Annotated in this window: 104 protein-coding genes (1 of these 104 only partly in view); 47 read left to right on the forward strand and 57 right to left on the reverse strand. The window is 72.2% G+C overall.

Going from position 1 to position 112,877, the window contains the following annotated elements; all coding sequences use genetic code 11:
* Positions 1-41 precede the first annotated feature (41 nt).
* The 4 genes from ACZ50K_RS09130 to ACZ50K_RS09145 all read right to left on the reverse strand — a co-directional run bounded on the left by ACZ50K_RS09130 (position 42) and on the right by ACZ50K_RS09145 (position 8,393).
* Positions 42-1,847: an ABC transporter substrate-binding protein gene (locus ACZ50K_RS09130; RefSeq protein WP_468899485.1), complete on the reverse strand. Its 1,806-nt coding sequence runs from the start codon at positions 1,845-1,847 to the stop codon at positions 42-44.
* 107 nt (positions 1,848-1,954) lie between these two features.
* Entirely contained in the window at positions 1,955-2,884 is a 930-nt protein-coding gene (locus tag ACZ50K_RS09135; RefSeq protein ID WP_468899914.1) for an ABC transporter permease, read from the reverse strand.
* A gap of 586 nt (positions 2,885-3,470) precedes the next feature.
* Positions 3,471-5,375 (reverse strand): translational GTPase TypA, encoded by a 1,905-nt coding sequence (gene typA, locus ACZ50K_RS09140; protein ID WP_468899488.1) that lies wholly within the window; start codon positions 5,373-5,375, stop codon positions 3,471-3,473.
* Between the two features lie 351 nt (positions 5,376-5,726).
* Positions 5,727-8,393, reverse strand: coding sequence for an ABC transporter substrate-binding protein (locus ACZ50K_RS09145; RefSeq protein WP_468899490.1), 2,667 nt, complete (start codon positions 8,391-8,393; stop codon positions 5,727-5,729).
* Positions 8,394-8,748: 355 nt separating this feature from the next.
* Between ACZ50K_RS09145 and ACZ50K_RS09150 the strand changes: the two genes are divergently transcribed.
* The 6 genes from ACZ50K_RS09150 (at position 8,749) to ACZ50K_RS09175 (ending at position 15,677) form a co-directional block, all read left to right on the forward strand.
* Positions 8,749-8,970 carry a hypothetical protein gene (locus tag ACZ50K_RS09150; RefSeq protein ID WP_468899493.1) on the forward strand — a complete coding sequence of 74 codons (222 nt, stop codon included), beginning with the start codon at positions 8,749-8,751 and terminating at the stop codon, positions 8,968-8,970.
* Between the two features lie 96 nt (positions 8,971-9,066).
* Complete coding sequence (locus ACZ50K_RS09155; protein ID WP_468899496.1) at positions 9,067-9,888, forward strand: hypothetical protein; 822 nt, start codon at positions 9,067-9,069, stop codon at positions 9,886-9,888.
* Between the two features lies 1 nt (position 9,889).
* Entirely contained in the window at positions 9,890-11,803 is a 1,914-nt protein-coding gene (locus ACZ50K_RS09160) for a fumarate reductase/succinate dehydrogenase flavoprotein subunit (RefSeq protein WP_468899499.1), read from the forward strand.
* On the forward strand, positions 11,800-12,582 hold the full coding sequence (locus ACZ50K_RS09165) for a succinate dehydrogenase/fumarate reductase iron-sulfur subunit (RefSeq protein ID WP_468899502.1): 783 nt from the start codon (positions 11,800-11,802) through the stop codon (positions 12,580-12,582). Before ACZ50K_RS09160 ends, ACZ50K_RS09165 begins: the two co-directional genes overlap by 4 nt.
* 223 nt (positions 12,583-12,805) lie before the next feature.
* Entirely contained in the window at positions 12,806-14,926 is a 2,121-nt protein-coding gene (locus ACZ50K_RS09170; protein ID WP_468899917.1) for a TPM domain-containing protein, read from the forward strand.
* A gap of 31 nt (positions 14,927-14,957) precedes the next feature.
* On the forward strand, positions 14,958-15,677 hold the full coding sequence (locus tag ACZ50K_RS09175) for a PspA/IM30 family protein (RefSeq protein ID WP_468899505.1): 720 nt from the start codon (positions 14,958-14,960) through the stop codon (positions 15,675-15,677).
* Positions 15,678-15,734: 57 nt separating this feature from the next.
* Here ACZ50K_RS09175 and ACZ50K_RS09180 read toward each other — a convergent pair whose 3' ends face one another.
* The 7 genes from ACZ50K_RS09180 to ACZ50K_RS09210 form a co-directional block, all read right to left on the reverse strand.
* Entirely contained in the window at positions 15,735-18,287 is a 2,553-nt protein-coding gene (locus ACZ50K_RS09180) for a SpoIIE family protein phosphatase (protein WP_468899507.1), read from the reverse strand.
* Positions 18,288-18,527: 240 nt separating this feature from the next.
* Positions 18,528-18,956 (reverse strand): ATP-binding protein, encoded by a 429-nt coding sequence (locus ACZ50K_RS09185; protein ID WP_468899510.1) that lies wholly within the window; start codon positions 18,954-18,956, stop codon positions 18,528-18,530.
* Positions 18,957-19,099: 143 nt separating this feature from the next.
* Complete coding sequence (locus tag ACZ50K_RS09190) at positions 19,100-19,507, reverse strand: (deoxy)nucleoside triphosphate pyrophosphohydrolase (RefSeq protein ID WP_468899513.1); 408 nt, start codon at positions 19,505-19,507, stop codon at positions 19,100-19,102.
* Between the two features lie 37 nt (positions 19,508-19,544).
* A complete protein-coding gene (locus ACZ50K_RS09195; RefSeq protein WP_468899514.1) occupies positions 19,545-19,730 on the reverse strand; it encodes an SPOR domain-containing protein in 186 nt (61 codons plus the stop codon).
* A 191-nt stretch (positions 19,731-19,921) separates the two neighbouring features.
* The gene (locus tag ACZ50K_RS09200) at positions 19,922-20,692 is read right to left on the reverse strand and encodes a sporulation protein (protein ID WP_468899517.1); all 771 of its coding nucleotides are present in this window, start codon (positions 20,690-20,692) and stop codon (positions 19,922-19,924) included.
* Between the two features lie 93 nt (positions 20,693-20,785).
* Complete coding sequence (locus tag ACZ50K_RS09205) at positions 20,786-21,538, reverse strand: GntR family transcriptional regulator (RefSeq protein ID WP_468899519.1); 753 nt, start codon at positions 21,536-21,538, stop codon at positions 20,786-20,788.
* A gap of 262 nt (positions 21,539-21,800) precedes the next feature.
* The gene (locus tag ACZ50K_RS09210; RefSeq protein ID WP_468899521.1) at positions 21,801-23,375 is read right to left on the reverse strand and encodes a S8 family peptidase; all 1,575 of its coding nucleotides are present in this window, start codon (positions 23,373-23,375) and stop codon (positions 21,801-21,803) included.
* Between the two features lie 502 nt (positions 23,376-23,877).
* On the opposite strand from ACZ50K_RS09210, the gene ACZ50K_RS09215 reads away from it, so the two are divergent.
* Positions 23,878-24,753: an isocitrate lyase/PEP mutase family protein gene (locus ACZ50K_RS09215; protein WP_468899524.1), complete on the forward strand. Its 876-nt coding sequence runs from the start codon at positions 23,878-23,880 to the stop codon at positions 24,751-24,753.
* A 45-nt stretch (positions 24,754-24,798) separates the two neighbouring features.
* Positions 24,799-25,803: an EamA family transporter gene (locus tag ACZ50K_RS09220; protein WP_468899527.1), complete on the forward strand. Its 1,005-nt coding sequence runs from the start codon at positions 24,799-24,801 to the stop codon at positions 25,801-25,803.
* On the opposite strand, the gene ACZ50K_RS09225 is transcribed toward ACZ50K_RS09220, so the two are convergent.
* From ACZ50K_RS09225 to ACZ50K_RS09235, 3 genes are all read right to left on the reverse strand, one after another.
* Entirely contained in the window at positions 25,779-26,582 is an 804-nt protein-coding gene (locus ACZ50K_RS09225; RefSeq protein ID WP_468899529.1) for a trypsin-like serine peptidase, read from the reverse strand. The genes ACZ50K_RS09220 and ACZ50K_RS09225 overlap by 25 nt on opposite strands.
* Positions 26,579-27,712: an alpha/beta hydrolase gene (locus ACZ50K_RS09230; protein ID WP_468899532.1), complete on the reverse strand. Its 1,134-nt coding sequence runs from the start codon at positions 27,710-27,712 to the stop codon at positions 26,579-26,581. Before ACZ50K_RS09230 ends, ACZ50K_RS09225 begins: the two co-directional genes overlap by 4 nt.
* Positions 27,713-27,838: 126 nt before the next feature.
* The gene (locus tag ACZ50K_RS09235; RefSeq protein WP_468899535.1) at positions 27,839-28,285 is read right to left on the reverse strand and encodes a MarR family winged helix-turn-helix transcriptional regulator; all 447 of its coding nucleotides are present in this window, start codon (positions 28,283-28,285) and stop codon (positions 27,839-27,841) included.
* A gap of 80 nt (positions 28,286-28,365) precedes the next feature.
* On the opposite strand from ACZ50K_RS09235, the gene ACZ50K_RS09240 reads away from it, so the two are divergent.
* Together ACZ50K_RS09240 and ACZ50K_RS09245 are read left to right on the forward strand one after the other, a co-directional pair.
* Entirely contained in the window at positions 28,366-29,382 is a 1,017-nt protein-coding gene (locus tag ACZ50K_RS09240; protein WP_468899536.1) for an SMP-30/gluconolactonase/LRE family protein, read from the forward strand.
* 53 nt (positions 29,383-29,435) lie between these two features.
* Positions 29,436-30,017, forward strand: a complete 582-nt coding sequence (locus ACZ50K_RS09245) for a Uma2 family endonuclease (RefSeq protein WP_468899539.1) — start codon at positions 29,436-29,438, stop codon at positions 30,015-30,017.
* Positions 30,018-30,166: 149 nt separating this feature from the next.
* Here the strand turns inward: ACZ50K_RS09245 and ychF are convergent, their stop codons facing one another.
* The gene (gene ychF, locus ACZ50K_RS09250) at positions 30,167-31,255 is read right to left on the reverse strand and encodes a redox-regulated ATPase YchF (protein ID WP_468899541.1); all 1,089 of its coding nucleotides are present in this window, start codon (positions 31,253-31,255) and stop codon (positions 30,167-30,169) included.
* Positions 31,256-31,380: 125 nt separating this feature from the next.
* Here ychF and ACZ50K_RS09255 point away from each other — a divergent pair, with 125 nt between their 5' ends.
* The gene (locus ACZ50K_RS09255; RefSeq protein ID WP_468899544.1) at positions 31,381-31,983 is read left to right on the forward strand and encodes a DUF6542 domain-containing protein; all 603 of its coding nucleotides are present in this window, start codon (positions 31,381-31,383) and stop codon (positions 31,981-31,983) included.
* Between the two features lie 535 nt (positions 31,984-32,518).
* On the opposite strand, the gene ppgK is transcribed toward ACZ50K_RS09255, so the two are convergent.
* Together ppgK and ACZ50K_RS09265 are read right to left on the reverse strand one after the other, a co-directional pair.
* Positions 32,519-33,307 (reverse strand): polyphosphate--glucose phosphotransferase, encoded by a 789-nt coding sequence (gene ppgK / locus ACZ50K_RS09260; protein ID WP_468899547.1) that lies wholly within the window; start codon positions 33,305-33,307, stop codon positions 32,519-32,521.
* A gap of 21 nt (positions 33,308-33,328) precedes the next feature.
* Positions 33,329-34,324: a 4-hydroxy-3-methylbut-2-enyl diphosphate reductase gene (locus ACZ50K_RS09265; RefSeq protein WP_468899548.1), complete on the reverse strand. Its 996-nt coding sequence runs from the start codon at positions 34,322-34,324 to the stop codon at positions 33,329-33,331.
* An 87-nt stretch (positions 34,325-34,411) separates the two neighbouring features.
* Between ACZ50K_RS09265 and ACZ50K_RS09270 the strand changes: the two genes are divergently transcribed.
* The 4 genes from ACZ50K_RS09270 to ACZ50K_RS09285 all read left to right on the forward strand — a co-directional run bounded on the left by ACZ50K_RS09270 (position 34,412) and on the right by ACZ50K_RS09285 (position 38,123).
* Positions 34,412-35,845 carry an APC family permease gene (locus ACZ50K_RS09270; protein WP_468899550.1) on the forward strand — a complete coding sequence of 478 codons (1,434 nt, stop codon included), beginning with the start codon at positions 34,412-34,414 and terminating at the stop codon, positions 35,843-35,845.
* 10 nt (positions 35,846-35,855) lie between these two features.
* Positions 35,856-37,088, forward strand: a complete 1,233-nt coding sequence (gene xseA / locus ACZ50K_RS09275; RefSeq protein ID WP_468899553.1) for an exodeoxyribonuclease VII large subunit — start codon at positions 35,856-35,858, stop codon at positions 37,086-37,088.
* Positions 37,089-37,139: 51 nt separating this feature from the next.
* Complete coding sequence (locus ACZ50K_RS09280; RefSeq protein ID WP_468899556.1) at positions 37,140-37,391, forward strand: exodeoxyribonuclease VII small subunit; 252 nt, start codon at positions 37,140-37,142, stop codon at positions 37,389-37,391.
* A gap of 141 nt (positions 37,392-37,532) precedes the next feature.
* Positions 37,533-38,123 (forward strand): malonic semialdehyde reductase, encoded by a 591-nt coding sequence (locus ACZ50K_RS09285; RefSeq protein WP_468899557.1) that lies wholly within the window; start codon positions 37,533-37,535, stop codon positions 38,121-38,123.
* A 62-nt stretch (positions 38,124-38,185) separates the two neighbouring features.
* Here ACZ50K_RS09285 and ACZ50K_RS09290 read toward each other — a convergent pair whose 3' ends face one another.
* On the reverse strand, positions 38,186-38,701 hold the full coding sequence (locus tag ACZ50K_RS09290; protein ID WP_468899920.1) for a DUF4245 domain-containing protein: 516 nt from the start codon (positions 38,699-38,701) through the stop codon (positions 38,186-38,188).
* Between the two features lie 193 nt (positions 38,702-38,894).
* On the opposite strand from ACZ50K_RS09290, the gene glpX reads away from it, so the two are divergent.
* Positions 38,895-39,926 (forward strand): class II fructose-bisphosphatase, encoded by a 1,032-nt coding sequence (gene glpX / locus ACZ50K_RS09295; protein ID WP_468899559.1) that lies wholly within the window; start codon positions 38,895-38,897, stop codon positions 39,924-39,926.
* 130 nt (positions 39,927-40,056) lie between these two features.
* On the opposite strand, the gene ACZ50K_RS09300 is transcribed toward glpX, so the two are convergent.
* The gene (locus ACZ50K_RS09300) at positions 40,057-40,431 is read right to left on the reverse strand and encodes a WhiB family transcriptional regulator (protein ID WP_468899562.1); all 375 of its coding nucleotides are present in this window, start codon (positions 40,429-40,431) and stop codon (positions 40,057-40,059) included.
* Positions 40,432-40,563: 132 nt separating this feature from the next.
* Positions 40,564-41,220, reverse strand: coding sequence for a DUF1707 SHOCT-like domain-containing protein (locus ACZ50K_RS09305; RefSeq protein ID WP_468899564.1), 657 nt, complete (start codon positions 41,218-41,220; stop codon positions 40,564-40,566).
* Between the two features lie 159 nt (positions 41,221-41,379).
* On the opposite strand from ACZ50K_RS09305, the gene ACZ50K_RS09310 reads away from it, so the two are divergent.
* Positions 41,380-43,044: a fumarate hydratase gene (locus ACZ50K_RS09310; RefSeq protein WP_468899567.1), complete on the forward strand. Its 1,665-nt coding sequence runs from the start codon at positions 41,380-41,382 to the stop codon at positions 43,042-43,044.
* A gap of 3 nt (positions 43,045-43,047) precedes the next feature.
* Here ACZ50K_RS09310 and ACZ50K_RS09315 read toward each other — a convergent pair whose 3' ends face one another.
* Complete coding sequence (locus ACZ50K_RS09315; RefSeq protein ID WP_468899570.1) at positions 43,048-43,413, reverse strand: hypothetical protein; 366 nt, start codon at positions 43,411-43,413, stop codon at positions 43,048-43,050.
* A gap of 52 nt (positions 43,414-43,465) precedes the next feature.
* On the opposite strand from ACZ50K_RS09315, the gene ACZ50K_RS09320 reads away from it, so the two are divergent.
* On the forward strand, positions 43,466-44,248 hold the full coding sequence (locus tag ACZ50K_RS09320; RefSeq protein WP_468899573.1) for a glycerophosphodiester phosphodiesterase: 783 nt from the start codon (positions 43,466-43,468) through the stop codon (positions 44,246-44,248).
* 89 nt (positions 44,249-44,337) lie between these two features.
* On the opposite strand, the gene ACZ50K_RS09325 is transcribed toward ACZ50K_RS09320, so the two are convergent.
* Positions 44,338-45,876 carry a ricin-type beta-trefoil lectin domain protein gene (locus ACZ50K_RS09325; protein WP_468899576.1) on the reverse strand — a complete coding sequence of 513 codons (1,539 nt, stop codon included), beginning with the start codon at positions 45,874-45,876 and terminating at the stop codon, positions 44,338-44,340.
* A gap of 107 nt (positions 45,877-45,983) precedes the next feature.
* Here ACZ50K_RS09325 and ACZ50K_RS09330 point away from each other — a divergent pair, with 107 nt between their 5' ends.
* The 3 genes from ACZ50K_RS09330 to ACZ50K_RS09340 all read left to right on the forward strand — a co-directional run bounded on the left by ACZ50K_RS09330 (position 45,984) and on the right by ACZ50K_RS09340 (position 50,742).
* Positions 45,984-47,423: a class II fumarate hydratase gene (locus ACZ50K_RS09330; protein ID WP_468899579.1), complete on the forward strand. Its 1,440-nt coding sequence runs from the start codon at positions 45,984-45,986 to the stop codon at positions 47,421-47,423.
* Positions 47,424-47,524: 101 nt separating this feature from the next.
* Positions 47,525-48,220, forward strand: a complete 696-nt coding sequence (fomD, locus tag ACZ50K_RS09335) for a cytidylyl-2-hydroxypropylphosphonate hydrolase (protein ID WP_468899581.1) — start codon at positions 47,525-47,527, stop codon at positions 48,218-48,220.
* A gap of 200 nt (positions 48,221-48,420) precedes the next feature.
* Positions 48,421-50,742 carry a SpoIIE family protein phosphatase gene (locus ACZ50K_RS09340; protein WP_468899583.1) on the forward strand — a complete coding sequence of 774 codons (2,322 nt, stop codon included), beginning with the start codon at positions 48,421-48,423 and terminating at the stop codon, positions 50,740-50,742.
* A gap of 54 nt (positions 50,743-50,796) precedes the next feature.
* Here ACZ50K_RS09340 and ACZ50K_RS09345 read toward each other — a convergent pair whose 3' ends face one another.
* On the reverse strand, positions 50,797-53,088 hold the full coding sequence (locus ACZ50K_RS09345) for a transglycosylase domain-containing protein (protein ID WP_468899585.1): 2,292 nt from the start codon (positions 53,086-53,088) through the stop codon (positions 50,797-50,799).
* 222 nt (positions 53,089-53,310) lie between these two features.
* On the opposite strand from ACZ50K_RS09345, the gene ACZ50K_RS09350 reads away from it, so the two are divergent.
* From ACZ50K_RS09350 to ACZ50K_RS09370, 5 genes are all read left to right on the forward strand, one after another.
* A complete protein-coding gene (locus ACZ50K_RS09350; RefSeq protein WP_468899588.1) occupies positions 53,311-54,249 on the forward strand; it encodes an SPFH domain-containing protein in 939 nt (312 codons plus the stop codon).
* Complete coding sequence (locus tag ACZ50K_RS09355; RefSeq protein ID WP_468899590.1) at positions 54,246-54,524, forward strand: type II toxin-antitoxin system antitoxin; 279 nt, start codon at positions 54,246-54,248, stop codon at positions 54,522-54,524. Before ACZ50K_RS09350 ends, ACZ50K_RS09355 begins: the two co-directional genes overlap by 4 nt.
* A 154-nt stretch (positions 54,525-54,678) precedes the next feature.
* Positions 54,679-55,203: a PadR family transcriptional regulator gene (locus ACZ50K_RS09360; protein ID WP_468899593.1), complete on the forward strand. Its 525-nt coding sequence runs from the start codon at positions 54,679-54,681 to the stop codon at positions 55,201-55,203.
* On the forward strand, positions 55,200-55,886 hold the full coding sequence (locus tag ACZ50K_RS09365) for an ABC transporter ATP-binding protein (protein ID WP_468899595.1): 687 nt from the start codon (positions 55,200-55,202) through the stop codon (positions 55,884-55,886). The genes ACZ50K_RS09360 and ACZ50K_RS09365 overlap by 4 nt, the downstream gene beginning before the upstream one ends.
* Positions 55,883-58,219 (forward strand): FtsX-like permease family protein, encoded by a 2,337-nt coding sequence (locus ACZ50K_RS09370; RefSeq protein ID WP_468899598.1) that lies wholly within the window; start codon positions 55,883-55,885, stop codon positions 58,217-58,219. Before ACZ50K_RS09365 ends, ACZ50K_RS09370 begins: the two co-directional genes overlap by 4 nt.
* A 15-nt stretch (positions 58,220-58,234) precedes the next feature.
* Here the strand turns inward: ACZ50K_RS09370 and ACZ50K_RS09375 are convergent, their stop codons facing one another.
* Complete coding sequence (locus tag ACZ50K_RS09375; RefSeq protein WP_468899601.1) at positions 58,235-59,182, reverse strand: LysR substrate-binding domain-containing protein; 948 nt, start codon at positions 59,180-59,182, stop codon at positions 58,235-58,237.
* 135 nt (positions 59,183-59,317) lie between these two features.
* Between ACZ50K_RS09375 and ACZ50K_RS09380 the strand changes: the two genes are divergently transcribed.
* Positions 59,318-59,872 (forward strand): peroxiredoxin, encoded by a 555-nt coding sequence (locus ACZ50K_RS09380; protein WP_468899604.1) that lies wholly within the window; start codon positions 59,318-59,320, stop codon positions 59,870-59,872.
* Positions 59,873-59,875: 3 nt separating this feature from the next.
* On the forward strand, positions 59,876-60,412 hold the full coding sequence (locus tag ACZ50K_RS09385) for an alkyl hydroperoxide reductase (RefSeq protein WP_468899607.1): 537 nt from the start codon (positions 59,876-59,878) through the stop codon (positions 60,410-60,412).
* Positions 60,413-60,450: 38 nt separating this feature from the next.
* Here the strand turns inward: ACZ50K_RS09385 and ACZ50K_RS09390 are convergent, their stop codons facing one another.
* The 6 genes from ACZ50K_RS09390 to ACZ50K_RS09415 all read right to left on the reverse strand — a co-directional run bounded on the left by ACZ50K_RS09390 (position 60,451) and on the right by ACZ50K_RS09415 (position 66,920).
* Positions 60,451-61,203 (reverse strand): hypothetical protein, encoded by a 753-nt coding sequence (locus ACZ50K_RS09390; RefSeq protein ID WP_468899609.1) that lies wholly within the window; start codon positions 61,201-61,203, stop codon positions 60,451-60,453.
* Complete coding sequence (locus ACZ50K_RS09395; RefSeq protein ID WP_468899612.1) at positions 61,200-61,958, reverse strand: hypothetical protein; 759 nt, start codon at positions 61,956-61,958, stop codon at positions 61,200-61,202. Before ACZ50K_RS09395 ends, ACZ50K_RS09390 begins: the two co-directional genes overlap by 4 nt.
* The gene (locus ACZ50K_RS09400) at positions 61,942-63,351 is read right to left on the reverse strand and encodes an AI-2E family transporter (protein ID WP_468899615.1); all 1,410 of its coding nucleotides are present in this window, start codon (positions 63,349-63,351) and stop codon (positions 61,942-61,944) included. Before ACZ50K_RS09400 ends, ACZ50K_RS09395 begins: the two co-directional genes overlap by 17 nt.
* A gap of 118 nt (positions 63,352-63,469) precedes the next feature.
* A complete protein-coding gene (locus ACZ50K_RS09405; protein ID WP_468899618.1) occupies positions 63,470-64,168 on the reverse strand; it encodes an aggregation-promoting factor C-terminal-like domain-containing protein in 699 nt (232 codons plus the stop codon).
* A 361-nt stretch (positions 64,169-64,529) separates the two neighbouring features.
* Positions 64,530-65,846, reverse strand: a complete 1,317-nt coding sequence (locus tag ACZ50K_RS09410; protein WP_468899621.1) for a PhoH family protein — start codon at positions 65,844-65,846, stop codon at positions 64,530-64,532.
* A gap of 315 nt (positions 65,847-66,161) precedes the next feature.
* The gene (locus ACZ50K_RS09415) at positions 66,162-66,920 is read right to left on the reverse strand and encodes an isoprenyl transferase (RefSeq protein WP_468899624.1); all 759 of its coding nucleotides are present in this window, start codon (positions 66,918-66,920) and stop codon (positions 66,162-66,164) included.
* 125 nt (positions 66,921-67,045) lie between these two features.
* On the opposite strand from ACZ50K_RS09415, the gene mgrA reads away from it, so the two are divergent.
* The gene (gene mgrA / locus ACZ50K_RS09420) at positions 67,046-68,083 is read left to right on the forward strand and encodes an L-glyceraldehyde 3-phosphate reductase (RefSeq protein ID WP_468899627.1); all 1,038 of its coding nucleotides are present in this window, start codon (positions 67,046-67,048) and stop codon (positions 68,081-68,083) included.
* A gap of 131 nt (positions 68,084-68,214) precedes the next feature.
* Here the strand turns inward: mgrA and ACZ50K_RS09425 are convergent, their stop codons facing one another.
* Positions 68,215-69,018 carry a prepilin peptidase gene (locus ACZ50K_RS09425; RefSeq protein WP_468899630.1) on the reverse strand — a complete coding sequence of 268 codons (804 nt, stop codon included), beginning with the start codon at positions 69,016-69,018 and terminating at the stop codon, positions 68,215-68,217.
* A gap of 138 nt (positions 69,019-69,156) precedes the next feature.
* On the opposite strand from ACZ50K_RS09425, the gene ACZ50K_RS09430 reads away from it, so the two are divergent.
* The 3 genes from ACZ50K_RS09430 (at position 69,157) to ACZ50K_RS09440 (ending at position 71,833) form a co-directional block, all read left to right on the forward strand.
* Positions 69,157-69,540, forward strand: coding sequence for a DUF192 domain-containing protein (locus ACZ50K_RS09430; protein ID WP_468899633.1), 384 nt, complete (start codon positions 69,157-69,159; stop codon positions 69,538-69,540).
* Positions 69,541-69,650: 110 nt separating this feature from the next.
* On the forward strand, positions 69,651-70,268 hold the full coding sequence (locus tag ACZ50K_RS09435; protein ID WP_468899636.1) for an SMI1/KNR4 family protein: 618 nt from the start codon (positions 69,651-69,653) through the stop codon (positions 70,266-70,268).
* Between the two features lie 284 nt (positions 70,269-70,552).
* The gene (locus ACZ50K_RS09440) at positions 70,553-71,833 is read left to right on the forward strand and encodes an extracellular solute-binding protein (protein WP_468899639.1); all 1,281 of its coding nucleotides are present in this window, start codon (positions 70,553-70,555) and stop codon (positions 71,831-71,833) included.
* A 99-nt stretch (positions 71,834-71,932) separates the two neighbouring features.
* Here the strand turns inward: ACZ50K_RS09440 and ACZ50K_RS09445 are convergent, their stop codons facing one another.
* From ACZ50K_RS09445 to ACZ50K_RS09460, 4 genes are all read right to left on the reverse strand, one after another.
* Positions 71,933-72,568: a hypothetical protein gene (locus ACZ50K_RS09445; RefSeq protein ID WP_468899642.1), complete on the reverse strand. Its 636-nt coding sequence runs from the start codon at positions 72,566-72,568 to the stop codon at positions 71,933-71,935.
* Between the two features lie 154 nt (positions 72,569-72,722).
* On the reverse strand, positions 72,723-73,052 hold the full coding sequence (locus ACZ50K_RS09450) for a nuclear transport factor 2 family protein (protein WP_468899644.1): 330 nt from the start codon (positions 73,050-73,052) through the stop codon (positions 72,723-72,725).
* A gap of 235 nt (positions 73,053-73,287) precedes the next feature.
* On the reverse strand, positions 73,288-74,109 hold the full coding sequence (locus ACZ50K_RS09455) for a polysaccharide deacetylase family protein (protein WP_468899647.1): 822 nt from the start codon (positions 74,107-74,109) through the stop codon (positions 73,288-73,290).
* A 238-nt stretch (positions 74,110-74,347) separates the two neighbouring features.
* Positions 74,348-76,033, reverse strand: coding sequence for an MDR family MFS transporter (locus ACZ50K_RS09460; RefSeq protein ID WP_468899650.1), 1,686 nt, complete (start codon positions 76,031-76,033; stop codon positions 74,348-74,350).
* Between the two features lie 110 nt (positions 76,034-76,143).
* Between ACZ50K_RS09460 and ACZ50K_RS09465 the strand changes: the two genes are divergently transcribed.
* Positions 76,144-76,719 (forward strand): TetR/AcrR family transcriptional regulator, encoded by a 576-nt coding sequence (locus ACZ50K_RS09465; RefSeq protein ID WP_468899653.1) that lies wholly within the window; start codon positions 76,144-76,146, stop codon positions 76,717-76,719.
* A gap of 59 nt (positions 76,720-76,778) precedes the next feature.
* Positions 76,779-77,279, forward strand: coding sequence for a hypothetical protein (locus ACZ50K_RS09470; protein ID WP_468899656.1), 501 nt, complete (start codon positions 76,779-76,781; stop codon positions 77,277-77,279).
* Here the strand turns inward: ACZ50K_RS09470 and ACZ50K_RS09475 are convergent.
* The gene (locus ACZ50K_RS09475) at positions 77,269-77,682 is read right to left on the reverse strand and encodes a DUF1348 family protein (protein WP_468899658.1); all 414 of its coding nucleotides are present in this window, start codon (positions 77,680-77,682) and stop codon (positions 77,269-77,271) included. The two genes, ACZ50K_RS09470 and ACZ50K_RS09475, sit on opposite strands and share 11 nt — an antisense overlap.
* An 86-nt stretch (positions 77,683-77,768) precedes the next feature.
* On the opposite strand from ACZ50K_RS09475, the gene ACZ50K_RS09480 reads away from it, so the two are divergent.
* Positions 77,769-78,299 (forward strand): TetR/AcrR family transcriptional regulator, encoded by a 531-nt coding sequence (locus ACZ50K_RS09480; protein WP_468899661.1) that lies wholly within the window; start codon positions 77,769-77,771, stop codon positions 78,297-78,299.
* A gap of 98 nt (positions 78,300-78,397) precedes the next feature.
* Here the strand turns inward: ACZ50K_RS09480 and ACZ50K_RS09485 are convergent, their stop codons facing one another.
* The 14 genes from ACZ50K_RS09485 to ACZ50K_RS09550 all read right to left on the reverse strand — a co-directional run bounded on the left by ACZ50K_RS09485 (position 78,398) and on the right by ACZ50K_RS09550 (position 89,383).
* Positions 78,398-79,318, reverse strand: a complete 921-nt coding sequence (locus tag ACZ50K_RS09485; RefSeq protein ID WP_468899664.1) for a S1 family peptidase — start codon at positions 79,316-79,318, stop codon at positions 78,398-78,400.
* Positions 79,319-79,526: 208 nt separating this feature from the next.
* The gene (locus tag ACZ50K_RS09490; protein WP_468899666.1) at positions 79,527-80,171 is read right to left on the reverse strand and encodes an OmpA family protein; all 645 of its coding nucleotides are present in this window, start codon (positions 80,169-80,171) and stop codon (positions 79,527-79,529) included.
* Positions 80,172-80,175: 4 nt separating this feature from the next.
* A complete protein-coding gene (locus ACZ50K_RS09495; protein WP_468899669.1) occupies positions 80,176-80,763 on the reverse strand; it encodes a hypothetical protein in 588 nt (195 codons plus the stop codon).
* Between the two features lie 31 nt (positions 80,764-80,794).
* Entirely contained in the window at positions 80,795-81,472 is a 678-nt protein-coding gene (locus ACZ50K_RS09500; RefSeq protein WP_468899672.1) for a pilus assembly protein TadG-related protein, read from the reverse strand.
* A 2-nt stretch (positions 81,473-81,474) separates the two neighbouring features.
* Entirely contained in the window at positions 81,475-81,675 is a 201-nt protein-coding gene (locus ACZ50K_RS09505; RefSeq protein WP_468899674.1) for a hypothetical protein, read from the reverse strand.
* Between the two features lie 95 nt (positions 81,676-81,770).
* Positions 81,771-82,457, reverse strand: coding sequence for a response regulator (locus tag ACZ50K_RS09510; protein WP_468899677.1), 687 nt, complete (start codon positions 82,455-82,457; stop codon positions 81,771-81,773).
* 18 nt (positions 82,458-82,475) lie between these two features.
* Complete coding sequence (locus tag ACZ50K_RS09515) at positions 82,476-83,369, reverse strand: DUF5936 domain-containing protein (protein ID WP_468899680.1); 894 nt, start codon at positions 83,367-83,369, stop codon at positions 82,476-82,478.
* 3 nt (positions 83,370-83,372) lie between these two features.
* Entirely contained in the window at positions 83,373-84,311 is a 939-nt protein-coding gene (locus ACZ50K_RS09520) for a type II secretion system F family protein (protein WP_468899683.1), read from the reverse strand.
* Positions 84,308-85,645: a CpaF family protein gene (locus ACZ50K_RS09525; protein ID WP_468899686.1), complete on the reverse strand. Its 1,338-nt coding sequence runs from the start codon at positions 85,643-85,645 to the stop codon at positions 84,308-84,310. The genes ACZ50K_RS09520 and ACZ50K_RS09525 overlap by 4 nt, the downstream gene beginning before the upstream one ends.
* 7 nt (positions 85,646-85,652) lie before the next feature.
* Positions 85,653-86,054, reverse strand: coding sequence for a TadE/TadG family type IV pilus assembly protein (locus ACZ50K_RS09530; protein WP_468899688.1), 402 nt, complete (start codon positions 86,052-86,054; stop codon positions 85,653-85,655).
* On the reverse strand, positions 86,054-86,455 hold the full coding sequence (locus tag ACZ50K_RS09535; RefSeq protein ID WP_468899691.1) for a TadE/TadG family type IV pilus assembly protein: 402 nt from the start codon (positions 86,453-86,455) through the stop codon (positions 86,054-86,056). Before ACZ50K_RS09535 ends, ACZ50K_RS09530 begins: the two co-directional genes overlap by 1 nt.
* Positions 86,456-86,458: 3 nt before the next feature.
* A complete protein-coding gene (locus ACZ50K_RS09540; protein WP_468899693.1) occupies positions 86,459-87,790 on the reverse strand; it encodes an AAA family ATPase in 1,332 nt (443 codons plus the stop codon).
* A 7-nt stretch (positions 87,791-87,797) separates the two neighbouring features.
* Positions 87,798-88,508, reverse strand: a complete 711-nt coding sequence (gene cpaB, locus ACZ50K_RS09545; RefSeq protein ID WP_468899696.1) for a Flp pilus assembly protein CpaB — start codon at positions 88,506-88,508, stop codon at positions 87,798-87,800.
* A gap of 41 nt (positions 88,509-88,549) precedes the next feature.
* On the reverse strand, positions 88,550-89,383 hold the full coding sequence (locus tag ACZ50K_RS09550) for a hypothetical protein (RefSeq protein WP_468899699.1): 834 nt from the start codon (positions 89,381-89,383) through the stop codon (positions 88,550-88,552).
* 340 nt (positions 89,384-89,723) lie between these two features.
* On the opposite strand from ACZ50K_RS09550, the gene ACZ50K_RS09555 reads away from it, so the two are divergent.
* Together ACZ50K_RS09555 and ACZ50K_RS09560 are read left to right on the forward strand one after the other, a co-directional pair.
* Positions 89,724-91,418 carry a chitinase gene (locus ACZ50K_RS09555; RefSeq protein ID WP_468899702.1) on the forward strand — a complete coding sequence of 565 codons (1,695 nt, stop codon included), beginning with the start codon at positions 89,724-89,726 and terminating at the stop codon, positions 91,416-91,418.
* A gap of 239 nt (positions 91,419-91,657) precedes the next feature.
* Positions 91,658-92,995 carry a M14 family metallopeptidase gene (locus tag ACZ50K_RS09560; protein WP_468899704.1) on the forward strand — a complete coding sequence of 446 codons (1,338 nt, stop codon included), beginning with the start codon at positions 91,658-91,660 and terminating at the stop codon, positions 92,993-92,995.
* Between the two features lie 61 nt (positions 92,996-93,056).
* Here ACZ50K_RS09560 and ACZ50K_RS09565 read toward each other — a convergent pair whose 3' ends face one another.
* From ACZ50K_RS09565 to ACZ50K_RS09575, 3 genes are read right to left on the reverse strand one after another with little or no spacing between them, the layout of a single operon-like run.
* On the reverse strand, positions 93,057-95,228 hold the full coding sequence (locus ACZ50K_RS09565) for a peptidase inhibitor family I36 protein (RefSeq protein WP_468899706.1): 2,172 nt from the start codon (positions 95,226-95,228) through the stop codon (positions 93,057-93,059).
* Between the two features lie 46 nt (positions 95,229-95,274).
* Positions 95,275-95,685, reverse strand: a complete 411-nt coding sequence (locus ACZ50K_RS09570; protein ID WP_468899923.1) for a RidA family protein — start codon at positions 95,683-95,685, stop codon at positions 95,275-95,277.
* Positions 95,686-95,690: 5 nt separating this feature from the next.
* The gene (locus tag ACZ50K_RS09575; protein WP_468899709.1) at positions 95,691-96,437 is read right to left on the reverse strand and encodes an IclR family transcriptional regulator; all 747 of its coding nucleotides are present in this window, start codon (positions 96,435-96,437) and stop codon (positions 95,691-95,693) included.
* 127 nt (positions 96,438-96,564) lie between these two features.
* On the opposite strand from ACZ50K_RS09575, the gene ACZ50K_RS09580 reads away from it, so the two are divergent.
* Genes ACZ50K_RS09580 through ACZ50K_RS09590 form a run of 3 tightly spaced genes read left to right on the forward strand, consistent with a single transcriptional unit; the run spans position 96,565 to position 100,467 of the window.
* On the forward strand, positions 96,565-97,848 hold the full coding sequence (locus ACZ50K_RS09580; protein ID WP_468899712.1) for an alanine racemase: 1,284 nt from the start codon (positions 96,565-96,567) through the stop codon (positions 97,846-97,848).
* Between the two features lie 2 nt (positions 97,849-97,850).
* A complete protein-coding gene (locus ACZ50K_RS09585) occupies positions 97,851-99,452 on the forward strand; it encodes an N-acyl-D-amino-acid deacylase family protein (protein WP_468899715.1) in 1,602 nt (533 codons plus the stop codon).
* Between the two features lie 4 nt (positions 99,453-99,456).
* Entirely contained in the window at positions 99,457-100,467 is a 1,011-nt protein-coding gene (locus ACZ50K_RS09590; RefSeq protein WP_468899717.1) for a YdcF family protein, read from the forward strand.
* 86 nt (positions 100,468-100,553) lie between these two features.
* On the opposite strand, the gene ACZ50K_RS09595 is transcribed toward ACZ50K_RS09590, so the two are convergent.
* On the reverse strand, positions 100,554-101,930 hold the full coding sequence (locus ACZ50K_RS09595; RefSeq protein ID WP_468899720.1) for a carbohydrate-binding protein: 1,377 nt from the start codon (positions 101,928-101,930) through the stop codon (positions 100,554-100,556).
* Positions 101,931-102,193: 263 nt separating this feature from the next.
* On the opposite strand from ACZ50K_RS09595, the gene ACZ50K_RS09600 reads away from it, so the two are divergent.
* Positions 102,194-102,388 (forward strand): hypothetical protein, encoded by a 195-nt coding sequence (locus tag ACZ50K_RS09600; protein ID WP_468899722.1) that lies wholly within the window; start codon positions 102,194-102,196, stop codon positions 102,386-102,388.
* A 135-nt stretch (positions 102,389-102,523) separates the two neighbouring features.
* Here ACZ50K_RS09600 and ACZ50K_RS09605 read toward each other — a convergent pair whose 3' ends face one another.
* A complete protein-coding gene (locus ACZ50K_RS09605) occupies positions 102,524-103,432 on the reverse strand; it encodes a LysR family transcriptional regulator (RefSeq protein ID WP_468899724.1) in 909 nt (302 codons plus the stop codon).
* 521 nt (positions 103,433-103,953) lie between these two features.
* Here ACZ50K_RS09605 and ACZ50K_RS09610 point away from each other — a divergent pair.
* Positions 103,954-105,165, forward strand: coding sequence for a pyridoxal phosphate-dependent aminotransferase (locus tag ACZ50K_RS09610; protein ID WP_468899726.1), 1,212 nt, complete (start codon positions 103,954-103,956; stop codon positions 105,163-105,165).
* 105 nt (positions 105,166-105,270) lie between these two features.
* Positions 105,271-105,678, forward strand: a complete 408-nt coding sequence (locus tag ACZ50K_RS09615) for an SCO4983 family protein (protein ID WP_468899729.1) — start codon at positions 105,271-105,273, stop codon at positions 105,676-105,678.
* A 268-nt stretch (positions 105,679-105,946) separates the two neighbouring features.
* Here ACZ50K_RS09615 and ACZ50K_RS09620 read toward each other — a convergent pair whose 3' ends face one another.
* Entirely contained in the window at positions 105,947-106,447 is a 501-nt protein-coding gene (locus ACZ50K_RS09620; RefSeq protein ID WP_468899732.1) for a hypothetical protein, read from the reverse strand.
* Between the two features lie 76 nt (positions 106,448-106,523).
* On the opposite strand from ACZ50K_RS09620, the gene ACZ50K_RS09625 reads away from it, so the two are divergent.
* From ACZ50K_RS09625 to ACZ50K_RS09640, 4 genes are read left to right on the forward strand one after another with little or no spacing between them, the layout of a single operon-like run.
* On the forward strand, positions 106,524-107,630 hold the full coding sequence (locus tag ACZ50K_RS09625; protein ID WP_468899734.1) for a substrate-binding domain-containing protein: 1,107 nt from the start codon (positions 106,524-106,526) through the stop codon (positions 107,628-107,630).
* Between the two features lie 41 nt (positions 107,631-107,671).
* Complete coding sequence (locus tag ACZ50K_RS09630; RefSeq protein ID WP_468899737.1) at positions 107,672-108,880, forward strand: toxic anion resistance protein; 1,209 nt, start codon at positions 107,672-107,674, stop codon at positions 108,878-108,880.
* Entirely contained in the window at positions 108,877-110,523 is a 1,647-nt protein-coding gene (locus ACZ50K_RS09635; protein ID WP_468899740.1) for a substrate-binding domain-containing protein, read from the forward strand. The genes ACZ50K_RS09630 and ACZ50K_RS09635 overlap by 4 nt, the downstream gene beginning before the upstream one ends.
* Positions 110,510-111,139 (forward strand): hypothetical protein, encoded by a 630-nt coding sequence (locus ACZ50K_RS09640; RefSeq protein ID WP_468899742.1) that lies wholly within the window; start codon positions 110,510-110,512, stop codon positions 111,137-111,139. The genes ACZ50K_RS09635 and ACZ50K_RS09640 overlap by 14 nt, the downstream gene beginning before the upstream one ends.
* A 76-nt stretch (positions 111,140-111,215) precedes the next feature.
* Here ACZ50K_RS09640 and ACZ50K_RS09645 read toward each other — a convergent pair whose 3' ends face one another.
* Positions 111,216-112,877, reverse strand: partial view of a phosphoenolpyruvate carboxykinase (GTP) gene (locus tag ACZ50K_RS09645; protein WP_468899744.1) — the 3' portion only. The gene runs 159 nt beyond the window's last position; the window shows 1,662 of its 1,821 coding nt (coding positions 160-1,821); its start codon lies off the right edge, out of view; the stop codon is at positions 111,216-111,218.

Raw genomic sequence — 112,877 nt, forward strand, 5'->3', positions numbered from 1 at the left:
ACCGCCGTCCGTACAACCCCGGGGCTTCGGCCTGAGAGTGACTAGCTCTTCAGGAAGACGCGGGTGACGTCGATCGCGGACAGGTCGTTCGAGTAGCGAGCGCCACCGACGTTCGAGCCCTGGATCTGGAGCGACTTCGTGAAGTACAGCGGGGCGGCCGGGTTGATGCGCTCCACGATGTCGTGGTGCAGCGCGGTCCAGGCCTTCTGGGCGGCAGCCGGGTCAACGATCTTCTTCGCGGCGGCGATGTCCGCGTTGATCTTCGGGTCGTTGATGTGCGAGTAGACGGAGGAACCGTCCTGCAGCTGGTTGCCGTCGTACAGCGGCGGGATGACGGTCGCGGCGGACGGCCAGTCCTGGCCCCAGCCGGTCATGTAGAGGTCGAGGCCGTTGTCGACCTTGCCGACCTGCTCGTACCAGGTCGCGCCGTCGATCTCCTTCTTCTGGATGTCGAGGCCGATCTTCTGCAGCGCGTCAGCGATGAACTGGGCCTGCTGCTGGCGCTTCGGGGTGTTGGCGTAGGCGTACGTGAGCTTCATGCCCTCGGCGCCGGCCTCCTTGATGAGCTTCTTCGCGGCCTCGATGTCACCCATCGGCTTCTTCAGCTTGCCGAAGGGGTCGTAGTCCTTCTCGAAGCCCGGGGTGGTCGGGGAGATGAGGCCGGTCGCGACCTCACCACCGTACGCGCCACCGTCCGGCTGGAAGATGTTCTTGTTCGGCATCGCCAGGGTGATGGCGTCGCGGACGCGCTTGTCCTTGACCCGGTCCAGGTTGAAGTTCAGCTGCCAGACGTAGGGCTGGTAGCCGGAGATCGTCCGGGCCTTGGCGGCGGCGTCGCCGACGACCTTCTGCACCTGGGTGGTGGCCACGGTGCCGGTCAGCTGGATGCCGTTCTTGGCCTCGTCGCGGTCCGCCAGGATCGCCTTGGTCTGGGCCTCGTCGTCCTGGTTGAACTTGATGTTGAAGCCGTCGACGTACTGGTGACGGACCGAGTCGGTCTTCTCGTCCCAGTTCGTGTTCTTGACGAGCTTCATCTCCTTGCCCGGCTTGAAGTCCGCGATCTTGTAGGGACCGAGGGCGACCGGAGCGGTGTCGTACTTCTCCTTGGTGTCCGCCTTCTGCGGAACGATGGAGTAGCCGGTCATCGCCAGAGCCTGCGGCAGGTCGGCCTGCGGCTCCTTGAACTTGAAGATGACGGTCTTCGCGTCCGGGGTCTCCAGAACGTCGTTCGGGAGGTGCGCGCCCTTGTAGGGGCCGTCCGGCAGCGCCTTGCGGTAGGTGGTGCCCTCGCCGGACAGCCAGTTCTGCAGGAAGACCGGGCCGTCGGTGATGAACGGCGCGTAGAGGCGCTCGACCGAGTGGCGGACGTCCGCGGAGGTGATCGGGTTGCCGTTGGCGTCCTTCACACCGTCCTTCAGCGTGTAGGTCCAGGTCTTGCCGCCGTCGGTGGTCTTGCCGGAGTCCGTGGCGATGTCGCCGACGACCGTCAGCTTGCCGGTCTCGTCCTCCTTGTACTGCGTCAGACCACGGTGGATCAGACGGCCCAGGATGCGGGCGTCTGAGACGTAGCTCTGAGCCGGGTCCAGGTGGGAGAAGTCGTCCGTCTGGTAGACGGCGATGGTGCCGCCCGCCCGGGAACCCTCGACGGGGGCCGCGGGGCCGGTGGAGGCCGCCGCGTCGCCGAAGGAGACCGCGGCGGACTGCTTCGCGGCGTCCTCCTTGGTCTTCCCCTGCTCCTTGGAAGAACCCTTGTTGTCGTCGTTGCCACCGCAGGCGGTAAGAACAAGCGAGCCCGCCGCGACTGCGACGACGATCGCGCGCGCCTTGCGCGTGCCGAAGATGCTCATGGTGATGAGTACCTATCTGTTAGGTAGTGATCCAACTGGGCTGCCGGGCATGCCGATCGAAGCCCGATCGGGCATGCCGGGGCGGCAGCTGTCCCGCTGCAGTGACGTCAGCGTCCGGACTTGGGGTCGAAGGCGTCTCGTACCGAGTCGCCGAGCAGGTTGAAGGCCACGACGAAGACGACCATGGCGATACCCGGGAAGAACATGTACGCCGGGTCCTGCTCGTAGATGCCGGCACCGATGGCGAACATCCGCCCCCAGTCCGGAGTGGGCTCGACGTAGCCGACGCCCACGTAGGAGAGGAAGGCCACCGAAAGGATCGTGGCGGGCAACATCAGCGTCGCCTGCACGAGGATCGGTGTCACCAGGTTCGGCAGCAGCTCCTTGCGGATGATCCGCCAGGGAGATGCGCCCGCGATCTTGGCAGCCTCGACGAACTCCCGCTCGCGCAGGGAGAGCGTCGCCGCACGGATCAGTCGGGAGAGGCCCATCCACCCGAGGAACGACAGCACCAGGATGATGGCTGCCGCACGCAGGGCGGTCGGGGTCTCACGGTCCGGGCGGACGAAGGCGGCCACGACCACCGGCATCGAGGCGATGAAGAACAGCTGACTGGGGATACCCAGCAGGAAGTCGGTGAACCGGCCGAGCCAGTAGTCCACCTTCCCGCCGGCGTAGCCGCCGATCAGACCGATCAGCACACCGATGACGACCATCAGGACGGTCGCCACGAGAGCCGTGAAGATAGACGTCCGCATGCCGTACAGCAGCTGCGTGAAGACGTCACGGCCCAGGGTGGGCTCGATACCGAACCAGAAGTCGCCGGAGACGCCTCCGAACGACCCCACCGGCATGTTGAACTCGTCGAGGAGTCCTTCGGCGTTCGCCCCGTAGAGGTCGTACGGGTTCTTCCCGTACAGCTTGGCGATCACCGGCGCGAGCAGCGCGATGGCGAAGAAGAAGATCACGATGAAGGCCGAGATGATGCCGGCCTTGTCCCGCTTGAATCGTCGCCACATGAGCTGCCCAGGGGACAGCCCGGCGGGGTCCTTGGCCTTGGAGTCGTCCTTGGACGGCTCTTCGACAAGGACGTTGGGCGCTGCCGCACCCTCAGTCTGCGCAGGGCTGGTCACGATCGCGTCGCCCCCAGAGCGATCTCAGTCGCGCGCGTGACCCAGTTGGCGCTTGTGGCACCACGCATGGGGTCCTCCTCAAGAGTTCACTTGTCACTATGTGAGGGGCACGCAGAGGGATCGCCGACACCCCTGACGGCTAGATCTCCAGGTACCCCAAGTGTGTGCTCGTGAGTCGGCACTCCCCACAGTGCATGACCCATTGACCCGAGCTCATTGGAGCCATCCTCGGGGACGCCATGACCGTAAACCACACTTAAGTGGTCTCGTTTTCACAACATCGACCTGGGGCGGAAAACCGAAATCCGGACAAAGCGAGCAGAGACAGACACACCCGAAACGGACTGTTAGCACACCTTCCGGAGTGTGACGATCGGTATGCGGACACCTGAACGACACAATCCGTTTGACAAACGCGAACGGCCCCCCTACCAACGGATCACCGTGGCAGAGGGGCCGTGCGCTTGGGAAGGCCCGGGCGGTTACTGCGTCACTTGGCGGACTTCGCCCGCGAGGCGGTGCGCGAACGCTCCTTCTGGTCCAGGACGACCTTGCGGATGCGGACGGCCTCCGGGGTCACCTCGACGCACTCGTCGTCCCGGCAGAACTCCAGGGACTGCTCCAGCGACAGCTTGCGCGGCGGGATCACGTTCTCCGTGTTGTCCGCGGAGGCCGCACGCATGTTGGTGAGCTTCTTCTCCTTGGTGATGTTCACGTCCATGTCGTCGGAACGCGAGTTCTCACCGACGATCATGCCCTCGTACACCTCGGTGCCGGGCTCGGTGAACAGCACACCGCGCTCCTGGAGGTTGATCATCGCGAACGGGGTGACCGCGCCGGCCCGGTCGGCGACCAGGGAGCCGTTGTTGCGGGTGACCAGCTGGCCGAACCACGGCTCGTGGCCCTCGTGGATCGAGTGGGCGATGCCGGTACCGCGGGTGTTGGTCAGGAACTCCGTACGGAAGCCGATGAGGCCGCGGGAGGGCACCACGAACTCCATGCGGACCCAGCCGGAGCCGTGGTTCGACATGTTGTCCATCCGGCCCTTGCGGACGCCCATGAGCTGCGTGACCGCGCCCATGTGCTCCTCGGGCACGTCGATGGTCATGCGCTCGACCGGCTCGTGGGTCTTGCCGTCGATCTCCTGGGTGACCACCTGCGGCTTGCCGATGGTCAGCTCGAAGCCCTCGCGGCGCATCTGCTCCACCAGGATGGCGAGCGCGAGCTCACCGCGGCCCTGGACCTCCCAGGCGTCCGGGCGCTCGGTGTCCAGGACGCGGAGCGAGACGTTGCCGATCAGCTCGCGGTCGAGGCGGTCCTTGACCTGGCGGGCGGTGACCTTGCGGTCCTTGACCGCGGACTTGGCGTCCGCGCCCTTGCCGGAGCCGCCGCGGCCGACCATCGGGGAGGTGTTGGTGCCGATGGTCATGGAGATCGCGGGCTCGTCCACCGAGATCAGCGGCAGGGCGACCGGGTTCTCCGGGTCGGCCAGGGTCTCGCCGATCATGATGTCGGGGATACCGGCGACCGCGCAGATGTCACCGGGGCCGGCCACCTCGGCCGGCTTGCGGGTGAGCGCCTCGGTCATCATCAGCTCGGTGATGCGGACGTTGGAGATGGAGCCGTCGCGCTTGATCCAGGCCACCGTCTGGCCCTTGCGCAGCTCGCCCTGCTCCACGCGGAGCAGCGCGATGCGGCCGAGGAAGTTGTCCGCGTCCAGGTTGGTGACGTGGGCCTGGAGGGGGGCCTCCTCGTCGAACACCGGGGCCGGGACGTGCTCCAGGATGGCGGAGAAGAACGGCTCCAGGTTGTCGCTGTCCGCGGGGACGGTGCCGTCCTCCGGCTTGGTCAGCGAGGCGACGCCGTCACGGCCGCAGGCGTAGACGATCGGGAACTCGATCTGGTCCTCGTCCGCGTCCAGGTCCAGGAACAGGTCGTAGGTCTCGTTGACGACCTCGTCGATCCGGGAGTCCGGGCGGTCCGTCTTGTTGATGCAGAGGATGACCGGCTTGCGCTGCTGGAGCGCCTTGCGGAGCACGAAGCGGGTCTGCGGCAGCGGACCCTCGGAGGCGTCGACCAGCAGGACGACCGCGTCCACCATCGACAGACCGCGCTCGACCTCGCCACCGAAGTCGGCGTGGCCGGGGGTGTCGATGATGTTGATCGTGATCGGGGCCCCGCCGTCCTTGGGGTGGTACTTCACCGCCGTGTTCTTGGCGAGGATCGTGATGCCCTTCTCACGCTCCAGGTCGTTCGAGTCCATCATGCGGTCGTCGAGCTGCTGGTGGGCGGCGAAGGCACCGGCCTGCTTGAGCATGGCATCGACGATGGTCGTCTTGCCATGGTCGACGTGGGCGACGATGGCGACGTTACGGATGTCGTGGCGCGTGGGCACTTCGGCGCTTCTCCCGGGATCGTGGATGGCGTCGCGTACGGCCTGGCACGCGAGCCTGGAGCCGGGCGGAATACCTGCCACGGCCTCACCCCATGGTACGTCGCGTGGCGGGATCCGCCCGCCGGGGGGTCTGTCAAGAGGCTGGACGACTGAGCGGCGGAGCAGCCGGAAGGGGTCTCGGAAGGGCCCCGGAAAAGGGGGGCGGGGCCGGTCCTGCCCAGGTCGGGTCGGGTCAATGGGCTGCAACGACCTTGCCCGCCGGGGTGAGCGGCGGGCAAGGGAATTGAGGCAGTTCTGAGCTGGTGAGCCGTGGATTCACGCGGGCTCCACGGCCCGGTCACCGCTTCTTGTTCAGTTCTTCGCGTTCTTCTCCTTGGCCGGAACCGCCTTCTTCCACCCGATGTCCTGGTAGCGCGGCGCCCCCAGACCGAAGGCCCCGGCGTTGACCAGACCGGCGCGGGCCGCGACCAGCTCGGGCCGCTGGTAGAGCGGGATCGACCCGGCGGCCGCCCAGATCCGGGCGTCCGCCTTCTTCATCAGCTCCCGGGCCTCGTCCTCGTCGAGCTCGCCCACGGCCTGGTCGAAGAGCTGGTCGATGTGGTCGGTACCCACCCGGGTGTAGTTCTGCTCCACCAGCAGCGAGCCGTCCGCCGCCGGCTCCGGCTTGGCGAAGATCGGGCGGGCGTCGGTGGCCGGGTAGGCGGTGGCCGGCCAGGAGTAGAGGGCCAGGTCGTACTGGCCGGAGGCGATGTGGTCCTTGAAGAAGGAGTCGTCGGCGACCTTGGTCAGCTCGGTCTGGATGCCGACGGTGCGGAGCATCGCGGCGATCCGGTCGCCGACGCTGCGCAGCGGCTCCGACCCGGGACCCGAGGGGAGCACGAACCGCAGGGTCAGGGGCCGGCCGTCCTTGGCCAGCACGGTGGAGGCCGCGCCCTGGACCGCCTGCCGGGCCGGGCCGGCGCTCGCGCCGGAGCCGTCGGCCGCCGCGGCCCCGCCCTGCACGGCCGGGACCGCCCGGGCGCCGTCCCGCACCGGATTGCGCTTGCCGTCGTCCACGGAGTCCGCCTGGGCGGGGGCGAGCGCCGGGTCCTGCTGCTCGGCGAGCGGGAGCGGGGCGAGCGCCGGGTCCCCGGCGGCCGGCGGCTGGTCGCCCGCCGGGGCCGCGGCGGGGGCGCCGGGGGCGAACCCGTCGGCGTCGACGATCTCCCCGTCGGGTCCGTACGGAGCGCCCTCCGGCAGGGCCGGCATCCCGGCCGCGCCGGCCTCCGGCCCGGCCTGGTCCCCCGGCTCGGCGGGCGCGGCCGGGCGCGGGGCGGCGAGGGCGGGGCCGAGGGCCGGGAAGGCCCGGCCCAGCGCGGCGGCCGGACGGGCGGGCGCGGCGGCCGGTCGGGCGGCGGCCCGGGCGGCGGCGTCCGCCGCGAGGCGGGCGGTACGGGCCGCCGGGGCGAGGTCGCCGTTCAGACCGTCGTCCTGGCCCACGATGTAGAGGCCGTCCTCGCCGGTGCCCGGGCCGGGCGCCCGCTTGGGGTCGTCCTTGGGCTTGTCCGCCTCGGCACCCGCCTTGGTCCCGGCCGGGGCCGTGACCTTGCCGCCCTTGCGCCAGCCGGCGTCCGACAGCAGCGCCTGGGCCGCCTGGGTGTCCTGGCCGCCGAGCGCCGCGCTGTTGTCGGCGTACGCCTGCTGCCCGGCCAGGGCCAGATGGCTGCCGACCGGTTCGGCGGGCAGGCCCAGCGGCTTGAGCACGATCTCGGCCAGCGCCTGCCGGTCCAGCGCCCGGGCCACCGCCCGGCGGACCCGCTCGTCGGCGAGCGGGCCGGTGGAGCCGTTCATCGCCAGCTGGGTGTAGGCCGGCTCCAGGGACTTGCGGACGGTGAACCGGGCCAGGGCCTTCTGCTCGGCCGCGTACCGCTGCGCGGCCGCGGCCTCCTTCTTCCTGGTCTCCGCCTCGGCGGCCGCCTTCTCCTCGTCCGCGCCGAAGGCCAGCGCCCAGGAGCGGGTGGCCTGGGCCGGGGTCTGGGCGAGGCCCGGCCCGTGCGCGCCGACCGCCCCGCCGATCAGCGAGGCGGGGGCGCCCGGGGCTCCGGCGGCCGGGGCGGGTGCGCCCTTGGCGCCGGCCGGGGCGCCCTTGGCGCCGGCGTCCCGGCGGGCGGCCGCGATGCGGTCGGCGCCGGTCCGGTCCAGCTCGGCCAGGTCCAGCTTCCCGGCGGCCAGCGCGGACGGCCGGTCGGCCCGCGGCACCGCGGTCAGCACCAGGGTGTCCAGCTTGGCGGGCTGCCCCCACCAGCGCGGGTTCCGGGACAGCGCCACCGTCCCGGTCTTCTTGTCCACCGCGCCGAGGCCGAAGGGGCCCGCGGTCACCTTCAGGGCTCCCCGGGCCCCCTCGTTGAAGGCCTCCGGGGTGCCGGTGACCTGCTTGGGGTAGAGCGGGGAGAACAGCGACTGCCAGTCGGCGTAGGGCTTGGCGAAGGTGACCCGGACCTCCAGGTCGTTGGCCCCGCGCTCGATCTTCTCGATGCGGTCGTACCCGGCGTTGCGGGCGGTCCAGTAGGCCGAGTCCTTGCCGCTGAGGGCCCGCCACTGGGCGAGGAAGTCGGCCGCCCCGATCTCCCGGCCGTCGCTCCACACCGCCTGCTGGTGCAGCTTGTAGAGCACCACCTGCTTGGGCTCCCGGGCGACCACCTCGGCCTTCTCCAGGTAGTCCGGGTTGGCCACCGGCCGTCCCTTGGCGTCCAGGGTGAAGAGCTGGGGCAGCACGGCTCCGGCGATCCGGGCGGTGGTGGCGTCCGCGTCGGCCTGGAAGGTGTTGAGGGTCTCGGGTAGCGCGTCCACGGCCCAGCGGACCACCCCTCCGTCCGCCACCCGCTCCCGGACGGTGCTCGCGACGTCCTGGCCGGCGGCCGGCGCGCCGCCGTCTTCCTCGCCGGAGCTGCAGCCGGCCAGCAGCGGCAGCGCCAGGACGCCCGAGGTCAGGAGCGCCATGGAGGCCATGGATCGGCGCCGGCGCTGGCTCTGGGACATGGGTGGTACCTCCGGGGCGGGCGGGGCGTACGTGGTTCGCGTACGTGATCACTAATGGCGGTATATGGAGCTGATCAGACCGGTGACGAAACCCACTGAAATCGACGGCCGCCCAGCTCCGCCGCAGCCGGAGCCCGCCACGCCGCGAACCCCACCCGGGCGGACCAATCCGACCCGCCCCGGCATCCGGGATTCGGCCGGACGGGGGACGAAAATCGGTGCGGTCAGGGGCGCGTGCCGGACACCCGCGCGCCCGCAATCGCTGCGCGTCCCTTCACAACCGGGCCCGTGAGGGGCGACACTCGCAGGCGCACATGAGCGTTGCCACCGCAACCTGCGGAAGTGAGGGCAAGTCATGTCCCTGCAAGACGATTTGACGGCCGTACGGCGGAACCTGAACGATCTGATCCGCTCGGTCGAGCGGCTGGAGCAGGACGTCGCCCGGCAATCACCGGCCGCCCCCAGGCCCCCGGGCCAGGACGGGATGGTCACGATCCCGGACACGCCGTACGACAGCACGCTGTGGACGGACAGCGACGACGAGGGCCTCGGCGCCCGAGGCCGCCGCGCGCCCTGACCGCAGCCCCCAGCACCCCCCATCAGGTCCGGCCGCCCCTTTTCCCGGCGGCCGGGTCTCCTGGGCCACCCCCGACCACTCCACCCGGAGTCCCCTTTGGCCACAGGCACGGAACCACCCCGCCAGCTCACCGGCGTCCACGACGCCTCCCGGGCCTCCATCCCGGACCGGCACCTGCGCACCGACCGGTGGTGGCTGGCCCCCGCCGTCACCGCGGCCGGGCTGCTCGCCTTCATCGTCTACTCGACCTGGCGGGCCTTCGCGAACGCCGACTACTACGCGGCGCCCTACGTCTCCCCGTTCTACTCGCCCTGTCTGGCGGAGAACTGCGTCCCCATGAAGGGCGGCCCCAACTGGGAGATCCTCGGCAGCTGGTGGGGCCTCTCCCCCGCCCTGCTGATCCTGATCTTCCCGCTCGGCTTCCGGCTGACCTGCTACTACTACCGCAAGGCCTACTACCGGGGCTTCTGGGCCTCTCCCCCGGCCTGCGCGGTCGCCGAGCCGCACACCACGTACACGGGCGAGACCAGGTTCCCGCTGGTCTTCCAGAACATGCACCGGTACTTCTTCTACTTCGCACTGCCGGTCGCCGGAATCCTCACCTACGACACGGTGCTGACCTTCCGGAACTCCCAGTACGAGTGGGGCCACATGGGCCTCGGCACCCTGATCTTCCTGGTCAACATCGTGCTGATCTGGGCCTACACCCTGTCCTGCCACTCCTGCCGGCACATCATCGGCGGCCGCCTCCGGCACTTCTCCAAGCACCCGGTCCGCTACCGGATGTGGGGCTGGGTGGGGAAGCTCAACTCCCGCCACATGCAGCTCGCCTGGGCCTCCCTGCTGTCCGTGGCGGCCTGCGACCTGTACGTGTACCTGCTCGCCAGCGGCGCCTTCACCGACCCGAGGATCTTCTGACATGGCTCAAGTCGACCGGCAGCAGTGGGACGTGGTCGTGGTCGGCGCGGGCGGCGCCGGCCTGCGGGCCGCGATCGAGGCCCGCGAGCGCGGCGCCCGCACCGCCGTGATCTGCAAATCCCTGTTCGGCAAGGCCCACACCGTGATGGCCGAGGGCGGCATCGCCGCCTCCATGGGCAACGTCAACGGCGGCGACAACTGGCAGGTGCACTTCCGCGACACGATGCGCGGCGGGAAGTTCCTCAACCAGTGGCGGATGGCCGAGCTGCACGCCAAGGAGGCCCCCGACCGGGTCTGGGAGCTGGAGACCTGGGGCGCCCTCTTCGACCGCACCCCGGACGGCCGGATCTCCCAGCGGAACTTCGGCGGCCACGAGTACCCCCGGCTGGCGCACGTCGGCGACCGCACCGGCCTGGAGCTGATCCGCACCCTCCAGCAGAAGATCGTCCAGCTCCAGCAGCAGGACTTCAAGGAGACCGGGGACTACGAGTCGCACCTGAAGGTCTTCCAGGAGTGCACCGTCACCCGCGTCCTGAAGGACGGGGACCAGGTCTCCGGCACCTTCTGCTACGAACGCGAGTCCGGCCGCTTCTTCGTGCTGGAGGCCCCCGCCGTGGTCCTCGCCACCGGCGGCATCGGCAAGTCCTTCAAGACCACCTCCAACTCCTGGGAGTACACCGGCGACGGCCACGCCCTGGCCCTGCTCGCCGGAGCGCCGCTGCTCAACATGGAGTTCGTCCAGTTCCACCCCACCGGGATGGTCTGGCCCCCCTCGGTGAAGGGCATCCTGGTCACCGAGTCGGTCCGCGGCGACGGCGGGGTGCTCCGCAACAGCGAGGGCAAGCGGTTCATGTTCGACTACGTCCCGGACGTCTTCAAGGAGAAGTACGCCGAGACGGAGGCCGAGGGCGACCGCTGGTACGAGGACCCGGACAACAACCGGCGGCCCCCCGAGCTGCTCCCCCGCGACGAGGTGGCCCGGGCCATCAACTCCGAGGTCAAGGCCGGCCGCGGCTCCCCGCACGGCGGGGTGTTCCTGGACGTGTCCACCCGGATGCCGGCCGAGCGGATCAAGCGCCGGCTGCCGTCCATGTACCACCAGTTCAAGGAGCTGGCGGACGTGGACATCACCGCGGAGCCCATGGAGGTCGGCCCGACCTGCCACTACGTGATGGGCGGCATCGCGGTGGACTCCGACACCGCGGCCACCGTCGGGGTGCCGGGCCTCTTCGCGGCCGGTGAGGTCGCCGGCGGGATGCACGGCTCCAACCGGCTGGGCGGGAACTCCCTCTCCGACCTCCTGGTCTTCGGCCGGCGCGCCGGACTGCACGCCGCCGAGCACGCGGCCGGGCACACCGCCGGGGACGGCGGCCGTCCGGCGGTCTCCCAGGAGCAGATCGACGAGGCCGCCGCCGAGGCGCTGGCCCCGTTCCACGCCGAGGAGGGCGCGGAGAACCCGTACACCCTGCACCAGGAGCTCCAGCAGAGCATGAACGACCTGGTCGGGATCATCCGCCGGGAGGGCGAGATGCAGCAGGCCCTCGGCCGGCTGCGGGCCCTGCGGGTGCGGGCCGCCAGGGCCGGGGTGGAGGGCCACCGCCAGTTCAACCCGGGCTGGCACCTGGCCCTGGACCTGCGGAACATGCTGCTGGTCAGCGAGTGCGTGGCCCGGGCGGCGCTGGAGCGCACCGAGTCCCGCGGCGGCCACACCCGCGAGGACTGCCCGTCCATGGAGCGGGACTGGCGCCCGGTGAACCTGGTCTGCCGGCCCGTGCTGCCGCCCCCCGCCGACCCGGCGGCCGACCGGATCCGGCTGGTCCGCACCCGGACCGAACCCATCCGCCCCGACCTGCTGGCGCTCTTCGAGAAGGAAGAGCTGGTCAAGTACCTCGCCGAAGAGGAGCTGTACGAGTGACTGCGACTGGTACCGGTTACGAAGCCCGCTTCCGGATCTGGCGGGGCGACGCGGAGGGCGGGGAGCTGCGGGACTTCACCGTGGAGGTGCACGAGGGCGAGGTGGTCCTCGACATCGTGCACCGGCTCCAGGCCACCCAGGCCTCGGACCTGGCGGTCCGCTGGAACTGCAAGGCCGGGAAGTGCGGTTCGTGCAGTGCGGAGGTGAACGGGCGGCCGCGGCTGATGTGCATGACCCGGATGTCGACCTTCTCCCGCGACGAGCTGATCACGGTCACCCCGCTCCGGGCGTTCCCGGTGATCCGCGACCTGGTCACCGATGTGTCCTTCAACTACGCCAAGGCCCGCGAGGTGCCGGCCTTCGTCCCGCCGCAGGGCGTGGCGGCGGGCGAGTACCGGATGCAGCAGGTGGACGTGGACCGCTCGCAGGAGTTCCGGAAGTGCATCGAGTGCTTCCTGTGCCAGGACACCTGCCATGTGGTGCGTGACCACGAGGAGAACAAGCCGGCCTTCGCCGGTCCCCGCTTCCTGATGCGGGTCGCCGAACTGGACATGCACCCGCTCGACGCGGCCGCCGAGGAGGGCCTGGACCGCAAGCGGACGGCCCAGGAGGAGCACGGGCTGGGCTACTGCAACATCACCAAGTGCTGCACGGAGGTCTGCCCCGAGGGGATCAAGATCACCGACAACGCCCTGATCCCGCTGAAGGAGCGGGCGGTGGACCGCAAGTACGACCCGCTGGTCTGGCTGGGCTCGAAGATCGGCCGCCGCAAGCCCTGAGGGTGCCGGGCCCGGTGCCGGGAGGGCGGACCTCCCGGCACCGGGGCGGACGGTGGCCCCGGGTGCCGGGGACTGTCCGGGGCGCCCGTCCGGGGCCGGCCGTCCGGGGGCGACCGTCCGGGTGCGACAGCCCAGATCCGCCCATACCCTCCGAAATGTGACTCCGCCGAAGAGACGCGCCCCCGACCCGGTCAGTGATCTGCCCCTTCGCGCCCCGCACCGCCTGCTCGCCCTGGCCGCCGCCCTGCTGGCGTGCGCGGTCTGGCTGGCATGGGCGGCGCCGCCGGCCGCGGCCGAGGATCCCGTCACCCTGGACCGGCAGGGGCAGATCACCGACCGGGTGGGGGCCCTCGGCGACCGCAGGCCCGCCGTCACCGCCGCCCTGGACAAGCTGTACGCCGACCACCGGGTGCAGCTGTTCGTGGCGTACGTCCGCGACTTCTCCGGACGGTCCGCCCAGAGCTGGGCCGACGCCACGGCCGAGCGCAACGGGCTGGGCCAGAACGACCTGCTGCTGGCCGTGGCCACCGGGGACCGGCAGTACGCCTATTCGGCGGACCTGGACTCCGGCTTCACCAAGGAGCAGCTGGCGGACGTCGCCCGGACCGCGATCGAGCCGGCCCTGCGCGAGAACGACTGGGCGGGCGCCGCGATCGGCGCGGCGAACGGCTACGGCGCGGTGCTCTCCGGGCAGCCGGTGCCGGTGCCCGCCGTCACCCCGGGCCCGGCCGACCCCGGCGGTTCGGGCGGCGGGGTGAGCGGGGCCGGGGACTTCGTCCTCCCGGTGGTCGCGGTCGGAGCGGCCGGCGCGCTCGGGGCGTACGCGTACACCCGCAGCCGGCGGCGCAAGGGCGGCTCCGGCGGCCCGGGCGGCGCGGGCGGCTCCGGCGGCGGGAAGGCCCCGGCCGGCTGGGGCGACCGGGCGGCCGGCGGGCTGCCGCTGCCCGAACTGGACTCCCGGGCCAAGGCCCTGCTGGTGGAGACCGACGACGCGATCCGCACCAGCACCGAGGAGCTGGGTTTCGCCACGGCCCAGTTCGGGGACGAGGCCGTGGCCCCCTTCCAGGAGGCCCTGGCGCACGCCAAGGACGAGCTGACGCACGCCTTCCGGCTGCGCCAGCAGCTGGACGACGCCTACCCCGAGGACGACGCCACCCGACGGCGGATGCTGGACGAGATCGTGGCCCGGTGCACCGAGGCGAACCGCCGGCTGGACGCCGAGTCGGCCGGTTTCGACCGGCTGAGGGCCCTGGAGAAGAACGCCCCGCAGGCGCTGGCGGCGGTGGAGGCCCGGTTCGGTGCGCTGTCCGGCCGGACCGCCACCGCGGAGGCCACGCTGACCGCGCTGGGCCGGACCTACGCCGTATCTGCGGCCGCCCCGGTGGCCTCCAACGCGGACCAGGCCAAGGACCGGCTGCTGTTCGCCGGCACCAGTCTGGCGGAGGCGCGCACCGCGGTGGCCGCGGCGGACAACGGCCGGGCGGCGGTGCACGTCCGGGCCGCCGAGGGCGCGGTGGACCAGGCCGGCACCCTGGTGGACGCGGTGGAGCGGCGGGCCAAGGAGCTGGCGGAGGCCGCGGGAAAGCTGGACGGGGCGCTGAGCGAGACGGACACCGATCTGGCGGATGCCCGGGGCCTGCTGACGGGCACCTCGGAGGGGGTGTCCACGGCGGACCTGCGGGGCCGGATCGGCCGGGCCGAGGCCGTACTGGCGGAGGTCCGCCGGGAGCGGGAGGCCGGACGGTACGACCCGATCGACGCGCTGCGCCGGGTGGAGGAGGCCGACGCGGCCCTGGACGAGGCGCTGGCCGGGGCCCGGGAGCGGGAGGCGGGCAACCAGCGGGCCCGGTCCCTGCTGGACCAGGCGGTGCTCGGGGCGCGCAGCGCGATCGGGGCGGCCGCCGACTACATCACCACCAGCCGGGGCGCGGTGGGGAGCACGGCCCGCACCCGGCTGGCGGAGGCGCAGCGGCATCTGGAGCGTTCGGCGGCGCTGGCCGCCACGGACGCCTCGGGGGCGCTGGCGGAGGCGCAGCGGGCGGACGCGCTGGCACGGGAGGCCCAGCGGCTGGCCGAGCAGGACGTCGGCGGCTACCGGAACCCGTACGGGGCGGACCGGCGCGGGGGCGGGATGGGCGGGGCGGTGCTGGGCGGGATCATCCTCGGCGAGATCCTCGGCGGCGGCCGGAGCCGGGGCGGCGGCTTCGGCGGCGGGGGCGGCGGCGGCTTCGGCGGGGGCGGCGGGGGCGGCGGGGGCGGCGGGGGCGGGGGCTTCGGCGGCGGGCCCGGCTCCTTCGGGGGCGGTGGCACCCGTGGCCGGATGGGCGGCGGCGGCCGTTTCTGACCGATCGTGATCTCACAAGGAGACAGAGCGCATGAGCAAGCAGAGCATCCTCGGCCGGGTCACCCAGCTCGCCAAGGCCAACATCAACGCGTTGCTGGACCAGGCGGAGGACCCGCAGAAGATGCTGGACCAGCTGATCCGCGACTACACCAACAACATCTCCGAGGCGGAGCAGGCGGTGGCGACCACCATCGGGAACCTGCGGCTGCTGGAGCAGGACCATGCGGAGGACATCGGGGCGGCGGCCGAGTGGGGCGACAAGGCGCTGGCCGCCAGCCGGAAGGCCGATGAGCTGAGGGCGGCCGGTTCGGCGGCGGACGCGGACAAGTTCGACGGGCTGGCGAAGGTGGCGCTGGGCCGGCAGATGCAGTCGGAGAAGGAGGCGAAGACCGCCGAGCCGACGATCTCGGCGCAGACCGAGGTGGTGGACAAGCTCAAGAGCGGGCTGGACTCGATGCGGAACAAGCTGACCGAGCTCCAGGCGAAGCGGGACGAGCTGGTGGCGCGGTCGAAGACCGCGGCGGCCCAGAACACCATGATGGACGCGGTGAAGAACATCGACGTGCTGGATCCGACGAGCGAGCTGAGCCGCTTCGAGGACAAGGTGCGGCGGGAGGAGGCCCGGGCGCTGGGCAAGCAGGAGCTGGCGGCCTCCTCGCTGGACGCGCAGTTCGAGGCGCTGGACGACCTGGGCAAGGACGCGGAGATCGAGGCGCGGCTGGCCGCCCTGAAGTCGGGGACGGCCTCCTAGTCCGTGGCCGCGGGGGCGGGTGGTCCCGCCCCCGGGCCGGTCAGCCGTCCGGGCCGGTCAGCCGTACATGTTGAGGAGCTGCTCCGCGGACAGTTCGGTGACGGGTTCGGCGACGGCCCCCGGCAGCGGGAGTTCGAACCAGACCGTCTTGCCGCGGTGGGTGCGGCGGGTTCCCCAGCCGGCCGAGAGCAGGCCGACGAGCTGGAGGCCGCGGCCGCCCTCGTCGGTGTCCCGGGCGCGGCGGCGGCGCGGCTGGACCAGGTTGGCGTCCCAGACCTCGCAGACCAGGGTCCGGTCGAGCAGCAGCCGGAGCCTGATCTCCCCCTCGCCGTACCGGAGCGCGTTGGTCACCAGTTCGCTGACCAGGAGTTCGGTGGTGTCGAGGAGTCCCTCCAGTCCCCAGGCGGGGAGTTTGGTGCGGGCCAGTTCGCGGGCCCGGCCGACCGAGCGGGCCTCCCTGGGGAGCTGCCAGTCGCCGACCGCGTCGGGCGGCAGGCCCTGGACCCGGGCCATCAGGAGGGCGATGTCGTCCTCGCCGTGCCGGGTGTCGAGGGTGGCGAGGACGTGGTCGCAGACGTCCTCCAGGGGGCGGACCGGGTCGGCGAGGGCGTCGCGCAGTCCGCGCAGCCCCTCTTCGAGGGCCTGGTCGCGGGATTCGACCAGCCCGTCCGTGTAGAGGGCGAGCAGGGCGCCCTCGGGGAGGTCCACGTCCACCTGTTCGAAGGGTTCGCCGCCGACGCCGAGCGGCATGCCGGGCGGTACCTCCAGGAGCAGGCCCGGGCGGGGTTCGGTGCCGGGTTCGCCGGGTTCCACCAGGACGGGCGGCATGTGTCCGGCGTTGGCGATGGTGCAGCGCCGGGTGACCGGGTCGTAGACGGCGTAGACGCAGGTGGCGAGGTAGACCTCGGAGAGGTCGGCGTCGCGGGACTGGAGGGCGGCCCGGGAGGCCTGCTGGCTGCCGCCGGGCGCGCCGAGGCCGCGGGCGACCTCGTCGAGGGCGGAGAGCACTTCGGCCGGTTCCAGGTCGAGGAGGGCCAGGGTGCGGACGGCGGTGCGGAGTTCGCCCATGGCGACGGCGGCGCGCAGGCCGCGGCCCATGACGTCGCCGACGACGAGGGCGGTGCGGTGGCCGGGGAGTTCGATGACGTCGAACCAGTCGCCGCCGACCTCGGTGGCGGCGTTGCCGGGGAGGTAGCGGCAGGCGATGTCCAGGCCGGCCGCCTCGGGGTCGCCGGGGGGCAGCAGGCTGCGCTGGAGGATGAGGGCGCGTTCGTGCTCGCGGCGGTAGAGGCGGGCGTTGTCGATGCAGACGGCGGCCCGGGCGGCGAGTTCGACGGCGACGGCCCGGTCGCGTTCGCCGAAGGGTTCGCTGCCCTTGGTCCGGGAGAACTGGGCGAGTCCGACGACGGTGTCGTGGGCGACCAGCGGGACCACCAGGGTGGACTGGACGAGTTCCTCGGGTCCGCCGCCGCCGATCAGCCGGGGGCGGGCGGTGCGCAGGGCGAGGGCGACGGGTGAGGCGGCCGGGTAGCGGTGGGTTTCGCCGACGGCGATGGGCGGGCCGGACAGCGGGGCGTCGGAGACGGCGCTGGCGAAGGCGACCCGGCGCAGCGGGGCGGAGGGGGCGCGGCCCGCGCCGCTGCCGGGGAGGGAGGGCACGCCGGGGCCCTGCGGGCGGGCGGGGCGGTCGTCGTCGCCGAGCAGGAGTCCCTGGTAGAGGTCGACGGAGGCGAGGTCGCAGAAGCCGGGGACGGTGACGTCGAGGAGTTCGCGGGCGGTGGTCTCCAGGTCGAGGGAGTTCCCGATGCGGTGGCCGGCCTCGTTGAGCAGGGCCAGGTTGCGGCGGACCCCGGCGGCCTCGCGGGCGGCGAGGTGGCGGCGGGTGACGTCGGTGCCGATGCCGGCGATGCCGATGGGGCGGCCGCTGCCGCCGTGCACCCGGTAGAGGTTGATGGACCAGTGGCGCTTCTCGCGGCTGCCGGGGGCGGCCCCGCTGATCTGGAGGTCGGTGACGGACTCCCCGGTGTCCAGGACCCGGCGGAGCGCGCCGGTCATCCGGTCGGCCTCGCGGGCGGGCAGGTAGTCGTGCACGGTGCGGCCGCGGTGGTCCTCGACGGCTCCGCCGAAGACGGTGGCGAATCGGCTGTTGGCGCGCTGCACGGTGAGGTCCGTACCGAAGAGCAGGAACCCGAAGGGGGATTGACCGAATATCGCCTGTGAGGCGGCCAGATCGGATTCGATCCGGCGCAGTGCCCGGACGTCGACGACCACACAGAGGGCGGCCCGCTCGGCGGTCTCGGTCTGGGTGGGCATCACATAGATCTCGGCCACGCCGTGGGCGCCGTTCCCGCCGCCCGGGACGCGGAACGGGATCAGCCCCGTCCACTCCTTGCCGTCGAGTATTTCGGCCACCTTGCGGTGCCCGTCCGCGCGCAGCTCGGGCGGCATGAAGGCGTCCACCGGGTCACGGCCCACCACCTGTGCGGCGGTCAGGCCGAACAGTTCCTCGGCGCGCAGGCTCCATTGGTCCACCAGCCCGTCGGGTCCGATCGAGAAGGACGCGATCTTGATGTAGTCGTACATCGAGCCAGGCGGACTGCTGTGCCACAAGGAGTCATGCCAATCCTCCCGGGGCACTCGGGCCTGATGTGCCTGCGCAGGTATCTCGCTCACGCGACCGTCCCCTCCAGCTCACCGCAACCGGACCGGCCATGACCGAAGTATTCAGCACCACGGGCACGGCTCGCACGGCGTTCACGATCACAGCAAGGTCTCGTTCGGTTTCAGCCAACCTCGTGCGATGTCTCCCGGGGTCTGTCCGGGAGGGACGCCTTGCCGTCCTTCCCCTTGTTACTCACCAGGAAGAGCCAACTCGAACCACACTGTCTTGCCCGTCTTCCCGTGACGGGTACCCCACCGCTGCGCCGAGACCGCCACCAGGTGCAGGCCGCGGCCCCCCTCGTCGTCGGGGGCGGCGGTCCGCGCGCGGGGCGGATCCGGAAGCGGGTCGGAAACCTCCACGAGAAGGGCCGGACGCCCCGACGATACTTCGGTGGCCGGATCCCGACGGACCAACCGGACCCCGATGGGGCCCGAGGCGTAGCGCAGGGAGTTGGTGACCAGCTCGCTGACCAGCAGGACGGTCACATCGCAGAGGGGGTCGAGGCCCCAGGCCCGAAGTGTGCCGAGAACCGCGTGTCGGGCCGTGCGGACGGCCCCCGGCTCGGCGGGAAAGGCCCATTCGGCGCAGTCACCGTCTGTCTCGATCACGCCGATCACTTCCCGGGCCGGCAGCGGACCCCAGTGCGGTTCTTCAGGGACGAGATAGGGATTAATAACGACATACCCGATATCGGGCCTCCGTACCGCCCCAAGCCCCCCGCACCGGCGCACTGTGGCACGTACGGCCTAGAGCGCGCCCCTCACGCGCCCCCGGACGCGGTGCGGAGCCGGCGGCCCAGCTCGGCGACGGCCGGGCGGTCCTGGTCGAGCCAGTCCACCGAGTCCAGTTCCGCCGGGGCGAGCCAGCGGAGCTCGTCGTGGTCCTCCAGCGGCTCCGGTTCCCCGGACAGCAGCCGGGCGGTCCACACGTGCAGCACCAGTCCGGGCCGCAGCGGCCACTCCCCCGGGATCCGCTCCAGCGGTTCGGTCTCCACTCCGAGCTCCTCGCGCAGTTCGCGCACGAGCGCCTCGGGTCCGCTCTCACCGGGTTCGGCCTTGCCGCCGGGCAGCTCCCAGCGGCCCGCCAGCTCCGGCGGGGCACTGCGGCGGGCGGCCAGCAGGCGCCCGTCACGGCAAAGGGCTCCGCCCACGACCACGCGTTCAGTCATGGGCGGAGCCTATGGCACGGCCGCACCGTGCTCCTTTTCAGTTCGCGGTGGCGGTCTGTCCGGTCCGCTCGACCCAGTAGAGCTGCTTGTGTCCCCGGTCGTCGAGGCTGTCGACGACCTGCTGGGCCTCGGCCCGGGTGGCGTAACGGCCCACCCGGTAGCGGTTGCCGTTGTCGTCCTGCCGTATGACCAGCCACGCGAGCAGGGCACCGCTGTCGCTCATCGCGCTTCATCCTCCGCCGTCGTACCCGCCCGGGAAACCGCATTGCGCATATGCCTGAGCTTACGCCCGACCTTCACTCAGCGGATACGTGTTTTCACGAAGAGGTACCTCCGGGGCGTACGCATCCGGCCATGCGTACGAGCGGGCCGCGCACTCCGGCGCGAACGGCGCCCGGAACGACCGGAGTTGGATCAGCTCCGCGCCCCGCCGAGGGCGTCGAGACCGTCGGTCCAGCGCCGGACCTCCTCGCCGAACTCCACTCGGCCGAGGTCGTGGTGGGCGGCGACGAAGCGCAGGGCCGGCGGCCTCTTGCCCCAGTCCTGACCGGGCCGGCCGGCTTCGCGGAGGAAGATCTCGCTGCCGACGGCATTGGTGTGGAAGGTCAGTTCCAGCGACCGGGGACCGGTGAGCAGGAGGGTCTGGTGGAGGTAGTGGTGCCATTCGACCTCGGGGACGTGCTCCTTGCGGACCACGGCGCGCTCGCAGTCGTACCCGGCGGCGGCGAACCCGTCGAGGACCGCCTCGTGCAGCGGAAGGGTGGTGACGCGCACCGGGTCGAAGTCCCGGGGGTCCTCGTCCCCCGCGATGTCCACGCGCGTGGTCAGGAACAGGTCGGTGCCGGCGAGGCTCCGGCCCCGGGTCTCGGACACCGGGGTCTCCCAGCGCAGCCGGTGCTCGAAGGGCACCCGCCGCTCCTCGCCCTTGGCGAGGGTGAAGTACCCGCCCTGGGCGTAGGGGTGGCTGAGCGTGTCCCCCTTGACCCCCTCGCCGCCGCCCTTGCGGACCTGCGGCGGGTTGTAGAGGAGCACCAGGTTGATGCCGCTCACCTCGGTCGCCCGCTCCGGGGCCCGGACCACCACCTCACCGGTGAGGAGGCCCCCGGGACGGGCCGGCTCGGACTGCACGATCGTGTTCACTTCGAGCGGTATGCCGCCCTTGCCCAGCAGACGTTTGAAGACCATGGGGGCAGGCTAGATCAGACCCGGCCAAAAATGATCAAGAATCTCGGCCTCCGGATACCACCGTCACACCCCCCGTCCTGCCACCGGGCGGACCTAGCGGACCGGGAGGTGGTACGAGAGGCGGTACCGGTCGGCCGGGATGACCACGTCGGCCGTCTCCACGGCCCGGCCGGAGGCGAAGTAGGTCCGCCCGATCACCAGCACCACATGGCCGGGGACCCCACCGAGCGACATGATCTCCTCGGCCAGCCCCGGGCGGGCGCCGACCTCCTCGATCACGTTGTCCACCACCACGTCGATGGCGGCCATCCGGTCCACCACCCCACAGCCGCCGAGCGGCCCCTCCTCGGGAAGCATCACCGGGGTGCGCCCGGTCACCGCGAGCGGCTCCCAGGAGGTGGAGAGCATCATGGGCTCGCCCGCCTCGCGGAACACGTACCTGGTGCGCATCACACGGTCGCCGGCGGCGATGCCCAGCCGCTCGGCGATCTCGCCCGGGGCCCCGGTCTGCTCGCTGCTGGAGTCCCAGGTGCCGCGCACCCCCGCCTCGGCCTGCTCCTGGCGGAAGGGGGTGGAGCCGGTGGAGGTGCGGTAGCCGGATCTGGACACCCGGCGCGGCACGGGCTGCTCGCGCACATAGGTCCCGGAACCGGAGCGTCCCTCGACCAGACCCTCGGCCATCAGGACCTTGCGGGCCTCCAGGGCCACGGTGTCGGACACCCCGTACTCCTCCCGGATCCTCGCCTGCGAGGGCAGCCGGGCGTGCGGGGGCAGGGACCCGTCGACGATCTTCCGCCGCAGGTCCCCGGCAACGCGCAGGTAGGCCGGCTGCTCACCGAAAGTCACTCGCCACTCCCATCAGGTTGACAGACAGCTACAGCCTGGCAACCGACGGTTGTACCTCGCAAGCAAGGGCCAGAGTTTCACTCGATGTGATGAAGCGAGGTCACTCAAACCCCTTACCCAGGGTCACGCCTTTCCTCACAGCGTGTCCCCGCACACCCCGGAACGCACGGAACGCACGGAACGCACGGAACGGGGGCGACCGTGGATCGGTCGCCCCCGCCGTGAGTCACCGACTCACTGACTCATTCGGTCACTCGGTCGGTCAGAACTGGAGGGACCAGACGTCGATCTTGCCGATGTCGGCGCTGGCCGCGTCCCTGACCCGCAGCTTCCAGGTGCCGTTGGCGACCTCGCTGGAGGCGTTGACCGTGTAGGTCTGGATGATGTTGTCGGCGCTGCCGCCGGTCCGGTTGTGCAGGTTGTAGACCGAGCCGTCGGGGGCGATCAGGTCGACGATCAGGTCACCGATGTAGGTGTGCTTGATGTCCACGCCGACCTTGAGGGTGGCCGGGGCGTTGCCCGCGACCCCGCTCACGGTGACCGGGGACTCCACCGTGGAGTTGTCCGCGATCGCGTAGTCCGCCGCGTTCTCGAACTTCGGGCCGGTGGGCGGGTTGGTGCCGCCGGAGCCGATCCGGAGCAGCAGGTTGGGGGAGCCGGTTCCGGGGCTGGTCACCACGTTCGGGGTGGCGGCGCTCACCAGCGCGGCGCTGACCTGCGCCGGGGTGCTGGACGGGTTCTGCGACAGGTAGACGGCGGCCGCGCCGGCCACGTGCGGGGAGGCCATCGAGGTGCCGGAGATGTTGTTGGTGGCGGTGTCGTTGGTGTTCCACGCCGAGACGATGCTGGAGCCCGGGGCGAAGAGGTCCAGGATCGCGCCGTAGTTGGAGTAGCTGGCGCGGGCGTCCGTGTTGGTGGTCGCACCGACCGTGATGGCCTCGGCGACGCGGGCCGGGGACTTGGTGTTGGCGTTGGTGTTCTCGTTGCCGGCCGCGACGGCGTAGGTGACGCCGGAGGCGATCGAGTTGCGGACGGCGGTGTCCAGCGCGGTGTCCGCGCCGCCGCCCAGCGACATGTTGGCGACGGCCGGCTTGACCGCGTTCGCGGTCACCCAGTCGATGCCCGCGACCACCTGGGCGGTGGTGCCCGACCCCTGGTTGTTGAGCACCCGGACGCCGACGATCTTGGCCTTCTTGGCCACGCCGTACGCGGTGCCGCCGACGGTGCCGGCCACGTGCGTGCCGTGGCCGTGGCCGTCCTGGGCGACGTTGTCGTTGTCGATGGCGTCGTAGCCGTTGAAGGCCCGGCCGCCGAAGTCGCTGTGCGAGATGCGCACACCGGTGTCGATGACGTACGCGGTGACGCCCTCGCCGGCCTTGTCCGGGTAGGTGTAGCTCTGGTTGAGCGGGAGCGACGCCTGGTCGATCCGGTCCAGGCCCCAGGACGGCGGGTTGGGCTGCGTGGCGCTGACGGTGAACGTCCGGTTCTGCACGACGGAGGCCACGGCCGGGTCGGCGGCTATCTTCTTCGCCTGCGCCTCGGAGGCCTTGATCGAGTAGCCGTTGAGGGCCGCGCGGTAGACCTTGTCGATCTTCGCGCCGTGCCGCTCGGCCACGGACTTGCCGCTGGCGAGCGTGGACCGGGCGGCGGAGTCCTTCAGGATCACGATGTAGCTGTCGGCGATCGTGCCGGCCGCTCCGGCGTTCACGATGGTGCCCTCTGCGGCGGAACCGCCGGAGGCCGAGGCCGGGAGGGCCGAGGCCGCACCGAGCACGAGGGCGACGGCTGCCGTCGCGCTGAGCCCGGCGATCTTCCTGCGGTGATGACGCATCGACATGTGAGGGGTCCTCCTCATAGGTGGTGCGCTGCGGGGGGTTTAGCGACATGCCCATGACAATCGATCATCGCCGGGGGCGGTCGCCTCCAAGAGGTTGACCCACCATCAGGTCGAACCACAAGGGGACAACGGATGCGTAACATCCGTGCCACACAACAGCCATGAAAAGGCAAAGGGCCGGTACACAGCACGGCCCCGCTGCCCAGATCCGGATCCGGCCAAGCCGTGCCGGACCCGGTGGACCGGCCCTCCCGGACACGCTCAGCGAACCCCGCGGGACACGGCCCGCGGAGGGATCCGCTCCGGCCCGCCGGAGCGGGGGCGGATTCCCGCCACCCCGGCACCGGCCGGGGCCGCCCGGCCCCGGCGGACCCCGCCCCGTACCGAGTTGTGCATTTTTCGTGAGCGCGAGCCTCCGGAGGGCACCGGCGGGTCCGCGACGGGACGGTACGCGTCGGAAATCCGCCGGACTCCGGCCCGGCTCCTCTGATGGACTGCCCCCATGACCGAGAACCCCGCACCCGCCCAGCCCACCGGAACCACCGGATCCGCCGAACTCGCCGGATCCGCCGAACTCGCCGGACGCGCCCGGGCCTTCGGCGCCCTGCACACCCCCGCCGCCCCGCTCGCCCTCGCCAACGTCTGGGACGTGGCCGGCGCCCGGATCGTCGCGGCCACCGGCGCCCCCGCCATCGCCACCACCAGTGCCGGGGTGGCCTGGTCGCTGGGCGCGGCGGACGGCGACCAGCTGGCCCGGGACCGGGCGCTGGACCTGATCGCCCGGGTGGTGTCCGCCGTGTCCGTCCCCGTGACCGCCGATATCGAGGGCGGCTTCGGGGCCGGTCCGGAGGAGGTCGCGGAGACGGTCGCCGGGGTGCTGGCCGCCGGCGCGGTGGGCATCAACATCGAGGACGGCTCCCGCTCCCCCGCCGAGTTCGCCGAGCGGCTGGCCGCGGCCCGGGCGGCCGCCGACCGCGCCGGGGTCCCCCTCTACATCAACGCCCGCATCGACACCCATCTCCGCGGCTGGGGCGAGGACGGCTCCGCCCGTCTGGACGAGACCCTCACCCGGGCCGCCCGCTATCTGGAGGCCGGGGCCAGCGGGATCTTCGTGCCCGGGGTGCACGAGCCCGGCGCCGTGACCGAGCTCGCCAAGGGCGTCGCCGCCCCGCTGAACGTCCTGGCCGGCCCGGGCGCCCCCGCGGTCGCCGAACTGGGGCGGCTGGGCGCGGCACGGGTGAGCCTGGGCTCCTGGGTCGCCGAGGCGGCGTACGCGCTGGTGCGGCGGGCGGCCGAGCAGCTGGCGGCGGAGGGCGGCTACGGCCCGCTGGCCGGCTCGCTCCCCTACGGCGAGATCAACGCCCTGCTCAAGGGCTGAGAAACCCGGAAGCCTGTATGGCGCAACCACCCTAGGATCCGGGTCATGTCCACGACGAACACCACCGGGTACGGCGACCAGGTCCGCGGCCGCGGCGCGACGGGGGCCGTCTGGGCCGCCCTGGCCGTCGTCTACCTGGTCTGGGGCTCCACCTACCTCGGCATCCGCATCGTGGTGGAGACCATGCCGCCGTTCCTCTCCGCCGGCGTCCGCTTCCTCGCCGCCGGGCTGCTGCTGACCGCCCTGGTGGGCTGGCGGCAGGGCCCGGCGGCCCTGCGGGTCACCGGTGCCCAGCTGCGCTCGGCCGTGCTGGTCGGCCTGCTGCTGATCCTGGGCGGCAACGGGCTGGTGGTGCTCGCCGAGACCTCGGTGCCCTCGGGACTGGCCGCCCTGCTGATCGCCGCGGTCCCCATGTGGGTGGTGCTGCTGCGCACCGCCGGCGGGGACCGGCCGCCGGCCCGCACCCTGGCGGGAGTGCTGCTGGGCATGGCCGGGCTGGCGGTCCTGACCGTCCCCGGGATCACCGGGACGGTCCGACTGTCCGGGGTGCTGCTGGTCCTGGCGGCGAGCGCGTCCTGGTCGGTGGGCTCCTTCTCCGCCTCGAAGCTGCCGATGCCCGCCAACCCGTTCACCGCCAGCGCCTACGAGATGCTCGCGGGCGGCGCCGCGGCCGTACTGGTCGGACTGGCCCGGGGCGAGCAGCGGGGCCTGGACCCGGCCGCGATCTCGGCCCGCTCCTGGGTTGCGCTGGCCGCGCTGGCCCTGGTGGGCTCGGTGGTCGGGTTCACCGCGTACGCCTGGCTGCTGCAGTCGGCACCGCTGTCGCTGGTGGCCACGTACGCCTACGTCAACCCGGTGGTGGCCGTGCTGCTCGGCACCCTGGTCCTGGACGAGGCGCTGTCCTGGCCGGTACTGGCGGGCGGCGGGATCGTGGTGGCGGCGGTCGGGGTGATCGTCTCCACCGAACGCCGCAAACGGCCGGACGGCGGGCTCCCGGAACCCGAGGCGCAGCCGCGGCCCGAAGGTCAGCCGCGGGCGGCGCGGTCGTAGAGGGCCTTGGCCCGGTCGTCGAACAGGGCCGCCGTGGAGTCCACGTCGGTGTCACCGCCGCTGAGCACCCCGATCAGCCGGCCCGGCCGGCCGGGCCCGCCCCGGTCCGCGACCCAGGGGCTGCCGCTGGTGCCGGTCCAGAACCCGGCGCAGGAGATGTACAGCATGTCCGGGTCCTCCTCGTCGTGGGCGGTCCGGGTGGTGCAGGCCACCGGTTCGTTCTCCGGGTTGCGCTGCTCCTCCGGATAGCCGACCACGGTGACCTCGCGCTCGTACCCGGAGTGCCAGTCGGGCGCGGGCGCCTTCCCGCCCACCACCTCCTGGAGGCTGCGCCCCTGCTCGTCGGGGGCCACGGTGAGGAAGGCGTAGTCGGCGGTGTCCTCGCCCCACCTGCTCCAGCGGTCGTCCACCTGGATGCCGGTCACCTTCCACCGGCCCAGCGGCTGCCGCCCGCTGCCCTCGCCGGAGAAGGCGGGGGCGAAGGACAGGGTTCCGATGGCCAGCCCGTCGTGGGCGACCTCGCCGGGCTCGCCGTCCTTGCCCTCCGGGGCCACGCAGTGCGCGGCGGTGGCGACCACGTTCCCCCGGGGGCTGTCCACCACGCTGGCGGTGCACCAGTGCTCGCCGTCGGCCATCAGCACCCCGACGGTGGGGAACGGATGGGCCTCGGCGGGGACGTCGGCCTCGGCCGGCCGGCCGCCGGGCAGTCCGAGCAGGGCGACGGCGAGCACCGCCAGCACCGCCGCGGTGGCGGATATGCCCTTGGCGAGCGGGCTCACCGGGCTTCGGCGGCGTCCCGGGCCTGGGTCCGGGTCCGGCGGGAGTCCGCCGCCGGGTCGGGGGTGGGCGCGCGCAGCACCTTGCTGATCCACTCCAGCGAACCCTCCCTCATGCCCCGGACGTACGACCTTCCGTTGTGACCACCATCCTGGATCACCTGGAGCCGGGTGTGCACGGGCCCCTTCCCGTAGTTCCTGATGAACTTCTCGGCGATGTCGCGGCCGGTCTCCTGGGTTCCGATCTGGAAGGCGACCCAGACCTCGGGCCCCTTGGCCGCGATCAGCCGCCGGGCGAGCTTCTCCGGGTTGTCCGCGTCCATCGCCGCCCGGTTCCCCTTCCACAGCGGGGAGTCGGGGGCCGTGTCCACCCCGCTGGCGATGACCGCCTTGAAGCGGTCGGGGTACTTCAGGACGTGTTTGAGGGCGCCGAAACCACCCGAGGAGGAGCCCATGAAGGCCCAGCCGTCACGGGAGGTGAAGGTGCGGAAGTTGGCCCTGGCGAAATCCGGGACGTCCTCCGCCATCCAGGTGCCCATCTTGGGCTGTCCGGGGATGTCGGAGCCGTCGAAGTGGTGCCTGGTGTCCGCGTTGATGACCGGCATCACCAGGATGAAGGGCAGGCTCCGGCCGGCCGCCGCCCCTTCGCTCACCGCCTTCTGGAGGCCGAGCCCGGGGCCCGTCCCCCAGTAGTTGGTCGGATAGCCGCGACCGCCGGGCAGCGAGATCAGCACCGGGAAGCCGCTGCCGGCGTAGGCCGGGTCGTGGTACTCCTTCGGCACCCACACCCACACGTCGCCGGTGAACCCGGACTTGGCGCCCCGCAGGGTGGTCCGGCCGATCTCGGTGCCGTCCGGGAGCCGGGCCTGCCGGACGAACTCGGCGGCCGGCCCGGTGGGCAGCCGCACCCCCGGCCTGGCCCGCACCGCCGCACCCGAACCGTCCGCGGCACCACCGCCGGACCGCCCGAAGCTCATCGGCTCCCCTATGCCGTCGAAGACCCCGAGACGGTCGGCGACCAGGGTGCCGCCGCCGGCGAGCGCCAGGACGAGGGCGCCGCAGATCAGCAGCAGCCGGGGCCGGCGGGACTTGCTGCGCGCGGGAGTGGTGTCGCCCTGCGGGTCTTGCTGCACGGAAACTCTCCGACCGTTACCGATTGATCCCCTTACACACCATAGAGAGGGGAAACGGCCCGCCCGGGTTCCCTGCCACGCCGATCACCGGCCCGCCCGCCGGCCCCCGGCCCCCGGCTCAGCGGCTCAGCGGCTCAGCGGCTCAGCGGCAAGTACGTCGATACACCGGCCCAGCAGAGCGATCAGCCGCTCCCGCTCCTCCTCGGTGAACTCGGCGGCCAGCGCCCGCTCCACCCGCACGGCGGCGGTGTCCGCGGTGTCCACCACCCGCCGGCCCTCCTCGGTGAGCCGGGTCTCCAGCACATTGCGGTGCCATTCGTGCGGGGTGCGCTCGATCAGCCCCCGCTCCTGGAGGTTCTTCAGCACGGTGTTCATGGTCGGCGGGGTGACCCCGCACAACCGGGCCAGCGCGGCCGCGGAGATCCCGGGCTTCTCACCGAGCCAGAGCAGCGCGCCGTACTGCGGAACCGTTACCTCTGACGGCTTGAGCGCGGCGTTCTTCGCGGCCAGCAGGGCCTGCTCGGCGCGCTTGATGTGGGAGCCGATGCGCTCGTCGACGGGCATGGAGGTCATCCCCGAATCCTACGACCCTTGCAATCATTAGACCTCTAACATACCTTCATACCCACACATACAAAAGGGGGCGCACCATCATGCGAGCACACCTGAAATCAGCCGCGATCATCCTGACGGCCATAGCCGCCACCACCCTCCCGACCACCCCGACATCCCAGGCCACCCCCGCACCCGCATCCGCGGCCGGGTCCCCAGCCGGATCCGGGCCCGGACCCCGCCCGGCCGTCTCCACGGCCTTCACCCTGCCGGGCGCCAAGGTCTACCCCGAGGGCATCACCACCGATCCGCGCACCGGCACGGTGTACGTCGGCTCGTACGCGGACGGCACCGTCTACCGGGCCCGCCCGGGCCGCCGTACCGCCGAGGTCTTCCTGCCCGCCGGCTCCGACGGCCGGGACACCGCCAACGGACTCCTCGCCGACGGCCACGGCCGGCTCTGGGTCACCGACTCCACCACCGGGGTCGCCGTCCACGACACCACCACCGGCCGCCGGCTGGCCCACTTCGAAGTGCCGGGTACCGCCCCGTTCTTCGTCAACGACCTGACCCTGGCCCCCGACGGCACCGCCTACCTGACGGACAGCCTCCGCGGCGTGGTCTACCGCGTCACCCCGGCCGACCTCGCCCGCGGCACCGGCCCCCTGCACACGGCCTACGACCCGCACCTGCCCGAGGGCGCCCTCACCCTCAACGGCATAGTCACCGACCCGCGCGGCCGCTTCCTGCTCACCGTGGACATGTCCACCGGCACCCTGCACCGGATCGACCTCCGGTCCGGCGCCGTCCGCCCCGTCACCCTGACCGGCGCCCCCGACCTCAAAGCGGCCGACGGCCTGCACCTCTCCCCCGGCGGCGTCCTGCGGGTGGCCCAGAACCTCCCCAACACCCTGACCCGCTGGCAGCTCTCCGAAGACGGCACCCGCGCCCGCCTCACCCGCACCCTGACCGACCCCGCCCTCCAGATCCCCACCACCCTCACCCGCACCGCCGGCCACACCCTGGTGGTCCGCTCCCAGTTCGACAAGGACGGCCCCCTCACCCCCTCCACCGGCGCCCCCACCACCTTCACCATCGCCCAGGTCCACAACCTGTGACCCCGGGCCCACGACGCCCCCCGGCCGAGGCCGCGGCCCGCTACCGTGAACCCATGACCGCCCTGCCCGACTGGATGCGCCCGCCCCGCGCGGAAGGCTGGTTCGCGGAGGACCTCGACCGCCTCCCCGAGGCACCCCGCCACACCGAGCTGATCGACGGAGCCCTCGTCTTCATGATGTCGCCCCAGAGGTGGTGGCACGGCCACCTCGTCACCATGCTCACCGTCGCACTCATGGAGCAGGTGCCCGCCGACACCAGAGTCGGCCGCGAAATGACCATCAAGCTCGACCCGCGCAACCGTCCCGAACCGGACCTGCTGGTGACGACGGCCGATTTCGACGGCGACCGCACCTGGTTCGCACCGGAGGACGTCCGGCTCGTCGTCGAGGTCGTCTCCCCCGAATCCGCCCACCGCGACCGCACCGTGAAGCTCCGCAAGTACGCGGAGGCCGGCATCCCGCACTACTGGTGCGTCGAGGACGAGAACGGGGCGCCCGTCGTCCACGTCTACGAACTCGACGAACCCACCGGCGCCTACGCCCCCGCCGGCATCTTCCGGAACACCCTCCGCCGCCCGGTCCCCTTCGAGATCACCCTCGACCTCGACCAGCTCACCCCGCCCCGAACCAGCTGAAACCCGGCGGGGCCCTCAGTAGTGAGAGCGGGCTGCCTTGAGGAGCCGACGAGCGTCCACCGGAGAGCACAGCAGGTGCGAACACTCGCCCGGTGGAACGCCAAGGGGCCGGCTCCCTGAGGAGCCGGCCCCTTGGTGCTGACCGCTGATCAGACGTTGAAGCGGAACTCGACGACGTCGCCGTCCTGCATGACGTAGTCCTTGCCCTCCATGCGGGCCTTGCCCTTGGCGCGGGCCTCGGTGACCGAGCCGCATTCGACGAGGTCGGCGAAGGAGATGACCTCGGCCTTGATGAAGCCGCGCTGGAAGTCGGTGTGGATCACGCCGGCCGCCTCGGGGGCGGTGGCGCCCTTCTTGATGGTCCAGGCGCGGGTTTCCTTGGGGCCGGCCGTCAGGTAGGTCTGCAGGCCCAGGGTGTCGAAGCCGACGCGGCCGAGGGTGGCCAGACCGGGCTCCTGCTGGCCGACGGACTGGAGGAGTTCGAGGGCCTCCTCGTCGTCCAGCTCGGACAGGTCCTGCTCCAGCTTGGCGTTCAGGAAGATCGCCTCGGCGGGGGCGACCAGGGCGCTCTGCTCGGCCTTGAAGGCCTCGTCGGTCAGCTCGTCCTCGTCCACGTTGAAGACGTAGAGGAAGGGCTTGGTGGTGAGCAGGTGCAGTTCGTGCAGGAGGTCGCCCTGCTCGGTGCCCTTGGTGATGCCCTTGGAGAAGAGGGTGTCGCCCGCTTCGAGGATCTTCTGCGCGGCCTCGACGGCGGCCAGCACAGCCACCTTGTCCTTCTGGAGGCGGGACTCCTTCGTCAGGCGCGGGATCGCCTTCTCGACGGACTGGAGGTCGGCGAGGATCAGCTCGGTGTTGATGGTCTCGATGTCGTCCTTGGGCGAGACCTTGCCGTCGACGTGGACGACGTTCTCGTCCTTGAAGGCGCGGATGACCTGGCAGATCGCGTCCGACTCGCGGATGTTCGCGAGGAACTTGTTGCCGAGGCCCTCGCCCTCCGAGGCGCCGCGGACGATGCCGGCGATGTCGACGAAGTCGACGGTCGCCGGGAGGACCTTCTGCGAGCCGAAGATGCCGGCCAGCACGGCGAGCCGCGGGTCCGGGACGCCGACCACGCCGACGTTCGGCTCGATGGTGGCGAACGGGTAGTTGGCCGCCAGCACGTCGTTCTTGGTCAGGGCGTTGAACAGGGTCGACTTGCCGACATTCGGCAGACCGACGATTCCGATCGTGAGCGACACGTTGGCGACTTCCCGTAGCTGGCTGGAGGGTACGGCCCGGGCACGGGCCATCAGACAGTTTACGCGTGTCCCGGGGCCCCGATCCGGGTCGCGGCGCCTAGCCTCGGGGGGTGGAGCGATACAGGGTGCGATCAGATCATCACCCCGCGCAGCAGCAGCGTCCCCCGGCCCAGCGGCGACCCGCCGGTGGGGGTTCCGGGGCCAAGGCCGTGGCGCGGGCGAGGCCGGACCGGCCGGGACGGCCGGCCGGGACCGCCCAGGCGGTACGGGCCGCCCGCGCGGTGCGCGCGGTCCGGGCCGGCGGCGCCGGGAAGGCCGTACGGCGGCTGCCGCGGCCCCGGCTGACCGGGCTCGGCGGCGGCCTGTTCGCCTCCGCGGCCATGGTGCTGGCCGGCGGGATCGCCTGGCTGCTGTTCGGCTCCTCGCTGATCGCGTACGGGGTGCTGTTCCTGCCGGTGGCCGCCGCCACCGCGGTCTGGGTGCGGCCCGCCGATCTGATCACCGCGCCGGTGTCGGTGCCGATCGCCTTCGCGGTGGGCGTCTGGCCGATCGCGGGCGGCTCCGGAGGTTTCGGCGGGCAGCTGATGGGGTTGATCAGCGCGCTGTCCCTGGAGGCCGGCTGGCTGTACGCGGGCACGCTGGTCGCCGCGCTGATCGTGCTGGCCCGCCGGGCCGCGCTGAGCAACCGCCGCCGGATGGCCGCCCGCCGCCTCCCCGCCCAGGCCTAGCCCCGGCCGGGGCCCGCGCCGTTTGAAGGCCCGGGGCGCCGTACGGCCCCCGCGCCCGGCGCGCGCCCCCGTTCTCGGTGACGTGCGGCCCGGCTCGCCCCCGGCGGGATCTGCCGCCCGGCTGCCGCTTGACCGCCTGCGGCCGGGCTGGACCTGTACGGGCTCTGCCGGCCCAGGCCGTACGGGCCACCCGAGGCCAGGGGTCATAGGGCTGCCGCCGCACCGCCTGTTGGACGCTTGGGCGCCTATGCCCCGCACCGGCTGCTCCCCGGGCCCCGCCCCTCTGCGGCACGGAGTGCTCCGGGGCGAGCGACGCGGCCCCGTCCCGTACGACCCGTCCCGTCACGGGGAGCCGAAGCGCCCCGGCCCGTACGGGCAGGAGTGGCCCGGCAGTCGCCCGGCGGCGCGGGTCGGCGGAGCCACAGCGGGCCCCCGCCGCCGGCTCGGCCAGGAGCGCCGGGCCCGGCCAGGAGCGCTGAAGCCGGCCCGGCGGAGCCGGGGCGGGTACGGCCCCGGTGCCCCCGGCCTGCCGCCGCTACGGGTTCGGGTGGTCGGTGGCGGCCATGGCGGCGCCGACGATGCCGGCGTTGTTCTGGAGGGCGGCCGGGACGATCTCGGCTCGGATGCCTTCGAGCAGCGGGAGGAACTTGTCGGCCTTGCGGCTCACGCCGCCGCCGAGGATGAACAGGTCCGGGGAGAACAGCATCTCCACGTGGGCCAGGTACTTCCGGAGCCGCTTGGCCCAGTGCTCCCAGCTGAGGTCGTGGTCCTCCTTGGCCTTCATGGAGGCCCGCCGCTCCGCGTCGTGGCCGTCCAGTTCCAGATGGCCGAGCTCGCTGTTGGCGACGAGGCGGCCGTCCGTGAAGAGGGCGCTGCCGATGCCGGTGCCGAGGGTGAGCAGGATGACGGTGCCGGCGCGGTCGCGTCCGGCCCCGTGGGTCATCTCGGCGACCCCGGCGGCGTCCGCGTCGTTGAGCACGGTCACCGGCAGGCCGTCGAGCCGGTCGGAGAGCAGGGCGCGGGCGTCGAGGTCCACCCAGGCCGGGTCGACGTTGGCGGCCGAACGGGTGATGCCGCCGGTGACCACGCCGGGGAAGGTGATGCCGACCGGGCCGGTCCACTCGAAGTGCCGGACCACCTCGGCCACGCAGTCGGCCACCCCGTCGGGGGTGGCCGGGTGCGGGGTCAGGACCTTGTGGCGTTCCTCGGCGAGTTCCCCGCGTACGAGGTCCACCGGGGCGCCCTTGATCCCCGAGCCGCCGATGTCCACGCCCATGATCCGGGCCGGCTGGTTCGTCTGCGCCGTCCGACGCGTCGTCTCCATGGACATACGGTACGAAAGGCGCTACTTGTCTGCGACCAGTTCCGCGGCCTCGGCGCGCAGGTCGCGGCGGAGTTCCTTCGGCAGGGAGAACACGATGTGCTCCTCGGCCGTCTTCACCAGCTCGACGTCCTCGTAGCCGCGCTCGGCCAGCCAGGCCAGGACCTCTTCGACGAGGACCTCGGGGACCGAGGCACCCGAGGTGAGGCCGACCGTGGCCACGCCCTCCAGCCAGGCCTCGTCGATCTCGCCGGCGAAGTCGACGAGGTGGGCGGCGCGGGCGCCGGCGTCCAGGGCGACCTCGACCAGCCGGATGGAGTTCGAGGAGTTCTTGGAGCCGACCACGATGACCAGGTCGGCGTCGGCGCCCATGGCCTTGACCGCGGCCTGCCGGTTGGAGGTGGCGTAGCAGATGTCGTCGCTGGGCGGGGAGACCAGCAGCGGGAACTTGGTCTTCAGGGCGTCGACCGTCTCCATGGTCTCGTCCACCGAGAGGGTGGTCTGGGACAGCCAGACGACCTTGGACTCGTCGCGGACGGTGACCTTCTCCACGTCGGCGGGGCCGTCGACGATGGTGATGTGGTCGGGGGCCTCGCCGGAGGTGCCGATGACCTCCTCGTGGCCCTCGTGGCCGATGAGGAGGATGTCGAAGTCCTCGTTGGCGTAGCGGACGGCTTCCTTGTGGACCTTGGTGACCAGCGGGCAGGTGGCGTCGATGGTGGCGAGGTTGCCGCGGGCGGCCTCCTCGTGGACCACCGGGGCGACCCCGTGCGCGGAGAACATCACGATGTTCCCCTCGGGGACCTCCTCCGTCCGCTCGACGAAGATGGCGCCCTTCTTCTCCAGGGTCTGCACCACGTACTTGTTGTGGACGATCTCGTGCCGGACGTAGACCGGCGCGCCGTACTGCTCCAGGGCCTTTTCCACGGCGATCACGGCGCGGTCCACACCCGCGCAGTAGCCACGGGGCGCGGCGAGCAGGACACGGCGACGGGGAGCGGCAGAAGTCATACGGACCATCGTACGGCCGCGTCGCGGAGGGCGAAGATCGGTCCGGCGACAGAGACTGGGGCGGACCCCTGTTCCCCTCGTCGCCCGGAGGATGCGATGCCCCAGGTCAGGACGCCGTCGGCGGACCGGGAACCGCCGGACGGGACCCGGGGCGCGGCCGTGGGCGGGAAGCTGCGGCGGGACCTGGGCTTCCGGGACCTGGTCGTCTACGGACTGCTGTTCATCGCCCCGATGGCCCCGGTGGGCATCTTCGGCACCCTGGACGCGAAGTCCCACGGCGCGGTGGCGCTGGTCTACCTGTGCGCGACGGTGGCCATGGCCTTCACCGCCTTCAGCTACGCGCAGATGGTGCGGGTGGCCCCGCAGGCCGGTTCGGTGTTCACGTACGCCCGCAAGGGCCTGGGCGAGGGGCCGGGGCTGATCGCGGGCTGGATGGCGATGCTGGACTACCTGCTGATCCCGGCGGTGGCCTACCTGTTCTCCGGGATCGCGATGAACGCGCTGGTCCCGGAGGTGTCCCGGTGGGTGTGGACGGCGCTGGCCGTGGTGGTCACCACGGCGCTGAACCTTTGGGGCGTACGGGCCGCCGCCCGGGTCGGGTTCGCGGTGCTGGCCATGGAGATCCTGGTGCTGCTGGTGTTCCTGGTGTCCGCGGTGACGGTGCTGGTCCGGGACGGGGCGCAGCGCGGCTGGCTCTCCCCGCTGACCGGGGACGGCTCGCTGGGGTTCAGTCTGTCGGCGGTACTGGGCGCGGTGTCGGTGGCGGTGCTGTCGTACCTCGGTTTCGACGCCATCGCCTCCTTCGCCGAGGAGGTGACCGGGGGGTCGCGGCGGGTGGCCCGGGCGGTGCTGTTCTGTCTGGGGCTGACCGGGGTGCTGTTCGTCGCGCAGACCTATCTGGCGGCGCTGCTGTCCCCGCTGTCCTCGGCGGAGCTGGCGGCGGACCCGGGGGCGCAGGGGCCGGCCTTCTACGACGCGGTGGAGCACTCGGTCGGGTTCTGGCTGCACGACCTGGTGGCGGTCAGCAAGGCCATCGGGGCGGCCTTCGCGGCGCTGGCCGGTCAGGCGGCGGCCGGCCGGCTGCTGTTCGCGATGGCCCGGGAGGGTCGGCTGCCGCGGCCGCTGGCCCGCACCTCGGGGGGCACTCCGCGGGCGGCGCTGCTGGTCGCGGCCGTGGTCACCCTGGTGGCGGCGGTGTGGGCGGCCCGGCGGGACGACGGGCTGGACCATCTGGTCTCGGTGGTGGACGTGGGCGCGCTGGTGGCGTTCACCCTGCTGCACGCCTCGGTGGTGGGCTGGTTCGTGGTCAAGCGGCGGGAGGGTGCGCCGAACTGGTGGAAGCACCTGGTGCTGCCGGTGCTGGGCGGGCTGGTGACGGTGGCGGTGATCGTCGAGGCCTCGCCGGCGGCGCAGCTGGTCGGGGCGGTGTGGCTGGCGGCGGGGCTGCTGGTGCTGTTCGCGCAGCGCGGGCGCCGACGCGCCGGTCCGCCGGGAGGGGAACCCGGGGACGCTGTCGGCGGGGCCGGTTAGCCTGCCTGGCATGGGTCTGAATACGTCGGCCGAGGCGCCGCTGCCCGTAGGCCAGGTGTCCCGGCTCATCGGGGGCTGGGTCGAGCGGCTCGGCCGGGTGTGGGTGGAGGGGCAGATCACCCAGCTGTCCCGGCGGCCCGGGGCCGGGGTGGTGTTCCTGACCCTGCGCGATCCCTCGCACGACATCTCGCTGAGCGTGACCTGCTACCGCCAGGTGTTCGAGGACGCCGGGGAGGCGGTGGCGGAGGGCGCCCGGGTGGTGGTGCTGGCGAAGCCGGAGTGGTACGCCCCGCGCGGCCAGCTGTCCCTGCGGGCCACCGAGATACGGCCGGTGGGCATCGGGGAGCTGTTGGCGCGGCTGGAGCGGCTGAAGCGGTCGCTGGCCGCCGAGGGGCTGTTCGCGCTGGACCGGAAGAAGCCGCTGCCGTTCCTGCCCCAGCTGGTCGGGCTGGTGGTGGGGCGGGCCTCGGCGGCGGAGCGGGACGTGCTGGAGAACGCCCGGCGGCGCTGGCCCGCGGTCCGCTTCGAGGTCCGGAACGTGGCCGTGCAGGGGGTGCACGCGGTGCCCCAGGTGGTGCGGGCGGTGCAGGAGCTGGACGCGCTGGACGAGGTGGATGTGATCATCGTGGCGCGGGGCGGGGGCAGTGTGGAGGACCTGCTGCCGTTCTCCGACGAGCTGGTGGTGCGGACGGTGGCGGAGGCCCGGACCCCGGTGGTCTCGGCGATCGGGCACGAGCCGGACTCCCCGCTGCTGGACCTGGTCGCGGACCTGCGGGCCTCCACCCCCACCGACGCGGCCAAGAAGGTGGTGCCGGACGTCGGCGAGGAGCTGGCGCGGGTCGGGCAGCTGCGCGACCGCGGGCTGCGGGCCGTACGGGGGCTGTTGGACCGGGAGGAGCGGGGGCTGGCGCACGCGCTGGCGCGGCCGGTGTTCGTGCATCCGCAGCGGATGGTGGAGACCCGGGAGGCCGAGGTGGAGGCGCTGCTGGGGCGCAGCCGGCGGACGCTGGGGCATCTGCTGGACCGGGCCGAGTCGGAGCTGGGGCACACCCTGGCCCGGGTGGTGGCGCTGTCCCCGGCGGCCACCCTGGAGCGGGGTTACGCGGTGTTGCAGCGGGCGGACGGGCATGTGGTGCGGTCCCCGGCCGAGGCACCGGAGGGCGAGCTGCTGCGGGCGCGGGTGGCGGAGGGGGAGCTGACGGTCCGGGTGGAGGGGCGGGCTGCCGAGCAGCCGCTCAAGTGACGACATACTTCCGCAATAATTCCGATGCGTAATACATATAAGGTGGCAGGAATGGCCGAGCCGGACTCGACGCTGGAATCGCTGGAGCCCCGGAGCGCGCTCGGTTACGAGCAGGCCCGGGACGAGCTGATCGAGGTCGTCCGCAAGCTGGAGGCCGGCGGCACCTCCCTGGAGGACTCCCTCGCGCTCTGGGAGCGCGGCGAGGAGCTGGCCGGGATCTGCCGGCACTGGCTGGAGGGGGCCCGGGCCCGGCTCGACTCGGCCCTGGCGGCCCGCGAGGGCGAGGGCGGGGACGGGGAGTGAGACCCCGGGGATGAGGCCCCGGGGGGTGAGGGTCGTGGAGTGAGACCTGACACAGTCCCGGGAAATTAGTTGAAATTTCATCTATCTCGCCATAGAGTCGGTGACATCGCTTGACCACCGCATGATGGAAGAGGCTTTCCGATGTCCCTCGTTCTCGACGCCGCCGCCCAGGACCTGCTGTTCCGCGAGGCCCGCACCGCCAACTCGTTCACCGACGAGCCGGTGACCGAGGAGCAGGTCCAGGCCATCTACGACCTGGTCAAGTACGGCCCCACCGCCTTCAACCAGACCCCGCTGCGCATCACCCTGGTCCGTTCCCCCGAGGCCCGCGAGCGCCTGGTGAAGCACATGGCCGAGGGCAACCAGGCGAAGACCGCCGCCGCCCCGCTGGTCGCGATCCTCTCCGCGGACAACGAGTTCCACGAGGAGCTCCCCCAGCTGCTCCCCCACTTCCCGCAGGCCAAGGACGCGTTCTTCAGCGAGCGCCCGGTCCGCGAGCAGTCCGCCGTGCTGAACGCCGCGCTGCAGGCCGCGTACTTCATCATCGGCGTCCGCGCCGCCGGCCTGGCCGCCGGCCCGATGACCGGCCTGGACTTCGGTGGCGTGCAGAAGGAGTTCCTGGACGCCGACCACACCCCGCTGATGGTCATCAACATCGGCAAGCCGGGCGAGAACGCCTGGTTCCCGCGCTCCCCGCGCCTGGAGCTCGACCAGGTCATCACGACCGTCTGAGCCACCCCGCGCACACGAAGAAGGCCGCCCCGGTTCCCCTGGGGCGGCCTTCTTCGTGCGCGTCAGTCCTTCTTGAACTCCAGCGCCGCCGCCATCCTGCCCAGCTGCTCGAAGGAGGCCGTGCCGGTCACCACCGTCACGTGCCCCTGCTCCTGGCGGACCAGGGCGTCGTACTTGGGACCCTCCCAGCGCTCCCAGGCCAGATCGCCGACCTGCTGGGTCTGCCCGGTCGCGGCGGCCTTCTGGGTCACCTTCGCGAGGTACTTCTCGGAGGTGTCGCTGGACTGCTCCAGCGAGACGTACTGGTCCTCCGGGTCGAGGAAGCCCAGGTGCCAGGCGTCGGAGTTCTTCCGCTCGTACGTCACCGAGGTCGCCCGCCACTCCTGCGGCAGGCCCACCGGGGCCGCCAGCGGGTAGGGCGCGGCCCGCCGCGCGGTGATGGTCTCGACGCGGTAGTCGACCACCCGGGTCGGGTCGGCCTTCTCGTCGTGCGGGATGAAGATGTAGATCCCGCCGACCACCAGGCCGATCACCGCCAGCGACCGGACCATGTCACGGATCGTCTGCTTGCCTTTCATACCTGCCACGCCCCCTATCGTCCCGTACGCCCCGGGCGATCAAGGACAGGGGTCCGCCCCGGACGTCCATCCGGACAAACGGGTGTCCGATATGCCGCTCATACGTGACCCCCTCTGCTCAATATGTCGACGTACCGATAGAGTTCCAGCACCCTCACCTTCCGGCCGTCGTCGTACAGAAAGGTGCGCTCCGATGACCGAGCACAACCTGCCGCCCCAACTGGAGGTCTCCCCGGAGGCCCCCGACCGCAATCTCGCCCTGGAACTCGTCCGGGTGACCGAGGCCGCCGCCATGGCCGCCGGCCGCTGGGTCGGGCGCGGCGACAAGATCGGCGCCGACGGCGCCGCGGTCAACGCGATGCGGACCCTGATCTCCACCGTCTCGATGAACGGCGTCGTCGTCATCGGCGAGGGCGAGAAGGACGAAGCACCGATGCTCTTCAACGGCGAACGGGTCGGCGACGGCACCGGCGCCGAGGTGGACATCGCGGTCGACCCGATCGACGGCACCACCCTGAACGCCAAGGGCATGCCGAACGCCATCGCCGTGCTGGCCGCCGCCGACCGCGGCACCATGTTCGACCCGTCCGCCGTGTTCTACATGGACAAGCTGGTCACCGGACCGGAGGCCGCCGACTTCGTCGACATCAACGCCCCCGTCTCGGTGAACATCCGCCGGGTCGCCAAGGCCAAGGGCATGCACGCCGAGGACGTCACCGTCGTCATCCTGGACCGCCCCCGTCACGAGGGCATCGTCAAGGAGATCCGGGAGACCGGCGCGCGCATCAAGTTCATCTCCGACGGCGATGTCGCCGGCTCCATCATGGCGGTCCGCGAGAACACCGGCGTGGACCTGCTGCTCGGTATCGGCGGCACCCCCGAGGGCATCATCTCGGCCTGTGCCATCAAGTGCCTGGGCGGTGTCATCCAGGGCAAGCTGTGGCCGAAGGACGACGCCGAGCGCCAGAAGGCCATCGACGCGGGCCACGACCTGGACCGGGTGCTGACCACCGGCGACCTGGTGTCCGGCGAGAACGTCTTCTTCGTGGCCACCGGCATCACCGACGGCGAGCTGCTGCGCGGGGTGCACTACCGCTCGGAGACCGCCTCCACCTCGTCCCTGGTGATGCGCTCCAAGTCGGGCACGATCCGCCAGATCGACTCCACCCACCGCCTGTCGAAGCTGCGCGCCTACAGCGCCATCGACTTCGACCGGGCGAAGTAGCCGGGCCGGCGGCAGACGACACGAAGGGCGGTCCCGTTGTGCGGCGGGACCGCCCTTCCGTGTGTCCTGCGGGTGCCCGTGTGTCCTGACGACGCGCGGCCGGTTCAGCCCGCGGCGGCGCGCGGCCGGTTCAGCCCGCGGCGGCGACCGTGCCGGCGCCGGGCCCCTGCCGCAGCTCGCCCGCCCGGCGGCGCATCCGCGCCAGCACCACCCGGCGCTCGGCGGCCGTGAGCCCGCCCCAGACCCCGTACGGCTCGGGCTGCAGCAGCGCGTGCTCCCGGCAGGCCACCATCACGGGGCAGCGGGCACAGACCCGCTTGGCGGCCTCCTCGCGGGACAGCCGGGCCGCGGTCGGCTCCTTGGACGGCGCGAAGAAGAGCCCCGCCTCGTCCCGGCGGCACACCGCGTCCGCGTGCCATGGGCCGTCCTCTTCCCTCGACGGCACCCGCGGCTTCGGCACAGCCATGGCGGCCACCTGCAGGGACTGATGCGGCGGATGCTGCACGGTCTACTCCTGACGACGTAATCACGAGCCGAGAGACGATGCACCTGTCCCTACCCGCCGTACGCGCCCGTATGCGCCCCGTGCGGCGGAGTGGCCGGATCCCGACCGGCCCCGCGGGCCTTCCGGAGACCGCTATTCCGGGGCCTTCGGACGCCGGCGCTCGCGCTCGGCGAGGTCGACCAGCCGGGCCCCGCGGCGGGGGTGCGCCTCGATGCTGCCGAGCAGCGCGACCCCCCGCACCACGACCACCGGGGCCTGCGGATCGGTCTGCCCCCGGGACTCGCCGCGGACCTCGAAGCTGCCGAGGAAACCGTTGCCGAACCCGCGCAGCGTGACGTTCTCCGGCACCAGGATCTCCACGTTCCCCATCACGCAGGTCACGTTGATCTCGGTCAGCTGCTGCTCGAAGACGGCCTCGGTGAGGTCGATGGTGACATCGCCCATCACGGCCACCGCGCGGGTGCGGGAGCCGGGCCGCCAGCGGCCCCGGCGGGCCGAGCTGCTGCACACCGCGACCACGTTCTCGGTGTACGCGCCGGGCGGGGCGGACAGCGCGGCGGGCCCGTTCACCGGGGCCGGGGCCGCGGGCAGGTCCCGCACCAGGGCGGCGAGCTCGCCGACGGTCTTCACCGCGTACAGCGAGTCCAGCCGCTCGGAGTGCTCCTCGGTGGTGAGCCTGCCCTCCGCGAGGGCGTCGCCGAGGATCCCGGCGATCCGGTCCCGGTCGGCGTCCGAGGCGCGCAGTTCGGCGGGGGCGGCAGGGGCGGCGGGGTGCTTTTCCAAGTCCACCCGGCCAGCATAGCCAAACACGATAGATCGCGATAGCGCATCGCGGGCCGCCGGTGAGCCTTACCTCACAGACAACCGCCCGGGCCGAGGACCTACGCTTGTGGACTGCGCTGCCAATAGGTCGTCAGCGCTGTCTGCCGAGTGAGGATTGGCCACACGATGCCGGAGTTCGCGTACACCGACCTGCTCCCCCTGGGAGCGGACCAGACTCCCTACCGACTGGTGACGTCCGAGGGCGTCTCCACGTTCGAGGCGGACGGCCGGACCTTCCTCAAGGTGGAGCCGGAGGCGCTGCGCAAGCTCGCCGAAGAGGCGATCCACGACATCCAGCACTACCTGCGCCCGGCCCACCTGGCCCAGCTGCGCCGGATCATCGACGACCCCGAGGCCTCCGCGAACGACAAGTTCGTCGCCCTCGACCTCCTCAAGAACGCGAACATCGCGGCGGCCGGCGTGCTGCCGATGTGCCAGGACACCGGCACCGCGATCGTGATGGGCAAGCGCGGCCAGAACGTGCTGACCGAGGGCGGTGACGAGGAGGCCCTGTCCCGGGGCATCTACGACGCCTACACCCGGCTGAACCTGCGCTACTCGCAGATGGCCCCGCTGACCATGTGGGACGAGAAGAACACCGGCTCCAACCTGCCCGCGCAGATCGAGCTGTACGCGACCGACGGCGGCGCCTACAAGTTCCTCTTCATGGCCAAGGGCGGCGGCTCCGCCAACAAGTCCTTCCTCTACCAGGAGACCAAGGCCGTCCTCAACGAGGCGTCCATGATGAAGTTCCTGGAGGAGAAGATCCGCTCGCTGGGCACCGCGGCCTGCCCGCCCTACCACCTGGCGATCGTGGTCGGCGGCACCTCCGCCGAGCACGCGCTGAAGACCGCCAAGTACGCCTCCGCGCACTACCTCGACGAGCTCCCCACCGAGGGCTCCGCGCTGGGCCACGGCTTCCGGGACCTGGACCTGGAGCAGCAGGTCTTCGAACTCACCCAGAAGATCGGCATCGGCGCCCAGTTCGGCGGCAAGTACTTCTGCCACGACGTGCGCGTGGTGCGGCTGCCCCGGCACGGCGCCTCGCTGCCGGTGGCCATCGCGGTGTCCTGCTCCGCGGACCGCCAGGCCACCGCGAAGATCACCGCGGAGGGCGTGTTCCTGGAGCAGCTGGAGCGGGACCCGGCGCGGTTCCTGCCGGAGACCGAGGACTCCCACCTGTCCGGCGGGGAGGTCGTCTCGATCGACCTGAACCAGCCGATGGAGGACATCCTCGCCACCCTGACCAAGCACCCGGTCAAGACCCGGCTCTCGCTCACCGGCCCGCTGGTGGTGGCGCGCGACATCGCGCACGCCAAGATCAAGGAGCGGCTGGACGCGGGCGAGGAGATGCCGCAGTACCTGAAGGACCACCCGGTCTACTACGCCGGCCCGGCGAAGACCCCGGAGGGCTACGCCTCGGGCTCCTTCGGCCCGACCACGGCCGGCCGGATGGACAGCTACGTCGAGCAGTTCCAGGCGGCCGGCGGCTCCAAGGTGATGCTGGCCAAGGGCAACCGCTCCGCCCAGGTCACCAACGCCTGCGGCACCCACGGCGGGTTCTACCTCGGCTCGATCGGCGGCCCGGCGGCCCGGCTGGCACAGGACTGCATCAAGAAGGTCGAGGTCGTCGAGTACGAGGAGCTCGGCATGGAGGCCGTCTGGAAGATCGAGGTCGAGGACTTCCCGGCGTTCATCGTGGTCGACGACAAGGGCAACGACTTCTTCCAGAACCCGGCCCCCGAGCCCACCTTCACCCACATCCCGGTCCGCGGCCCCGGCCTGGCCTGACCGTCAGCCCCCGGTGGCGTGCCGCCGCTCCGCCAGGAGCGCGGCCTCCACCGGGGTGGCCTCGTAGCCGTTCCGCCGCACCGCCTCCAGTTCGGCGAAGGACAGCTCCAGGATCTCGCGGACGGCCTTGAGCGGGACCCCGTCCGGACCGCCCACACGGACCCGGACGGTCCCCTCCCGGGCGACGACCGCGGCGCGGACCGCGCCCGGCGCGGGGCCGCGGCCGTGGTCCCGTTCGCAGAGATCGGCGCCGTAGCCGCAGCTGTCGCACTCCCATTCGGAGTACCAGCGCAGCCGGCCGTTCTCGGCGGTCTGCCAGGCGTGGAACGCGCAGGGTTCGCAGTGGATCGTCATGAAGTGTTCGGCCACCGGTGCAGCATGCTGCACCGGGGCGGGATGCGCATGCGGATAGTTTCGGGGCATGACCGAGCTGTTCTCGCGCGCCCCGGTGCGCGTCATCGCCCATCGGGGCGCCTCGTACGCCCATCCCGAGCACACCCTCGCGGCCTACCGGCAGGCCGTCGCCGACGGGGCCGACGCCCTGGAGTGCGATGTGCGGCTGAGTGCCGACGGGCGGCTGGTGTGCGTGCACGACCGGCGGGTGGAGCGGACCTCCGACGGGCGCGGAGTGGTGTCCGAGCTGTCCTACGGGCAGCTGGCCGCGCTGGACTTCGGGGCCTGGAAGGGGGACGCGCACCGGGGCGCCCGGGTGCTGCTCTTCGAGGAGCTGGTGCAGGAGGCGCTGGGCGCGGGCCGGCCGGTCGGGCTGGCCGTGGAGACCAAGCACCCGACCCGGGCGGGCGGCCGGCTGGAGGCCGAGCTGGTGCGGGTGCTGAGGGCGTACGGGCTGGCCGACGGCGCGAGCGGGCTGGTCGAGGTGATGAGCTTCTCGCGGAGCGCGCTGACCCGGCTGCACCGGATGGCCCCCGGTCTGCCGTCGGTGTACCTGATCGAGCGGCCGCTGCCGCTGCGGCCGGTGCGGCCGCCGTTCGCCGGGCACGCGGGGCCGGGCATCGAGCTCGTACGGCGTGACCCCGGGCTGGTGGGGCGGCTGCGGGCGAAGGGGCTGCGGGTGCGGGTGTGGACGGTGGACGAGCCGGCGGACGTGGAGCTGTGCCTGCGGCTCGGGGTGGACACGCTGATCACCAACCGGCCGCGCGAGGTCCGGGAGCAGGTGGACGCGCTCCTCGCGCGGGGTCGCTGAGCTCCGCCCGGGCCGGCGCCCGGCCGGGGTGCGCCGGCCGGGTGCTTCGGTGGGTGGGTGGGCGGGTGGGGCGGTCGGACGGGGACGGCCTACGCGAAGCGCTGGTTGGCGGAGCCGTTGCAGGGCTGCAGCCGGAGCGGGTCCTTGGCGGCGGCCACGGTCAGGCACATTCCGGTGGCGGCGGCCGGCCGGAGGGTGGCGCCGTCCCGGAGGAACTTCTGGTTGGCGCCGCCGTGGCAGTTCCAGAGGATCAGGCCGGTCCCGGCCCGGTAGTCGGCTCCGGGGACGTCCAGGCAGCGGTCGTGGGTGAGTTCGACGTGCACGGACTGCCGGGTGGTGTCGTACCACCAGCCCTGGTTGCGGCCCCCGTGGCAGTCCCAGCCCAGGACCGGGGTGCCGTTGGCGCTGCCCGATCCCTTGGCGTCCAGGCAGTTGCCGGTGGCCTCGGCGCGGAGCGGCCGGTAGAGGTCGTCCCAGGCCCCGGGGGTGAGGACCGGGGTGCCGGTGGAGCCGGGGTCGGCGCAGGAGGCCTCGCGCAGACCGGAGGAGTAGAGCTGGGTGAGGCAGGAGGCGAAGGCCGCGTGGCCCCGCTTGTTGGGGTGGAAGGACTGGCGGGCGGTGTTCTCGTCCCAGGGGAAGTGGTCCCCGAGGTCGAGGTAGAGTCCGCGGGCCCAGGTGTCCTCCATGCACACCTCGTGGCCGTGGAAGAGCCGGGAGTTGTCCAGGTAGACGGCTCCGGAGGCGAGTGCCGCGGCGCGGATGCCCTTCTCGAAGGCGGGGACGGCCTGGTTGCGGCCCCAGGTGGCGTCGGAGTCGTAGCCGGCGCAGCCGCCGGGGAGTTTGCCGGGGAAGTCCGGGTTGTCGTTGAAGTCGGGGCCGATCGGGCTGGGGTAGCCCATGAGGACGAGCTTGTAGTCGGAGTCGGCGTACCCGGCGTCGCGCATCACGGTCCGCAGGTCGGCGACGGTGGCCTCGACCTTGGGCCGGAGTCCGTCGACCCGGGCCTGCCAGCCGGGGGCGTACTTGGGTTCGCAGGTGCCCTGGGCGAGCACCCAGCGGGTGACGCAGTCCGTCATCACCGGCCCGAACTGGAGGTCGTCGTTGGCGCCGGCGACCAGCAGCACCATCTTGATCCTGGTGTTGCGGGCCTTGATGGCGAGGCTGTCGCTCTGCACGAGTTCGTCGGCGTACTGCTTGCTGCCGCCGATCCTGATGTTGCCCGTGTAGCCGCCGGAGCAGGCCACGTTGAAGGTGAGGTCGGCCGGGATCCCGGTGCGGTGGATCGCCGCGTCCGGGGAGCGGTGGCACTGGTTGGCGGGTGTGTTGGTGGCCGGGTCGTAGGTGCCCACGCCCTCGCCGGAGATCTCGCTGTCGCCGAGCGAGATGAGCCCGGTCCGGCGTTCGGCCTGCGGGCGGATCGCCGGGTCCCCGTAGATCCGTACGGCCTCGGCGGCCCGGATCGCCTCCAGTTCCGGGCTGAGCGGGGTGATGGCCGCGGTGGCGGCGGTGGCTGTGGCGGCCGGGGCGGCCTGGGCCGTGGGGGTGATGGCGGTGACGCCCCCGAGGGCGGCCGCGAACGCCGCGAGTGCGGCGAAGGAAGATCTGAGTCTGGGTGTGGTGCGCGCCATGAACGCCTCCCCGAAGTCAGTGTTACCCACGGTATTTACTGACGGGTAGGGCAGTTGGGAACAGTTCGAACAAGAGAATTGCTCACTTTTTTCAGGAGGCTGATGAGATGACCCAGGACACGAACGACGGAACGGCCGGCGGAACGAACGACGGAACCGCCGGTGGCGACCACCGCGTGGAGCACGACTCCATGGGCGAGGTGCGGGTCCCCGCGCACGCCAAGTGGCGGGCCCAGACCCAGCGCGCGGTGGAGAACTTCCCCATCTCCGGACTGCGGCTGGAACGGGCCCACATCGCCGCCCTCGCGGAGATCAAGGCGGCCGCCGCCAAGGTCAACGTCCGTCTCGGGGTGCTCGATCCGGAGATCGGCGAGGCCGTGCGGGGGGCCGCCGCCGAGGTGGCCGCCGGCCGCTGGGACGAGCACTTCCCGGTGGACGTCTTCCAGACCGGCTCGGGGACCTCCTCCAACATGAACGCCAACGAGGTGATCGCCACCCTGGCCACCGAGCGGCTGGGCCGCCCGGTCCACCCCAACGACCACGTCAACGCCTCGCAGAGCTCCAACGACGTGTTCCCCTCCTCCGTCCACATCGCCGCCACCGCCGCCGTCACCGGCGCGCTGATCCCGGCCCTGGAGCACCTGGCCGGGGCGCTGGAGGCCAAGGCCGCCGAGTTCGCCGAGGTGGTCAAGGCGGGCCGGACCCATCTGATGGACGCCACGCCCGTCACCCTGGGCCAGGAGTTCGGCGGTTACGCCGCCCAGGTCCGGTACGGCGTCGAGCGGCTCCGCTCCTCGCTCCCCCGGCTGGCCGAACTGCCCCTGGGCGGAACCGCCGTGGGCACCGGGATCAACACCCCGGCCGGGTTCTCCGCCGCCGTGATCGCCGAGGTGGCGGCCGCCACCGGACTGCCGCTGACCGAGGCCCGGGACCACTTCGAGGCCCAGGGCGCCCGGGACGCGCTGGTGGAGACCTCGGGGATGCTCCGCACCATCGCGGTCTCCCTCACCAAGATCTGCAACGACCTCCGCTGGATGGCCTCCGGACCGCGCACCGGATTGGCCGAAATCAGTCTGCCGGATCTCCAGCCCGGGTCGTCGATCATGCCCGGAAAGGTCAACCCGGTCATCCCCGAGGCCGTGCTGATGGTCGCCGCCCAGGTCACCGGGAACGATGCCGCGGTCGCCGTGGCGGGCGCGGCCGGCAACTTCGAACTCAACGTGATGATCCCGGTGATGGCCCGGAACCTGCTCGAATCCATCCGGCTGCTGGCCTCCGCGAGCCGGCTGCTCGCGGACCGCACGGTCGCCGGGATCACCGCCGACGAGGACCGGGCCAGGGAGTACGCCGCCTCCTCCCCCTCCGTGGTGACCCCGCTGAACCGCTACATCGGCTACGAGGAGGCCGCCAAGGTCGCCAAGAAGTCGCTCGCGGAACGCAAGACCATCAGGGAGGTGGTGCTGGAGTCCGGCTATGTGGAGCGCGGAGACCTGACCGTGGAGGAACTCGACCGGGCCCTTGACCTGCTGGGCATGACCCACCCCTGAGCGGACCGGCCCGAGGGCCGGGTTTCGGTCGAATCCCCGCACCGGAACACTCCGTGACCTGCACCGCAGCGATCCGGGGCACCCAGCCCTAAGATCTGCGCATGACAGGTACCGACGCGCGGGGCACGAGGGACGCGAGGAGCACGCACTGGGCGCCCGGGGAGCACGTCCTCTGGCGCTACCGCGACCACGCGCCCGGCCTGAAGGGCCAGGTGCACATCTGCCGGCCGGTGACGGTGGTCCAGGACACCGACGAGCTGCTCGCCGTGTGGATGGCCCCCGGCACCGAATGCGTCAGGCCCGTCATGGCCGACGGCAGCTCCGTCCACGAGGAGCCGCTCGCCACCCGCTACACCGCCCCCCGCACCACCGCGCGCTCCCGCTGGTTCGGCGCCGGGGTGCTGAAGCTGGCCCGCCCCCGGGACCCCTGGTCCGTCTGGCTGTTCTGGGGGGACGGGTGGGAATTCCGCAGCTGGTACGTCAATCTCGAAACCCCCCGGGTGCGGTGGGCCGGCGGGCTGGACTCCGAGGACCACTTCCTCGACATCTCCGTCTACCCGGACCGCAGCTGGAAATGGCGGGACGAGGACGAGTTCGCCCAGGCCCAGCGGTCCGGGCTGATCGGCCCCGAGGAGGCGGCCGGAATCCTGTCGGCCGGCCGGGACGCGGTGGACCTCATCAAGGCCTGGGGACCGCCCTTCTCGGCCCGCTGGCAGGACTGGAGACCCGATCCGAGCTGGGAGGTTCCGGTTCTGCCCGAGGGCTGGGACCGCACCCCGGCGCACATGTCCTCATGAGACCCTTGATGCGCCCCCGGGGGGCAAACGTAGGATCGTCCTCCGCAAGGCTGCGTAATTGTCATGCTGTGCGCGGGACTTGGTAACGAGCGGGATGCGGTACCCGGGGGCGACGGTGCCCGCGCCGCTGAGCGGGTATAACCGCGACTGACCGAGTCGAGTGCAGCGCACATCGAGCGCAAACGGACGGAATTCCACGCGTGACGGAGTACCCCACCTCTCACGAGGGCCCGCAGCCTGCCGCCGCGGGCGGCTCCGACGTACCCGGACCGCGGCGAGCGCGGCGGGGTGCCCGGGGTCAGGCAGCGCCCGGCCCCGCCGTGGGCGCCCAGCGGAGCGAGTCCGCCCTGCCCGCCGAGCCCGCACGGGCGGCCGCGGCGGCCGGCGGCGAGATCGACCCGGGCCACGGCAAGGCACCCGCACCGGCCGCCACCGACGGCGAGGCGCGGGCCCGCGACGCGGCCGCCGCCCGGAACGCGGCCGGCCCCGGCCAGGCCGTGCCCCCGGGCGCCGGCCCGCCCGGCCCGGCCCTCCCGGGCCCGGACACCGCCGGCCCCGGCGCAGGCCCCGGCGCAGGAACCGCCAACGGCACCGGCCAGGGCACGACCAACGGCACCGGCACCGGCACTGGCCCCGGGGCCGCCAACGGCTCGGGCTCGGCCGGCCCCGGCCCGGACGCCGACCCGATGGACCTCGAACTCCCGGGCACCGGCACACCGGCCGCCCCCGGCCACGGCACCCCGGCCGCCCCCGATCCCGGCGCCGCCCGCCGGGAGGGCGACCGGCTGCGCTTCGTCGGCGCCGCCACCCGCCGGATCGCCCGCGGCATCGACCTGGACGAGATCGTCCTCGGCCTCTGCCGCGCCACCGTCCCCACCTTCTCCGACGCGATCCTCGTCTATCTGCGCGATCCGCTGCCCGTCGGCGACGAACGCCCGGTCGGCCCCGTGGTCTTAAGGCTGCGCCGCACCGACCGGCTGCGGCCGATCGAGGAGCTGGGAGCGGGCGCCGAGGGCGCCGGGGCCGCGGGGGCCGCCGGCGAGCTCGACTTCAGCCAGCTGCCGCTCCTCGGACCGCAGGGGGACCTGCCCGCCAACGAGCTGTGCGAGATCCGGCCCGGCGGGGCGCTCGCCGAGGTGCTCCGCGGCGTACGGCCCGTCTTCGGGTCCTCCGCCGCCGCCCGGGAGGCCCTGCCCGAGCTGCTCGGCGCCGAACACCCGCTGCCGCGCGGCCAGCGGGCCGTGCTCGCGCCGCTGCGCGGCCGCCGCCGGGTCATCGGGGCGGCGGTGTTCCTGCGCAGCCCCGAGCGGCCCGCGTTCGAGCCCAACGACCTGCTGGTCGCGGCACAGCTGGCCACGCACACCGCGCTCGGCATCGACAAGGCGGTGCTCTACGGCCGCGAGGCGTACATCGCCGACGAGCTCCAGCGCACCATGCTGCCCGACTCGCTGCCGCAGCCCACCGGGGTCCGGCTCGCCAGCCGCTACCTCCCGGCCGCCGAGACGGCCCGGGTCGGCGGCGACTGGTACGACGCCATACCGCTGCCCGGCAGCCGGGTGGCGCTGGTCGTCGGCGACGTCATGGGCCACTCCATGACCTCCGCCGCGATCATGGGGCAGCTGCGCACCACCGCCCAGACCCTGGCCCAGCTCGACCTGCCGCCGGGCGAGGTGCTCCACCATCTGGACGAGCAGGCCCAGCGGCTGGGCTCGGACCGGATGGCCACCTGCCTGTACGCGGTGTACGACCCGGTCTCGCACCGGATCACCATCGCCAACGCCGGGCATCCGCCGCCGGTGCTGCTGCACCTCGGCGGCCGGGCGGAGGTCCTGCGGGTGCCGCCGGGCGCCCCGATCGGCGTGGGCGGGGTCGACTTCGAGGCCGTGGAGCTGGACGCCCCGGCCGGGGCCACCCTGCTGCTGTACACCGACGGCCTGGTGGAGAGCCGGCTGCGGGACGTGTGGACGGGCATCGAGCAGCTCCGGGAGCGGCTGGCGGCCACCGCCCAGCTGACCGGGCTGGACCATCCGCCGCCGCTGGAAGCCCTCTGCGACGACATCCTGGACATGCTCGGCCCCGGCGACCGGGACGACGACATCGCGCTGCTGGCCGCCCGGTTCGACGGGATCGCGCCCAGTGACGTGGCGTACTGGTTCCTGGACCCGGAGGAGACGGCCCCCGGGCGGGCCCGCCGGTTCGCCCGCCGGGCGCTGTCCCGCTGGGGGCTGGAGGAGCTGACCGACTCGCTGGAGCTGCTGGTGAGCGAGGTGGTGACCAACGCGGTGCGGTACGCGGAGCGGCCGGTGACCCTGCGGCTGCTGAAGACCGACGTGCTGCGCTGCGAGGTCGGGGACGACTCCCCGCAGCTGCCCCGGCAGCGGCGCGCCCGGGACACCGACGAGGGCGGCCGCGGGCTGTTCCTGGTGAACCGGATGGCCCGCCGCTGGGGCGCGACCAGGCTCAGCAGCGGCAAGGTGGTCTGGTTCGAGCTGTCGCTGCCGGCGGAGCGCGAGCGCCGCTGAGCGGAGAGAAGGGCCCGCCCGTACGCATCGGATGCGTACGGGCGGGCCCTTCGCTCATGGCTTCGGCGGTTTGACCGCCGTGTCCGTCGGATCCGGGTCCGGCGGCTCCGGGGTCTTGGACGGCGTCTTCGACGGGCTCTTGGACGGCGAGTTCGAGGGCTTGCCGCTGCTGCTCTTCGTCGGGTCCGGCGACTTCGAGGTCGTCGGGTCCGGATCCGGGCTGACCGGTGCCGAGGAGCGGGTGCTGGGCGAGTTCTCCGGGGTCTTGCTGGGTGTCACGGAGGGGCTGTTGCTGCGCGAGGGCGGTGCCTCCTTCTCGCCCATCTCGGCGTCGTCCAGCTCGAACTCGCCGGTCTGGGAGCCCTCCAGGGCGGCGAGGGTGTACTCCCGCCAGATGTCGGCGGGGAAGCTGGAACCGCCCGCGCGGCCCTTGCCGGCGGTGCCGGTCAGGCTCATCTGGGTGCCGGAGCCGGGCTCCTCACCGAAGATGGCGACCACGGTGACCAGTTCCGGGGTGTAGGCGGCGAACCAGCCGGACTTGTTGTTCTCGGTGGTACCGGTCTTGGCGGCGGCCTCGTAGGAGCCGCTGCGCACGGTCTTGCCCGAGCCGTCCTTGACCACTCCGGTGAGCACCTTGGTGACGGTGTCGGCGGTCTGGCTGCTGATCGCCTGGTCGCCGATGCTCTCCACCGGCTTGTAGGCGCGGGTGGCGTGCTTGGCCTCCTTCACGATGGAGGGGGTGACCTTCTTGCCGTGGTGGTCGAAGGTGGCGTACACCCCGGCCATCTCCACCGTGCTGGCGCTCATGGTGCCGAGCGAGAGGGCGGGCGAGTTCTCCGGCCAGCCGGGACGGTCCTTCATCCCGAGGGCGAGGGCCGTCTGCTTGACGACGGGCGGGCGGGCGTCCACGAACATCTGCGCGTACACGGAGTTCACCGAGAAGTTGGTGGCCTCCTGGACGGTGATCCGGCCGAAGTCGCGGTTGTCCTGGTTCTGCGGGGAGAACGGCTCGCTGGCCCCGACCACCTTCCGGCGGCTCTTGCCGTCGTAGACGGTGTTGGGGGTGATCAGCTTGTCGTCCTGGGTGGTGGCCTTGTTCTCCAGGGCGGAGGCCAGGATGACCGGCTTGAAGGTGGAGCCTGGCTGGAAGTCGGTGCGCAGCGCGTTGCTGGACCACTTCTCGGCCTGTCCGGTGCCGCCGTACATGGCGACGATATGGCCGGTCTTCGGGTCCACGGAGGTGGCGCCGGCCTGGACGTACTTGTCGACCGGGCGGTCCTTGGAGGTGTTCTTGCGGTCGAGCTTGGACTCCAGCTCGTCCTGGACGGCCTGCTCCAGCGCGGCCTGCTTCTTGCGGTCGATGTTGAGGGTGATGGTCCACCCGCCGGCCTTGAGCTCGTCCTCGTCGACGCCGTTCGCGGCGAGTTCGGCTTCGGCGGCCTGGAGCAGATAGCCCTTCTGGCCCTCGGTGCCGGGGGCCGGCTTGGGCTTGATGGGCTCCTGGAACGTGGTGGCGCCGGCGGTGGCCTGGTCGAGGGCGCCCATCTCGACCATGTTGGAGAGGACCCCCTTGTAGCGGATCATGACCCGCGTCTTGCTCTGGGGTCCGGCGACGGCCCAGTCGTACTGGCTGGGGGCCTGGAGGAGGGCGGCCAGATAGGCGCCCTGGGCCAGGTTCAGCTTTTCGACGTCGACCCCGTAGTAGGCCTTGGAGGCGGCCTGGATGCCGTAGGCGCCGCGGCCGAAGTAGCTGGTGTTGAGGTAGCCGGCGAGGATGTCGTCCTTCTCCATCCGCCGGTCGACCTTGAGGGAGATCACCAGTTCCTTGAGCTTGCGGGTCGCCGTCTGGTCCTGGTTCAGGTAGTAGTTCTTGACGTACTGCTGGGTGATGGTGGAGCCGCCGGCCTTGCCCTGGCCGGTGAGGGTGACGAAGGCGCCGCGGGCCACGCCCAGGATGTCGATGCCCTTGTCCTTGTAGAAGGACTTGTTCTCGATGGCGATGAACGCCGTCTGGACTTCCTTGGGGATCCTGTCGAGGGTGACGATCTCGCGGTTCTTCTCGCCGGTGCGGGTCATCAGGGAGCCGTCGGCGTAGTTGTAGACGTTGCTCTGGAGGAGGGCGTCGGCGTTGGCCTGGTCCGGCTCGTCCACGTAGAAGTACAGCCCGACGAGGGCGGCCATGCCGGCCAGGATCACTCCGAAGAACGTGCCGAGGATCTTCCGCCAGGTGAAGAACCTGCGTATGCCGGTCTTCCGGCCCGTCCGGGCTCCGGCCCGTCCGCCGCCCTTCGGCGCGCGCCGTGCTCCGCGCTGCTTCTGCGCTCTGCGCGCTTCTGCTCGGCCCATCGCTCCCGCTCCGCTCGATTTCCCCCCGACGTCAGCTCCGAAAACTAACACCGCAGGAATGGACAAAGATCGATGAATATCGACCAATACCGCCTAATCCGGACGTGAGAATCAGCACCCACTCCAGAGGAACCGACGCACGAAGGGGGGTTGGGGTTGCGGTGGCGCCAAAAAGTGATATCACTTTGCTAGAGAGTTCGACCGACTGAAACGGGGCGAAAGATGACCGACACCGCGAACCGGATCCACGACGTGGTCGCACCACTGGACCCGGACCCGCAGATACGGGAGTACCCGGCGCACAGCGTCGGCGGCGGACTGGCCCTGCTGGGCGGGCTGCTCGGACTGCTGGCGGGCGCGGGCGTGGTGGTCGGCGGGGCCCTGGTCTCCGGAGCCGGCCTCAAGGCCCTCCTGATCGTGCTGGGCATCCTGATCGGCATGGGCTCCCTGCTGATGATGTGCGGGCTGAACATGGTGGCCCCGGGCGAGGCCCGGGTGGTCCAGCTGTTCGGCCGCTACCGGGGCACCATCCGCACCGACGGACTGCGCTGGGTCAACCCGCTGACCTCCCGGGAGAAGATCTCGACCCGGGTCCGGAACCACGAGACCGCCGTGCTGAAGGTCAACGACGCCTACGGCAACCCGATCGAGCTCGCCGCGGTGGTGGTCTGGAAGGTCGAGGACACCGCGCGGGCGGTGTTCGAGGTGGACGACTACACCGAGTTCGTGGAGACCCAGACCGAGGCCGCGGTCCGGCACATCGCCATCGAGTACCCCTACGACTCCCACGACGAGGGCGGGCTGTCGCTGCGCGGGAACGCCGAGGAGATCACCGAGAAGCTGGCCGTGGAGCTCCGGGTCCGGGTGGAGGCGGCCGGGGTGCACATCATCGAGTCCCGGTTCACCCACCTCGCGTACGCCCCGGAGATCGCCTCCGCGATGCTCCAGCGGCAGCAGGCCGGCGCCGTGGTGGCGGCCCGCAAGCTGATCGTCGAGGGCGCCGTGGGCATGGTCGAACTGGCCCTGAACCGACTGGCCGAGGAGGACGTCGTGGACCTGGACCCCGAGCGCAAGGCCGCCATGGTGTCCAACCTGATGGTGGTGCTGTGCGGTGACCGCGCCGTGCAGCCCGTCGTCAACACCGGGACGCTGTACCAGTGACCCCCTCCGGGCAGGACGCCGCCGAGGCGGGCGACGGGGAGGCCGGGCGGGCAGCCCGGCAGGCCCGGCAGGCCCGCAAGCAGGTGCTGCTCCGGCTGGACCCCCAGGTGCACGACGCGCTCGCCCGCTGGGCGGCCGAGGAGCTGCGGAGCACCAACGCGCAGATCGAGTTCCTGCTGCGGCGGGCCCTCGGGGAGGCCGGCCGGCTGCCGGCCGCCCCGGGCCCCATCGCCCGCCGCGGCCGGCCCCCGAAGGCGCCGCCCGACCCCACCTGACCCGGCCCGACATCCCTGCCGACCCCTGCTGGCCCCTGCTGACCAGCACGGACGGACATGCCCCGCGCCCCGGCGGAGTGCTCGTACGACCCTTCGTCGCGAGTATTCACCGGGGGTATACACCGCAGGTATACACACGGTGTACAGTCGGGGCATGTCCATCGGTCACACCCTTCTCGGCCTCCTGGAGGCCGGCCCCCGCCACGGCTACGACCTCAAGCGGACCTTCGACGCCACGTTCGGCCACGACAAGCCGCTCGCCTACGGGCAGGTCTACTCGACCATGTCCCGGCTGCTGAAGAACGGCCTCGTCGAGGTCGACGGCATAGAGGCCGGCGACGGCCCCGAACGCAAGCGGTACGCCATCACCGACGCCGGGATCACCGACGTCGAACACTGGCTGGCCCAGCCCGAGAAGCCCGAGCCGTACCTCCAGTCCACCCTGTACACCAAGGTGGTGCTGGCCCTCCTCACCGGCCGGGACGCCGCCGAACTCCTCGACGTGCAGCGCGCCGAGCACCTCCGGCTGATGCGCCTGCTCACCAACCGCAAGCGGCAGGGCGACCTGGCCGACCAGCTGGTCTGCGACCACGCCCTGTTCCACCTGGAAGCCGACATCCGCTGGCTGGAGCTCACCGCCGCCCGGCTGGACCGGCTCGCCGCGGAGGTGCTCCGATGACCCCCGCCGGCTCCCTCCTCCAGGCCACCGACCTCCGCAAGGCCTACGGCCCCACCGCCGCCCTCGACGGCGCCGGGTTCTCCATCCACCCCGGCGAGATCGTCGCCGTCATGGGCCCCTCCGGCTCCGGCAAGTCCACCCTGCTGCACTGCCTCGCCGGCATCGTCACCCCCGACTCCGGCTCCATCCGCTACGCGGACCGCGAGCTCACCTCGATGAGCGACACCGAACGCAGCGCCCTGCGCCGCACCGACTTCGGCTTCGTCTTCCAGTTCGGCCAGCTCGTCCCCGAACTGACCTGCGTGGAGAACGTCGCCCTGCCGCTCCGCCTCAACGGCATGAAGCGTCCCGCCGCCGAACGCACCGCGCGGGACTGGATGGAGCGCCTGGAGGTCGACGACGTCGCCGGCAAGCGGCCCGGCGAGGTCTCCGGCGGCCAGGGCCAGCGGGTCGCCGTGGCCCGGTCCCTGGTCACCGGCCCCCGGGTGCTGTTCGCCGACGAACCCACCGGCGCCCTGGACTCCCTCAACGGCGAGCGGGTGATGCAGCTGTTCACCGAGGCCGCCCGGTCCACCAACGCGGCCGTGGTCCTGGTCACCCACGAGACCCGGGTGGCCGCCTACTCCGACCGCGAGATCGTCGTCCGCGACGGCGTCTCCCGCGATATGGAGCGCATCGTATGAGCACCCTCCGGACCTGGGCCCGGGACCTCGGGATGGGCGCCCGCTTCGCCTTCGCGGGCGGCCGGGAGGGCTGGTTCCGCACCCTGCTCACCGGGGTCGGGGTGGGCCTCGGCGTGACCTTGCTGCTCGTCACCGCCGCGGTGCCGACCGCGCTGGCCGCCCGGGACTCCCGCAACGAGGCCCGCGAGACGATGACCTCGCAGACCGCGGACGGCCCGGGGCGCGACACCCTGCTGACCGCCCGCGCCGACCTGACGTACCACCAGCAGGACGTGGACGGCCGGCTGGTCCAGCCGGAGGGCCCGGACGCCCCGCTGCCGCCCGGCCTGTCGGCCTTCCCCGCCCCCGGCGAACTGGCCGTCTCCCCGGCCCTCGACCGGCTGATGAGGACCGGCGAGGGCGCCCTGCTCCGCGAGCGCCTCGACGGGCCGATCGCCTCGGTCATCGGGGACGAGGGCCTGGTCGGCCCCGACGAGCTCTACTACTACCTGGGCACCGACCGGCTGGACCCGGCCCGCTCCTCCTCGGTCCAGCGGGTCACCGGCTACGGCTGGGACATCCAGCAGGAGGCCATGGACCCGGTCCTGACCCTCCTCGTGGTCCTGGTCTTCGTGGCCCTGCTGATGCCGGTCGCCGTGTTCATCGCGGCCGCCGTACGGTTCGGCGGCGACCGCCGCGACCGCAGGCTGGCCGCGCTCCGGCTGGTCGGCGCCGACGGCCGGGCGGTCCGCCGGATCGCCGCCGGCGAGGCCCTCGCCGGATCCCTGATCGGCCTGGTCCTGGGCACCGGGCTCTTCCTGGTGGCCCGTCAGCTGGCCCCGTACGTCCGGATCCGCGGGCTCAGCGTCTTCCCGTCCGACCTCGACCCCTCCTTCGGGCTGGCCGCGCTGGTCGCGGCAGCGGTGCCCGCCGCGGCGGTCGCGGTGACCCTGCTCGCGCTGCGCGGGGTGGTCATCGAACCCCTCGGCGTGGTGCGCACGGCCGCCGTGAAGCGGCGCCGGATCTGGTGGCGGCTGCTGATGCCGCTGGCCGGACTGGGCCTGCTCGCCCCGCTGATGGGCCGCGGCAACGACAGCGGCTACTTCAACCAGTGGCAGGTGTCCGGCGGTGTGGTGCTGCTGCTCGTCGGCATCACCGCCCTGCTGCCCTGGCTGCTGGAGCGGATCGTCGGCCGGCTCGGCGGCGGCTCCGTGTCCTGGCAGCTGGCCGTCCGCCGGCTCCAGCTCACCAGCGGCAGCGCCGCCCGGCTGGTCAACGGCATCGCCGTGGCGGTCGCCGGGGCCATCGCCCTCCAGATGCTCTTCGCGGGCGTCGAGGGCGACTACACCAAGGAGACCGGCCAGGACCCCTCCCGCGCCTCGCTGTCCATGCTGACCACCACCACCGAGGGCGTCGAAGCCGTCGGCCGGGACCTGGCCCGGACCCGGGGGATCGCGCAGACCATCGCCCTGGGCTCCGCCAGCGGCTCCCGGACCCGGGTGGTGGGCGACGCCGTCGACAGCTCCCTGGACCTGACCATCGGCAGCTGCCGGGCGCTCGCCGAGATCGCGAAGCTGCCCTCCTGCAAGGAGGGCGACACCTTCATGCTGCCCACCACGGCGGGCGAGGGCGGCCCCGGCGGGGTCGTCGCCAAACCGGGCGAGACCCTCTACACGGGCAATGTCTACGGCCACGAGGGCGTGGCCCCGGTCCGCTGGACCCTGCCCGCCGGCACCCGGACCGTCGCCCCCCGCAAGGACCCGAACGGGATGCTTCGCTCCGGGATCCTGGTCACCCCGGCGGCCGCCCCGAAGAAGCTGGGCGAGTTCCAGTCCGCGCAGGTGTACATCAAGCTGGACCCGGCCGTGCCGGACGCCCTGGAGCGGGCCCGGACCGCGGTGTTCAAGGCGGATCCGCTGGCCACCGCGATGACCCTGCAGTCCTACCAGACCGCCAACCGGTTCTCCTCCGTCCGGACCGGCCTGTTCGTCGGCGCCACCTGTGTGCTGCTGCTGATCGGCGCCAGCCTGCTGGTCTCCCAGCTGGAGCAGCTGCGGGAGCGGAAGAAGCTGCTGTCGGCCCTGGTGGCCTTCGGCACCAGGCGGTCCACGCTGAGCCTGTCCGTGCTGTGGCAGACCGCCCTGCCGATCGCGCTGGGCATCGGCCTGGCCGTGGTCGTCGGAGTGGCCCTGGGCGTGGTGCTGATGCGGATGACCGCCGTGCCGGTCCGGATCGACTGGGCCTCCGTGGCGGCCATGTCCGGGATCGGCGCCGGGGTCGCCCTGCTGGTGACCGCCCTCAGCCTGCCGCCGCTGCTGCGGCTGATGCGCCCGGACGGTCTCCGTACGGAATGAGTCCGCGGCGGCCCGTCACTCGGCGGGCCACACCGGCAGCGGCCGCACCGCCTCGCGCAGTGCGGCCGCCACCGCGTGGAACTCCCCGGACCGGGCCGTGCCGGTGCGCATGGCCAGGGCGATCCGGCGGGACGGGGCCGGCTCGGCGAAGTACCCGGTGGCCAGATAGGCGTTGCGGGTGGTCTCCAGTCTCAGCGCGGTGCGCGGCAGCAGGGTGACGCCGAGTCCGCCGGCCACCAGCTGGACCAGGGTGGAGAGCCCGGCCGCGGTGGTGGTGACCGCGGCCCCCTCGGTGCGGCCGGCCTCCCGGCAGATGTCCAGGGCCTGGTCCCGCAGGCAGTGGCCCTCGTCGAGCAGCAGCAGCCGCAGTCCGCGCAGCTCGGCGCGGGGGATGTCGCGGCGGCCCGCCAGCGGGTGGTCGTGCGGCACCAGCAGGACGAAGTCCTCGTCGAACAGCGGCAGCTCGGTGACCCCGGGGAAGCCCAGCGGGACGGCGAGCAGCAGCAGGTCCAGCCGGCCGCCGGCCAGCCCCTCCAGCAGCGAGGAGGTCTGCTCCTCGTGGACCTGGAGGTCCATCCCGGGCCAGCGGCGCTGGAACAGCCCGAGCACGGTGGGCAGGAGGTAGGGGGCGACGGTGGGGATCACCCCGAGCCGGAGGACCCCGGTGAAGGGGGCGCGGACCGCCTCGGCCTCCTCCAGCAGTCCGCCCATCGCGTCGAGGACCACCCGGGCGCGGTCGGCGATCCGCTCCCCGGCCGGGGAGAGCAGCACCTTGCGGGTGGTGCGCTCCAGCAGCCGGACCCCGAGGGCCTCCTCCAGGGCGGAGACCGCGCCGGAGAGGGCGGGCTGGCTCATCCCGATGGCGGCGGCGGCGTCCCGGAAGTGGAGGTGCTCGGCGACCGCGGCGAAGGCGCGGAGCTGGGCGAGGGTCGGCTGCTTCGCCCCCCGGTTACCGACAGTCACTGATAACTACCTCCGATCGCCCGACACAAGACTAGCTATTTCTGTAATCAATGCAGCTGTGTCAGCATGTGAGATCAGTCCAACCCCCTCGGAAATCCCTCAAAAAGGGCATCTTCCCTTGCGCAAGGAGAGCACGTGCTCACTGTCGGCGACAAGTTCCCCAGCTACGATCTGACCGCCTGCGTCTCGCTGGAAGCCGGCAAGGAGTTCGCGCAGATCGACCACAAGACCTACGAGGGCAAGTGGCGCGTGGTCTTCTTCTGGCCGAAGGACTTCACCTTCGTCTGCCCCACCGAGATCGCCGCCTTCGGCAAGCTGAACGACGAGTTCCTGGACCGCGACGCGCAGATCCTGGGCGTCTCCGGCGACTCCGAGTTCGTCCACCACGCCTGGCGCAAGGACCACGCCGACCTGCGCGACCTGCCCTTCCCGATGCTGGCCGACTCCAAGCACGAGCTGATGCAGGACTGCGGGGTGCAGGGCGCGGACGGCTTCGCCCAGCGCGCGGTGTTCATCGTCGACCAGAACAACGAGATCCAGTTCTCGATGGTGACCGCCGGTTCCGTGGGCCGTAACCCCAAGGAGGTCCTGCGGGTCCTCGACGCCCTGCAGACCGACGAGCTGTGCCCCTGCAACTGGACCAAGGGCGAGAACACCCTCGACGCCGGCGCCCTGCTGGCCGGTGAGTGACCCGTGTCCCTCGACTCCCTGAAGGCCGCCGTCCCGGACTTCGCCAAGGACCTGAAGCTGAACCTCGGTTCGGTCATCGGCAACAGCGACCTGCCCGCCCAGCAGCTCTGGGGCACGGTGCTGGCCTGCGCCATCGCCGCCCGCTCCCCGATCGTGCTGCGCGAGCTGGAGCCCGAGGCCAAGGCGAACCTGTCGCCGGAGGCCTACACGGCCGCCAAGTCCGCCGCCGCGGTCATGGCGATGAACAACGTCTTCTACCGGACCCGGCACCTGCTCTCCGACCCCGAGTACGGCACCCTGCGGGCCGGTCTGCGGATGAACGTCATCGGCAACCCGGGCGTGGAGAAGGTCGACTTCGAGCTCTGGTCGCTCGCGGTGTCCGCCATCAACGGCTGCGGTCAGTGCCTGGACTCGCACGAGCAGGTGCTCCGCAAGGCCGGCGTGGACCGGGACACCGTCCAGGAGGCCTTCAAGATCGCCTCGGTGATCCAGGCCGTGGCCGTCACCCTGGACGCGGAGGCGGCCCTCGCCGCCGAGTAGCCCCCGCCCGTCCCGAAGGCCCTCATGCCCTGAGCTCCTCAGGACCTGAGGGCCTTCATCATGGCGCGCATGTCCTCGATCAGGGCGGACTGCAGGGCGGTCATGTCCACCTGCTCCGGCTCTCCCTCCGGGGGGCCGTCGCCGAAGTCCGTGACCGAGACCGACAGCCGCAGGACCGTGCCGCCGTCCAGCACCCTGAGCTCCGCGCTGTCCCCGTCGCCCAGGCTCATCAGGGCCCGCTCGCCGAGCCCCGCCACCTGGGCGCGCTCCGCCACCGAGTCCTCCAGCACCCGCTCCACCTCGAACTCGGCCTCCGGATCGGTCTTCTTGTGGAGGTCGAGCTGCGCCATCACGAAGTGGCTGCGCCGGCCCAGGCCCTCGGAGTCCTCCCGGCCGGCATCGGAGAGCATGCAGACGGCCTGGTCCAGCACCGGGTCCCGGACGTCCCGGTGCTCCGGCCCGTTGGCGTGCAGCGGGCCGGCGAGCCGGGTCAGGGCGGAGGCCTCCAGCTCGTCGCACAGGTTCTCCGGCAGCCGGTAGGCGATCTCCGGCGGGGCGTCCTGCCGGGCGGCGACCGCGTAGAGTCCGCCGGCCCACAGCACCGAGACCGCCAGGGCGCCGCCGACGGCCCACAGCCAGGGCCGGGCCGGCCGGCTGCCGGGCGGGGCCCCGCCGGACCCGGAGGCGGTGTCGGGGCCGGGCCCGGGCCCGGGACCGGTCCCGGGGCCGAGGGCGGTCTCCGGCGGGCGGTGGTCCTCCCAGCCGCCGTCCAGCTCCGGCTCGCTGATCATCGTGTTCCCCCCGGTTTCCGCAGTGCCGACATCACCGCGCGCATGTCCTCGATCATCGCCGCCTGGACGGCCGGACCGTCGGGTTCCGGGGGCATCCGGTCGGCGGCCTCCGGCCCGCCCAGGTCCTCGCCGGTGACGTACCAGTCGACGGTGAGCTGGAACACCGCCCCGCCGTCGAGCACCCGCAGCCGGGGACCGCGGCCGGGGGCCTGTTCGTACAGCAGGGCCCGTTCCCCGAGGCCGGGCAGTTCGGCCTGGGCGGCCAGCGGGGCGGAGGCGAACGTCCCGGTCTGCCAGTTCGCCTCGAACTCCGGCTCCGGGTCGGCCGCCTTGTGGAGTTCCAGGGTCAGCGTCACCTCGTAGGAGAGGAAGGGCGCGTCGCCGGGCCGGTGTTCGCCGCCCGGGTCGTTGCCGAGCCCGCACCAGGACACGTCCACCGACTCGTGCAGCCGTTCGTCCTCGCGGGCCTGGGAGCGCAGGTCGCCGAGCAGCCGGGTCAGTTCGACCGCCCGGACCCGTTCGCACAGGGCGGCCGGGTTCTCGTAGGCGATGGCCGGCCGGCGGTCGGGGTCCGGCAGGGCGGTGAGGGCCCCGGCCCACAGCGCGGAGGCGGCCAGCGCCCCGGCCAGCAGCCACTGCCAGGCCGGCCGGGTCCGGTCCGTCCCCGGGGGGCCGTCCGGTGTGCCGGTGGCCATCAGCTCGGCGGGCCGGTCGGGGAAGTCCGGGGCGCCGTCGAGCTCAGGTTCGCTGATCACCCGGCCGGCTCTCCCCCTGGTCGTCCGCGGCCGGCGCGGTCACCGCGAGCGCGGTCGCCCCGTGCGGTGCGGGCCCGACCCGCATCTGACGTTCGTAGGAGTAGACCCGCAGATAGCCGACCACCGTGTTGGTGACGGCGACCAGCGGCACCGCGACCACCGCGCCGCCGATCCCGGCGATCATGCCGCCGGCCGCGACCGAGAGCACCACGGCCAGCGGGTGCACCCGGACCGCCCGGCCCAGGATGAACGGCTGCAGCACATGGCCCTCGATCTGCTGCACGGCGAGCACCACGGCCAGCACCATCAGGGCCGTGAACACCCCCTGGGTGACCAGGGCCACCACCACGGCGAGGGCTCCCGAGACCACCGCGCCGACCAGCGGGATGAAGGCGAACAGGAAGATGAAGACGGCCAGCGGGACCGCCATCGGCACATCCAGGAAGTAGATGCCCAGGCCGATGAAGATGGCGTCGATGAGGGCGACGATCACGGTGCCGCGGACGTACGCGGTCAGGGTCCGCCAGGCGCGCGGGCCGGCGCCGGCGACCCCGGGGCGGGCGACGGCCGGGACCAGGCCGAGCACCCAGTGCCAGATCCGCTTCCCGTCGTAGAGCAGGAAGAGGGTGGAGAACATGGCGAGCAGGATGCCGGTCAGCACCTCGACCATCACCGTCACGCCCTGGAGTCCGGCGGAGGTGATCTCGTCGGTGTTGGAGCCGACGGTCTCGGTGAGGTTCTTCGCGATGTCGTTGATCTGCTTCTCGGTCACATGGAACGGGCTGTCCAGTGCCCAGAGTTTGAGCTCGTTGATGCCGTCCTTGACCCGGTCGGAGAGGTCGTCCAGGTTCTCCATCACCTGCCAGACCACGAACCAGCCGACCAGCCCGATGACCACGAACCCGAGGACCGCGGTGACGGCGGTGGCCAGTCCGCGCGGCAGCCCGAACCGGCGCAGCCGGACCACGAAGGGCTGGAGCAGGGCGGTGATGAGCATGGCGGCGGCGAAGGCCAGGACGACGAGCCGGACTTCGCTGATCACCTTCATCAGCACCCAGAGCATCCCGGCGAGCAGCAGCAGCCGCCAGCTGGCCTCGGCGGCCACCCGGACGCCCCAGGGGACCATCACGGCCGGTTCGGGGCGGGCGGGCGGCAGGTGCGGGTGCACCGGCCCGGACACCGCCGCGGACACCGCCGCGGGCTCCGCCGGGGCGGCCGCGGGCACCGGGGCCGGGGCCGGGACCGGCGGCGGGGGCACGGAGGCCTCGGCGGTACCCGGGGCGGGTTCGCCCGCGGTCTCCGCCTCGACCTCCGCCCGCCGCCGGTTGAGCCGTTCGTCCATCCGGTTCAGCTCGTTGCCGAGCCGGCCCAGCCAGCCCGCTCTCTTCGCCATCTCGTTCCCTTCCCCCCGCCCGTCCGTACCGCGCCTCGTCGACCGTACACGCGAGGAGCCCCGCACCGTAGGACGGTGGGGGGCTCCCGGAGGTTGTGCTGGGGTGCTGCCGCGGCCGCTAGTACCAGCGGTTGGCCTTCCAGAACGTCCACGCTTCGCAGGGGCTGCCGTAGCGCTTGTTCATGTAGTTCAGGCCCCACTCGATCTGGGTGGCGGGGTTGGTGCGCCAGTCCGCGCCGGCCGAGGCCATCTTCGACCCGGGCAGCGCCTGGACCAGGCCGTACGCGCCCGAGGACGGGTTCTGCGCGCGGTAGTTCCAGGTGGACTCGTGGTTGATGATGGTGGAGAAGCAGGTCCACTGGCCGGCCGGCACCATCTGCTTGGCGATGGCCTTGACCTGGGCGACCGTGTACGAGGCGCGGACCGGGAAGGCACCGCCGTCGCGGGTGGAGCGGTTGGCGACCTGCGCCGCCTTCTCCTCGCGCTCCTTCTTCGCCTTCGCCTGGGCGGCGGCCTTCTTCTCCTTGGCGTCCTTGGCGGCCTGGAGGCGGGCGGCCTCCTCGACCGACTTCTTCGCCTCGGCGTCGGCGGACAGCGCGATGGTGTCGGCCTGCTGCGTGAGGGAAGCCGTCTGGACCGCTGCCTGCTCGCCCACGGGGATGTCCGCGAGGAGGGTTGCGGCTCCGGTGTCCGCGGCGGCCGTTTCGAAATCGTTCGAGTTCGAGGTGTCGCCCGTGGCGACGCCCACGACAGCTCCGACGGTGGTGACCGCGGTGGCAGATGCCACGGCGATCCCCCGGACCGAGATCCGGCTCACACGGTGTCCTTCCAGCAGCGACCGCGACGTGACCGCAGCGGTCGCAAGAGCGCCCCTGGCACTGTCCTCCGGCACTGCGGTCACTGGAGGCACGGGCCCGGTTCCGGGCGGCATACGGCGGTCGACTCTGGAGTTGTGGGTACAGCTGTGCCGTATGCGGGGCCTGACGGAGAACAGACTCTGCCGGACCTCCACGGTGCGGGGCAATTATCCGTTGCGTGGGAAAGCTCACACCTGGGAAGGGCCCTGGGGTTTGAGTAAACCCCTGTGCACGGCGGCGCCGTCCGGCTAGGCTCTCGGGCCTTTGCCGGACGGCGCCAACCATCCTTCCCCTATGGGCGGTTTGAGCTGCTTCGGTCCGTCACATCGACTCCAGCATCTCGGTGACCAGGGCCGCGATCGGGGAACGCTCGGAGCGGGTCAGCGTGATGTGCGCGAAGAGCGGATGGCCCTTCAACTTCTCGACCACGGCGACCACTCCGTCGTACCGGCCGACCCTGAGGTTGTCCCGCTGGGCCACGTCGTGGGTGAGGACCACCCGCGAGTTGGCGCCGATCCGGGACAGCACGGTCAGCAGGACGTTGCGTTCCAGCGACTGGGCCTCGTCCACGATGACGAACGCGTCGTGCAGCGACCGGCCGCGGATGTGCGTCAGCGGCAGCACCTCCAGCATGCCGCGGCCCAGCACCTCCTCGATCACCTCGCGCCCGGCCACCGCCGAGAGGGTGTCGAAGACCGCCTGCGCCCAGGGGCTCATCTTCTCGGAGGCGTCACCCGGCAGATAGCCGAGCTCCTGCCCGCCCACCGCGTACAGCGGCCGGAAGACCATCACCTTCTGGTGCTGACGCCGCTCCAGCACGGCCTCCAGGCCCGCGCAGAGCGCCAGTGCCGACTTGCCGGTGCCGGCCCGGCCGCCCATCGAGAGGATCCCGATCTCCGGATCGAGCAGCAGGTCCAGGGCGATCCGCTGCTCGGCGCTGCGGCCGTGCAGCCCGAACGCCTCCCGGTCGCCGCGGACGAGCTTCACGTTCCCGTCCGCGGTGACCCGGCCGAGGGCCTTGCCGCGCTCGGACTGGAGCACCAGTCCGGTGTGGACGGGCAGCTCGGCGGCCTCCGGGACGTACAGCCGCTCCTCCGAGTAGAGGAGGTCCACCTGTTCGCCGGAGAGCGCGAGCTCGCTCATGCCGGTCCAGCCGGCATCGGTGATCGCGAGCTCCGCCCGGTACTCCTCGGCGAGCAGACCCACCGAGGAGGCCTTGATGCGGAGCGGGAGATCCTTCGACACGACCGTGACGTCGAAGCCCTCGGCCTGGAGGTTGCGGGCGACCGCGAGGATCCGCGAGTCGTTGTCCCCCAGCCTGAAGCCGGCGGGCAGGACCCCGGGGTCGGAGTGGTTGAGCTCGACACGCAGACTGCCGCCCAGCTCGCCCAGTGGGATGGGGGCGTCGAGGCGGCCGTACCGGACCCGGAAGTCGTCGAGCAGACGGAGTGCCTGCCGGGCGAAGTAGCCGAGTTCGGGATGGTGCCTCTTGGCCTCCAGCTCGGTGATCACCACGATCGGGAGCACGACCTCGTGCTCGTCGAACCGGGAGAAGGCGTTGGGGTCTGCCAGCAGGACGCTGGTGTCGAGGACGTAGGTCCGCCTGTCGGGCAGGCGGCGCTTTGTGCTGGTCACCACGGAAGGACGTACCCCCTCGGAAGAGGTCGGGCCATGAAGACCGGACCGGTCATCGGCACCCATGCCAGGGCCGAATTCCGGCCCTCCATTCCGTCCGTGCGAACCGCACGCGCGTCCTGGTGCAAAGGGCCTCCCGGGCGGACGGCCCCATGCCGTCCGCTGAGACTCGACACCCGTGGATCGGGGGTCGACCTGCCAGTGATATTCCCTCGAACACGCCCGACCATGCCATGGCATATGACGGACGCTCGGTGAATCCCTGGTGAAGGCCTCGGGGGCCGTGCGGGAGGGTCGGCGGGGGCTGCCGAGGACCCGTCAGGCGCCGTAGCGCCGGTGCCGGGCGGCGTAGTCGCGCAGCGCCCGGAGGAAGTCGACCTTGCGGAAGGCCGGCCAGAACACCTCGCAGAAGTAGTACTCGGAGTGCGCGCTCTGCCAGAGCATGAATCCGGACAGCCGCTGCTCACCGCTGGTGCGGATCACCAGGTCCGGGTCGGGCTGGCCCCGGGTGTAGAGGTGCTCGGAGATGTGGTCGATGTCCAGGATCTCGGCGAGCTCCTCGATGGAGGTGCCCTTCTCGTGGTGCTCCAGCAGCAGCGAGCGGACCGCGTCGGCGATCTCCTGGCGGCCGCCGTAGCCGACCGCGACGTTGACCAGTATCCCGTCGATGTCGTGGGTGGCCTGCTCGGCCTCCTTCAGCACGGCCTGGGTGTGCGCCGGAAGGATGTCCAGGTTGCCGACGTGGTGCACCCGGCGGCCGTCCTCGGCGAGCCGGCGCACGGTGTTCTCGATGATCGCCAGCAGCGGCCGCAGCTCGACCTCGGGCCGGTCCAGGTTGTCCGTGGAGAGCATCCACAGGGTGACGACCTCGACATCGGTCTCGTCACACCACCCCAGCAGCTCGGAGATCTTGTCCGCCCCGGCCTGATGGCCCTGCTCGGTGGTACCGCCGGACGCCTTGGCCCAGCGCCGGTTGCCGTCCAGGATGACGCCGATGTGCTTGGGCACCGCGGCATGGTCGAGGCGGCCTTCCACCCGGCGTGCGTACAGCCTGTACACCAGGTCGCGCAGCTTCACGATCCTTCTGCCCCTCCGTGCAATGCCCCCGTGCGAATTGCGGTCCCCCGAGTGCGCCACATTACTGCGGACCGTCGGCACTGGCCCAACTCGGTCTGTCACAAGTCCGTGATAGGGAGGACAACGTGACTGATACCAATCTCTATCGGGCAGAGCCCTCGCGGTACGACTCCATGGAGTACCGGCGCACCGGACGCAGCGGCCTCAAGCTCCCCGCGATCTCCCTCGGCCTCTGGCACAACTTCGGCGACGACAGGTCCCTGGGGTCCCAGCGGGCGATCCTCCGGCGGGCCTTCGACCTCGGGGTGACCCACTTCGACCTGGCCAACAACTACGGACCGCCGCCCGGCTCGGCCGAGCTCAACTTCGGCAAGATCTTCGCCCAGGACTTCGCGCCCCACCGCGAGGAGCTGGTGATCTCCACCAAGGCCGGCTACCTGATGCACCCCGGCCCCTACGGCGAGTGGGGCAGCAGGAAGTACCTCCTCGGCTCCCTGGACTCCTCGCTGAAGCGGATGGGCCTGGACCACGTCGACGTCTTCTACTCGCACCGCTTCGACCCGGAGACCCCGCTGGAGGAGACCATGGGCGCCCTGGCGTCCGCGGTCCAGCAGGGCAAGGCGCTGTACGTGGGCGTCTCCTCCTACACCGCCGAGCAGACCGCGGAGGCGGCCCGGCTGCTGCGCGGGATGGGCGTCCGGCCGCTGATCCACCAGCCCTCCTACTCCATGATCAACCGCTGGACGGAGGAGGACGGGCTGCTCGACACCCTGGAGGAGGCCGGGATGGGCTGCATCTCCTTCGCCCCGCTCGCCCAGGGCATGCTGACCGGCAAGTACCTCAAGGGCATCCCGGAGGGCTCGCGGGCCACCCAGGGCAAGTCGCTGAACCCGGCCCTGCTGTCGGAGGACGTGGTCGGCCGGCTGAACGGGCTGAACGCCATCGCGGCCCGGCGCGGCCAGTCGCTGTCGCAGCTGGCGCTCAACTGGGTGCTGCGGGACGAGCGGATGACCTCGGCCCTGATCGGGGCGTCCAGCGTGGCGCAGCTGGAGGAGAACGTGGCGGCCCTGGCCGGCGCACCGCTGTCCGAGGAGGAGTTGAAGGAGATCGACTCCTTCGCGGTCTCCACCCCGGGCACCAACATCTGGGCCCAGCGCGGCTGACCTGCGTTTACGCCCGTCCGACACGGAGAACGAAAAACGGGCCGGTCCGTGGGGGGGATACGGACCGGCCCGAGGGGGGGGTTCCACCATAACCCTTCGTAAAGCCTGCTGCGTGCATCGCCGCACCACGATTACGCTCCGAATCCGCCCAGCAGCAGTCCGGTGAGCGCCCCGGCGGCCATGAAGGGCCCGAAGGGCAGGGCCGTACGGCGGCCCGCCCGCCCGGTGGCCAGCAGGGCGAGGCCGTACAGGGCCCCGTACAGGAAGCCCAGGAACGCCCCGGCGGCCCATACCCCCCACCCGTACCACCCAAGAGCGACGCCGAGGGAGAGCGCCAGCTTGACGTCGCCGAAGCCCAGTCCGGCCGGATTGACCAGATGGAGCAGCAGGTACGCCGCGCCGAGCGCGGCACCGCCGGCCAGCGCGCCCGGCCAGGACCCGGCGGCCCCCGGCAGCACGGCGGCCGCGCCCAGCCCGGCGGCGGCCGCGGCGGCCAGCGGCAGGGTCAGCGGATCAGGCAGCCGGTGCACGGCCAGGTCCACCAGGGCCAGCAGCACCAGCACCGGGGCCAGCCCGGCGAACACCACCGCCTCGGGCCGCGGCCCGGCGGCGGCGCCGAGCGCGGCGCAGACGGCGGCGGACAGCAGGGCGACGGGCAGGGCCCTCGGGCCGTAGCGGCCGGCGGCACGCCCGGCGGGGCTGCCGGTCCGGCTGTCGGCCGGGCCCCCGGCGGGGCTGTCGGCGGGGCGCGGTCCCGCGGCGGCGCAGGCGCGGCAGCGGGCCGGGCCCGGCCGGACGGGCAGCGGGTGGCCGGCCGGGCAGCGGTCCCGCCGGGGCTCCTCCGGCTCCACCGAGAGCCGGTAGGCGGCGCGCGGCAGCAGCAGTCCGGCGGCCAGGCCGTACCCGGCGGCGAGGAAGATCACGACCAGGCCCATCCGCCGACCCTAGGGACCCGCGGCGGGAAGGGCCATGGGCCCGGGGGCCCATTCCCGCGGCCCGGCACCCCTGGCACGCTGTGGTCCGGCCGGTCCGGGCCCGGCCGCCGGCCGGGGGGCCGCGACGGGAGGGGTGCCATGGGGACCGTACGGGACGGGCGGCTGCGGGACGGGCCGGCCCTGCTGCTGATCGATCCGGAGAGCGCCCGCACCGCGGTCCCGCTGGAGGTCGCCGCCTCCTACCGGGCCCGCACCCGGGGGCTGCTCGGCCGGGACGGCATCGGTGAGGGCGCCATGCTGCTGACCCCGGCGGTGAGCGTGCACACCTTCCGGATGGCGTTCGCCATCGACGTGGCCCATCTGGACCGCTCGATGCGGGTGCTGGCCGTCACCACGATGCGGCCCGGCCGGCTGGGGCTGCCGCGGCCGCGGTCCCGCCACGTACTGGAGGCCGGGGCGGGCGCGATGGCCCGCTGGGGGCTGCGGCCGGGCAGCCGGCTCCTGGTGGAACAGCCGGGCTGACCTGCACCGGCCGTGCGGGGCACCGGCCGGGCAGGGCACCGGCCGGAGCCCGGCCGGGCCACGGTAAGTTGGGACGGTTGGGCTACGGGCGGGTGTCGGGGAGCGGGCTGATGACGGAGAACGCGCGGCTTGAGGCGCTGGAACAGCTCATGCCGGCCACCCACGGCGCGGACGAGGACATCGACTGGCAGGCCGCCGAGGCGGTCTGGGGCACCCGGTTCCCCTCCGACTACGTGGCCTTCATGGGCCGTTACGGCGCCGGCACCATCAACGGCGAGGCCACCATCCTGCTGCCGCTGCCCAAGCCGGGCCTCCAGTGGGACCCGGCCGAGATGGCCGAGGAGACCGCCAACGCCCGCCGCGAGTGGATCGCGGAGGGCGGCCGGGCCGCCTTCGACGTGGATCCCGAGGCCCTGCTCGCCTGGGGGGTGACCGGCGGCTCCGACATCCTCTGCTGGCTGACCACGGACCCCGATCCGGACCGCTGGCCGGTCCTGGTGTGCGGGCGGCACACCGCGGACACCTTCGCCGTCCATCCGTACGGAATGGCGGAATTCCTGCTGCGGCTGTTCTCCGACGAGTTCGACGTGAGCCCGGTGAGTATCACATTCTGGGACGGCGGACCGCTCGGATTCGTGCACTGGCGCAAGGGCCAGCGGCGATGGCAGGAAGGCCGCAACCCGGAGACCGGCGACCCCGATCCCTACGCGGGCGAGTTCCCGGCCTGACCCGGGCCCGACCCAGGCCCGACCCAGGCTGACTCGATCCACCCCTCATCCCGTTCCGCATCGCGGAAACGGGCATTCGGCATGTCTACGCGCGTCCGAATTGCCGATCTCATATCGGAAAACACCATCAGGAATACCCAGGGTTGGAGCATTGCCCACAAGTGCGGCCCCAATGCAATCAAACCCCCCTCTTCAGGAGAGAATTCCGGCCATCGGGCCACCTCGGGACACCGGGGTCCGAAGGGACGCTTAAGCAATCAAAAGAAAATCAAGGGAATTCCACCGTGCGACGAAGATTCTTCGGGGCGGCCGCGAGCACGGCCGCGATCGGCCTCCTCATCCCGCTCTCCGGCTGCGGCGACACCTCCGGTGACGGTGGCGACGCCACGCTCACCCTCGTCGCCGCCGAGTACGGCACGACGCCGGAGACCAGCTCCAAGGCGTTCTGGGACAAGGCGACGGAGGAGTTCACCGCCCAGCACCCCGGGATCCGGATCCAGGTCAGGCTGCTGCCGTGGGCCGACATCGACCGCGAGGTCAGCCGGCTGGTCGGCGCCGGTGAGGCCCCCGACATGGCGCTGATGGGCTCGTACTCCGACTTCGCCGCACAGGGCAAGCTCTACCCGGCGGAGGACCTGCTCTCGGTCCGCGCCGAGGCGAACTTCCTCCAGCCGCTGGCCGAGGCCGGCTCGATCGGCAGCACCCTCTACGGCCTGCCGTTCGTGGCGAGCAGCCGCCTGCTCTTCTACAACAAGGGGCTGTTCGAGAAGGCCGGGACCAGGCCGCCGAAGACCTGGTCGGAGCTGAAGGACGCCGCCGAGGCGCTGAAGGAGAAGGGCGTGAAGTACCCGTACGCCCTGCCGCTCGGCCCCGAGGAGGCGCACGCCGAGGCGATGATCTGGGAGCTCAGCAACGGCGGCGGCTTCGTCGACAGCAGCGGCAACTACAGCCTGGCCTCCGAGCCCAACATCGAGACCTTCGAATGGCTGAAGGACGAGCTGGTGGCACCCGGCCTGGTCGGCCCGGTGGCACCCGGCAAGTTCAACCGCCAGGCCGCCTTCGACGCCTTCCTGCGCGGCGAGGTCGGCATGCTGAACGGCTACCCCTCGCTGGCCCACGCGGCCGGGACGAAGGGCATCGAGGTCGGCACCGTGGACATGCCGGTCAACGACCGGCTGGGCTCCTCCGAGCAGCCGCCGGCGGTCGGCGTGGCCGACTGGATGGTGGCCTTCAACCAGAACGGCCACCAGCGCCAGATCGGCACCTTCCTGGACTTCCTCTACCAGGACAAGAACCTGTCCGACTTCGCCGGCCGCTACCACCTGCTGCCGTCCACCGTCACCGCCTCGCGCACCCCCGCGGGCGGCGGCATCGGCAAGGCCGACGAGCAGTTCCTGGCCGCGCTGCGCGGGGCCCAGCTGTACCCGGTGAACAACCCCAACTGGGTGACGGTCAGCGACACCATCAAGCGCAACATCGGGCGGGCCGTGGAGCCCGGCTCCGACGCCAAGGCGGTCCTGGAGGACATCGCCGAGAAGTCCCGCGAACAGGGCAAGAAGCCCTGATCCGCTGCCGGATCGCAGCGGAAGGCGCGGCCCGGTCGCCCGCACGGCACTCACGAGGTGCGCGGGCGACGGGCCCCTCGGGGCCGGCCCCCGGTGGGCTCAGGGGCGGCCGCCCTGGCTGAACGCCGTACGGTGCTGCGCGCAGTCGGCGTTCCAGCGGAGGGTCCCGCCGACGGTGGCGTACCCGGTCCGGGTGATCGACCACTCCACGGTGTAGTCCCCCGTGTCGCAGGCGATCCGCTTCCCGCCCGGCAGGGTGACCCGGCCGGTGGCCGGACGGTCCCGCACGGCGCTGTGCACCTCGGCGGCCTTGGTCCGGCCGGACTTCCACAGGGTGGCGTGCAGGGTCACCGGATGCTTGCCGCCCTTCTCGGTGATCACCTTGTTGACCAGCTTGGAGTCGGAGACCGACCAGGCGAACTCGAACTTGGGCTGCCAGGCGAGGGACTTGGGGTCCGGGGACTTGCTGCCCCAGTCGGCGCCCGGATCCCCGGCCTTCCTCGGCACCATCGTGTAGACCACGCCCGGGTGGAAGCGGACCTGCCCCTCCACCTTGTGCTTGCCGTCCCCGGTCCAGACCGACTTCATCTTCCCCTCCCCGCCCGCCGGGTCCTGGAGGAACGAGGACCCGTCGGCGGCCGAGGCCTCCGCCAGGGCGGGGGCGAGCGCGGCTGCGGCCGTGGCGAGGGCCAGCGCCGTGATCCGGGTGCGGGGGGCGGGACGGGTACGGTTCATAACCGGACCAACGGGACCCCCGGACGGCCCGGAACGCGGCCCGGGCCGCATTCACCCGTACGGGAATCCCCGCCCGGCCGGGCGCGGCCGGCGCCCGAGGACAGTCGTACGACCCTCGGGGGAACGAGCGGACCGGCCGGGGGCCTGCGTCGGCTCAGGCCTGGCCGGTCTCGAAGCGGCTGATCTTCCCGCCGCCGGGGGCGATGACGAACCGCCAGGCGGTGCGCATCTCGCCCCAGGTGTCGTTGCGGAAGGCGACGAGCAGGGCGCGGCCCCCGTCGGACTCGGACTGGACGTCCATGTGGCCGGAGGAGTCGAAGATCTCCTTGTCGATCCACTCCTGGAGGTCGCGGTCGGTGCCGTCGTCGGACATGGTCGCGTCGCCGGTGAGCAGGGCCAGGAAGGCCTGCTTGTCACGGGCGTTCACGGCGGAGACGAGGGCGGCGACGACCGGGTCGGAGAGCTTGTCGGGGGCGATGGTCACGGGGGCTCCTGGTGGGGCGGGGCGGACGGCTGCCCGACCAGGAGACACCGCGCGGGGGCCGGCCGCGGCGACCCTCACCCGTCCGGGGGCGGACGGCGTGTCCGGGCCCGGCCCGGGGCCCGCTCGGGGGGCGGTGCGGACCGGGGCCCGCTCAGGGGGCGGTGCGAACCGGGGCCCGCTCAGGGGGCGGTGCGGGCCGGGGCCCGCTCGGGGGGCGGTGCGGACCGGGGCCCGCTCAGGGGGCGGTGCGGACCGGGAAGCCGGTCGGGCGGCCCTGCCGCCCCAGTTCGGCGAGCACCCGGTCCAGGGCGGCCACGGTCTGGGAGCGGTCGCCGCCGCCGTCGTGGAACAGCACGGTGGGTCCGTTGCGGAGTTCGGAGCGCACGGTGTCGGCGATCCGGCCGGCGCCGGGGGTGGTGAAGTCCTTGCTGTCCACGTTCCAGCCGAGCGGTCGCATCCCGCGGGCGGCGGCGATCCGGCGGCTGTCCGGGGTGAAGGCGCCGCCGGGCGCCCGGTAGTACTCCACCTGGGGGCCGCCGGCCGCGTCCTCGATCATCTTCTCGGCGTCCAGGATCTGCTTCCGCTGGTACGGAACCGGCTTCTTGTCCATCCGGGTGTCGTGGTCGAGGGTGTGGTCGCAGAGCCGGTGCCCCTCGGAAACCACCCGCTTCACCAGGTCCGGGTGCTGGCGGGCCTGCGGGCCGATCATGCAGAAGACCGCCTTGACCCGGTGCTGCCGCAGGACGTCGAGGACCTTGGGGGTCCAGTTCGGGTCGGGGCCGTCGTCGATGGTGATGTTCACGGCCCCGCCGCCGCTCTCGGAGGCGTGCGCGATGCCCTCGGGGACCGGCTTCGGCGCCCCGGCCGCCGGGTCGCCGGGTGCTCCCGGGGCGGGCGGGGCCGAGGCCGACGGACCCTGCCGCTCGGGGCCCGAACCGCCGTCGGCCGATACGGGGACCAGGTCGGCGAAGGCCGTCACCCCCCATACGGTGGCGGCGACCAGGGCCGCCGAGGCGGCCACCGCTATTCGGGCCCGGATGTTCCGCGTACGCGCCATGAAGCTCCACACTCCCCGTCCGCTGTGAGGTTTCTGTGCGTCAGGACGTGCGGGGCGGGGCCGCGGGTTGCCGGCCGTTGGTCCCTAAGTTCCGCGTAAGGGAACGGCAACGGCCCGGCCCCCGGGTCCTGTCGGGGGTCGGGCCGTCGGCCGTCGTACGGGGAATGCGGTGGGTGGGAATCGGCTGGACGGATGGGACGGGTGGGGTAGGCGCGGGCCTACGGGCCGTCAGCGGGCCTCAGCGGCCGACCGGGTCGCCCGTACGGGCCGATCCGGCGGGCACCTCGGCGGGCGCTTCGGCGGCGGCCGGAGCCGGGGCGCCGGCGGGGGCGTCGGCGGAGGCTTCGGCGGGGCCGTCACCGGGGGCGTCGGCGGGGGCCGGTCCGGCACCGCGCAGCGGCACCTCCTTGACGAACCAGGCCGCGGCGAAGCCCAGTACGGCGATGACCGCGCCCAGCAGGAACGCCGAGTGGGTGCCGGCGGCCACCGCGTACTGGTACGCCTCGCGGATGTGCTCGGGCAGCTTCGCCAGGCTGGCCGCGTCCAGCTGGGCCGAACCGCCGGTGGCGTCGCCGCCGGCCGCACCGAGCCGGTCGGTCATGGTGTCCTGCACCCGGGTGGTGAACAGGGAGCCCATCAGGGCCACTCCGAAGGAGCCGCCGAGGGTCCGGAAGAGGGTGGCGGAGGACGAGGCCACACCCATGTCCTTCATCTCCACGCTGTTCTGCGCCACCAGCATGGTGATCTGCATCAGGAAACCGAGTCCGGCGCCCAGGACGGCCATGTAGAGGCCGGACTCCAGGCGGGAGGTGCCGGTGTCCATCTGCGCCAGCAGGAACAGCCCGACCACCATCAGCGCGCCGCCCGCGATCGGGAAGGCCTTGTACTTGCCGCTGTTGGTGGTGATCCGGCCGGCCACCAGCGAGACCGCCATCATCGACAGCAGCATCGGGAGCAGCAGCAGACCCGAGTTGGTGGCGGAGGCGCCCTGGACGGACTGCTGGAACAGCGGCAGGTAGAGGACGCCGCCGAACATCGCGAAACCGGTCAGGAACCCGATCACGGACATCAGGGTGAAGTTGCGGCTGCGGAAGATGTGCAGCGGCATGATCGGCTCGGCCGCGCGCCGCTCGACGAACACGAAGCCGGCCAGGGCCAGCACACCGGCGACGGAGAGGCCGATGATCTCGGCGGAGCCCCAGGCGTACTCGGTGCCGCCCCAGGTGGTGACCAGGACGGTGGAGGTGATCGCGACGGTGAGCAGCGCGGCACCCAGGTAGTCGATCTTGGCGGTGGTCCTCGGCTTCTTGGGGAGGTGCAGCACCGCGGTCACCATGGCCAGGGCCACGGCGCCGAGCGGGAGGTTGATGTAGAAGGACCAGCGCCATCCCATGTGGTCGGTGATGGTGCCGCCGACCAGCGGTCCGCCGATCATGGCGAGGGCCATCACACCGGCCATCATGCCCTGGTACTTGCCGCGCTCGCGGGGCGGGATCAGATCGCCGATGATCGCCATGACACCGACCATCAGACCGCCGGCGCCCAGGCCCTGGATCGCCCGGAAGCCGATCAGCTGGCCCATGTCCTGGGCCATTCCGCTGAGCGCCGAGCCGATCAGGAAGATCACGATGGAGGTGAGGAACGAGCCCTTGCGGCCGTACATGTCGCCGAGCTTGCCCCAGATCGGGGTGGAGGCGGCGGTGGCGAGCGTGTAGGCCGTGACCACCCAGGAGAGGTGCGCCAGACCGCCGAGTTCACCGACGATGGTCGGCATCGCGGTGCCGATGATCATGTTGTCCAGCATCGCGAGCAGCATCGCGATCATGAGGGCCAGCAGCACCACGCGCACGCTGCGCGGTTTCGCCTCCCCCGACACGGCGGCCACCGCGCCCGCCGCCCCGCCCTGGTCCTTCGTTCCCGCCACTTGGCACTCCCCACGCTCCCGGGGACTTACTTGCCGCCCGGCTAGTTGACTACACTGGCGAAGGTAGACCCGCAACTAGCCGGTCGTCAAGTAAGTATGTGGGGAGAGCCATGACCAGCAGTCCGCAGCAGCGGCGCGGCAACACGCGTCAGCGCATCCAGGACGTCGCACTGGAGCTCTTCGCCGAACAGGGGTACGAGAAGACCTCGCTGCGCGAGATCGCGGAACGGCTGGAGGTCACCAAGGCCGCCCTCTACTACCACTTCAAGACCAAGGAAGAGATCATCATCAGCCTCTTCCAGGACCTGACCCGGCCCATCGACGAGCTGATCACCTGGGCGGAGGCCCAGCCCCGCACCCTGGAGAACAAGCAGGAGATCCTGCGCCGCTACAGCAGCGCGCTGACCGGAGCCGCCCCGCTGTACCGGTTCATGCAGGAGAACCAGGCGACGATGCGGGAGCTCAGCATCGGGGAGACCTTCAAGCAGCGGATGTTCGCCATGGTGGACCTGCTGCGGACGGACGACGCACCGCTGGCGGACCAAGTCCGGTGCGTGAGCGCGCTGTTCACCATGCACGCCGGGATGATGTTCCTGCAGCACGTGGAGGGCGACCCGGAGGAGAAGCGGATGGCCACCCTGGAGGTCGCCGTGGACCTGATCACGCAGGCGCACCGGCAGGGCTGAAGCGGTAGCACCCGTTCGAGGGATTACTCTGCGTAGTCGGCGACGCTACTTTTGGTGACATGAACCTCACCTCGTTCACCTCGTTCACCTGCGCGACCCTGGCCCCCCTGACGTTCTCCGCCGCCATCGCAGCCGCCGGGACCCCGGCCCCCGAAGCATCGCCGGGAGCGGCGGGACCGGCGACGCCGCCGGGAAACACCTGGCGGATCGAGCCGACGGCCTCCTCCTTCGGCCTGGAGGACATCGCCCGGGAGTGCCTCGCCCGGGGCCTCGACTCCCCCGGCTTCGGCGCCCCCTGCGCCACGTACTACGCCGAGGGGGACGGTGCCGCCTGGCTGGCCCAGAAGTTCGCCGACCTCGACTCGGAGTACGCGGCCCGGCTGGCCGCCGCCCGGCGGGCCGCGCCCCGGGCCGAGCTGACCGTCGTCGGCTATCCGCCCCTGGTGGCGGGCACGGCCGCGGAAGCCGATCTCCCCTGGCTGACCGCGACGGAGAGACGGTTCGAGGACCTGCTGCGACATCGGGCGGAGGGCGCCGGGGCCGGATATGTCAGCGGGTGAGCCGGCGCTGGGACTCCTCGATCGGGATGTCGTTGATGCTGGCCTCGCGGCGCCGCATCAGCCCGTCCTCGGCGAACTCCCACTGCTCGTTGCCATGGCTGCGCCACCACTGGCCGTCCGCGTCGTGCCACTCGTACTCGAAGCGGACCGAGATCCGGTTGCCCGTATAGGTCCAGAGCTCCTTGCGGAGCCGGTAGTCGAGCTCACGGCTCCACTTGTCGGCGAGGAAGGCGCGGATCTCCTCCCGGCCCTGGAGGAAGCGGTCCCGGTTCCGCCAGCTGGAGTCCTCGGTATAGGCGAGGGCGACCCGCTCGGGATCGCGGGAGTTCCAGGCGTCCTCGGCGGCCTGCACCTTGGCGCGGGCGGTCTCCTCGGTGAACGGCGGCAGCGGCGGTCGGGTCATGGCGGATCCCTCCATCGAGAACGGTCGTTCTCACCCTAGGAGAACGACCGTTCTCCTCGCAAGGGAAAACCGGATACGCTGCCGCCATGGACGACGAAGAGGCCAGGAGCAGGCTGCTCGACACGGCGGAGGCACTGTTCTACGCCGAGGGCATCCAGGCCGTGGGCATGGACCGCATCCGCACCGCATCGGGTGTCCCCCTCAAGCGCCTCTACCGACTCTTCCCTGCCAAGGAATCCCTGGTCACCGCCTATCTGGAGCGACGGGACCGGCGCTGGCTCGATTCCCTGCGCGCGGCCGCCGGCCGCCCCGCGGCACCTCGGGAGCGGGTCCTCGCGGTCTTCGACTGGCTGGCGGACTGGTTCGAGGAGCCGGGCTTCCGGGGCTGCGCCTTCCTCAACGCCCACGGGGAACTCGGCGCGGCGGCCCCGGAAGTGGTCCGCACCCACAAGGAGGAACTCAGAACACTCCTGTCCGAGATCTCCGACTCCCCCGCCCTGGCCGGCCCCCTGCTGCTCCTGGTCGAGGGTGCCATCACGGTCGCCTCCCTCACTCCCGGCCGGGAACCGGCCCAACAGGCCCGCTCCCTGGCCGAACTCCTCCTGCCCCACCCCTGACCGAGAGGAACGGACGGACACGCGAAAAGGGACCCCCCGTCCCCGGGGAGCCCCTCCTCACACACGAACTGCCACTCGACCGGCCCTGAGGCCCGCGACTAGCGGAGCTGCGGCGCGACCACCTTGGCGTAGGTGGAATACTTCACGAAGCCCGCGTAGGAGCCCTTCGCGACGCAGTTCTTGCCGACCCAGGAGTTGATGCCGATGATGCGGCCCTTGTAGATCAGCGGACCGCCCGAGTCACCGTTGCAGATGTTGTTGGTGCCGGCGTCCTTGCCGGTGGCGGGCTTGCCACCGCAGACCATGTGCTTCTTGATGAAGTTGGCGCCGTAGTAACGGGCGCACGCCGTGTCGGAGATGATCGGCAGGTCCACCTTCTTGAGGTGGTTGGAGATCGTCTGCTTGGTGGAGGTCGTACGACCCCAACCGAGCGCGGTGGCCTTGACACCCGGCTTGTAGGACGCGGTGTCGGTGGCCGAGGTGACCTTGATCGACTTGGCCTTGGTGGAGGTCGCCAGGGTCAGCACCGCCACGTCGTTGTCGATCTTCTTCGCGTTGTACGAAGGGTGCACCCAGGTCTTGCTGACCTTGTGGATCGCGCCACCGTAGAGGCTCTTGCTGTCGGCCAGGTGCGAAGCACCGGTGACGACGAGACCCTTGCTCCAGTTGCGGCCAACCACGCAGTGCGCGGCCGTCAGGATCTTGCGCGGGGCGACGACGGCACCACTGCAGAAGTAGCCGTTGCCCTTGCTGTCCTGCGAGAAGATCTGGGTCATGTACGGGTGGTGCTTGATGTACGCCTTCTGACCACCAATGATCAGCGCGTCCTTCTTGGGACCCGCCGGAAGCGTGTCGGTGTAGGACTTGATGATGCTGGCGGCCTCGGCGTCGATCGCCGGCTCGGCAGCCTTCGGAGCGGCTCCGGCCGTCCCGGCCAGGCTGACCATGAGCGCTGCGGCTATCGCGGTGGCGGCACCGGCGAGACCGGCGCGGCCACGCGAGGACTTCGAAAGGAACATTCACTCTCCCCGTGAACAGTCGACTCAGACACACGGGGGAGACTGCGGAAACGCAATGTTGCATGAATCAGACACTGCACAGCAGCACGGCTTGGCAGTAGGCGCCAGCGTGGTCCCCCGACGTGTGCGACATGAAGACCATATGACATGTCGCGACCAATGCCCGCCGACTAACGGTGATCTTATGTACGGAAGTTGTAACAACCGATCAACTACGACCGGACTCGCCCCGGGGGAAGGTGATCTCCACTCGCCGGTTCTTCTTCCGCCCTTCCTCCGTCTTGTTGTCGGCGATCGGATAGTCCTCGCTGTAGCCCCGGATGTCGAAGGTCACACTCGGATTGCTGACCGTCTTCGCCAACTCCCGCTGCACGGCGTCCGCCCGCTTCTTCGACAGCACCTTCCCGTGCTCATAGCTCCCCTGGTCGTCGGTGAACCCGAACACCCGGACCCGGATCGCCTTCTGCTGGTTGATCTCGTTGCCGATGGCCTGGATCCGCGCCGAGGCCTGCGCATTGAGCACATCACTGTCCTCGGGAAACAGCACCTCGGCCTGCAGCGCCATCATCACGGTCTGATTGGTCTCCTGCCGCCGCTGCTCCCCACCGAGGTCCTCGACCACCTCGGCGATATCGAGCACCTTGGGCGGCGCCAGGATCCCGCCCTGGGGCATCTTGAGCCCGGGCGAATTGGAGTCGATCGGCACCGGCGCCGAAGCCGACGGCTCCGTCCCGGGCGGCCCGGTCGGCACGGGGTCGTCGGCGTAGGCGCTGGTGGCCCCGATGAAATGGGCCCCGGCGATGACCAGCCCGAGTACGGCGGTGGTGGCGGCAGCGCGATGGCGTGTGGTCATGGGGTCACCCGGAGATCTTGACAGTTGCCGAGGTAAAGGTGGGCAGACCGAAGTCGACCTCCGCAGTGGTCGACGGCGGTGCGGGGAACTGCGCGATCAACGCGACGGACTTGCCCGCCCCGATGGGAGGGATGTCCGTGGTGCACAAGCAGCGGCCCTCTGTATCGCGGAGCACGTAGTAGCGCTTCTTGGCGGCCCTGTCGACCAGGGTCGCTCCGGCGATGGAGGCCGGGCTGGCGGTCTTCTCCGTACCGCGCAACGGCGGAATGTTTCCGAAGACACTGGACCCGTTGTTCTTGATGCGACCCGTGACAGTGACGAAGCCGCCAGCGTCTCGGACCACCGAATGAATCACGAGCACGACACTGTCCGGCCCGTCCATGGTCGCCAGGACCTCCTCCGGCGCCGCACTCGTCCCCGTGGCGGCGGGCGCCTGGGGCTCCGTGCTCTGGCCCCGAGAGGTGGTGGGCTTGTCTTCGCCCTTCGGCTTGTCGTCATCGCCCGTGCCGCATCCGGCCAGTGCGAGGGCCATCACCGCCGCCATCGCCGTGGCCGCTCCCCCGCGGGCCTTCGCCGTCTGCCGAATGCTCATGTACGCCGCTTCCTTGTCTCTCGTTCCGCCATCAGCTGTCCAGCCGCACCTTGAACAGGATCCGTGCAACCTTGGTCAGCTGTCCCGGGTTCAGCGGATCCAGCTTGATCTCTCCGTCGTCCTCGCACCTGAAAGTGATCGGATCGGGATCTGGTTCTTCCGTTCCGTCATCAGGTGGTTCCGGGTTCTCGGGGTCCGGAAGCGCGGGGTCCGTGGGTTCGGAGTCTGGGGGTTCGGGTGCCGGACCCAGCGTGCAGCGCGGCTCGATCACAGCCGAAGCGGTGGCGGTGGCGTGTTTGGAGTCCGTCCCGGGGATGACCGAGTCCCCCACGACGTCGTCCGACCGGACCGTCACGGTGAATCGGGGCAGGGCGGGCTCGCATTCGACCGGCGCCTGCCCCGACTCGTTCAGGGCGGCGAAGCCCTCGGCGGCGGCGCAGGCCCTCGCCGTGTCGAAGAAGTCCCCGTCCAGCAGGTCCTGCCAGTCCTCGCGTTCGAGGTCACGCAGGACCAGGCCGGTGAACACACTGTCCCTGGCCTCGCGGCCGGCCGCCAACGCGGCCGCGTCCGCGGCACCCTGCGCCTGACTGCGGGTGGCCCCCGCCATTCCGACGACGACGAAGGCCAGGGCAGCGAAGAGGAAGGCGGCGACCAGCACCACGTACAGAGGCAGTACCTGCCCTCTGTCTCTGCTGGTGGCCGCATGCACTGCTAGTCGCCCCCGCCACCCGTGATCTGACCGACCGCGGTAACAATGGCGCTCGCAATCGTGTTGCCGATTCCCGACGCCAGGATCGCGCCGATGATCAGGACGATCACCACGATGATCCCCAGGTACTCGAAGGCCGTCTGGCCTTCGTCCCTGGACTTCCAACCGCGCAATTTGAGGTTCCGCATCAGGGCTTCCTCCACGTCCGGTCCCGCTGTCGACCCGCGGACCGTACTCAGGTGGGGCCGCGCTTGCAAAGGGTCCTGGGGCCCATCTACGGACCCACTGCGCATCGCGTCTAGCCATGACCGGGCGCCCCCGAGCGGAGGGTTCCCAGCCAGCGGGCTATGGCCTCGCTGCGGCTGGCGCTGTGGAGTTTGGCGAAGATCCGGTTGATGTGGTTCTTGACCGTCTTCTCGCTGATGAAGCAGGCGACGGCGATCTGCTGGTTCGTCATTCCGGACGCGATCAGGTCCATCACCTCCACCTCCCGTGAACTCAGCCCGAACTCGGCATGGTTGGCGATGCGTTCAGATGACTGTCCCACAATTCGTTGCGGATGCGAAGACCCGCGGAGTTCCGCGAGCAGGGCGCTGGAGGCCGTGGTGGAGAAGTGGGGGCGGCCCTCGCGGATATCGCGGACGGCTCGGGCCAGGTCGTCCGGGGTGAACTCGCCGTGGACGAGGTAGCCTCCGGCGCCCAGCAGCAGGGTCTCGCGGACGATGTCCGGCTCCTGGCTGTGCGTCAGCATCAGTACCTGGGCCAGCTGCACCAGGTGGGGCAGGGCCGAGATGCCGTCCACTCCGGGCATCCGGACGTCGAGCAGGACCACGTCCGGGGTGTGGGTGCGGGCCAGGGCCAGGGCTTCGCCGCCGTCCGCGGCCTGGGCGACCACGTCGAGGTCTTCGTGCAGGGCCAGCAGGGCGGTGAGGCCCGCCCGGATGACCGGGTTGTCGTCGGCGATGAGGACACGGATGGGGGCCATCGGGTCAGGGGCTCCTCTTCATCGGGTTCCGAGGAGGGCGGTGAAGTCGATGTCGGCGCCGTAGATGAAGCCGCCGATGAGGAGGATCATCGTGCCGGGGAGCATGAACATGGTGACCACGAAGGTGGCCTTGGGGACGGCGCGGGCGGCTCGGCGGCGGGCGTTCTGGGCGTCGGTGCGGCGCATGTCCTCGGCGATGGCGATCAGGGTGTCCACGATGGGCGAGCCGAGTTCCTCGCCCTGCTGGAGGGCGGTCACGAACTGGGCGACCTGTTCGCTGTCGTTGCGGCGGCGGAGCTGGTCGAAGGCGTCCCGGCGGCTGACGCCCATGTCCATCTGCTGGAGGGTGATGCGGACCTCGTCGGACCAGGGGCCGCGGTACTTGTCGGCGACCCGTTCCAGGGCCTGCCGGAAGCCGAGTCCGGCGCTGACGACCACGGCGAGGACGTCGAGGAAGTCGGGCAGGGTGCGTTCGATGTGGTCGCGGCGGACCCGGATCGCCGACCACAGGCCGGCTTCGATCCAGAACAGGCCGAAGGCGGCCATCAGCAGGGCCAGGACCAGCTGGCCGTTGATCAGCATGGCGAAGGCGCCGGCCGCGCCCAGGGCCCCGTACACGGCGCGGCGGGCGGCGTAGCGGTCGATGGTGAGGCCGGCGGGGTTGCCGGCCATGTCGATCTGGCGGCGTTTGCGGGCGACCTGGCGCGGGCCCATGAGGCGCAGCACCAGGGGGGCCCAGCGGATGCCCGCCCGGTCGACGAGGGAGCCGACGGCGGTGGTGCGGGTGGCGCCGACCTCCAGGGCGAGGGCGAGGTCGTCGGGGAGGGGGGTCTCGGCGCGGTAGAGGCGCAGGCCGTGGAAGGCGCCGAGGACGGAGAGGGCCATGGCGAGGGCGAGCAGGAGGGCGGCCACCGGTCACACCTCGATCTTGGAGAGGCGGCGGATGGCGACGAAGCCGAGGGCGAAGAGGCCGAGGGCGGCCAGTACGGCGATCTGGCCGGGCACGGATCCGGTCATCCGGTCCAGGGCGCCGGGCATCATCGCGTCCACCAGGAGCAGGGAGCCGAGGCCGATGAAGGGCATCAGATAGGCGGTGACGGTGACCTGGGAGAGCTGGGTGCGGACCTCGCGGCGGGTCTCCTTGCGCTGTTCCAGGGTGACGGTGAGGTTGCGGAGGCTGCCGACGATGGCGCCGCCGGCCCGGGAGGACAGCACCAGGGTGGAGACGAGGACGACGAGTTCCCGGGAGGGGAGGCGTTCGGCGAGTTCACCGAGGGCCTCGTCGATGGAGTGGCCGATGGCGAGCCGGTCGGCGACCCGGCCGAGTTCCTCGCCGGCCGGTGCCTCCAGTTCCTCGGCGGCCATCCCGATGGCGGTGCGCAGGGCCAGTCCGGCCTGGGTGGCGTTGGCGAGGATGCGGGCGAGTTCGGGGAGTTGGCCGATGAAGCGTTCGGTGCGGCGGGCCCGCTGCCAGTTGAGGAAGGCGTTCGCCGCCCACAGTCCGGTGAGTCCGGCCACCGGGCCGAAGAAGGGGGCCAGCAGGGCGGCGAAGAGCAGCCAGAGGCCGGCGACGGCGGTGGTCATGTAGACGAAGAACTCGCCGGGGGTGAGGTCGAGTCCGGTGGTGGCGAGTTTCTGTTCGATGCCGCGGCCGAGGCGGGTGCGGCGCAGCCGGCGGTCGACGGTGGGGAAGCGCCGGCGGCGGCCGCCGGGGCCGGCGGGTCCGCCGGAGGAGAGCCGTTCGATCAGTGCGGCGTGCTGGGCGCGGCCCTGGGAGTGGGCGTGGACGCCCCAGACCAGGAAGAGGCCGGCGAGGAGGGCGGCGCCGAGGGTGAGGAGTACGGGCTGGGTCACAGGGCGGTCCGGTGGGTGAGCGGGTCCTCGGGGGCGGCCACCCCGAAGGCCTGGGGGATCGGCTGGTTGGACATGTAGAGGCGTTCGGCGATGCGGCGGGGCAGCGGGTAGTACTGGAACCAGCCGGCGACCCGGCCGTCGGCGCCGGGCGGCTGGACGGCGAACCGGCAGACGGTGATCATCCGGAAGGGTTCGCGGCCGTGCGAGTCGAGGACGGAGATCTCGGTGACGCGGCGGGATCCGTCGGGGAAGCGGGTCAGTTGGACGACCACGTTGACGGCGCTGTTGATCTGGTCCTGGAGGGCTTCGAAGGGGATCTCGACCTCGGACATGGAGGCGAGGGTCTGGAGCCGCATCAGGGCGTCCTGGGTGCTGTTGGCGTGCACGGTGGCGAGGGAGCCGTCGTGGCCGGTGGACATGGCCTGGAGCATGTCGAGGGTCTCGCCGCCGCGGACCTCGCCGACGATGATGCGGTCGGGGCGCATCCGGAGGGAGTTGCGGACCAGGTCGCGGATGGTGATGCGGCCCTTGCCCTCGACGTTGGCGGGGCGGGACTCCAGCCGGATCACATGGGCCTGCTGGAGCTGGAGTTCGGCGGAGTCCTCGATGGTGATGATGCGTTCGCCTTCCGGGATGAGGCCGGAGAGGGCGTTGAGGAGGGTGGTCTTGCCGGTGCCGGTGGCGCCGGAGACGATCACGTTCGTCTTGGCCTGGACCAGCCCGGAGAGCAGCAGGAGCATCTGTTCGTCGAGGGTGCCGAGGCCGATCATCTCGGGCAGGGTGAAGGCGCGCGGGAACCGGCGGATGGTGAGGGTGGCGCCGGTCAGCGAGAGCGGCGGGATGATCACGTTGACGCGTTCGCCGGTGGGCAGCCGGGCGTCGACCATCGGATTGGCCTCGTCCACGCGCCGGTTGACGGCGGAGACGATGCGTTCGATGGTCTGCATCAGCTGCTCGTGGGAGGCGAAGCGGAGCGGCAGCTGTTCGACCCGTCCGGCGCGTTCCACGTAGATGTGGTCGGGCCCGTTGACCATGATCTCGGAGATCGAGGGGTCTTCGAGGAGGGGTTCGAGGACGCCGAGTCCGAGGGCCTCGTCGACCACCCGGCGGATCAGCTGGGCGCGTTCGACGGTGGAGAGGACCGGGCCCTCGCGGCTGATGATGTGTCCGAGGACCCGTTCCAGGCGGGCCCGGCGCTCGGCGGGGGCGAGCGAGGACATCTCGGCGAGGTCGATCTCTTCGAGGAGTTTGGTGCGGTAGGCGGCGACGAGCCGGCCGTCCTCGCGGGGGTTGTGGCGGTCGTCGGGGGTGGTGACCCGGGATCGGAGGCTCATGGCGGGATCAGGGCCCTTCCGGGTTCGGGTCGTCGTTGGGCATGACGGCCGTCCTTGTCTGGGGGCCGCCGCCGACTCCGGGGACGATGGAGCCGACCCGGATGGTGACGGTGGCGGTGACGGCGTTCGGGCCGACGGAGACGCTGACGGTGGTGCTGTCACGGATGCTCTCCCGGACGGAGGCCTCCCCGGCCGCCTGTCCTTCTCCGGCGTCCCCGGTCTTGGCGGCGGTACGGGCGGCCGCGCGGGCGGCGTTCTCGGCCTGCTGCTCCACGTAGGCGACCCAGCCGAGCTGGATCGCGCCGAGGGCGATGATCAGGAGGATGGGGAGGAAGGCCAGGTATTCGAGGGACGCCTGGCCGCGGTCCCGGCCGGCCGGGCGGCGGCTTCCGCCGCTGTGTCCGCGCATCACTCGGGCTCCTTCTCCGTGGCCGCGCCCGCCTCGCCCGTGACGCGGAAGGGGCTGTTGAGGCCGGGGACCAGGACGGGGACGTTGACGTGGACGGAGACCTTGTAGAGGCCGGTGCCGGGGGACGGGCAGTCGGCGGTGTGCGACCAGCTGCCGGGCAGGTGCTCCCCGGCGGCGGACTGGCAGGCGCCGGAGCCGTCCACCGCGCCGGCCCGGGCGGCCTCGTCGGCGGCGTTCCCGGCCAGCGAGAAGGCGTAGCCGATGAGGACGCACTGCCAGACGGCGGCGATCAGCAGCATGATCAGCGGGACCATGCCGAGGAACTCCAGCACCACCTGTCCGCGGTCCCGCCCGCCGCGGGCACCGGCACCGGTGGTGGCCGTCTCCCGGGCCCCGGCCACGGCTCAGCCCTCCCGGGACGGGCGGCGGCGCCAGCTGCCGAGGGCGCCGCGGTCGCCGCCGCGGAGCCGGGCGACCGGGCCGCCGGCCCGGACGGCGAGGCCGGTGCCCGGCGGGGGCGGGTCGGCCGGGGCGGGGGCGGCGGGGTCCTCGGGGGCGCGGAGCAGGCCGAGTTCGCCGGCCAGGGTCCAGAGCGCCTGTTTGACGGCGGACCGGTTGTCGAGGTCCTGGACCCGGCCGGCGTCCACCACGGCCTGGAGTTCGCGGAAGTTGGCGGGGACCGGGGTGCGGGTGGGCCGGGTCTTGGTGATCTTCTCGATCAGGGAGGGCTGGATCTCGCTCTGCTTGGTCCAGCGGTTGACCACCAGGGCGGTGTCCTCGGCCTTGCGGACCTGGAGCCGTTCCCACATCCGTACGGTCCGTTTGGCGGCCCGGACCGCGACCACGTCGGGGGTGGTGACCAGCACGGCGACCTCGGCGAGTTCCACGGTGGCGGCGCTGGCCGCGGAGAGCTGGCTGCCGCAGTCGACGACCACGAGTTCGTACCGGTGGCGGAGGGCGGAGAGGACCAGCCGGGCGGTGCGTTCGTCGACCTCCTCGGCGCGTTCGCCCTCGCCGGGGGCGAGCAGCAGGGCGAGTCCGGTGCGGTGCTCGTAGACGGCGTCGCCCAGGACCCGCGGGGAGATGTCCTGGATGCCGGCCAGGTCGGCGAGGGAGCGCCGGAACTGGACGTCGAGGTAGGAGCCGATGTCCCCGGCCTGGAGGTCCATGTCGACCAGGGCGACCCGGCGGCCGGCGGCGGCCGCGGCCAGTGCGAACTGGACCGCGACGAAGGTGGTGCCCACCCCGCCCTTGGCTCCGGTGACGGTGGCCACCCGGCCGTTGCCGGGGCCGCTGAAGGTGTCGCTGCCGGGGGTGCCCCGGCCCAGGTGGCGGCGGACTCCGGCGGCCCACTGGGCGGCGCCCTGGATCCGGGCGGCGAGTTCGTCGGGGACCGGGGGCAGGCCGGCCAGGCCGCGGGCGCCGGAGTCCATGGCGGCGGAGAACAGGGCCGGTCCGGCGTCCGAGGTCAGCAGGACCACGCCCACGGCGGGGAACCGGAGGGCGACTTCCCGGATGAGGTCGAGGGCGGGCAGCGGGCCGATCCGTTCGTGGACCAGGACCACTTCGGGGAGGGCGTCCAGGGAGTCGGCGGCCTGCCGTTCCAGGGTGTCCAGCAGGCTGCCGGAGTCGGCCAGCGGGGCGGCCGGCTCGGCGCCGGGCAGTGCGGCGAGCAGGGCGAGCAGGGCGTGCGCGGCCTCCGGGTCGGAGACGGCGGGAAGGATGCGGGTGGTCATGCCTGCCTCACTTGTCCCCGTCGAGGGTGTACCAGCGGTCGCCGGGCGGCACGGATCCCTCGGTGCCGGGGGGCAGCAGGGCGAGCCGGACGTGTTCGGCGAAGGACTCGGCGTACGCGACCCGGTTCACGTCCTTGTTGCCGAGGGCGAAGGTGATGGGGACGGACTCGGAGGCGGTGCTGGTGGCCTTGCGGTCCCCGGACTTCTCGACCGGGACGAGCCGGCCGACGTCGATGACCCGGGCGTTGGCCACGATGATCACCGAGCGGTCGGGGTCGGTGGCCCGCTTGCCCTTGAAGGTGGCGGTGATGTTGACCCGGTCCCCCGAGTGGATCTTCCCGGCGACACCGGTGGACGCGTCGATCATGATGGCGATCTCCTGTTCGCCGGCCGCCAGCTCGGGCCGGTCGACGACCATGTCGGTCTGGAGCAGGGAGCCCTTCTTCAGGGCGGTCAGCGTGATCTTGCCGCGGACGGCGGACAGGTCGGTCACGGCGGTGGCGGGGCGCCAGCGCTCGGGGAGGCTGATCTCCTCGAACTTGTCGGCGTCCAGGGTTCCGTGGGCGGGTATGTCGCTCTTCACCCGGTACGCCCGGACCTCCGGTCCGACCTTCGAGTTGACATCGCCGATCACCACCACCACTCCGGCGAAGGCGCCGAGGGCGCACAGCACGGAGAGGATCAGGAGGATGGCGCCGCGGCGCTGGCGTGAGTTCATGGGCCGTGGACCTCGTCGTTCGTGGGTCAGGATCGGGGGCGTCAGGGTCTGGAGGGGGCCGGGACCGGAGCGGAGCAGAAGCCGCAGCGGTCACCGATGAGTTCGAGGCCGCACCAGCCGCAGTCCTCGCGGCGGACGGAGGCGACGAGCTGGTAGAGGACGCCGATGTCGGGGATGGCCGCGGCGAACTCGATCAGTTTCGGGGTGGCCCACCAGGCGGCCGAGTCGGCGGGCAGCGGGTTCTCCAGCACGCCCTGGACCCGCCAGGCGGCGGCCAGTTCGGTGCCGACCCAGTCCCCGGCGAGCTGGCCGCGGGCGAAGGTGAGCTGGGTGGAGTAGCGGGGCCCGGGCGGGGGTTCGGCGCCCTGGGTGAGCCGGACCAGATGGGGTGCCGGGTTGGCGAGTACGGCGAAGGGGGCGCCGGAGGTCCAGGAGCGGGCGTGGGACTTGAGGTCCACCGGGACCCGGTCCAGCCGGGAGACGGTGCCGAGGACGGCGCCGGCGTGGATGTAGTGGGAGAGCAGCCGGGCGGCGGAGGCGATGACCCCGGGGGTGAAGTCGCAGACGGTGAGCTGGCGCAGCTGGCGGACCAGCAGGGCGGTGCCGAGCGGCGGGAGGTCGGTGTCGAGGAGCGCGATCCGGTCGGATTCCAGGATCCGGCGGACGGTGTGGAGGCGGCGGACGGCCGGGGCGTCGAGCCAGGAGGGCACGACGACCAGGAGGTGCCCGTGGCGTTCCAGGAGGGCGGCCGTCTCGGCGAGGGCGGCTTCCAGGTCCTGTTGTCCGGGCGGGTGCAGCACGGCGGCCGGCGGGGTGTGCCGGTCGGGGGCGGGCAGCACCAGGTCTGCGCTGGTGACGGCAATGGCGGTCGGCACGCGAATCCCCCTGTTCCCCCGCATCCCGCGGTCGCGTCCATGCTGTTCGCATGCCCCCCACGCGCCCGCGCATACGCTGCGCGACCGCAAATCCGCGGCGCGCTTCCCTCCTGCCCGAGCACCTTATCCGCGTCCCCGCCGGGCGGGCAGGGGCTTGTGGATTCCGGGTCCGGACGCCCTCGGAACAGGTGGCCGGAAATCCGGACAACCGGGAAGTCAACTCCGATCGTTTCCAGCCACTTTGACAAGACCCTTGACACCAGGATTGGTCTGGACCAACTTGGCTGCGGGATGCCCCACGTCCTTCCGTCCCTCCCTCCCCTCCCCCCACGGAGCCCACGTGAACCGCATACGCTCCCTCGCCCTGCTGGGCGCCGCCACCCTCACCGCCACCGGTCTCACCGCCTTTGCGGCCGGGACCGCGCAGGCCGCCGACATCAACGTGGCGCGCAACGGCGGCTTCGAGTCGGGCCTGTCCGACTGGAGCTGCTCGGGCGGCACCGGCAGCGCCGTCTCCTCCCCCGTCTTCGCGGGGTCCGGCGCCCTGAAGGCCACCCCGGCCGGGCTGGACAACGCCCGGTGCAGCCAGACCGTCACGGTCAAGCCGAACTCCACGTACACCCTGAGCACCCAGGTCCAGGGCAGCTACGTCTACCTCGGCGCGACCGGCACCGGCACCCAGGACGTCTCCACCTGGACCCCCGGCACCGGCGGCGGCTGGCAGAAGCTGTCCACCACCTTCTCCACCGGCCCGAACACCACCCAGGTGACCGTCTACACGCACGGCTGGTACGGCCAGCCCGCCTACCACGTCGACGCGTTCAGCGTCTTCGGCCCGGACGGCGGCGGGGGCACCGACCCCGGCCCGACGATCCCCGGCGCGCCCTCCGGACTCACGGTTTCCGGCCAGAGCTCCACCTCGCTGGCCCTCTCCTGGAACGCGGTGTCCGGCGCCACCGGCTACCACGTCTACCGGGACGGGGTCCGGGTCTCCACGGTGAGCTCGAACAGCCTCCAGGCCACCGGGCTGGCCCCGGCCACCTCCTACTCCTTCCAGGTGAGCGCCTACAACGAGGCGGGCGAGGGGCCGAAGTCCCCGCCGACCACCGGCACCACCTCGCCCGACACCGGCAACCCGGGCAACCCGGCGGTGCCGAGGCACGCGGTCACCGGCTACTGGCAGAACTTCAACAACGGGGCCACCGTCCAGCGGCTGTCGGAGGTCCAGGACCAGTACGACATCATCGCGGTCTCCTTCGCCGACGCCACCTCCACGCCCGGCGGGATCACCTTCAACCTGGACTCGGCCGGGCTCGGCGGCTACACCGTGCCCCAGTTCAAGGCTGACATCGCGGCGAAGAAGGCGGCCGGCAAGTCGGTCATCCTCTCCATCGGCGGCGAGAAGGGGACCATCTCGGTCAACGACTCCGCCTCCGCGAACAACCTGGCGAACTCGGCCTGGGCGCTGATGCAGGAGTACGGCTTCAACGGGATCGACATCGACCTGGAGAACGGCCTCAACGCCACCTACATGACCCAGGCGCTGCGCTCGCTCTCCCAGAAGGCCGGACCCTCGATGGTCCTGACGATGGCCCCGCAGACCATCGACATGCAGTCGACCTCCAACGCCTACTTCCGGACGGCGCTGAACGTCAAGGACATCCTCACCGTCGTCAACATGCAGTACTACAACAGCGGCGCGATGCTGGGCTGCGACGGCAAGGTGTACTCCCAGGGCTCGGTGGACTTCCTGACCGCCCTGGCCTGCATCCAGCTGGAGGGCGGCCTGGACGCCTCCCAGGTGGGCCTGGGCCTGCCCGCCTCGCCGAGCGGCGCGGGCAGCGGCTACGTCTCGCCGACCATCGTGAACAACGCGCTGGACTGCCTGGCGCGCGGCACCGGCTGCGGCACCTTCAAGCCGTCGAAGACCTACCCGGCGCTGCGCGGGGCGATGACCTGGTCGACCAACTGGGACGCCAAGGCGGGCAACGCCTGGTCGAACGCGGTCGGCCCGAAGGTCCACGGCCTCCCGTAGCCGGACGGCGGGCCCCGCGGCCCTGCGGCCCCGCGGCCCGTAGGTGGCTCCACCCGCGCCCGGTGACGTCCCGTCACCGGGCGCGCTCGTGCCGCCGCCTGGCGGAATTCCGCCGGGTACGGCCGCATAGCGGGCATGTGTGAGGGTGGCCGATTCGGGACTCTTGACCGGTCCATGTCAGGAGCGCACGCTGTGCGCGTCCGCACGGCTGCCCCCACACTCCCGACCCAGGAGATCGCATGCGGCTACACACCCGCCGAAGGTCCGCCGTCACGGCGGCCCTGCTCGCGCTCGCCCTCGGCGCACCCGCCTACGGGCTGAGCGCCACCGCCTCCGCACCGCCGAGCCCCTCCACCGCCACCCAGGACGAGGCCATCGTCCAGTACCGGGTCCACGGCCCGTCCACGGTGGCCGACCGCACCGCACTCGCCCGGACCGGCGTGTCCATCGACGAGGTCGACGACCACACCGTGGTCGTCAGCGCCGACACCATGCAGGCGAAGCGGCTCCGCACCCTCGGGTACAAGATCACCGCCCTGGCGTCGCCCCCCGACCGCTCCCTCCCCGGGATCGCGGCGAGCCCGATGGACTTCCCCTCGGCCGACTCCCGGTACCACAACTACGCCGAGGCCACCGCGGAGATCGACCAGCGCATCGCCCAGTACCCGAACATCATGAGCAAGCGGGTCATCGGCAAGTCCTACCAGGGCCGCGACATGTTCGCCATCAAGATCAGCGACAACGTCGGCACCGACGAGGCCGAGCCCGAGGTCCTCTTCACCGCGCACCAGCACGCCCGCGAGCACCTCACCGTGGAGATGGCCCTCTACCTGCTCAAGGAGCTGGGCTCCAAGTACGGCACCGAGTCCCGGGTGACCAACGCGGTCAACAGCCGGGAGATCTGGATCATCCCGGACCTCAACCCGGACGGCGGCGAGTACGACATCGCGACCGGCTCCTACCGGTCCTGGCGCAAGAACCGCCAGCCCAACTCCGGCTCCTCCTACGTGGGCACCGACCAGAACCGGAACTGGAACTACAAGTGGGGCTGCTGCGGCGGCTCCTCCAGCAGCAAGAGCTCCGAGACCTACCGGGGCGCGGCCGCCGAGTCCGCCCCCGAGGTGAAGGTGGTCTCCGACTTCGTCCGCAGCCGGGTGGTCGGCGGGAAGCAGCAGATCAAGGCCTCCATCGACTTCCACACCTACAGCCAGCTGGTCCTGTGGCCCTTCGGCTGGACCTACAACGACACCGCGCCCGGACTGACCGCCGACGACCTCGCCGTCTTCAAGAAGATCGGCACCAGCATGGCGGCCAGCAACGGCTACACCCCGGAGCAGTCCAGCGACCTGTACATCACGGACGGCACGATCGACGACTGGCTGTGGGGCAGCCAGAAGATCTTCGCCTACACCTTCGAGATGTACCCCTCCAGCGCGGGCGGCGGCGGCTTCTACCCGCCCGACGAGGTCATCGACCGCGAGACCTCCCGCAACAAGGAGGCCGTGCTCCAGCTCCTGGAGAACGCCGACTGCATGTACCGCTCCATCGGCAAGGAGGCGCAGTACTGCACCGCCTGACCGGGACCGGTTGACGGGCCGGGGGCGCCCCACCGCCAGGGGGGCGCCCCTTCCCGGCGCGCTACGGGGTGACCGTCATGCCGCCGGCGCCGATGTAGAGGGCGTCGAAGACGGCCCGCTCGCCGGAGTCGGACAGACCGGTCTGGCGGACGAACCCCTGGGGCGTCACCGGACTCCGGGTGAGCAGTGTGGTGGAGCCGCCGCCGTCGAGGTTGACCGAGTCCATCACCCGGAGGTCGTTCCGCAGCAGATGGGTGAGTTCGGCGAAGAACCCGCCGTCGACGGCCGACCCGTCCCCGGGCCCGGCGAGCGTCACGATCACGGTCCGGCCCTGGTCGTCGACGCCCAGCACGGTGCGGGAGTCCTTGCACAGGTACTCCGGAGCGGCCTCCACGTCCCGGCCGCAGGAGATCAGCTCACCCTTGCCGTTGCGGACGTTCGGGTAGCGGTTGACCCCGTCGTCGGTCAGCTTCGCACCGCCGGAGAGGATGTCCACGGACTCGTCCAGGACGAGCTCCTTGCCGTCCGCCCGGTCGATGACCTTCTGCTCCAGCGTGAGGGTGGCGCCCGCCGCGGCCATGTCGGCCAGCCACCGGGACTGCGCCTCGCCGATGGCCTGGAGGATGTGGTGACCCTTGGGCACGGTCCGGCCGCCGCGGGTGGTCCAGCCCTCCGGCCTGCTGACCTTCCCGTCCGGGGCGACCAGCACCTCGTATCCGGGCAGGTTGTCGGAGCCGATGGCGCCGTTCATGCCCGGGGTGGGGGTGGGCATCCCGTAGCGGTCGTTGAAGAGGATGAACTCCTGATTGTCCTGGAAGGCCGTCATCTTCTTTTCGTGCGAGTCGACGTACTCACGGCCCCGCTCGTCGTTCGGGTCCGACCGGTCCCAGTCGCCCATGCCGTCCTCGTCGTCCCGCGCGCAGGCCAGCGCCCCGCCCGGATTGCGGTTGATGTCGTCGATCCTCTGGAAGGCCGGTCCGGCCGCCGAAGGCGTGTCGCTGGTCATCGACAGGGTGGTGGACAGCAGGGTGATGTAGGGGACGCCGTGCCGGAGCACCAGGGAGTGCCGGTTCCCCTCGCAGGCGGCGCCCAGCAGGACTCCGTCCCGGGCCGTGACCCCGTAGCTCTGCACCGTCTCCGGGGTGGCCCCGGCCAGGGCGTGCTTGCCCTCGTTCATGAAGTAGCTGCCGTTGATCCCGGCGATCGGCCGCTGGGTGTACTGGCCGAGCTGGTCGCGGACGGTCTCGTACCGGGCGGCCGTCTTCCCGTAGGTGCTCTCGATCCGGGTCTCGCTGCGCGCCGGGTCGATCCGGAGCACGTTCAGCTCCCGCGGATGGGTCCTGCGCAGCAGGTGCGGGTTCGTCTCCTGGTAGCGGTAGTGCTCCACGCCGGTTCCGGCGAGGCCGCCGGCACCCGGGATCGGCGTCCAGCCCGGCAGGAGGGGGGTCTCGGGGGCCGTGCCGTCGCCGGGCGGGCCGTCGTCCACGCCGAGCGGGAGCGGGAGGGTGGTGTCACCGGTCCCGGGGACCGAGCAGTCGGGGCTGGTCCGCAGCGCGTGCGAGTTGAAAGTGTCGGCGCGGGTGCCGGTGACGGAGGTGGCATCGCCCGGGAGGACCCGGAAGGGCCGGTCGGCGGGGGTGACGTCCTCCAGCCGCGTGGTGTAGAAGCAGGCCGACCTGTCGGTGCGGTTCAGCACCGACTCGACCTGGTTGCCCCAGGTCAACGGGTGGTAGCCGCGGTAGTCGATGTCGGTGGCGAACATCGGGCCCCGGCCGGCCGGCTGTTGGAAGATGCACAGCATGTCGTCAGGGCAGCGCTCGTAGCCGGTGAAGCACTGGCCCTGGGAGAGGGCCAGCTTGTGCGAGCCCAGCCGTCCGGCCACGTCGGCGGCGAGGACGGTGAGGTCGCCACTGGTCTTCGGGGGTATCGCCTTGACCTTGCCGCCGTACCGGCTCTCGGAGTAGAGGCAGGCCCAGTAGGGGGAGTTGTTCTTCAGGGACTCGGCGCGGGCGTTCCAGTCCCCGTAGGACTGGGCGCCGGCGTTCGCAGCAAGGTCGAAGGAACGGACGGTGTCGCCCGGGTCGTCGGTGCCGGCCGGCCCGCTGTAGAGGCAGAGCGAGCCGGTCGGGCAGTCTTCGTAGCCCGCGGCGCCGGCGGGTGGGGCCGTCAGCGCCGTGGCCGTCAGCGCGAGGGTGGCCGCGGTCAGCGCGACGCGCACAATGTTGATCTTCACCGGGTGCAGTCTGCGCGGCATCCGCTCCGACGTCACATCTTTACGGTCAGCCCAGGGCGGCCAGGGCGTCGATCTCGACCAGCAGGCCGGCCGGCAGGCCCACGTAGACGGTGGTGCGGGCGGCCGGCACCGCGCCCTTCAGGTGCTCCTCGAAGTAGGCGTTCCAGATCTCGTTGAGCTCGGCGAAGTGCCCGGTGTCCGTCAGGTACACCCGGATCATCAGCACGTCCGCCCAGCCCGACCCGCCGGCCTCCAGCACGCTGCGGACGTTCTCCAGGGTCTGCAGGGTCTGCTCGCGCAGGCCCGGACCGGCCGGGGTCGGCGGCTGCCCCTCCACGTGCGGGAGGAAGCCGACCTGGCCGGCCACCTGGAGCAGATTGCCCTTGCGGACCCCGTGCGAGAACAGGGCGGGCGGGGCGGTGTGGGTGGCCGGGGTCACGGCGGTCTTGTCGCTGATCTCGCTCACGCGGTCTCTCCTGAGTAGTCCTGGCTGATGGCGTCGGCGGTGCGCAGGACCAGCGGCAGCAGCTCCAGCAGTTCCTCGCCGGTGACCAGCACCCCCGGCGCGGACACCGACAGGGCCGCCACCACCCGGCCGCCGGGGCCGCGCACCGGGGCCCCGACGCAGTTGATGGTGTCCTCGTGCCCGCCGAGGTCGGTAGCCCAGCCCCGCTCCCGTACGGCGGCCAGCTCGCGGAGGAAGGCCTCCGCGTCGGGGGTGGAGCGGGCGGTGTAGCGGGGGTACTCCAGCCGGCCGGCGAGGGACTCGCGCTCGGGTTCGGGGAGGTCGGCCAGCAGCACCTTGGCGACCGCGGCCACGGTCAGCGGGACGGGCCGGCCGATCCGGGAGTACATCCGGACCGGGTAGCGGCTGTCCACCTTGTCGATGTAGACGACCTCGTCGTCCTGGTGCAGGGCGAGGTGCACGGTGTGGCCGGTCCGGGCGTTCAGGTCGGCCAGGTGCGGATGGGCGATCTCCCGGATGTCCAGGTGCTCCAGGGCCTCGGCGGCGAGCTGGAACAGCCGGGCGCCGAGCCGGTAGCGGCCGTCCGCCTGACGGTAGACGAGACCCTGGCCGTGCAGGGTGCGCAGCAGGCGCAGCGCGGTGCTCTTGTGGACGTCGAGGGCCTCGGCGACCTCGCCGAGCCCCTGTGCGCCACGGGCCAGCAGCGGCAGTACCGCCAGGGCCCGCTCCACCGACTGGCTCACCGGCCGGCCTCCCCTTTCGCCTTTCCTCCGTCCGGCGTTGACCCGCCGTCACGCCGGATGTTAGACAGCAGCCAGCGGTATCCGCAACGACCGTTGCACCTTGCGCAACACTTCGGGAGGGCTCCCCATGGGCAGCGAAGCGATCCGACGGCTCGCCGACGAGCCGGTCGACCACCGGTTCAAGGGCCTCCCGCCGGACGCCCAGGCCGCCGGGCTGACCGTCGGGCAGCTGGCCGCCGAACGCCGGGACCTGCACACCGGCGGGTTCACCACCCCGGTCCTCACCCTGGACGGGCCCGCCCTGGAGCACAACCTGGCCGCCCTGGGCGCGTTCTGCGCCCGGCACGGGCTGGCCTTCGCCCCGCACGGCAAGACCTGTATGGCCCCCCAGCTGTTCGAACGCCAGCTGGCCCACGGCGCGGTCGGCATCACCGTGGCCATGCCGCACCAGGCCCGGGTCTGCCGGGCCTTCGGCGTGGAGCGGATCTTCCTCGCCAACGAACTGCTGGAACCGGCCGATCTGCGCTGGGTCGCCGACGAGCTCGCCGCCGACCCCGCGTTCCGGTTCGTCTGCTACGTGGACTCGGTGGCCGGGGTCGCCCTGATGGACCGGGCGCTGGCCGGGCACACCGCGACCGTGGACGTGGTCCTGGAGCTCGGCGCCGGAGCCGAGGGCCGGACCGGGATCCGGACCGGGGCGGACTGCACGGCCGTCGCCGAGGCGGTCGCCAAGGCCGACCGGCTGCGCCTGGTCGGCGTCGCAGGCTACGAGGGCACCATGCCGGGCGCCGACCCGGCCACCGTCCGGGAGTGGCTGCGCCGGCTGGTGGCGCTCGCCGCCGACCTGGACGGCCGCGGACTGTTCTCCGGCCTCCCCGAGCACGGGGAGATCATGGTCAGCGCGGGCGGCAGCGAGTGGTTCGACGCCGTCGCCGAGGTGTTCGCCGACATCCCCCCGCTGTCCCGGCGGGTCCTCAAACTGCTCCGCTCCGGCGCCTACGTGTCGCACGACCACGGCTGGTACTCCGGGCTGACCCCCTTCAACCGGATCCCCGAGGAGGGCGGGCTGCTGCCGGCCTTCCGGCTCTGGACCCAGGTGGTGTCCCGGCCCACCCCGGGACAGGCCTTCGTCAACGCGGGCAAGCGGGACATCGCCTACGACCTGGGGCTGCCCGAGGTCCTCGCGGTGCGCGGCGTCGACGGCACCGAGCGGCCGGGCACCGGGATCAGCGTGGTCAAGCTCTCCGACCAGCACGCCTGGCTGGAGACGGCCCCCGGGGCGCGGCTGGAGGTCGGCGACCGGGTGGCCCTCGGCATGGCCCACCCGTGCACCATCTTCGAGAAGTGGCAGCTGATCCCGGTGGTGGAGCCCGACGGCACGGTCACCGACCTCGTCCGGACCTTCTTCTAGCCGTGGACCTGGTCTTCCGCGGGGCCCGGGTGGTCGACGGCAGCGGCGGCCCCTCCTACACCGCCGACGTCGGGGTGCACGAGGGGCGGATCGCGGCCGTCGGCCGGCTCCGCTCGGGCGGCCGGCGGACCGTGGACGCGCACGGTCTGGCCCTGGCCCCCGGCTTCGTCGACATGCACGCGCACAGCGATCTCGCGCTGCTGCGCGACCCGGACCACAGCGCGAAGGCCGCCCAGGGCGTCACCCTCGAAGTGCTGGGCCAGGACGGACTGTCGTACGCGCCGGTGGACGACCGGACCCTGGAGCAGGTCCGGACGGCCATCACCGGCTGGAACGGCGACGGCTCCGATCTGGACCTGGACTGGCGGACGGTCGGCGAGTACCTGGACCGCCTCGACCGGGGCGTCGCCGTCAACGCCGCCTATCTGGTCCCGCAGGGCACCGTACGGGCCGCCGCCGTCGGCTGGGCGGACCGGCCGGCCACCCCGGCCGAACTGGACCGGATGCGGACCCTGGTCGCGGACGGGCTGGCCCAGGGCGCCGTCGGCATGTCCTCCGGGCTGACCTACACCCCGGGCATGTACGCCGGCACCGCCGAACTGGGCGCCCTCTGCGAGGTGGTGGCCGCGTACGACGGCTACTGGTGCCCGCACCACCGCAGTTACGGCCGGGGCGCCCTGGACGCCTACGCCGAGGCGGTGGGGGTGGCGGCGGCGGCCGGCTGCGCCCTGCACCTCGCGCACGCAACCATGAACTTCGCCGAGAACGCGGGCCGGGCCGGGGAGCTGCTGGCCCTGCTGGACCGGGCCCGGGCGGCGGGGGTGGACCTGACCCTGGACTCGTATCCGTACACCCCCGGCTGCACCACCCTGGTGGCACTGCTGCCGAGCTGGGCGAACGAGGGCGGACCGGCGGCGGTGCTGGACCGGCTGCGGGACGACCGGGAGGCGGAGCGGATCCGGTACGCGCTGGAGGTGGACGGCTCGGACGGCTGCCACGGGGTGCCGGTGGACTGGTCCGCGGTGGAGGTGTCCGGGGTGCGGGATCCGGCGCTGTCCGCGGAGGTCGGCCGCCGGCTGGGCGGCTGGGCGGCGGCCCGCCGGCTGCTGCTCGCGGACCGGCTGGGGACCTCGGTGCTCCAGCACGTGGGCCACGAGGACAACGTGCGGGCGATCATGCGGCATCCGGCGCACACCGGCGGCTCGGACGGCATCCTCCAGGGCGCCAAACCGCATCCGCGGGCGTACGGCACCTTCCCGCACTATCTCGGCCGGTATGTGCGGGAGCTCGGGGTGCTCGGCCTGGAGGAGTGCGTGGCGCACCTCGCGGGCCGGCCGGCGGCCCGGCTGCGGCTGCCGGACCGGGGTCTGGTCCGCGAGGGCTACCGGGCGGACCTGGTGCTGTTCGATCCGGAGACGGTCGCGGCGGGCTCGACCTACGAGGAGCCCCGGCGGCTGCCGTCCGGGATCCCGCACGTGCTGATCGACGGCCGGTTCGTGATGCGGGACGGCCGGCGCACCGATGTGCTGGCGGGCCGCTCGGTCCGGCGGACGCCTTCGGGCGGGCGGAGGGCTCCGGGCGGGCACCGTACCCCCCTACGATGAACCGATGTTCGCCTTCGTGCCGGCCGCCCTGTTCCTGATCGTCTTCCTGGTGAGTGTGCGGAGGGACCGCCGGCTCTTCCGGAACGCGGTCTACCTCGGCATCACCGCCATCCTGCTGGCCCTGGCCCTGCTCTGGCAGATCACCAAACTGCCGCCCACCCTGGCCGGGGTGCTGGTGGTGGTGATCGCGCTGGGGCCGGTGCTGGGCACCCTGGCGCTCGGCGGCTTCCTGGTGGCCAACGGGGTGGAGATGGTCCGCCGGGAGGGCCGCCGGCCGGGCAACCTGCTGTCCCTGGGGGCCGGACTGGCCATCTTCGGCCTGATCGGGCTGGTCGTGACGGTGCGGGACGGCGGCCCGGAGTGGCTGGACGCCCTGACGGTGGCCCTGGTGCTGCTCTCCGCCTACGTCTCCTTCGTCTTCACCTGCTTCCTCGGCTACGCCTACCTGTACGGGCGGATCCGGGTGCGCGGGGACGTGGACTACGTGATGGTGCTGGGCTCCGGGCTGATCGGCGGCGACCGGGTGCCCCCGCTGCTGGCGTCCCGGCTGGAGAAGGGCCGGGAGATCTACGCGGTGCAGGTCGCCCGCCGGGCGGAACGGCAGCCCCTGATGCTGGTGTCCGGCGGGAAGGGCCCGGACGAACAGGTGGCGGAGGCCCGGGCGATGGCCGACTGGCTGATCGCCGAGGGGGTCCCGGCCGAGCACATCGTGCTGGAGGACCGCTCCCGGACCACCACCGAGAACATGGAGTTCAGCCGGAAGCTGATGGAGGCCGCCAAGCCCGGCTACCGCTGCGTGGTGGTCACCAACAACTTCCACGCCTTCCGGTCGGCGATGACGGCCCGCCGGGCCGGGGTCAACGGACAGGTGCTGGGGTCGCCGACGGCCCGCTACTTCTGGCCGAGCGCCACCATCCGGGAGTTCGTCGCGGTGTTCTGGGAGCACCGGAAGGTCAACCTGTGGATCTGCGCGGTCCTGGCCGTCCTCGGCGTGGCGGTGGTGCTCGCGCTGTAGCGTCCGGCGCCCCGGGGCGGCCCCGGGGACGCGGTGTGCCGCGGCTCCCCCCTCTGGGGCCGCGGCACACGTTCACGGAGCGGGTGTCACAGGCGCTGCCAGAGGGCGGGGACGATCGGGGGCTCCCAGCCGGTCTGCGCCTGGTGGCCCTGGATGCAGCGGTAGGTGGCGCCGCCGTAGGTGACGGTGCCGCCCGCCGCGTAGACGGTGCCGGCCTTCCAGGTGCCGCCCGGCTCGGGGTCGCCGGGGCCGGGGTCGCCCGGGCCGGGGCCCGTACCGGAGGTCTTCAGCGTCAGCCCGTAGGCCGACAGGATCGGGTTCAGCGGCTGGAAGAAGGTGGTGCCGCCGCTGGAGCAGTTGCCGGAGCCGCCGGAGGTGACGCCCTGGGCCTGGCTGCCCGATATGTAGGAGCCGCCGGAGTCACCGGGCTCGGCGCACACGGTGGTCCGGGTGACCCCGGAGATGGTTCCCTCCGGGTAGGTGACGCTGGTGTTGTGCTGCTGGATGGTGCCGCAGTGCCAGCCGGTGGTGGAGCCGGACCGGCACACCGAGGCCCCGACGGCCTGCAGCACCGAGCCCGCCACCTGCACGTTGGCGCCGCCGCTGCCCTTGACGTACGGGGTGGCGGTCCACTGGCTGTTCGCCGCGACCCAGGCCATGTCGCTGCCGGGGAAGACGGAGGCCTGGAAGGAGCCCTGGGCGACCTGGTTGAACCCGCTGGTGCTGGTCCCGGCACGGCCGCAGTGGCCGGCGGTGGCGAAGCCCTGCACGGTTCCCTTGGTCACCGGGAAGCCGACGGAGCAGCGGCCGCTGCCGTTCATGTAGTAGGCGTCCCCGCCGCGCAGGTCGTAGAGCGGGCGCGGCGCCTCGGACGGCGCGACGGTCCGGACGGCCACCCGGGCCGGGTCGGTGCCGGTGGCGGCGAGCAGTCGGGCGGCCGCGCCGGGCACGGTCTCCTCGACCACCACGGTGTTGGTCCGCTGGTCCACGTACCGGACCGGGGTCGCGGCGGTCGCGGCCCGGTCGAGGGCCGTCTTCGCGGTGTCCAGGGCGGCCAGCCCGTACGGGACCACCTTGGCCCGGGCGCCGGCCGCGCGGATCGCCGCCGTGTCGGCGGGGCGGGTGGTGGCCACGGTGAGGGTGCCGGACTCGGCGCCGTCCAGCCAGGCCCCGGCGAAGGAGCCGGCCAGCCGGTCCCGGAGCCGGGCGGCGGTCGCGGCGCCCTCGGCCTCGTTCACCAGTCGGGTCCGGGCCTGCGTGGGGGTCAGGCCGAGATCGCGCTGGAGGGCGGTGAGCAGCTCGGGCGGCGCGTCGGCGGCCCGGAGGGCGACGGCCGCGGTGGCGGCGGGGGTACGCGGGCCGGCCGGGGCGGCGCCGGCCACGGCCGTCGTCTGGGTGCCGGCGAACAGCAGCCCGGCGGCGGCCAGGGCGGTACACGCCGTGCGGGCGTGTCGCTTGAGCATGGGGGATCTCCTCGGTTTCCGTCCGGAGCGGTGGGGGGGTACTGCGGGGGCACTGCAGGGGGTGTCGCGGGGGTATCGCGGGGGGTATTGCGGAAACCCTAGGAATCCGAACGGACGGGCGGGAGCTGCCAGTCGGCCCCTCCCCCGGCGTTATGGCCGGGCGGGGCCGGGGAGCGGTGGTGAGCGGCCGGGGGGCTCCGGGTGCGTTCATGCGCGGGTGGCCGGAGGATGGGGGTCCGGGGGGCATCCGAGGGAGGTACGAGATGACCGGTGAATCGGACCAGCGGCCCCAGGCCGCGGACCGCCCGACGAAGCTGTGGACGGGCGGGGAGCGGCCCTACGACCCCGAGGACCTGGTGATGGCCACGGGCGCCGACCCGACTCCGGAGCGGGTGGAGAAGGCCCGCAAGCTGATCGAGGAGAACGGCCCCCAGGTCATCGAGCGCTATCTGCCGTAGCCGGGACGGCAGCCCTCCGGGACGGCAGCCCGCCGGGACGGCAGCCCGGCGGCCCGTCCGCACGGCGCCCCCGGTGGTGGCGCGGCGCCGTGCGGATGCGCCGCGCGCCCGGTCGCTCGGCCCGGCCGGTCCGGGTCAGTGGGCGGCGCGGCTCAGCGCCTCGGTGTGCGCGGAACGGGCGTGCGCCAGGACTTCCGCGGCCCGGGCGGCGGCGCGGGCCGCCGGATGCCAGCCGAGCAGGTGCCGCCAGACCAGCGGGGTGCCGGTGAGCGGGCGGGTGACCAGCCCGGGGGTCGCCGGAAAGGTGGCCCGGCACAGGCCGACGGCCCGGCCCACCTGCACCAGGTGCACACAGGACGCGGTGTCCGTCTCGTACACGCAGACCGGGGTGAACCCGGCCCGGACACAGGCGGCGGCGAAGCAGTCCCCGAAGCAGCCGTCGCCCGGTACGTCGGTCCAGGACTCGGTGGAGAGCTCCGCGAGCCCGATCTCGCGCCGGGCGGAGAGCGGGTGGTCCGCGGCCAGCATCACGTGCACCGGGTCCCGGGCCACCTCCAGCCAGGCCAGCCGGCCCGGTTCCGGCGGGGCGCTCTCCCCGCACACCCCGATCAGCGCGAAGTCCAGCCGGCCCTCGGCCACCCCGCCGGCGATCTCCCGCTCCGACCAGGAGGTGTGGGTGGTCACGGCCGCGCCCGGATCGGCGTGGGCGATCCGGTCGACCAGCCCGCCGAGCAGCGGTCCGTGGGTGCCGCCGAGCCGGTAGCCGCCGGTCCCCTCCCGGGCGAACCGGACGGCCTCCTCCCGCAGTTCGCAGAGCGCGGGAAGCACCACCCGGGCCCGCTCCAGGACCAGTTCGCCGAGCGGGGTGACCCGCACCCCGTCCCGGCCGCGCAGGAACAGCGGCCCGCCGAGGGTCCGCTCGATCCGCTTGAGCTGCGCGCTGAGCGCCGGCTGGGCCAGCCCCAGCACGGTGGCGGCCCGGGTCAGGCTGCCCGCGTCGGCGATCGCCCGGACGGTCTTGAGGTGCCGCAACTCCAGGTCCATGAACCGAGCTTGGTCCCCCCGCCACCCCCCGGCAAGGCGCAGGTCCAGACCAAATTCACACGGCTCCGGCCCCGGTGCGGCCGGTGCCGCCCCCGAAACCGTCGGGAAAGTCCTGCCCCCACACCGCCGACCCGAAGCGGCCGTAGGGCCGGTGCCGCCGCCGTACGGGGCCGAGGCGGGCACCGCCATGCCGGGCGCGCCGCCAGGCGGGCGGGCGCCGCGTGCGCCGGCGGGGCGTCGGCCCGGCGCACGCGCGGCGCGGCGGCGTGCCCCGGCGGCACGGCACGGCCGTGGTCCGGGCGGCGGCACCTGACGCACCCCCCGAAGTGACGAGCACAACACCCGGGCCCGTGGAGGCGGCGGGTGGTAGTGGTTCCGCAGGTGGGGGTGGGGGGTGGGCCCCGGTTTCCAAGGGTGGGCGGGGTTCCCGCCTCCTCATCCCCCGAAACGGGACAATTCGCCACCCGCCGGTGGGCGGGAAAGGCCGAGCGGCCGCGCCGGGCGACCCGTAAGCTCCCGTCATGCAGGTGATCCAGTCAACGAAGCTCGCCAATGTCTGCTACGAGATCCGCGGCCCCGTGCTCGAAGAGGCCATGCGACTCGAAGCGGCAGGTCATCGCATCCTCAAGCTCAACACCGGCAACCCCGCGGCCTTCGGCTTCGAGTGCCCGCCGGAGATCCTTGAGGACATGCTCCGCAACCTGGGCACCGCCCACGGCTACGGGGACGCGAAGGGGCTGCTGTCCGCGCGCCGCGCGGTGATGCAGCACTACCAGACCAAGGGCATCGACCTGGACGTCGAGGACGTCTACCTCGGCAACGGTGTCTCCGAGCTGATCCAGATGTCGATGCAGGCGCTGCTCGACGACGGCGACGAGGTGCTGGTCCCGGCCCCGGACTACCCGCTGTGGACCGCCTCGGTGTCGCTGGCCGGCGGCACCGCCGTGCACTACCGCTGCGACGAGCAGTCCGACTGGATGCCGGACCTCGCCGACATCGAGCGCAAGGTCACCGACCGCACCCGGGCGATCGTGATCATCAACCCGAACAACCCGACCGGCGCGGTCTACGACGACGAGATGCTGCGCGGGCTGACGGACATCGCCCGCCGCCACAACCTGGTCGTCTGCTCCGACGAGATCTACGACCGGATCCTGTACGACGGAGCCACCCACACCAACACCGCCGCCATCGCCCCGGACCTGCTCTGCCTGACCTTCAACGGGCTGTCCAAGAACTACCGGGTGGCCGGCTACCGGGCCGGCTGGATGGCCGTGTGCGGCCCCAAGCAGCACGCCGGCTCGTACATCGAGGGCCTCACCATCCTGGCGAACATGCGCCTCTGCGCGAACATGCCCTCGCAGCACGCGGTGGCCACCGCCCTCGGCGGCCGGCAGTCGATCAACGACCTGGTGCTCCCGGGCGGGCGGCTGCTGGAGCAGCGCGACACGGCGTACGACCTGCTGACCCGGATCCCCGGCATCACCTGTGTGAAGCCCAAGGGCGCGCTCTACCTCTTCCCCCGGCTGGATCCGGCCGTCTACAAGATCAAGGACGACCGGGAGATGGTCCTGGACCTGCTCCGGGCCGAGAAGATCATGGTGGTGCACGGCACCGGGTTCAACTGGCCGGAGCCCGACCACTTCCGGATCGTGACCCTGCCGAACGCCACGGACCTCGCCGACGCCGTGACCAGGATCGGGACCTTCCTGGACGGCTACTCCCAGCACTAGGACGGGCCGGGGCGGGCGTCCGCGCCCACCCATGGCTCGGATTCGACTCAACTTTAGACCGATTCCAATGTAGGATGGTCTCCTGATCCCGCAGGAGGCCCCCTCGTGTACGAACCGAACCGCAAGTCGGCGGCCGCGGTCCACCGCATGGGCCGCGGCCGCACCGACTATCCCCACCGCAGCCGCGCCGAGGAACTGGACATCCAGCTCGCCGGACATCTGGCGGCCCTGCTCGCCGTCACCGACGAACTCGGCCTGGACGCCGCCGCCGAGCGGATCACCGGCCAGATGATCCGACTGCGCGGCGCCGCGCCCCTCCGGCACACCGGCCCCGGCGAGACCCCCGCCGCCACCCCTGAACTGCACCGCCGCGCCTACGAGTTGGCCGCCCGGGTCCTCCTGGTCGCCGCCTCGCGCGCCGACACCGGTGTCGCGATCCTCGCCGCCGAGCAGATGGACGCGCACACCGCCGCCCTGGCCGCCGCCCCCGACCTGGCCGGCGCCACCCCCTGACGGCCCCGGTCCGGGGCCGCGGAGGCCTCGGACCGGGAGCCATGGCGCCCGCGTCATGGCCGCCCCGGCCCCTTGGCGGGCCCCCGCCAGTGACCGCGCAGGGCCGTCAGCAGCGCTTGTCGGCCGTCCACAGCCCCCGTGGCGGCCCATCGCGGCCGCCGACCGCTCCGCGCCCCCGATCGCCCTCGGCGCCCTGGCGCCCCCGCCGACCCTCGGCGATCGCCGCCGCCCCGGCGGTCGATGGCCGCCGTAGTCGGTCGGTCCGCCGTCAGCCCGCCGTGGCCCCGGTGCGCGTCGCCGGGCTGAATTCCGCTGCCGCCACGCCGCACCAGGGGGTCGTTCCGGCCGGCCAGACCGGGCCGATCGCCTCCCCGCGCGCCGTCTCCCCCGGTGCGACGGCGTCCAGCCGCACCAGTGCGCGGACCGCCCCTGCGGAGCCGGCCGCGCCCACCGACCCCACCACCCCCGCGGAGCCCATGGCGCCCGGTGCCGCCGGTGGCGGGGTGGTGCGGAACTCCACGGTCAGGAGGTAGCCGCCGGGGCCCGGGGCCCGGCTGGTCACCTCCACCTCGGCCTGCGCCCGCCGGCTTGCCGGATCGATTCGGCAGCCGGAGACCGCCGCGTCCGGGCCCGGCGCGTACGCCCCGCCGCCCGGTGGCGCCGAGCCGTCGCCGCCGGCCCACACGTACAGGCCCAGCGGGGCGAAGACGAACAGGGCCGCCAGCCCCACCAGCCCCGTGAACCAGCCCTGCCATCGCGATGCGCCCATGGCCGGATCCCTTCCCATGCCCATGTCGAAGTGGGACGACCCCGTCACCTGACGTTCATTCAACTCGGCCCGGAACGTGGGTTTCCGCGAGCACGCTGCGCACGTGAGACGCATCCTCGGAATCGTCCTGGCAGTCCTGCTGATCGGTGGCGTGGTAACCGTCATCTTGGCAGGAGGCGGAGATCAGGACCCAGCACACACGGCAACGAAGACCGTGCGCGGAGTAATCGGTTCGGAGAAGGCCGAGTTCTTCGCCGATCCCGACGTGGTGAAAGCCCTTTCCGCCCAGGGCTACACCGTCGAAACAGAGACGTCCGGCTCCTGGGCCATGGACCAACTCCCCTTGAACGAATACGACTTCGCCTTTCCCGGCAGTGCCGAACCGGCCAAGGAGATCCAGGCCGGGGCCAAGGTCCAGGGCGCCCGGACCGTCCCCTTCTTCTCCCCGCTCGTGGTGGTCGCCCGTACGGGGACCGCACAGGTGCTCGCCGCGAACGGGCTGGTCCGGATGGCCGGGACGAACACCGGCACCCTGCTGATGGGCGAGTTCGTCAAGGCCGCCCGCGCGGACCGCACCTGGCAGCAGCTCAAGGGCTCCGCCGCGCACCCCGAGCTCCTCGGCAAGGTGCTGGTCCGGTCCACCGACCCGACCTCCTCCAACTCCGGCGCCCTCTATCTGGCCGCCGTCTCCAACGTGGCCAACGACCATGTGATCGTCTCCGACGACCGGGCCGTCGAGGCGGTGGCACCGCTGCTGAACAAGCTGACCGCGCCGCAGGGCCAGCAGCCGCCCAGCACCGACGCCCCGTTCCGCGAGTTCGTCAGCGGGGCCGGACAGCCGCTGGTGCTGGTGTACGAGTCCCAGGTGGCCGCACTGCTCCAGAGTGGCCAGCAGCCCGCCGACATGGTGGTGCTGTACCCGGACACCACCGTCAACAGCGACCACACCTTCGTCCCGCTGCGGGACGCCGCCAAGGGTCTCGGCGAGCTCCTCGCCACCGACCCCCGGCTGCGCGAACTCGCCGTCCGGCACGGCTTCCGACCGCAGAACGGCGTACGGGAGTTCGGCAAGGCCAACGCGGGCCGCACCGCCTATCTGAACCAGGACCTGAAGGGCATCAACCAGGTCGGCACCCCCACCGTCAAGATCCTCCGGAAGCTCGCCGAGCGGGCCAGGGGCTAGCGGCCAGAGTCATAGAGGCCAGAGGCGAGGACACGCATCCCATGACACCGACACCGCCCGAGAACCCGGACCCGGCCGCCGCGCCGCTGGTCCTCCACCCGCCCGAGCCGGTGCCCGCCGTCCGCCCCGAGCAGGCCTCCGGCCTGGTCCCCCTCCAGGACGGGGTGCACGAGGAGATGGCCCGCCGGGCCGCGGAGTACGTCGGCTCGCTCTCCGGACTCGACGCCCGCTCCCCCGAGTTCGCCACCCGGATCGGCGAGATCACCGGGCTGGGCGGGGCAGACATCCGCAGTGCCGCCCAGCAGTCCAACCGGATGCTCGACCGGGCCGTCCGCTCCCTCGGGCGGGACGGCGGGGACGGCGGCGACGCCCAGGGCCGGGTCGCCGGCTCGCTGGTCGAGCTCCGCCGCACGGTCGAGGACCTCGATCCGCGGGACGCCCCCGCCAAGGGGGCCCGCCGGCTGCTGTCCAGGCTGCCCGGCGGCAACCGGTTCCGCGACCACGTCGCCAAGTACGCCTCCTCCCGGGCCACCCTCGACCGGATCGTGGGCGCGCTGCGCGGCGGGCAGGACGAGCTCCGCCGCGACAACGCCGCCCTGAACACCGAGCGGGCCCGGCTCTGGGAGACCATGGGCAAGCTCCAGGAGTACGCGGTCCTCACCGAGGCCCTGGACTCGGCCGTGGAGGCGAGGATCGCCGAGGTGGCGCCCGCCCACCCCCAGCAGGCCGACGCCATCCGCGCGGACGTGCTGTTCCCGGTCCGGCAGAAGCACCAGGACCTGCTGACCCAGCTGGCCGTCTGCGCCCAGGGCTATCTCGCGATGGACGTGGTCCGGCGGAACAACGACGAGCTGATCAAGGGGGTGGACCGGGCCGCCACCACCACCGTGTCCGCCCTGCGGATCGCGGTGATGCTGGCCTCCGCCCTGGACAACCAGCGCAAGGTGGTCGAGCAGGTCGACAGCCTGCGCGGCACCACCGAGGACCTGATCCGGGGCAACGCGGAGATGCTGAGCACCCGGAGCGGGGAGATCCAGCGGATCGCCGCCGACCCGGCGGTGGGCGCGGAGACCCTGCGGGCCGCCTTCCAGCAGATCTACCGGACCCTCGACACCATCGACAGCTTCAAGGTGCAGGCCACCGCGAACATGGCGGCCACCGTGGAGTCCCTCACCGGGGAGCTCCGGGCCGCCTCCGCGCACCTGGCCCGCACCCGGACCTCCGGGGCCCTGGAAGGGGACCCCCGGTGAGGGGCCGGAGCGGCACGCTGCCGGCCGGCGCCCGCGCCCACACCCACGCCCGCGCGCTCGCCCTCGTGCTGACCGCGGTGCTGGCCCTGGCCGGATGCACCTCCGAGGAGCCGTCCGGCAGCCCGGAGACCGGGCGGAGCGCCGCCTACCGGGACGGCGCCCTGCGGGTGCTGGCCTCCAGCGAGCTGGCCGACCTCCGGCCGGTCCTGGACCGGGCGGAGAAGGCCACCGGGGTCCGGACCGAGCTCACCTGGACCGGCACCCTGGACGCGGTGGAGCGGATCGCGTCCGGGGCGGCCGACGGGACGTACGACGCCGTCTGGCTGTCCTCCAACGACTATCTGCGGCTGCGGCCCGAGGCGGCCCGGAAGCTGGGCTCCGAGACCCCGGTGATGTCCTCGCCGGTGGCCGTCGGGGTGAAGCCGCAGGCGCTGGCCCGGCTCGGCTGGAAGCCGGAGGAGGTCACCTGGTCGGCGGTGCACTCGGCGGTCGCCGCCGGGCGGCTGACGTACGGGATGACCGACCCGGTGCGCTCCAACTCCGGTTTCTCCGCGCTGGTGTCGGTGGCCTCCGGACTGTCCGGCGCGCAGGCCGCCCTCACCGGCGCGGACGTGGCGAAGGCCGCGCCCCGGCTGAAGGAGTTCTTCGCCGGGCAGCGGCTCACCTCCGGCTCCTCCGGCTGGCTGGCCACCGCCTACACCCGGCGCTCGGACGTGGCCGCCCTGGTGAACTACGAGTCGGTGCTGCTGTCGATGAACCGGGACTCCGGGACCGGGCTGACCGTGATCCGGCCGCGGGACGGGGTGGTCACCGCCGACTACCCGCTGACCCTGCTGGCCTCGGCGCCCCCCGGAGCCCGCGAGTCGGGCCGGCTGCTGACCGGCTATCTGCGGAGCCCGGAGGCCCAGCGGGCGATCACCGGGGAGACCTTCCGGCGGCCGGTGGTCGCCGGGGTGGCGCCGGCCGGCGGGCTGGCCGCCGAACCGCGCCGGGAGCTGCCGTTCCCCGGCACCCTGGCGGTGGCGGACGGGCTGCTCGCCTCGTACGAGCACGAGCTGCGCCGGCCCTCGCGGACCGTGTACGTGCTGGACACCTCCGGCTCGATGTCCGAGGAGGACCGGATCGGGAAGCTGAAGGGGGCGCTCACCGAGCTGACCGGGAGCGGGAGTTCGGGGACCGGGCACCGGTTCCGGGACCGCGAGGAGGTGACCCTGCTGCCCTTCGGTTCGAAGGTGAAGGAGGTGCGCACCCATGTGGTGGAGCCGGGGGCGCCGGAGGCCGCGCTGGCGGCCGTCCGGGCCGATGTGGACGCCCTGCGTCCGCAGGGCGGCACGGCCGTCTACAGCAGTCTGGAGGCGGCGTACCGGCATCTGGGCCAGGGGGGCTCGGACGCCTTCACCTCCATCGTGCTGATGACGGACGGGGAGAACACCGAGGGGGTGGACGCGGGCCACTTCGACGCCTTCTTCGCCGGGCTGCCGGCGGCCCAGCGGACCACCCCGGTGTTCGCGGTGCTGTTCGGGGACTCGGACCGGGCGGAGCTCGGGCACGTCACCGAACTGACCGGCGGGCGGCTGTTCGACGCCACCGGCGGCAGCGGCTCGCTGAACGGGGCCTTCGAGGAGATCCGTGGCTACCAGTAGGCGGGGCGGGGGCGGGGCCAGGCGGGTCCTGGCGTACCTGGAGTCGGGGAAGAACCTGGCCGGCAGCGCCGGCGGGCTGCTCGGGGTGGGCCTGGCCCTGACCGGTGCGGCGGGTTCGGCCTGGCCGCTGGTGGTGGCCGGGCTGTACGGGGCGGGGGCGCTGATCGCCCCGCCGGCGCGGGTGGCGCCGCCGGAGTTCGACCCGAGCGAGCGGCTGGGGGTGGTCCGGGAGGACTTCGGCCGGCTGCGCGCCTATCTGGCGGAGGTGGAGCTGCCGCCGGCGGCCGGCGGGAAGCTGACCGAGCTGCTGGAGCTGTACGGGCGGCTGCTGGACCCGGGCTGGGTCGCGGACGTGCTGGCGGCCGATCCGGAGTCGGTGCACGTGCTGTCCCGGGCGGTCCGGACGGACGTCCCGGAGTCGGTGGACACCTACCACCGGGCCCGCTGGTGGAACCGGCTGCAACCGGGGACGGAGCCGCCGGAACGGCATCTGGAGCGGCAGCTGTCGGTGCTGTACGACGAGGCGGAACAGCTGACGGCGGACCTCCAGGACAGGGAGGCCCGCCGTCAGCAGACGCACACGGCCTATCTGGAGGAGCGCAAGCGCTCTTCCTGACGGGCCGGTGCAACGGTGGGAGCCGCTTGGTCGGGGGTTCCCACGTTCAGGGGGTGCCGGGCGTCGGGTGTGACCCTCAGCCGAGCCGCTCGACCAGTGCGTGGTACTGGTCCCACAGCTCCTTGGGCGTGTGGTCGCCGTAGGTGTTCAGGTGCTCGGGGACCAGGGCGGCCTCCTCGCGCCAGACCTCCTTGTCGACGGTGAGGAGGAAGTCCAGGTCGGCGGCCGGCAGGTCCAGGCCGTCGAGGTCCAGGGAGTCCTTGGTGGGCAGGATGCCGATCGGGGTCTCGACGCCCTCGGCGGTGCCGTCGAGGCGGCCGACGATCCACTTGAGGACGCGGCTGTTCTCGCCGAAGCCGGGCCAGACGAACTTGCCGGCGTCGTTCTTGCGGAACCAGTTCACGTAGTAGATCTTCGGGAGCTTGGCGGCGTCCGCGGTGGCGCCGACCTTCACCCAGTGGGCCATGTAGTCGCCCATGTTGTAGCCGCAGAACGGCAGCATGGCGAAGGGGTCGCGGCGCAGTTCGCCGACCTTGCCCTCGGCGGCGGCGGTCTTCTCGGAGGCGATGTTGGAGCCGATGAAGACACCGTGGTTCCAGTCGAAGGACTCGGTGACCAGCGGGACGGCGGAGGCGCGGCGGCCGCCGAAGAGGATCGCGGAGATCGGGACGCCCTTGGGGTCCTCCCACTCGGGGGCGATCGTCGGGCACTGGGCGGCCGGGACGGCGAACCGGGCGTTGGGGTGGGCGGCGGGCGTCCCGGACTCCGGGGTCCAGGAGTTGCCCTTCCAGTCCGTGAGGTGCGCGGGCGCCTCCTCGGTCATGCCCTCCCACCACACGTCGCCGTCGTCGGTGAGCGCGACGTTGGTGAAGACGGTGTTGGCGTACATCGTCTTCATGGCGTTGGCGTTGGTGTGCTCGCCGGTGCCGGGGGCGACGCCGAAGAACCCGGCCTCCGGGTTGATCGCGTAGAGCCGGCCGTCGGCGCCGAACCGCATCCAGGCGATGTCGTCGCCGATGGTCTCGACCGTCCAGCCGGGGATCGTGGGCTCCAGCATGGCCAGGTTGGTCTTGCCGCAGGCGGAGGGGAAGGCGGCGGCGACGTAGCGGGCCTCGCCGGCCGGCGGGGTCAGCTTGAGGATGAGCATGTGCTCGGCGAGCCAGCCCTCGTCGCGGGCCATCACCGAGGCGATGCGGAGCGCGTAGCACTTCTTGCCGAGCAGGGCGTTGCCGCCGTAGCCGGAGCCGAAGGACCAGATCTCGCGGGTCTCGGGGAAGTGCGAGATGTACTTGGTGGTGTTGCAGGGCCACGGCACGTCGGCCTCGCCCTCGGCCAGCGGGGCGCCGAGGGTGTGGACGGCCTTGACGAAGAACCCGTCGGTGCCGAGCTCGTCGAGGACGGCCTGTCCCATCCGGGTCATGGTGCGCATGGCGACGGCCACGTAGGCGGAGTCGGTGATCTCGACGCCTATGGCGGAGAGCTCGGAGCCGAGCGGGCCCATGCAGAACGGGACGACGTACATCGTCCGGCCCTTCATGGAGCCGCGGAAGATCCCCTTCTCGCCCGCGAAGAGGTCCTTCATCTCCGCGGGGGCCTTCCAGTGGTTCGTGGGCCCGGCGTCCTCGGCCTTCTCGGAGCAGATGAAGGTCCGGTCCTCGACGCGCGCGACGTCGGTGGGGTCGGAGGCGGCGTAGTAGGAGTTCGGGCGCTTGGCCTCGTCGAGCTTCGTGAACGTGCC

The organism is Streptomyces sp. NPDC033845 (assembly GCF_055576225.1).

Excerpts from the sequence above, each read along its gene's own strand:
- ACZ50K_RS09600 (WP_468899722.1), top strand. The coding sequence starts at position 102,194 with ATGACCGGTGAATCGGACCAGCGGCCCCAGGCCGCGGACCGCCCGACG.
- ACZ50K_RS09365 (WP_468899595.1), top strand. The coding sequence starts at position 55,200 with ATGACCCCCGCCGGCTCCCTCCTCCAGGCCACCGACCTCCGCAAGGCC.
- ACZ50K_RS09485 (WP_468899664.1), bottom strand. The coding sequence starts at position 79,318 with ATGTTCCTTTCGAAGTCCTCGCGTGGCCGCGCCGGTCTCGCCGGTGCC.
- ACZ50K_RS09290 (WP_468899920.1), bottom strand. The coding sequence starts at position 38,701 with ATGAAAGGCAAGCAGACGATCCGTGACATGGTCCGGTCGCTGGCGGTG.
- ACZ50K_RS09320 (WP_468899573.1), top strand. The coding sequence starts at position 43,466 with ATGACCGAGCTGTTCTCGCGCGCCCCGGTGCGCGTCATCGCCCATCGG.
- ACZ50K_RS09590 (WP_468899717.1), top strand. The coding sequence starts at position 99,457 with ATGTTCGCCTTCGTGCCGGCCGCCCTGTTCCTGATCGTCTTCCTGGTG.
- cpaB (WP_468899696.1), bottom strand. The coding sequence starts at position 88,508 with ATGAACTCACGCCAGCGCCGCGGCGCCATCCTCCTGATCCTCTCCGTG.
- ACZ50K_RS09430 (WP_468899633.1), top strand. The coding sequence starts at position 69,157 with ATGGGGACCGTACGGGACGGGCGGCTGCGGGACGGGCCGGCCCTGCTG.
- ACZ50K_RS09605 (WP_468899724.1), bottom strand. The coding sequence starts at position 103,432 with ATGGACCTGGAGTTGCGGCACCTCAAGACCGTCCGGGCGATCGCCGAC.
- ACZ50K_RS09350 (WP_468899588.1), top strand. The coding sequence starts at position 53,311 with ATGACCGACACCGCGAACCGGATCCACGACGTGGTCGCACCACTGGAC.
- ACZ50K_RS09480 (WP_468899661.1), top strand. The coding sequence starts at position 77,769 with ATGGACGACGAAGAGGCCAGGAGCAGGCTGCTCGACACGGCGGAGGCA.
- ACZ50K_RS09540 (WP_468899693.1), bottom strand. The coding sequence starts at position 87,790 with ATGACCACCCGCATCCTTCCCGCCGTCTCCGACCCGGAGGCCGCGCAC.
- ACZ50K_RS09595 (WP_468899720.1), bottom strand. The coding sequence starts at position 101,930 with ATGCTCAAGCGACACGCCCGCACGGCGTGTACCGCCCTGGCCGCCGCC.
- ACZ50K_RS09345 (WP_468899585.1), bottom strand. The coding sequence starts at position 53,088 with ATGGGCCGAGCAGAAGCGCGCAGAGCGCAGAAGCAGCGCGGAGCACGG.
- ACZ50K_RS09490 (WP_468899666.1), bottom strand. The coding sequence starts at position 80,171 with ATGACCACACGCCATCGCGCTGCCGCCACCACCGCCGTACTCGGGCTG.
- ACZ50K_RS09620 (WP_468899732.1), bottom strand. The coding sequence starts at position 106,447 with ATGGGCGCATCGCGATGGCAGGGCTGGTTCACGGGGCTGGTGGGGCTG.
- ACZ50K_RS09245 (WP_468899539.1), top strand. The coding sequence starts at position 29,436 with ATGACCGCCCTGCCCGACTGGATGCGCCCGCCCCGCGCGGAAGGCTGG.
- ACZ50K_RS09510 (WP_468899677.1), bottom strand. The coding sequence starts at position 82,457 with ATGGCCCCCATCCGTGTCCTCATCGCCGACGACAACCCGGTCATCCGG.
- ACZ50K_RS09445 (WP_468899642.1), bottom strand. The coding sequence starts at position 72,568 with ATGAACCGTACCCGTCCCGCCCCCCGCACCCGGATCACGGCGCTGGCC.
- ACZ50K_RS09475 (WP_468899658.1), bottom strand. The coding sequence starts at position 77,682 with ATGACCCGACCGCCGCTGCCGCCGTTCACCGAGGAGACCGCCCGCGCC.
- ACZ50K_RS09160 (WP_468899499.1), top strand. The coding sequence starts at position 9,890 with ATGGCTCAAGTCGACCGGCAGCAGTGGGACGTGGTCGTGGTCGGCGCG.
- ppgK (WP_468899547.1), bottom strand. The coding sequence starts at position 33,307 with ATGGAGACGACGCGTCGGACGGCGCAGACGAACCAGCCGGCCCGGATC.
- ACZ50K_RS09425 (WP_468899630.1), bottom strand. The coding sequence starts at position 69,018 with ATGGGCCTGGTCGTGATCTTCCTCGCCGCCGGGTACGGCCTGGCCGCC.
- ACZ50K_RS09495 (WP_468899669.1), bottom strand. The coding sequence starts at position 80,763 with ATGAGCATTCGGCAGACGGCGAAGGCCCGCGGGGGAGCGGCCACGGCG.
- ACZ50K_RS09330 (WP_468899579.1), top strand. The coding sequence starts at position 45,984 with ATGACCCAGGACACGAACGACGGAACGGCCGGCGGAACGAACGACGGA.
- fomD (WP_468899581.1), top strand. The coding sequence starts at position 47,525 with ATGACAGGTACCGACGCGCGGGGCACGAGGGACGCGAGGAGCACGCAC.
- ACZ50K_RS09235 (WP_468899535.1), bottom strand. The coding sequence starts at position 28,285 with ATGACCTCCATGCCCGTCGACGAGCGCATCGGCTCCCACATCAAGCGC.
- ACZ50K_RS09470 (WP_468899656.1), top strand. The coding sequence starts at position 76,779 with ATGAACCTCACCTCGTTCACCTCGTTCACCTGCGCGACCCTGGCCCCC.
- ACZ50K_RS09150 (WP_468899493.1), top strand. The coding sequence starts at position 8,749 with ATGTCCCTGCAAGACGATTTGACGGCCGTACGGCGGAACCTGAACGAT.
- ACZ50K_RS09145 (WP_468899490.1), bottom strand. The coding sequence starts at position 8,393 with ATGTCCCAGAGCCAGCGCCGGCGCCGATCCATGGCCTCCATGGCGCTC.
- ACZ50K_RS09240 (WP_468899536.1), top strand. The coding sequence starts at position 28,366 with ATGCGAGCACACCTGAAATCAGCCGCGATCATCCTGACGGCCATAGCC.
- ACZ50K_RS09610 (WP_468899726.1), top strand. The coding sequence starts at position 103,954 with ATGCAGGTGATCCAGTCAACGAAGCTCGCCAATGTCTGCTACGAGATC.
- ACZ50K_RS09435 (WP_468899636.1), top strand. The coding sequence starts at position 69,651 with ATGACGGAGAACGCGCGGCTTGAGGCGCTGGAACAGCTCATGCCGGCC.
- ACZ50K_RS09455 (WP_468899647.1), bottom strand. The coding sequence starts at position 74,109 with ATGGCGCGTACGCGGAACATCCGGGCCCGAATAGCGGTGGCCGCCTCG.
- ACZ50K_RS09270 (WP_468899550.1), top strand. The coding sequence starts at position 34,412 with ATGCCCCAGGTCAGGACGCCGTCGGCGGACCGGGAACCGCCGGACGGG.
- glpX (WP_468899559.1), top strand. The coding sequence starts at position 38,895 with ATGACCGAGCACAACCTGCCGCCCCAACTGGAGGTCTCCCCGGAGGCC.
- ACZ50K_RS09200 (WP_468899517.1), bottom strand. The coding sequence starts at position 20,692 with ATGGTCTTCAAACGTCTGCTGGGCAAGGGCGGCATACCGCTCGAAGTG.
- ACZ50K_RS09630 (WP_468899737.1), top strand. The coding sequence starts at position 107,672 with ATGACACCGACACCGCCCGAGAACCCGGACCCGGCCGCCGCGCCGCTG.
- ACZ50K_RS09280 (WP_468899556.1), top strand. The coding sequence starts at position 37,140 with ATGGCCGAGCCGGACTCGACGCTGGAATCGCTGGAGCCCCGGAGCGCG.
- ACZ50K_RS09175 (WP_468899505.1), top strand. The coding sequence starts at position 14,958 with ATGAGCAAGCAGAGCATCCTCGGCCGGGTCACCCAGCTCGCCAAGGCC.
- ACZ50K_RS09210 (WP_468899521.1), bottom strand. The coding sequence starts at position 23,375 with ATGTCGATGCGTCATCACCGCAGGAAGATCGCCGGGCTCAGCGCGACG.
- ACZ50K_RS09370 (WP_468899598.1), top strand. The coding sequence starts at position 55,883 with ATGAGCACCCTCCGGACCTGGGCCCGGGACCTCGGGATGGGCGCCCGC.
- ACZ50K_RS09130 (WP_468899485.1), bottom strand. The coding sequence starts at position 1,847 with ATGAGCATCTTCGGCACGCGCAAGGCGCGCGCGATCGTCGTCGCAGTC.
- ACZ50K_RS09325 (WP_468899576.1), bottom strand. The coding sequence starts at position 45,876 with ATGGCGCGCACCACACCCAGACTCAGATCTTCCTTCGCCGCACTCGCG.
- ACZ50K_RS09530 (WP_468899688.1), bottom strand. The coding sequence starts at position 86,054 with ATGCGCGGACACAGCGGCGGAAGCCGCCGCCCGGCCGGCCGGGACCGC.
- ACZ50K_RS09285 (WP_468899557.1), top strand. The coding sequence starts at position 37,533 with ATGTCCCTCGTTCTCGACGCCGCCGCCCAGGACCTGCTGTTCCGCGAG.
- ACZ50K_RS09465 (WP_468899653.1), top strand. The coding sequence starts at position 76,144 with ATGACCAGCAGTCCGCAGCAGCGGCGCGGCAACACGCGTCAGCGCATC.
- ACZ50K_RS09400 (WP_468899615.1), bottom strand. The coding sequence starts at position 63,351 with ATGGCGAAGAGAGCGGGCTGGCTGGGCCGGCTCGGCAACGAGCTGAAC.
- ACZ50K_RS09265 (WP_468899548.1), bottom strand. The coding sequence starts at position 34,324 with ATGGTCCGTATGACTTCTGCCGCTCCCCGTCGCCGTGTCCTGCTCGCC.
- ACZ50K_RS09220 (WP_468899527.1), top strand. The coding sequence starts at position 24,799 with ATGTCCACGACGAACACCACCGGGTACGGCGACCAGGTCCGCGGCCGC.
- ACZ50K_RS09195 (WP_468899514.1), bottom strand. The coding sequence starts at position 19,730 with ATGAGCGACAGCGGTGCCCTGCTCGCGTGGCTGGTCATACGGCAGGAC.
- ACZ50K_RS09360 (WP_468899593.1), top strand. The coding sequence starts at position 54,679 with ATGTCCATCGGTCACACCCTTCTCGGCCTCCTGGAGGCCGGCCCCCGC.
- xseA (WP_468899553.1), top strand. The coding sequence starts at position 35,856 with ATGGGTCTGAATACGTCGGCCGAGGCGCCGCTGCCCGTAGGCCAGGTG.
- ACZ50K_RS09525 (WP_468899686.1), bottom strand. The coding sequence starts at position 85,645 with ATGAGCCTCCGATCCCGGGTCACCACCCCCGACGACCGCCACAACCCC.
- ACZ50K_RS09390 (WP_468899609.1), bottom strand. The coding sequence starts at position 61,203 with ATGATCAGCGAGCCGGAGCTGGACGGCGGCTGGGAGGACCACCGCCCG.
- ACZ50K_RS09560 (WP_468899704.1), top strand. The coding sequence starts at position 91,658 with ATGCGGCTACACACCCGCCGAAGGTCCGCCGTCACGGCGGCCCTGCTC.
- ACZ50K_RS09215 (WP_468899524.1), top strand. The coding sequence starts at position 23,878 with ATGACCGAGAACCCCGCACCCGCCCAGCCCACCGGAACCACCGGATCC.
- ACZ50K_RS09580 (WP_468899712.1), top strand. The coding sequence starts at position 96,565 with ATGGGCAGCGAAGCGATCCGACGGCTCGCCGACGAGCCGGTCGACCAC.
- ACZ50K_RS09190 (WP_468899513.1), bottom strand. The coding sequence starts at position 19,507 with ATGACTGAACGCGTGGTCGTGGGCGGAGCCCTTTGCCGTGACGGGCGC.
- ACZ50K_RS09310 (WP_468899567.1), top strand. The coding sequence starts at position 41,380 with ATGCCGGAGTTCGCGTACACCGACCTGCTCCCCCTGGGAGCGGACCAG.